The 114,040-nt window shown below is 62.8% G+C and carries 104 protein-coding genes, 6 tRNA genes and 1 pseudogene (1 of these 111 cut by a window edge); 71 read left to right on the forward strand and 40 right to left on the reverse strand.

The annotated features are described in order from the left end of the window. The 7 genes and pseudogenes from AB1286_RS00005 to AB1286_RS00035 form a co-directional block, all read left to right on the forward strand. Window positions 1–726, forward strand: a pseudogene (locus tag AB1286_RS00005) (hypothetical protein); the annotation flags it as partial. A gap of 4 nt (window positions 727–730) precedes the next feature. Next, complete coding sequence (locus AB1286_RS00010; protein WP_430361330.1) at window positions 731–1,702, forward strand: hypothetical protein; 972 nt, start codon at window positions 731–733, stop codon at window positions 1,700–1,702. Window positions 1,703–1,806: 104 nt separating this feature from the next. Continuing rightward, window positions 1,807–2,736, forward strand: a complete 930-nt coding sequence (locus AB1286_RS00015) for a tail fiber domain-containing protein (RefSeq protein ID WP_430361331.1) — start codon at window positions 1,807–1,809, stop codon at window positions 2,734–2,736. Beyond that, a complete protein-coding gene (locus tag AB1286_RS00020; protein WP_430361332.1) occupies window positions 2,733–3,203 on the forward strand; it encodes a hypothetical protein in 471 nt (156 codons plus the stop codon). The genes AB1286_RS00015 and AB1286_RS00020 overlap by 4 nt, the downstream gene beginning before the upstream one ends. Before the next feature lie 10 nt (window positions 3,204–3,213). Continuing rightward, a complete protein-coding gene (locus AB1286_RS00025) occupies window positions 3,214–3,402 on the forward strand; it encodes a hypothetical protein (protein ID WP_430361333.1) in 189 nt (62 codons plus the stop codon). Continuing rightward, window positions 3,395–3,877, forward strand: a complete 483-nt coding sequence (locus AB1286_RS00030; protein ID WP_430361334.1) for a glycoside hydrolase family 108 protein — start codon at window positions 3,395–3,397, stop codon at window positions 3,875–3,877. Before AB1286_RS00025 ends, AB1286_RS00030 begins: the two co-directional genes overlap by 8 nt. 1 nt (window position 3,878) lies before the next feature. Continuing rightward, window positions 3,879–4,460 (forward strand): hypothetical protein, encoded by a 582-nt coding sequence (locus tag AB1286_RS00035; protein ID WP_430361335.1) that lies wholly within the window; start codon window positions 3,879–3,881, stop codon window positions 4,458–4,460. A gap of 9 nt (window positions 4,461–4,469) precedes the next feature. Here the strand turns inward: AB1286_RS00035 and AB1286_RS00040 are convergent, their stop codons facing one another. Next, window positions 4,470–4,664: a hypothetical protein gene (locus AB1286_RS00040; RefSeq protein WP_430361336.1), complete on the reverse strand. Its 195-nt coding sequence runs from the start codon at window positions 4,662–4,664 to the stop codon at window positions 4,470–4,472. Between the two features lie 147 nt (window positions 4,665–4,811). On the opposite strand from AB1286_RS00040, the gene AB1286_RS00045 reads away from it, so the two are divergent. From AB1286_RS00045 to ftsB, 6 genes are all read left to right on the forward strand, one after another. Further along, a complete protein-coding gene (locus tag AB1286_RS00045) occupies window positions 4,812–5,012 on the forward strand; it encodes a hypothetical protein (protein ID WP_430361337.1) in 201 nt (66 codons plus the stop codon). 29 nt (window positions 5,013–5,041) lie between these two features. Next, entirely contained in the window at window positions 5,042–5,845 is an 804-nt protein-coding gene (locus tag AB1286_RS00050; protein WP_430361338.1) for an alpha/beta fold hydrolase, read from the forward strand. A gap of 126 nt (window positions 5,846–5,971) precedes the next feature. Beyond that, a complete protein-coding gene (locus tag AB1286_RS00055) occupies window positions 5,972–7,630 on the forward strand; it encodes a CTP synthase (protein WP_430361339.1) in 1,659 nt (552 codons plus the stop codon). Further along, window positions 7,627–8,481: a 3-deoxy-8-phosphooctulonate synthase gene (gene kdsA / locus AB1286_RS00060; protein ID WP_430361340.1), complete on the forward strand. Its 855-nt coding sequence runs from the start codon at window positions 7,627–7,629 to the stop codon at window positions 8,479–8,481. Before AB1286_RS00055 ends, kdsA begins: the two co-directional genes overlap by 4 nt. Before the next feature lie 46 nt (window positions 8,482–8,527). Then, on the forward strand, window positions 8,528–9,811 hold the full coding sequence (gene eno / locus AB1286_RS00065) for a phosphopyruvate hydratase (protein WP_430361341.1): 1,284 nt from the start codon (window positions 8,528–8,530) through the stop codon (window positions 9,809–9,811). A 111-nt stretch (window positions 9,812–9,922) separates the two neighbouring features. Next, window positions 9,923–10,372 (forward strand): cell division protein FtsB, encoded by a 450-nt coding sequence (gene ftsB, locus AB1286_RS00070; RefSeq protein ID WP_430361342.1) that lies wholly within the window; start codon window positions 9,923–9,925, stop codon window positions 10,370–10,372. Window positions 10,373–10,438: 66 nt separating this feature from the next. On the opposite strand, the gene AB1286_RS00075 is transcribed toward ftsB, so the two are convergent. The 3 genes from AB1286_RS00075 to AB1286_RS00085 form a co-directional block, all read right to left on the reverse strand. After that, complete coding sequence (locus tag AB1286_RS00075; protein ID WP_430361343.1) at window positions 10,439–10,831, reverse strand: hypothetical protein; 393 nt, start codon at window positions 10,829–10,831, stop codon at window positions 10,439–10,441. 73 nt (window positions 10,832–10,904) lie between these two features. Beyond that, on the reverse strand, window positions 10,905–11,855 hold the full coding sequence (gene hslO / locus AB1286_RS00080) for an Hsp33 family molecular chaperone HslO (RefSeq protein WP_430364939.1): 951 nt from the start codon (window positions 11,853–11,855) through the stop codon (window positions 10,905–10,907). A 59-nt stretch (window positions 11,856–11,914) separates the two neighbouring features. Further along, window positions 11,915–12,439: a gamma carbonic anhydrase family protein gene (locus AB1286_RS00085; protein ID WP_430361344.1), complete on the reverse strand. Its 525-nt coding sequence runs from the start codon at window positions 12,437–12,439 to the stop codon at window positions 11,915–11,917. Window positions 12,440–12,613: 174 nt separating this feature from the next. Between AB1286_RS00085 and AB1286_RS00090 the strand changes: the two genes are divergently transcribed. The 10 genes from AB1286_RS00090 to AB1286_RS00135 all read left to right on the forward strand — a co-directional run bounded on the left by AB1286_RS00090 (window position 12,614) and on the right by AB1286_RS00135 (window position 21,808). Next, a complete protein-coding gene (locus AB1286_RS00090) occupies window positions 12,614–13,516 on the forward strand; it encodes a ferritin-like domain-containing protein (protein WP_430364940.1) in 903 nt (300 codons plus the stop codon). Between the two features lie 132 nt (window positions 13,517–13,648). Continuing rightward, complete coding sequence (locus AB1286_RS00095; RefSeq protein WP_430361345.1) at window positions 13,649–14,533, forward strand: alpha/beta fold hydrolase; 885 nt, start codon at window positions 13,649–13,651, stop codon at window positions 14,531–14,533. 114 nt (window positions 14,534–14,647) lie between these two features. Then, window positions 14,648–15,478, forward strand: a complete 831-nt coding sequence (locus AB1286_RS00100) for a 3',5'-nucleoside bisphosphate phosphatase (protein WP_430361346.1) — start codon at window positions 14,648–14,650, stop codon at window positions 15,476–15,478. A 110-nt stretch (window positions 15,479–15,588) separates the two neighbouring features. After that, window positions 15,589–16,221, forward strand: a complete 633-nt coding sequence (locus AB1286_RS00105) for an L-threonylcarbamoyladenylate synthase (RefSeq protein ID WP_430361347.1) — start codon at window positions 15,589–15,591, stop codon at window positions 16,219–16,221. A 52-nt stretch (window positions 16,222–16,273) separates the two neighbouring features. Then, window positions 16,274–16,939, forward strand: a complete 666-nt coding sequence (locus tag AB1286_RS00110) for a site-2 protease family protein (protein WP_430361348.1) — start codon at window positions 16,274–16,276, stop codon at window positions 16,937–16,939. A 4-nt stretch (window positions 16,940–16,943) separates the two neighbouring features. Next, window positions 16,944–18,146 carry a tryptophan--tRNA ligase gene (locus tag AB1286_RS00115; protein ID WP_430361349.1) on the forward strand — a complete coding sequence of 401 codons (1,203 nt, stop codon included), beginning with the start codon at window positions 16,944–16,946 and terminating at the stop codon, window positions 18,144–18,146. A 37-nt stretch (window positions 18,147–18,183) separates the two neighbouring features. Further along, a complete protein-coding gene (locus tag AB1286_RS00120; RefSeq protein WP_430361350.1) occupies window positions 18,184–18,804 on the forward strand; it encodes a class I SAM-dependent methyltransferase in 621 nt (206 codons plus the stop codon). 42 nt (window positions 18,805–18,846) lie between these two features. After that, on the forward strand, window positions 18,847–19,764 hold the full coding sequence (gene dapA, locus AB1286_RS00125) for a 4-hydroxy-tetrahydrodipicolinate synthase (RefSeq protein ID WP_430361351.1): 918 nt from the start codon (window positions 18,847–18,849) through the stop codon (window positions 19,762–19,764). A 114-nt stretch (window positions 19,765–19,878) separates the two neighbouring features. Then, on the forward strand, window positions 19,879–21,015 hold the full coding sequence (gene bamC, locus AB1286_RS00130) for an outer membrane protein assembly factor BamC (RefSeq protein WP_430361352.1): 1,137 nt from the start codon (window positions 19,879–19,881) through the stop codon (window positions 21,013–21,015). Window positions 21,016–21,025: 10 nt separating this feature from the next. Then, entirely contained in the window at window positions 21,026–21,808 is a 783-nt protein-coding gene (locus tag AB1286_RS00135; protein ID WP_430361353.1) for an MBL fold metallo-hydrolase, read from the forward strand. Between the two features lie 95 nt (window positions 21,809–21,903). On the opposite strand, the gene AB1286_RS00140 is transcribed toward AB1286_RS00135, so the two are convergent. Then, the gene (locus AB1286_RS00140; protein ID WP_430361354.1) at window positions 21,904–22,188 is read right to left on the reverse strand and encodes a hypothetical protein; all 285 of its coding nucleotides are present in this window, start codon (window positions 22,186–22,188) and stop codon (window positions 21,904–21,906) included. 229 nt (window positions 22,189–22,417) lie between these two features. Further along, complete coding sequence (locus AB1286_RS00145; RefSeq protein ID WP_430361355.1) at window positions 22,418–23,659, reverse strand: JmjC domain-containing protein; 1,242 nt, start codon at window positions 23,657–23,659, stop codon at window positions 22,418–22,420. Window positions 23,660–23,690: 31 nt separating this feature from the next. Between AB1286_RS00145 and AB1286_RS00150 the strand changes: the two genes are divergently transcribed. Next, the gene (locus tag AB1286_RS00150; protein ID WP_430361356.1) at window positions 23,691–24,233 is read left to right on the forward strand and encodes an FKBP-type peptidyl-prolyl cis-trans isomerase; all 543 of its coding nucleotides are present in this window, start codon (window positions 23,691–23,693) and stop codon (window positions 24,231–24,233) included. Here the strand turns inward: AB1286_RS00150 and AB1286_RS00155 are convergent, their stop codons facing one another. From AB1286_RS00155 to AB1286_RS00170, 4 genes are all read right to left on the reverse strand, one after another. Next, the gene (locus tag AB1286_RS00155) at window positions 24,234–25,538 is read right to left on the reverse strand and encodes a hypothetical protein (RefSeq protein WP_430364941.1); all 1,305 of its coding nucleotides are present in this window, start codon (window positions 25,536–25,538) and stop codon (window positions 24,234–24,236) included. A 2-nt stretch (window positions 25,539–25,540) separates the two neighbouring features. Next, complete coding sequence (gene mutS / locus AB1286_RS00160) at window positions 25,541–28,240, reverse strand: DNA mismatch repair protein MutS (protein WP_430361357.1); 2,700 nt, start codon at window positions 28,238–28,240, stop codon at window positions 25,541–25,543. A 276-nt stretch (window positions 28,241–28,516) separates the two neighbouring features. Next, window positions 28,517–29,815, reverse strand: a complete 1,299-nt coding sequence (gene lplT, locus AB1286_RS00165; RefSeq protein ID WP_430361358.1) for a lysophospholipid transporter LplT — start codon at window positions 29,813–29,815, stop codon at window positions 28,517–28,519. Window positions 29,816–29,934: 119 nt separating this feature from the next. Further along, entirely contained in the window at window positions 29,935–30,735 is an 801-nt protein-coding gene (locus tag AB1286_RS00170) for an inositol monophosphatase family protein (protein ID WP_430361359.1), read from the reverse strand. Between the two features lie 322 nt (window positions 30,736–31,057). On the opposite strand from AB1286_RS00170, the gene AB1286_RS00175 reads away from it, so the two are divergent. Further along, a complete protein-coding gene (locus AB1286_RS00175) occupies window positions 31,058–31,891 on the forward strand; it encodes an RNA methyltransferase (RefSeq protein WP_430361360.1) in 834 nt (277 codons plus the stop codon). A gap of 229 nt (window positions 31,892–32,120) precedes the next feature. Then, window positions 32,121–32,912, forward strand: a complete 792-nt coding sequence (gene cysE, locus AB1286_RS00180; protein ID WP_430361361.1) for a serine O-acetyltransferase — start codon at window positions 32,121–32,123, stop codon at window positions 32,910–32,912. A gap of 73 nt (window positions 32,913–32,985) precedes the next feature. On the opposite strand, the gene AB1286_RS00185 is transcribed toward cysE, so the two are convergent. The 4 genes from AB1286_RS00185 to AB1286_RS00200 all read right to left on the reverse strand — a co-directional run bounded on the left by AB1286_RS00185 (window position 32,986) and on the right by AB1286_RS00200 (window position 35,732). Further along, window positions 32,986–33,828 (reverse strand): UDP-2,3-diacylglucosamine diphosphatase, encoded by an 843-nt coding sequence (locus AB1286_RS00185; protein WP_430361362.1) that lies wholly within the window; start codon window positions 33,826–33,828, stop codon window positions 32,986–32,988. Beyond that, entirely contained in the window at window positions 33,825–34,319 is a 495-nt protein-coding gene (locus AB1286_RS00190; RefSeq protein WP_430361363.1) for a peptidylprolyl isomerase, read from the reverse strand. Before AB1286_RS00190 ends, AB1286_RS00185 begins: the two co-directional genes overlap by 4 nt. A gap of 80 nt (window positions 34,320–34,399) precedes the next feature. Beyond that, window positions 34,400–34,981 carry a peptidylprolyl isomerase gene (locus tag AB1286_RS00195; RefSeq protein WP_430361364.1) on the reverse strand — a complete coding sequence of 194 codons (582 nt, stop codon included), beginning with the start codon at window positions 34,979–34,981 and terminating at the stop codon, window positions 34,400–34,402. A 40-nt stretch (window positions 34,982–35,021) separates the two neighbouring features. Continuing rightward, entirely contained in the window at window positions 35,022–35,732 is a 711-nt protein-coding gene (locus AB1286_RS00200) for a tetratricopeptide repeat protein (RefSeq protein WP_430361365.1), read from the reverse strand. Window positions 35,733–35,961: 229 nt separating this feature from the next. On the opposite strand from AB1286_RS00200, the gene cysS reads away from it, so the two are divergent. The 7 genes from cysS to AB1286_RS00235 all read left to right on the forward strand — a co-directional run bounded on the left by cysS (window position 35,962) and on the right by AB1286_RS00235 (window position 43,732). Beyond that, window positions 35,962–37,359: a cysteine--tRNA ligase gene (gene cysS, locus AB1286_RS00205; protein ID WP_430361366.1), complete on the forward strand. Its 1,398-nt coding sequence runs from the start codon at window positions 35,962–35,964 to the stop codon at window positions 37,357–37,359. A gap of 50 nt (window positions 37,360–37,409) precedes the next feature. After that, window positions 37,410–38,213: a DNA-3-methyladenine glycosylase family protein gene (locus AB1286_RS00210; RefSeq protein ID WP_430361367.1), complete on the forward strand. Its 804-nt coding sequence runs from the start codon at window positions 37,410–37,412 to the stop codon at window positions 38,211–38,213. Window positions 38,214–38,308: 95 nt separating this feature from the next. Then, window positions 38,309–39,280, forward strand: coding sequence for an acetyl-CoA carboxylase carboxyltransferase subunit alpha (locus tag AB1286_RS00215; protein ID WP_430361368.1), 972 nt, complete (start codon window positions 38,309–38,311; stop codon window positions 39,278–39,280). A gap of 63 nt (window positions 39,281–39,343) precedes the next feature. Continuing rightward, window positions 39,344–40,849, forward strand: a complete 1,506-nt coding sequence (tilS, locus tag AB1286_RS00220; protein WP_430361369.1) for a tRNA lysidine(34) synthetase TilS — start codon at window positions 39,344–39,346, stop codon at window positions 40,847–40,849. Window positions 40,850–41,201: 352 nt separating this feature from the next. Continuing rightward, complete coding sequence (locus tag AB1286_RS00225; protein WP_430361370.1) at window positions 41,202–42,452, forward strand: aspartate kinase; 1,251 nt, start codon at window positions 41,202–41,204, stop codon at window positions 42,450–42,452. Window positions 42,453–42,607: 155 nt separating this feature from the next. Then, window positions 42,608–42,701: transfer RNA gene (locus AB1286_RS00230), tRNA-Ser, on the forward strand. Between the two features lie 203 nt (window positions 42,702–42,904). Next, a complete protein-coding gene (locus tag AB1286_RS00235; RefSeq protein WP_430361371.1) occupies window positions 42,905–43,732 on the forward strand; it encodes an isocitrate lyase/PEP mutase family protein in 828 nt (275 codons plus the stop codon). A gap of 123 nt (window positions 43,733–43,855) precedes the next feature. Here AB1286_RS00235 and AB1286_RS00240 read toward each other — a convergent pair whose 3' ends face one another. After that, window positions 43,856–44,236, reverse strand: coding sequence for a VOC family protein (locus AB1286_RS00240; RefSeq protein WP_430361372.1), 381 nt, complete (start codon window positions 44,234–44,236; stop codon window positions 43,856–43,858). Between the two features lie 247 nt (window positions 44,237–44,483). Continuing rightward, the gene (locus AB1286_RS00245) at window positions 44,484–44,906 is read right to left on the reverse strand and encodes a tautomerase family protein (RefSeq protein ID WP_430361373.1); all 423 of its coding nucleotides are present in this window, start codon (window positions 44,904–44,906) and stop codon (window positions 44,484–44,486) included. A gap of 96 nt (window positions 44,907–45,002) precedes the next feature. On the opposite strand from AB1286_RS00245, the gene AB1286_RS00250 reads away from it, so the two are divergent. Next, complete coding sequence (locus AB1286_RS00250; protein WP_430361374.1) at window positions 45,003–45,611, forward strand: TetR/AcrR family transcriptional regulator; 609 nt, start codon at window positions 45,003–45,005, stop codon at window positions 45,609–45,611. 40 nt (window positions 45,612–45,651) lie between these two features. After that, complete coding sequence (locus tag AB1286_RS00255; protein ID WP_430361375.1) at window positions 45,652–46,788, forward strand: hypothetical protein; 1,137 nt, start codon at window positions 45,652–45,654, stop codon at window positions 46,786–46,788. A gap of 26 nt (window positions 46,789–46,814) precedes the next feature. On the opposite strand, the gene AB1286_RS00260 is transcribed toward AB1286_RS00255, so the two are convergent. Then, window positions 46,815–48,035, reverse strand: a complete 1,221-nt coding sequence (locus tag AB1286_RS00260) for a cytochrome P450 (protein WP_430361376.1) — start codon at window positions 48,033–48,035, stop codon at window positions 46,815–46,817. Window positions 48,036–48,290: 255 nt separating this feature from the next. Here AB1286_RS00260 and AB1286_RS00265 point away from each other — a divergent pair, with 255 nt between their 5' ends. Further along, window positions 48,291–48,632, forward strand: coding sequence for a hypothetical protein (locus tag AB1286_RS00265; protein WP_430361377.1), 342 nt, complete (start codon window positions 48,291–48,293; stop codon window positions 48,630–48,632). Window positions 48,633–48,833: 201 nt separating this feature from the next. Here the strand turns inward: AB1286_RS00265 and fabI are convergent, their stop codons facing one another. Beyond that, entirely contained in the window at window positions 48,834–49,628 is a 795-nt protein-coding gene (fabI, locus tag AB1286_RS00270; RefSeq protein ID WP_430361378.1) for an enoyl-ACP reductase FabI, read from the reverse strand. 110 nt (window positions 49,629–49,738) lie between these two features. Between fabI and AB1286_RS00275 the strand changes: the two genes are divergently transcribed. The 5 genes from AB1286_RS00275 (at window position 49,739) to AB1286_RS00295 (ending at window position 56,349) form a co-directional block, all read left to right on the forward strand. Continuing rightward, window positions 49,739–51,646, forward strand: a complete 1,908-nt coding sequence (locus AB1286_RS00275; RefSeq protein ID WP_430361379.1) for an extracellular solute-binding protein — start codon at window positions 49,739–49,741, stop codon at window positions 51,644–51,646. 56 nt (window positions 51,647–51,702) lie between these two features. After that, window positions 51,703–52,749: a microcin C ABC transporter permease YejB gene (locus tag AB1286_RS00280; RefSeq protein WP_430364942.1), complete on the forward strand. Its 1,047-nt coding sequence runs from the start codon at window positions 51,703–51,705 to the stop codon at window positions 52,747–52,749. An 83-nt stretch (window positions 52,750–52,832) separates the two neighbouring features. After that, complete coding sequence (locus AB1286_RS00285) at window positions 52,833–53,864, forward strand: ABC transporter permease (RefSeq protein WP_430364943.1); 1,032 nt, start codon at window positions 52,833–52,835, stop codon at window positions 53,862–53,864. After that, window positions 53,861–55,498, forward strand: a complete 1,638-nt coding sequence (locus tag AB1286_RS00290; protein WP_430361380.1) for an ABC transporter ATP-binding protein — start codon at window positions 53,861–53,863, stop codon at window positions 55,496–55,498. Before AB1286_RS00285 ends, AB1286_RS00290 begins: the two co-directional genes overlap by 4 nt. Before the next feature lie 125 nt (window positions 55,499–55,623). Beyond that, a complete protein-coding gene (locus AB1286_RS00295) occupies window positions 55,624–56,349 on the forward strand; it encodes a C40 family peptidase (protein ID WP_430361381.1) in 726 nt (241 codons plus the stop codon). Window positions 56,350–56,536: 187 nt separating this feature from the next. Here the strand turns inward: AB1286_RS00295 and AB1286_RS00300 are convergent, their stop codons facing one another. Further along, window positions 56,537–57,517, reverse strand: a complete 981-nt coding sequence (locus tag AB1286_RS00300; RefSeq protein ID WP_430361382.1) for a patatin-like phospholipase family protein — start codon at window positions 57,515–57,517, stop codon at window positions 56,537–56,539. Window positions 57,518–57,735: 218 nt separating this feature from the next. On the opposite strand from AB1286_RS00300, the gene gltX reads away from it, so the two are divergent. Both gltX and AB1286_RS00310 read left to right on the forward strand, forming a co-directional pair. Further along, window positions 57,736–59,145: a glutamate--tRNA ligase gene (gene gltX, locus AB1286_RS00305; RefSeq protein WP_430361383.1), complete on the forward strand. Its 1,410-nt coding sequence runs from the start codon at window positions 57,736–57,738 to the stop codon at window positions 59,143–59,145. A 105-nt stretch (window positions 59,146–59,250) separates the two neighbouring features. After that, window positions 59,251–59,326: transfer RNA gene (locus AB1286_RS00310), tRNA-Ala, on the forward strand. A 132-nt stretch (window positions 59,327–59,458) separates the two neighbouring features. Here the strand turns inward: AB1286_RS00310 and AB1286_RS00315 are convergent. Next, window positions 59,459–60,082, reverse strand: coding sequence for a hypothetical protein (locus AB1286_RS00315; RefSeq protein ID WP_430361384.1), 624 nt, complete (start codon window positions 60,080–60,082; stop codon window positions 59,459–59,461). Between the two features lie 265 nt (window positions 60,083–60,347). On the opposite strand from AB1286_RS00315, the gene AB1286_RS00320 reads away from it, so the two are divergent. The 6 genes from AB1286_RS00320 (at window position 60,348) to AB1286_RS00345 (ending at window position 62,783) form a co-directional block, all read left to right on the forward strand. Then, on the forward strand, window positions 60,348–61,265 hold the full coding sequence (locus AB1286_RS00320) for an RHS repeat-associated core domain-containing protein (RefSeq protein WP_430361385.1): 918 nt from the start codon (window positions 60,348–60,350) through the stop codon (window positions 61,263–61,265). Window positions 61,266–61,581: 316 nt separating this feature from the next. Continuing rightward, window positions 61,582–61,657 (forward strand) — tRNA-Glu (locus AB1286_RS00325). 79 nt (window positions 61,658–61,736) lie between these two features. Continuing rightward, a tRNA-Asp gene (locus AB1286_RS00330) sits at window positions 61,737–61,813 on the forward strand. 75 nt (window positions 61,814–61,888) lie between these two features. Next, a tRNA-Glu gene (locus tag AB1286_RS00335) sits at window positions 61,889–61,964 on the forward strand. Between the two features lie 82 nt (window positions 61,965–62,046). After that, a tRNA-Asp gene (locus tag AB1286_RS00340) sits at window positions 62,047–62,123 on the forward strand. A gap of 180 nt (window positions 62,124–62,303) precedes the next feature. Beyond that, window positions 62,304–62,783 carry a GNAT family N-acetyltransferase gene (locus AB1286_RS00345; protein ID WP_430361386.1) on the forward strand — a complete coding sequence of 160 codons (480 nt, stop codon included), beginning with the start codon at window positions 62,304–62,306 and terminating at the stop codon, window positions 62,781–62,783. 39 nt (window positions 62,784–62,822) lie between these two features. Here AB1286_RS00345 and AB1286_RS00350 read toward each other — a convergent pair whose 3' ends face one another. Then, window positions 62,823–63,692: an AraC family transcriptional regulator gene (locus AB1286_RS00350; RefSeq protein WP_430361387.1), complete on the reverse strand. Its 870-nt coding sequence runs from the start codon at window positions 63,690–63,692 to the stop codon at window positions 62,823–62,825. 286 nt (window positions 63,693–63,978) lie between these two features. On the opposite strand from AB1286_RS00350, the gene AB1286_RS00355 reads away from it, so the two are divergent. Next, the gene (locus tag AB1286_RS00355; protein WP_430361388.1) at window positions 63,979–64,398 is read left to right on the forward strand and encodes a gamma-glutamylcyclotransferase family protein; all 420 of its coding nucleotides are present in this window, start codon (window positions 63,979–63,981) and stop codon (window positions 64,396–64,398) included. A 133-nt stretch (window positions 64,399–64,531) separates the two neighbouring features. On the opposite strand, the gene aceB is transcribed toward AB1286_RS00355, so the two are convergent. Beyond that, window positions 64,532–66,124, reverse strand: coding sequence for a malate synthase A (gene aceB / locus AB1286_RS00360; RefSeq protein ID WP_430361389.1), 1,593 nt, complete (start codon window positions 66,122–66,124; stop codon window positions 64,532–64,534). Window positions 66,125–66,210: 86 nt separating this feature from the next. Continuing rightward, window positions 66,211–66,951 (reverse strand): haloacid dehalogenase type II, encoded by a 741-nt coding sequence (locus AB1286_RS00365; RefSeq protein WP_430361390.1) that lies wholly within the window; start codon window positions 66,949–66,951, stop codon window positions 66,211–66,213. Between the two features lie 140 nt (window positions 66,952–67,091). Here AB1286_RS00365 and AB1286_RS00370 point away from each other — a divergent pair, with 140 nt between their 5' ends. Together AB1286_RS00370 and AB1286_RS00375 are read left to right on the forward strand one after the other, a co-directional pair. Continuing rightward, complete coding sequence (locus AB1286_RS00370; protein WP_430361391.1) at window positions 67,092–67,994, forward strand: LysR family transcriptional regulator; 903 nt, start codon at window positions 67,092–67,094, stop codon at window positions 67,992–67,994. A 200-nt stretch (window positions 67,995–68,194) separates the two neighbouring features. Continuing rightward, a complete protein-coding gene (locus tag AB1286_RS00375) occupies window positions 68,195–68,629 on the forward strand; it encodes a universal stress protein (RefSeq protein WP_430361392.1) in 435 nt (144 codons plus the stop codon). 120 nt (window positions 68,630–68,749) lie between these two features. On the opposite strand, the gene aceA is transcribed toward AB1286_RS00375, so the two are convergent. From aceA to AB1286_RS00390, 3 genes are all read right to left on the reverse strand, one after another. After that, window positions 68,750–70,057: an isocitrate lyase gene (gene aceA, locus AB1286_RS00380; protein WP_430361393.1), complete on the reverse strand. Its 1,308-nt coding sequence runs from the start codon at window positions 70,055–70,057 to the stop codon at window positions 68,750–68,752. 378 nt (window positions 70,058–70,435) lie between these two features. Then, window positions 70,436–72,007 (reverse strand): DEAD/DEAH box helicase, encoded by a 1,572-nt coding sequence (locus AB1286_RS00385; protein ID WP_430361394.1) that lies wholly within the window; start codon window positions 72,005–72,007, stop codon window positions 70,436–70,438. A gap of 427 nt (window positions 72,008–72,434) precedes the next feature. Next, window positions 72,435–72,704 (reverse strand): acyl-CoA-binding protein, encoded by a 270-nt coding sequence (locus AB1286_RS00390; protein ID WP_430361395.1) that lies wholly within the window; start codon window positions 72,702–72,704, stop codon window positions 72,435–72,437. Window positions 72,705–72,843: 139 nt separating this feature from the next. Here AB1286_RS00390 and tsaB point away from each other — a divergent pair, with 139 nt between their 5' ends. From tsaB to AB1286_RS00410, 4 genes are read left to right on the forward strand one after another with little or no spacing between them, the layout of a single operon-like run. Beyond that, on the forward strand, window positions 72,844–73,608 hold the full coding sequence (tsaB, locus tag AB1286_RS00395) for a tRNA (adenosine(37)-N6)-threonylcarbamoyltransferase complex dimerization subunit type 1 TsaB (RefSeq protein ID WP_430361396.1): 765 nt from the start codon (window positions 72,844–72,846) through the stop codon (window positions 73,606–73,608). Then, window positions 73,605–74,087, forward strand: a complete 483-nt coding sequence (rimI, locus tag AB1286_RS00400; RefSeq protein WP_430361397.1) for a ribosomal protein S18-alanine N-acetyltransferase — start codon at window positions 73,605–73,607, stop codon at window positions 74,085–74,087. Before tsaB ends, rimI begins: the two co-directional genes overlap by 4 nt. Further along, complete coding sequence (locus AB1286_RS00405; RefSeq protein WP_430361398.1) at window positions 74,087–75,085, forward strand: uracil-DNA glycosylase family protein; 999 nt, start codon at window positions 74,087–74,089, stop codon at window positions 75,083–75,085. The genes rimI and AB1286_RS00405 overlap by 1 nt, the downstream gene beginning before the upstream one ends. Then, window positions 75,082–76,071 (forward strand): DUF1853 family protein, encoded by a 990-nt coding sequence (locus AB1286_RS00410; RefSeq protein WP_430361399.1) that lies wholly within the window; start codon window positions 75,082–75,084, stop codon window positions 76,069–76,071. The genes AB1286_RS00405 and AB1286_RS00410 overlap by 4 nt, the downstream gene beginning before the upstream one ends. Before the next feature lie 46 nt (window positions 76,072–76,117). On the opposite strand, the gene thiD is transcribed toward AB1286_RS00410, so the two are convergent. Both thiD and lplT (AB1286_RS00420) read right to left on the reverse strand, forming a co-directional pair. Continuing rightward, a complete protein-coding gene (thiD, locus tag AB1286_RS00415; protein WP_430361400.1) occupies window positions 76,118–76,927 on the reverse strand; it encodes a bifunctional hydroxymethylpyrimidine kinase/phosphomethylpyrimidine kinase in 810 nt (269 codons plus the stop codon). Window positions 76,928–76,955: 28 nt separating this feature from the next. Continuing rightward, window positions 76,956–78,263 carry a lysophospholipid transporter LplT gene (gene lplT, locus AB1286_RS00420; protein ID WP_430361401.1) on the reverse strand — a complete coding sequence of 436 codons (1,308 nt, stop codon included), beginning with the start codon at window positions 78,261–78,263 and terminating at the stop codon, window positions 76,956–76,958. 218 nt (window positions 78,264–78,481) lie between these two features. On the opposite strand from lplT (AB1286_RS00420), the gene alr reads away from it, so the two are divergent. Together alr and radA are read left to right on the forward strand one after the other, a co-directional pair. Continuing rightward, on the forward strand, window positions 78,482–79,552 hold the full coding sequence (gene alr / locus AB1286_RS00425) for an alanine racemase (protein ID WP_430361402.1): 1,071 nt from the start codon (window positions 78,482–78,484) through the stop codon (window positions 79,550–79,552). A gap of 68 nt (window positions 79,553–79,620) precedes the next feature. Next, window positions 79,621–80,997, forward strand: coding sequence for a DNA repair protein RadA (radA, locus tag AB1286_RS00430; RefSeq protein ID WP_430361403.1), 1,377 nt, complete (start codon window positions 79,621–79,623; stop codon window positions 80,995–80,997). A 21-nt stretch (window positions 80,998–81,018) separates the two neighbouring features. Here the strand turns inward: radA and AB1286_RS00435 are convergent, their stop codons facing one another. Further along, window positions 81,019–82,140, reverse strand: a complete 1,122-nt coding sequence (locus tag AB1286_RS00435; protein WP_430361404.1) for a CaiB/BaiF CoA transferase family protein — start codon at window positions 82,138–82,140, stop codon at window positions 81,019–81,021. Window positions 82,141–82,220: 80 nt separating this feature from the next. Continuing rightward, complete coding sequence (locus AB1286_RS00440; protein WP_430361405.1) at window positions 82,221–84,161, reverse strand: ATP-binding cassette domain-containing protein; 1,941 nt, start codon at window positions 84,159–84,161, stop codon at window positions 82,221–82,223. Window positions 84,162–84,275: 114 nt separating this feature from the next. Here AB1286_RS00440 and AB1286_RS00445 point away from each other — a divergent pair, with 114 nt between their 5' ends. Beyond that, on the forward strand, window positions 84,276–84,755 hold the full coding sequence (locus AB1286_RS00445) for a glutathione peroxidase (protein ID WP_430361406.1): 480 nt from the start codon (window positions 84,276–84,278) through the stop codon (window positions 84,753–84,755). A gap of 27 nt (window positions 84,756–84,782) precedes the next feature. Here the strand turns inward: AB1286_RS00445 and cls are convergent, their stop codons facing one another. From cls to dapC, 7 genes are all read right to left on the reverse strand, one after another. After that, window positions 84,783–86,234 (reverse strand): cardiolipin synthase, encoded by a 1,452-nt coding sequence (cls, locus tag AB1286_RS00450; protein ID WP_430361407.1) that lies wholly within the window; start codon window positions 86,232–86,234, stop codon window positions 84,783–84,785. Window positions 86,235–86,378: 144 nt separating this feature from the next. Beyond that, window positions 86,379–87,146 carry a lysoplasmalogenase gene (locus tag AB1286_RS00455; protein WP_430361408.1) on the reverse strand — a complete coding sequence of 256 codons (768 nt, stop codon included), beginning with the start codon at window positions 87,144–87,146 and terminating at the stop codon, window positions 86,379–86,381. Window positions 87,147–87,155: 9 nt separating this feature from the next. Beyond that, a complete protein-coding gene (prmB, locus tag AB1286_RS00460; RefSeq protein WP_430361409.1) occupies window positions 87,156–88,043 on the reverse strand; it encodes a 50S ribosomal protein L3 N(5)-glutamine methyltransferase in 888 nt (295 codons plus the stop codon). A 32-nt stretch (window positions 88,044–88,075) separates the two neighbouring features. Next, a complete protein-coding gene (dapE, locus tag AB1286_RS00465; RefSeq protein WP_430361410.1) occupies window positions 88,076–89,215 on the reverse strand; it encodes a succinyl-diaminopimelate desuccinylase in 1,140 nt (379 codons plus the stop codon). 157 nt (window positions 89,216–89,372) lie between these two features. Beyond that, the gene (locus AB1286_RS00470; protein ID WP_430361411.1) at window positions 89,373–89,735 is read right to left on the reverse strand and encodes an ArsC family reductase; all 363 of its coding nucleotides are present in this window, start codon (window positions 89,733–89,735) and stop codon (window positions 89,373–89,375) included. Continuing rightward, the gene (gene dapD, locus AB1286_RS00475) at window positions 89,735–90,562 is read right to left on the reverse strand and encodes a 2,3,4,5-tetrahydropyridine-2,6-dicarboxylate N-succinyltransferase (RefSeq protein WP_430361412.1); all 828 of its coding nucleotides are present in this window, start codon (window positions 90,560–90,562) and stop codon (window positions 89,735–89,737) included. The genes AB1286_RS00470 and dapD overlap by 1 nt, the downstream gene beginning before the upstream one ends. A gap of 92 nt (window positions 90,563–90,654) precedes the next feature. Further along, the gene (gene dapC / locus AB1286_RS00480; protein WP_430361413.1) at window positions 90,655–91,860 is read right to left on the reverse strand and encodes a succinyldiaminopimelate transaminase; all 1,206 of its coding nucleotides are present in this window, start codon (window positions 91,858–91,860) and stop codon (window positions 90,655–90,657) included. 346 nt (window positions 91,861–92,206) lie between these two features. On the opposite strand from dapC, the gene smc reads away from it, so the two are divergent. The 6 genes from smc to AB1286_RS00510 all read left to right on the forward strand — a co-directional run bounded on the left by smc (window position 92,207) and on the right by AB1286_RS00510 (window position 103,555). After that, window positions 92,207–95,725: a chromosome segregation protein SMC gene (smc, locus tag AB1286_RS00485; RefSeq protein ID WP_430364944.1), complete on the forward strand. Its 3,519-nt coding sequence runs from the start codon at window positions 92,207–92,209 to the stop codon at window positions 95,723–95,725. A 65-nt stretch (window positions 95,726–95,790) separates the two neighbouring features. Continuing rightward, window positions 95,791–97,032 (forward strand): cell division protein ZipA C-terminal FtsZ-binding domain-containing protein, encoded by a 1,242-nt coding sequence (locus AB1286_RS00490; protein ID WP_430361414.1) that lies wholly within the window; start codon window positions 95,791–95,793, stop codon window positions 97,030–97,032. A gap of 42 nt (window positions 97,033–97,074) precedes the next feature. Further along, window positions 97,075–99,123, forward strand: coding sequence for an NAD-dependent DNA ligase LigA (gene ligA, locus AB1286_RS00495; protein ID WP_430361415.1), 2,049 nt, complete (start codon window positions 97,075–97,077; stop codon window positions 99,121–99,123). Beyond that, window positions 99,120–99,653, forward strand: a complete 534-nt coding sequence (def, locus tag AB1286_RS00500) for a peptide deformylase (protein WP_430361416.1) — start codon at window positions 99,120–99,122, stop codon at window positions 99,651–99,653. Before ligA ends, def begins: the two co-directional genes overlap by 4 nt. Window positions 99,654–99,921: 268 nt before the next feature. Then, complete coding sequence (locus tag AB1286_RS00505) at window positions 99,922–101,823, forward strand: PatA/PatG family cyanobactin maturation protease (RefSeq protein ID WP_430361417.1); 1,902 nt, start codon at window positions 99,922–99,924, stop codon at window positions 101,821–101,823. Window positions 101,824–103,084: 1,261 nt separating this feature from the next. Next, complete coding sequence (locus tag AB1286_RS00510; RefSeq protein ID WP_430361418.1) at window positions 103,085–103,555, forward strand: hypothetical protein; 471 nt, start codon at window positions 103,085–103,087, stop codon at window positions 103,553–103,555. A 203-nt stretch (window positions 103,556–103,758) separates the two neighbouring features. Here AB1286_RS00510 and AB1286_RS00515 read toward each other — a convergent pair whose 3' ends face one another. The 3 genes from AB1286_RS00515 to map all read right to left on the reverse strand — a co-directional run bounded on the left by AB1286_RS00515 (window position 103,759) and on the right by map (window position 109,017). Then, the gene (locus AB1286_RS00515) at window positions 103,759–105,462 is read right to left on the reverse strand and encodes a pseudouridine synthase (RefSeq protein WP_430361419.1); all 1,704 of its coding nucleotides are present in this window, start codon (window positions 105,460–105,462) and stop codon (window positions 103,759–103,761) included. A gap of 6 nt (window positions 105,463–105,468) precedes the next feature. Next, window positions 105,469–108,039, reverse strand: coding sequence for a [protein-PII] uridylyltransferase (locus AB1286_RS00520; protein ID WP_430361420.1), 2,571 nt, complete (start codon window positions 108,037–108,039; stop codon window positions 105,469–105,471). A 171-nt stretch (window positions 108,040–108,210) separates the two neighbouring features. After that, window positions 108,211–109,017, reverse strand: a complete 807-nt coding sequence (map, locus tag AB1286_RS00525) for a type I methionyl aminopeptidase (RefSeq protein WP_430361421.1) — start codon at window positions 109,015–109,017, stop codon at window positions 108,211–108,213. 418 nt (window positions 109,018–109,435) lie between these two features. On the opposite strand from map, the gene rpsB reads away from it, so the two are divergent. The 6 genes from rpsB to AB1286_RS00555 all read left to right on the forward strand — a co-directional run. Beyond that, complete coding sequence (rpsB, locus tag AB1286_RS00530) at window positions 109,436–110,188, forward strand: 30S ribosomal protein S2 (RefSeq protein WP_430361422.1); 753 nt, start codon at window positions 109,436–109,438, stop codon at window positions 110,186–110,188. A gap of 156 nt (window positions 110,189–110,344) precedes the next feature. After that, on the forward strand, window positions 110,345–111,226 hold the full coding sequence (gene tsf / locus AB1286_RS00535; RefSeq protein ID WP_430364945.1) for a translation elongation factor Ts: 882 nt from the start codon (window positions 110,345–110,347) through the stop codon (window positions 111,224–111,226). A gap of 187 nt (window positions 111,227–111,413) precedes the next feature. Further along, complete coding sequence (gene pyrH / locus AB1286_RS00540) at window positions 111,414–112,127, forward strand: UMP kinase (protein WP_430361423.1); 714 nt, start codon at window positions 111,414–111,416, stop codon at window positions 112,125–112,127. Window positions 112,128–112,223: 96 nt separating this feature from the next. Beyond that, window positions 112,224–112,784 (forward strand): ribosome recycling factor, encoded by a 561-nt coding sequence (frr, locus tag AB1286_RS00545; protein ID WP_430361424.1) that lies wholly within the window; start codon window positions 112,224–112,226, stop codon window positions 112,782–112,784. Between the two features lie 55 nt (window positions 112,785–112,839). Next, window positions 112,840–113,622: a polyprenyl diphosphate synthase gene (gene uppS, locus AB1286_RS00550; protein WP_430361425.1), complete on the forward strand. Its 783-nt coding sequence runs from the start codon at window positions 112,840–112,842 to the stop codon at window positions 113,620–113,622. Beyond that, window positions 113,616–114,040: the 5' portion of a phosphatidate cytidylyltransferase gene (locus tag AB1286_RS00555; RefSeq protein ID WP_430361426.1), read on the forward strand. Its footprint extends 397 nt past the window's final position; the window shows 425 of its 822 coding nt (coding positions 1–425); its start codon is at window positions 113,616–113,618; its stop codon lies off the right edge, out of view. Before uppS ends, AB1286_RS00555 begins: the two co-directional genes overlap by 7 nt.

Consider the following 114,040-nt stretch of genomic DNA (forward strand, 5'->3'; position numbering starts at 1 on the left):
GCGGGTGCGGGGGCCGGGAGCGGCACGGCGCGCGAACTCGGCCTCGGGCCCGGCTATCAGATCGGCGCGGCACTTCTTGGGGGCGCGGCTGGTGTCGGCGCCGGCTCGCTTGCGTCGGCCGGCGTGCGCGCCGCGGCGAATCGCATGATGCCGGCGCCTTCGATCCCGCCGGCGGCCGCAGCTTCGCGCGCGGACAGCGCCGTCGAGCGAATGCTCAATGACCTCGGCCCGCAGGCGCGTCAGGCCTACGCACCGATGCAGCAGCCCGAGCCTGTTCCAGTAGGCCCCGCGCTTGGAGCGCCTGCGCCGAGCGATGGAGTGCAGGCGGCCGCGCCTGGGGCGCCGAATGTTCCAGCGCCGACGCAGCCCGCTGCCGCCCAGCCGATGCCCACCGCATCGAGCCAGTTCGGCACGTTTCAGCCGCTCCAGCAGCGCATTGCGCAAGCGATTCAGGAAAACCCGCAGGTAGATCCGGCGGCCGTGATGCGGGCGCAGGACTTTCAAACGCTCGGCATGCAGCCGACGCTCGGACAGATCACACGCGATCCGATTCAGTACGCCCAGGAAATGAACATTCGCGGCGCTCCGACGGGCGCGCCGATCGCAAATCGATTCAATCAGCAAAATGCGCAATTGCAACAGGCGCTGATGGGACTTACCGGCACACCTGCGGATGCCTATCAGGCGGGCGGCGCGATTAAGGGGGGCACTCCAGTCGATCGATAATCAGATGGGGCAGCAGGTCAGCGACGCCTATGCGGCCGCGCGCGCCTCGAGCGGCAAGAATCTCGACGTCCCGCTGCAAGGTGTCGCCCAGGATTACGCGCAGGTCTTGAACGATTTCGGCGACAAGGTGCCGAGTGGCGTGCGCAACAATTTCAATCAGCTCGGGCTCATGGGGGGCACGCAGCAGAAGACTTTCTCGATCGAGAATGCCGAAAACCTGCTCAAAGTCATCAACGCCAATCAGAGCAATGATCCGGCGACTAATACAGCGCTCGGGCAACTCCGCAATAGCGTGAAGAACGCGATTCTTTCGGCCGACGACCAGGGCGGAGTATTTGCACCGGCCCGCGCGCTCGCTGCGCAGCGCTTCGCCCTACAGGATCAGATCCCGGCGCTGCAAGCCGCATCCGCCGACACCGTCGCGCCTGATGACTTCGTGAAGCGCTTCGTCGTTGGCGGCAAGACGGACGACGTCTCGGCGATGGCGCAATTGCTCCAGCAACACGCGCCGGATGCCTTCCAGGAGATGCGCAGCCAGATCGGCGCGCAACTCGCCGCGAAGGGCTTCGGCGCCAATCCTGCGGGCGATGCGCGGTTTAATCCGTCGCCTTATATGCAGCAGATGCAGGCTTTCGGCCCGACTAAGCTCGCGGCCTTCTATACGCCCGACGAACTCGCTCAACTGAACGCGATCGGGCGCGTCGGCGCGTATATGAATGCCTTCCCGTCTGCGGCGCCCGTCAATACGTCGAACACCGCCTCGGCGATCGCGTCGCTCGTAGGCGCGGGGGTGAAGAAGATTCCGTATGTGGGGGGCCTAGTCGACAACGCACAAAACCGCATGTTCGTGAATCGAGCCCTAGCCGCACGTCTATCGGATACGGCCGTCCAACAGCCCGGCGGTGCGCCGGCGCAGAGCGCGCTCGGCTCGCTTCTCTTGAACTCGGCGCAGCGAACGCCAAGCGGAAACCCCTGATTTGAGGATCACGTAAATGGCCACACACATGATCGGTGCGAGGGCAGTGATGGAATTTTGCATAGGGGGTCACCATGCCGTTTAACGGTTCGGGGCAGTTCAACTTGATCTACAACTGGCAGAACGACGCTGCCCAGGGTTTAGATATTAGCTCATCGCGCATGCAAGGCCAGGATGCCGATATTGCGTCGGGCCTGTCGAACTGCATTACGAAGGACGGCCAGCAAACGGCAACGGCGAATCTGCCGATGGGCGGCTTCCGGCATACGAATGTAGCGAATGCTCAATATCCCACCGAGTATGCGACGGTTTCCCAAGTGCAAAGTGCCGGGCTGACGTTACTCGGAGGGAGCGCCGGAAGTGCGACCTTTCCGTCACTGGAAATTTCAACGTCATCCGGCTTGACGCTTAGCACCATTTCTGGCGGCAACACAGCCCCCATCAAGTTCGGGGATGGCACCGGCTGGAAACTGCCGTTTCAGATAGCGACGGGGGCTAATGCCGGCAATACGTTCGCGACGATATCTGACCTGGGATCGCTGTCGCTTGACGGAAACGCCTCGTTGAATTCCACCGGATCGACAAGCCCTAGCCTCATTTTGAATGCGAACGGCTATTCACCGTCCATGCGATCGAACTCGGGAAACGCGACGATCCAGTTTCTCAATTCAGCGGGTTCGCTGGTTACGCTGTCTATCGACAACACGGGCAACGTCGTGGCAAACGGCGTTGTCAGCGGGTCAAATATCACGGGCAGTTCTGACGAGCGTCTTAAGGAAGATTGGCGCCCGATGGCGCGCGACTTTCTGGAGCGCATGGCCGGCGTGCTGCATGGCACCTTTTCATGGAAGAAAGACCGGATCAGGAGCGCGGGCGTCGGCGCGGCGTCGCTGCGCGAGGTGTTCCCAGAGGCGGTGCATGAGGATGCGGAAGGCATGCTCTCGGTCGCATATGGCCACGCCGCACTCGTCACGGTGCTCGAGCTTATCCCGTGCGTATTGCGCTTGCTTGAAGAGCACGGAGAAACGCCGTGACGCTTCCAGCCTCGTTCCCGTTTTCCATGTCCGATGTCGCGACCGAACTCGGCCTTACATTGCCGCTGTCGATAAATCACCCTTGGGTGATCGCGCTGGCATTCAAAAGCGCACTGCCTGTCAGTTTTAGCGACCTACTCGGCCAGTCCGGCCATTTCGACGGAAATGTCACCGGAAATGGGGGCGGCGGCACCAGTTCGGCTCCATTTCCGACCGGATCTAAATTCTTTGGCGGCACGCTTTCGGTGATAACCGATCAGTCCGGTTCGATCACGCTCAGTTTTCTCATTCCGCCTGGCGGCGTCTATCCGAACTGGACAGGAAATATCAAAGTGGTGAATGTGACCGCGGGCCTTAGCGTCGTGCTCACAAAATCAAATCTAAGCACTTGGGTCGGGACCGGAAGTGCGAGCCTGGTCCCGCCGAACGGCACCGCTAATCACCTGACGGTTTATCCGTCAACCTAACGGGGAAAATATGCATAAAGAAATGGTCGCGGCGGCCACGAACGGCACAGCGAGTGCGGTCGGCGTAACAAGCTCGTGGTGGCTCTGGCTCATCGATCCCAATTCGGCGCATATCGTGACGCTGCTCACGGTCATCCTCATCCTGTCGCAGCTCGTATGGGGATGGCGCAAGTTTTTCAGCGAGGCCCGCAATGACTAGCTTCGACGACGCTTTCGATGCGCTCATCGGCAACGAGGGCGGCTTTGTAGATAACCCGAAGGACCCCGGCGGCGCGACCTGCTGGGGTGTTACCGAGCGCGTCGCGCGTGCGCAGGGCTATGCCGGGCCGATGCGAGATCTGCCCCGCGACACCGCCAAGGCGATTGCCAAAAAACTCTATTGGGATCCGTTGCATCTCGACGAGTTCGACCCGCGCGTGGGGTTCCAAATCTTCGATGCGAACTACAACGGCGGCCACCCCGTGATCTGGATGCAGGGCGCGGCGGCCACGCCCGTCGACGGGCTGCTCGGGCCCGCGACGATTTTCGCCGTGCGCGCAACCGATCCGCTCAAGTTCATCTTGCGCTGGAACTCGCTGCGCCTGCGCTACTACACGTCGCTGAAAACGTGGTCGACGTTCGGCAAGGGCTGGACCAATCGCATCGCCGACAACCTGAAACGAGGAGCAAACTGACATGCCGCTTATCCCTATCGCTATGGCGCTCGCCCAATTCGCGCCCATGATCGCGGGCCTCTTCGGTGGATCCAAGGCCGAGGCGGTCGCGCAACACGTCGTGGGCATCGCTCAGACCGTCACCGGACAGTCAGCGCCGGATGCCGCACTCGCAGCGATCCAGGCCGATCCGAATCTGGCCATGCAGTTCCAAAAGGCCGTGCTCGAGCAGCAGGCGCACCTCGCCGAGATCGCGGCCGACGTCGAGAAAGCCGAATTGGCGGCCGACACGGCGAATACCGCAGCCATCAATCAAACGATGCAGACCGAGGCGAAGGCGGATCACTGGCCGACGTATAGCTGGCGTCCGTTCGTCGGCTTCTGCTTCGGGTTACTCGGGTTGGCATCCGGTGTCACTGTCGCGATCGCATATCTCGGCGTGATGTTCTTTCGCGTCAATCCCGGAGTACTCGGCCAGTTGCCGGGGATGCTCGGCGCCGAGGCGGCCGTGATGGCTACCATGGCGCCGGTGCTCGGGATCGCCAGCTACTTCCGCGGGAAGATGCAGGCGAACCCGTTACTACCTACCGATAATCGGGGCTAGCGCGCCCCGTTAGTGCGTGCCGGCCGATTGGCTGGCGGCACACGTAGGCGCCGTCGGCCCGGTCGTCTCGCATGGCCGCAGCGGGATAGGGTAGACGGCCTTCGGGACGACTTCTTGGCCGCTGCCGTCGCTGCCGCCACCCCCGCAGGCCGATAAGGCCGCGGTGGTGAGAATGAGAACGAGGGTGAGGGTGGTCTTCTTCATTTGGTATGGTCCTGTGTGGCATGTGACCAAAACGTGACCGCACCGATACAATACGGTCCCGAAAGGCCCTAAAAATCTGAAAGTCGGTCAAATCCCGTTTGCTGACCGGCGCGGGGTTTGTGTTTAAAAATCATTGTGTTAGCTGATATGCCTAGCTCTTGTGGGGCGATAGGCTATCGCAATCGCTTTGGCCATCCCCATCCGCACGTATGGTCGCGCTTCGAGGCGCGCGGCATCGTGCTCGCGCGGACCGATCGCGACGGGGCGGTGCGGATCGTCGCGAACGCGGGCCGGCTGAAGCTCGAGCGTTATCGGGCGTCGCACGCTCGGTATTGGATGGACCGATAAAAAACGAACGAACCTGGAGGCAGCGGCGCTTGAAAGACGTCATCCACTTTTCGCATGCGAACGGCTTTCCGGCATCGATTTACCGGACGTTGTTCGCCGAACTCTCCGACGATTACGAGCTTCGCTATATCGAGCGCATCGGCCACGACCCCCACTATCCGGTCACGAGCGACTGGCCGCATCTCGTCGACGAACTGCTGGCCGATATCGGGCGACGCTACGAGCGGCCCGTTTGGCTCGTCGGTCATTCGCTGGGCGGCTACCTCTCGCTGATGGCCGCGCTCAAGCACCCGCAATGGGTACGCGGCGTCGTCATGCTCGACTCGCCGGTCATCGCCGGCTGGCGCGCGAACGTCTTGCGTTTCACGCAATGGACCGGGCTCGACGAGCGCCTTTCGCCGGCTGCCGCCACGCGCACGCGGCGCACGCAATGGGCTAGCCGGGAAGAGGCTTGGCGCCATTTTCATGCCAAGAGCGCCTTCGCCCGGTGGGACGAGCGCGTTTTGTCCGACTACATCGATTTCGGTATCCCGCAAAGCTCGGCGGACGGCAAACGTACGCTCGCGTTCGATCGCGATATCGAATACCGGATCTACCGGACGCTGCCGCGTACGCTCGGTCCTCGGCTCGCGCACGGCGCCCCGGTGCCGCTCGGCTTTATCGCCGGCACTCATTCGAAGGAAATCCGCCAGGTAGGGCTCGATGCGACGCGGCGTGCGGCGCGCGGGCGCCTCGAATGGATGGAGGGCAGTCACTTGTTTCCGATGGAGCGGCCGATCGAAACGGCGCGGGCGCTGCAACGGATGCTGCGAACGCTGCGCGAAGCCGGGTAGCGGCTACGGCGCGCCGGGTGCGCAGTTAAGCGCGGGCCTGCGGTTGTGTTCTCGTTGCAACGCATGTGTGTTCCAACTGAGGGCGGACCCTAAGGTATAATCCGTTTTTCCCGCGAGCATCCAGCGATGACCAAATTTGTTTTCGTCACCGGCGGCGTAGTGTCGTCCCTCGGCAAGGGCATTGCCGCCGCTTCTCTCGCCGCGATTCTCGAATCGCGCGGTCTGAAAGTCACCCTCCTTAAGCTCGATCCCTACATCAACGTCGACCCCGGCACGATGAGCCCGTTTCAACACGGGGAAGTATTCGTGACCGAAGACGGCGCTGAGACGGATCTCGACCTCGGTCATTACGAGCGGTTCATCAGCACGAAGATGCGCCGCGCGAACAACTTCACGACCGGGCAGATCTACGAATCGGTGATCCGCAAGGAGCGTCGAGGCGACTACCTCGGCAAGACGGTACAGGTGATTCCCCACATCACGAACGAAATTCAGGCGTTCATCGAGCGCGGGGCGGCATCGGCCACCTGCGGCGAGCCCGATGTGGCGATCGTCGAAATCGGCGGGACGGTGGGCGACATCGAATCGCTGCCGTTCCTTGAAGCCGCCCGGCAAATGAGCCTGCGTCTGGGCCGCAACAGCGCCTGCTTCGTGCATTTGACGCTCGTGCCGTTCATCGCGACGGCCGGCGAGTTGAAGACCAAGCCGACCCAGCATAGCGTGCAAAAGCTGCGCGAGATCGGGATCTTGCCGCACGTGCTGCTGTGCCGTGCCGATCGCCGTATCCCGGACGACGAGAGCAAGAAGATTTCGATGTTCTCGAACGTTCCGGAAGACGCCGTCATTTCGGTTTGGGACGTCGATAGCATTTACAAGATTCCGCAGATGCTGCACGACCAAGGTCTCGACAGCATCATTTGCGACGAGCTCAAGCTGCAACCGAAGCCGGCCGATCTGTCGATGTGGTCGGCGATCGTGGACAAGCTCGAACACCCGAAGCACGAAGTGACGATCGGCATGGTCGGCAAGTACGTCGATCTGACCGAATCGTACAAGTCGCTGATCGAAGCGCTGCGCCATGCGTCGGTGCATACGTCGACGAAGGTCAACATCGAGTACATCGACTCGGAAGAAATCGAAGCGCAGGGCGTGGACAGCCTGAAGCACCTCGACGCCGTGTTGGTCCCGGGCGGCTTCGGCCGTCGCGGTACGGAAGGCAAGATCGCGGCGATTCGCTATGCACGCGAGGCGAAGGTGCCGTATCTCGGCATCTGCCTCGGCATGCAGTTGGCCGTCATCGAATTCGCCCGAGACGTCGTCGGTCTGGAAGGCGCGAATAGCACGGAGTTCGACGCTGCCACGGCGCATCGCGTCGTTGCGTTGATCACCGAGTGGCACGACCGCGAAGGCCGTGTCGAAAAGCGTACCGAGGAATCGGATCTCGGCGGCACGATGCGTCTGGGCTCCCAGCGCTGCCCGATCAAGCCCGGCACGCTTGCGGAACAGATTTACGGCAAGGATGTGAACGAGCGCCATCGTCACCGTTATGAAGTCAATAACGGTTACGTGCCGCAACTCGAATCCGGTGGCCTTATCATCAGCGCGCGCACGCCGAGCGAAGATTTGCCGGAAATGATGGAGCTGCCGCGCAGCCTGCATCCGTGGTTCGTCGGCGTGCAGTTCCACCCCGAATTCACGTCGACGCCGCGCGACGGCCACCCGCTGTTCAAGTCGTTCGTCGAAGCGGCGCTGGCCTGTCACGAAGCGCGCAAGGAGAAGGCATGAAGCTGTGCGACTTCGAGGTCGGTCTCGATAAGCCGTTTTTTCTGATTGCGGGCACCTGCGTCATCGAATCGGAGCAGATGACGATCGATACGGCCGGCCGGCTCAAGGAGATTTGCGCGAAGCTCGGCATCCCGTTCATTTACAAGTCTTCGTACGATAAGGCCAATCGCAGCTCGGGCAAGTCGTTCCGCGGGCTCGGTATGGACGAAGGCTTGCGCATTCTGTCCGAAGTGAAGCGTCAGCTTGGCGTACCCGTGCTGACCGACGTGCACGCCGTCGAGGAGATCGAGCAAGTCGCCTCGGTCGTGGACGTCTTGCAAACGCCGGCGTTCCTGTGCCGCCAGACCGACTTCATTCATGCCTGCGCGCGCTCGGGCAAGCCTGTCAATATCAAGAAGGGCCAGTTCCTCGCGCCGCACGACATGAAGAACGTGATCGACAAGGCGCGCGAAGCGGCGCGCGAAGCGGGTCTGTCGGAAGACCGCTTCCTCGCCTGCGAGCGCGGCGTTTCGTTCGGCTACAACAATCTCGTTTCCGATATGCGTTCGCTCGCGATCATGCGCGAGACGAATGCACCCGTGGTGTTCGACGCCACCCACTCGGTTCAGTTGCCGGGCGGGCAGGGTACAAGCTCGGGCGGGCAGCGCGAATTCGTGCCCGTTCTGTCGCGCGCGGCCGTCGCCGTGGGCGTTGCGGGCTTGTTCATGGAGACGCACCCCGATCCCGCCTGCGCGCTGTCGGACGGCCCTAATGCCGTGCCGTTGCGGCGCATGAGCGACCTGCTGGAGACGCTCGTCGCTTTGGATACCGTCGTGAAACGCACTCCGTTCATCGAGCGCGATTTCAACTGACTGCACCCGTCAAGAAAGAGAAGTCATCGTTATCTAAGAGGAAATCATGAGTGCAATCGTAGATATCATCGGCCGTGAGATTTTGGATTCGCGAGGCAACCCGACCGTCGAATGCGATGTGCTGCTTGAATCGGGCACGATGGGCCGTGCGGCCGTGCCGTCGGGCGCGTCCACGGGCTCGCGCGAAGCGATCGAGTTGCGTGACGGCGAAGCCGGCCGCTATAGCGGTAAGGGCGTGCTCAAGGCGGTCGAGCATATCAACACCGAGATTTCCGAAGCGATCATGGGCCTCGACGCGTCGGAGCAAGCGTTCCTCGACAAGACGCTGCTCGAGCTCGACGGCACCGACAACAAGTCGCGTCTCGGCGCGAACGCGATGCTGGCCGTGTCGATGGCGGTCGCCAAGGCCGCGGCCGAGGAAGCGGGCCTGCCGCTGTACCGTTACTTCGGCGGTTCGGGTGCGATGCAATTGCCGGTGCCGATGATGAACATCGTCAATGGCGGCGCGCACGCGAACAACAGCCTCGACATTCAAGAGTTCATGATCGTTCCGGTCAGCCAGCCGACGTTCCGCGAAGCGTTGCGTTGCGGCGCGGAAGTGTTCCATGCGCTGAAGAAGATCCTGTCCGACCGCGGCATGAGCACGGCGGTGGGCGACGAAGGCGGCTTCGCGCCGAACTTCGGTAGCAACGCCGAGTGCCTCTCGGCGATCCTGCAAGCGATCGAGAAGGCCGGCTACCGTGCGGGCGAAGACGTGCTGCTCGCGCTCGACTGTGCGGCCAGCGAGTTCTACCACGACGGCAAGTACCAGTTGGCGGGCGAAGGTCTGCAACTGTCGTCGGCTGAATTCACCGACTACCTCGCGACCCTCGCCGACAAATTCCCGATCGTCTCGATCGAGGACGGCATGCACGAAAGCGACTGGGACGGCTGGAAGCTCTTGACCGACAAGCTCGGCAAGAAGATCCAGCTCGTCGGCGACGATCTGTTCGTGACGAACACGCGCATCTTGAAGGAAGGCATCGAGAAGGGGATCGCCAACTCGATCCTCATCAAGATCAACCAGATCGGTACGCTGACGGAAACGTTCGCCGCGATCGAGATGGCCAAGCGCGCCGGCTATACGGCTGTGATTTCGCACCGTTCGGGCGAGACGGAAGACTCGACGATCGCCGATATCGCCGTGGGCCTGAACGCCGGCCAGATCAAGACCGGTTCGCTCTCGCGCAGCGATCGCATCTCGAAGTACAACCAGTTGCTGCGTATCGAGGAAGATCTCGGCGACATCGCCAGCTACCCGGGCAAGTCGACGTTCTACAACCTGCGTTGATGCGCTGTTAGCTTAATCTAGCTCGTTCGTTTAGCATTGCGCCCCGTGCTCGACCCCCGAGGAAAATTCCTTTGGGGCAGCCGGGGCGATTTTGAATCCGCGGCCTTTTGAATGCGCATCGTTACGGTTGTTCTTCTCGCTCTGCTCGCGATGATTCAGTATCCGCTTTGGTGGGGCCACGGCGGATGGTTGAGCGTTCACGAGTTGCGTGGTGAATTGGCGGCGCAATTGCAAAAGAACGCGGACGAAAAACTGCGCAACGAACGGATCGAGGGCGAAGTTCAAGATTTGCAAAACGGCACGGCCGCAGTCGAAGAACGTGCGCGTTACGAGATGGGAATGGTGAAGGGCGGCGAAGTGTTCGTTCAGTTCGTCTCGCCGAACGCGAACTCGAGCGTGCCTGCCACACTCGTGCCGAGCAATACCTCCACGCGCGGCGAAGTCTCGGCTGCACCGGTCAGTGTCGTACCGAATCCCGTTTCGCGCGAGAAACCGAAGCGCGGCGAAAAGAAGCACGCTGCCGAGAAGTCCAAGCACGCCGCCGAGCCGAAGCATCGGTAGGGCGCGGCGTCTCAACGCAACGGCGCGCGCGCTAAGCGGCGTTCTTTAGTCTCTTATACAGGCTGCTTACCACCACCAGCCCGGGTAGTAGCCGGGACTGTAGTAGCTCATCCCCCAGCCGCTGTTCCATCCGCCGTAATACCCGCCAAACGTGACCGGCGCCGAGTAATAGGTGGGCGCGTAATAGCGCGCCCAAGCATCGGCTGCGATCGCTTCGTTCTGTTCGCGAATGACTTGCTTGTCGATTTCGGCGTAACGCTTTTGCTCTTCGGGGCTGAGCGGATGCGCGCTGTCGGCTGCGCCGGGCTGGTTCGGCGCCAAGCGGCTCAATATGGGCCCGGGCGGCGGGGCGACGACACACCCCGAAAGCGCGACGATCATTGCGGCGCCGGCGGCCGGTATCGCCATGCGGCTTGGTACGCGCGCAAGCGACTGAAGCGGACGGAGTAAAGCGTTCATAAGTCGAACTCCGGATGCGAACTCATACGAACTCGAGCGAGCCCAAGCAAAACCATGCTTGGGCCGGCAGCGCTTAGTGCCGCTGCGACTGGACCGGCGCGACACCGGCCGATACCTCGCTCGCCGCGAATAGCTGAGCGACGTCGACAGGATCGAACTCGTAGCGCTGATTGCAGTACTCGCAGTGGATCTCCACCTGGCCTTGCTCGACGATGACGCTATCGACTTCCTCTCGCCCGAGCAGCTTGAGCATCGCGCCGACGCGTTCACGCGAGCAACTGCATTCGAAGCGCGTGAGTGTCGGTGCGAAATGCTGGACGTTTTCCTGCCAGAACAAGCGCCGGAACAGCGTTTGCGGCTCTTCCTTCAACAACTCGTCTTGCGAGAGCGTACCGCCGAGTACGCAAACGCGCTCCCACGTATCGGCGTCGTGCTCGCCCGCATGCGGGACGATGCCGCCGTCGCCGGGCAGCTTTTGCAGCAGCATGCCGACAGCGCGCTCGGTATTGGCCGCAAGCCAGAGCCGCGTATCGAGCTGTTCGGAGTGGTGCATGTAGTGCTCGAGCACTTGCGCGATCGATTGCAGGGGACCCTCGTGGCCGTTCAGCGGCACGATGCCTTGGTACGGCTGTTGGCCGGGCACTTTATCGTTCGGGTCGAGCGTGATCACGCAGCGCCCATGGCCGCTTGCATTGAGCAGTTCGACGAACGATAAGCGTTCGCCGAGCGTCGTATCGAACTCGCTCGAGATTTTCGCGGTCGCGCGCATCGTCAGCGTGGAGCTGCATTGCACGACGAGCATTTTGATCGGGCCGTCGCCGAAAATCTGCATGATCATCGTGCCGTCGAATTTCAGATTCGCCGACAGCAACGCGCACGCCGCCATCATCTCGCCGAGAATGTCGCGCACGGCCGTGGGGTACTGCCGGCGCGCGAGCACCTCCTGCCAGGTGTTGCGCAGGGAAACGATCTCGCCGCGAACGGGCGCGGCGGCGAACAAGAATTTTTGCAACTGATCGTCCACAACTCTTCCTTCAATCATCGATGCCGCCGATGCGATCGGCGGCGAAGCGGCGCCTCGGTTTAGCCGATTCGCACGAGCTGTGCCTTGAACAGCGCGCGACGCTCGACGTAACTCTTGGCGCTCTGTGCGAGGCGTTCGACCTCCTCATCCGTCAATTCCCGGGCGACGCGCGCCGGTGAACCCAAAATCAACGAACGGTCGGGGAACGTTTTATTTTCGGTAACGACGCTGCCCGCGCCAACCAGACAGTTGCGGCCGATGACCGCTCCATTCAAGACCACCGCTTGAATACCCACGAGCGAGTTGTCGCCGATCGTGCATCCGTGGAGCATCGCTTGGTGTCCCACCGTTACGTCGCGGCCCAGCGAAAGCGGCCGGCCCGGATCGGTATGCAGAACGGCGCCTTCTTGCACGTTGCTGCCGCAGCCGATCGTAATCGGTTCGTTGTCGCCCCGAATGGCGGCGCCGAACCATACGCTGGCGTTTTCCTCGAGCGTAACCTTGCCGACGATCGTGGCGGTATCGGCCACGAAGACGCTTTCGTGAATCGTCGGAGCGTGTTCTCCCAGCTTGTAGATCGGCACAATGTCTCCTTGGTCGAGCGGGGCACGGCGGTACAATGCCGCGGCATTTGGGCACGGCCACGCGCAGGTGTCGAATCGCATATTGTAAACGGTCCGCCCATACGCCGCCCTCGTTCGAGCCGGCGTCGCAGCCAGGGTGGCCGTTCCGTGTCCCGCTACGTGATCATTTTCTCGATGAGCCGTCCTCGATCCAACTCCGCTTGCCTCGACGATTCCGATATGCGCCGCTTGGCGCTGGCCGCGCTTTGCGAAAGCGAGGCGGGCGCGAAGCTCGCCGCGGTGGGCGCGCTGGACGAGCGATACCGGGCCGGCGAAGCGCTCTGCCGGCCGCAGACGTCGATCGAGGAGCCGCCCGGCTTGCCGGGGCGGCCCGCCAAGCCCGAACTCGTCGAGCCGCGGGCGCTGCGTCACCGCGGCATGCAGACCGAGGAAGGGCGCGCCGTTTTGCTGCATGCGATTGCCCATATCGAATTCAATGCGATCAACTTGGCCCTCGATGCGATCTGGCGCTTCGCGGGCATGCCCGAGGCGTTTTACGCCGACTGGTTGCGCGTCGCGGCCGAAGAAGCGCGGCATTTCGGGCTGCTACAAGGGCGATTGCTCGAACTCGGCCACAGCTACGGCGACTTCCCCGCCCACGATGGGCTATGGGATATGTGTGCGCGAACGCGCGATGACGTATTGGCCCGGATCGCGCTCGTGCCGCGCACGCTCGAGGCACGAGGGCTCGACGCTTCGCCGCCGATTCGCGCACGCCTCGTGCAGGCCGGCGACCACGCGTCGGCGGCGATTTTGGATGTGATTCTGCGCGACGAGATCGGTCACGTGCGTATCGGCAATCATTGGTTTCGCTATCTATGTGCTGAGCGCTCGCTCGAGCCGCACGCCACCTATGCCCAGCTTGCACAGGCTTACCGCGCGCCGCGCTTGCGCGGGCCGTTCAATTTCGATGCGCGGCGCGAGGCAGGGTTCGACGAAGACGAGCTTGCAGCGCTGGAAGCGTATGGGGCGGGCACCGAGCCGGCCGGGCACACGAATGCGGGGAAGGCGCGCGAATATCCCCCGGCCGACGAGTGAGGTGCGCCAAACAGGCGGCGCGGGAATCGAGCGCCTCATCTAATCGTTTCTGAAGCGGCATAAAGAGCAAAACGTCGAGACCCCGATATAATCGAACGACCATTCGTTTTTCGATGCTCGCCGACACTGACCATGAACAACCCACAATCCGATTTCGTCACCGTCCGTGGCGTCAAGCTTCACGTACGGCGCTGGGGCAGTCCCGATGCGCCGACCCTGTTTATGCTGCACGGCTGGATGGACGTTTCCGCATCGTTTCAATTCGTCGTCGATGCGCTCGGCGGCGACTGGCAGGTCATCGCGCCGGATGCGCGCGGATTCGGTTTTTCCGATTGGCCCGTGGCCGAGCGAGGCGGCGGCCACTACTGGTTCCACGACTATCTGGCCGACCTCGATGCGCTGCTCGATCACTATGCGCCGACGGGACAAGTCAATCTCGTCGGACACAGCATGGGGGCGAACGTCGTCTGCTTGTACGCGGGTGCGCGCCCCGAACGGGTGCGGCGCGTCGTCGATCTCGAGGGGTTCGGGCTGGCGCCCGCGCATCCGAGCGAGTGGCCGCGCCGCTTGACCAGCTGGCTCGACGACATCCGCGAACCGGCCCGCCTCAAGACCTATGCCTCGCTCGCCGAGGTGGCCGCGCGATTGATGAAGACCAATCCGAGGCTCGCTGCTGAGCGCGCGGGCTTCTTGGCGCGTCACTGGTCCAAGCTCGGCGACGACGGCCGCTATATGCTGCTGGCCGATCCGGCGCACAAACATCACGGGCCGATGTTGTACCGTTTGGACGAAGTCATGGCGGTCTGGTCGCGGGTATCCGCCAAAGTGCTTCACGTCGAGGCCGTCGCCTCGCCGACCCTGGCGATGTTGGCCGGCGCCATTCCGCTTACCGAGTACAAGGCGCGTTTCGCTGCGTTCCCCGACTGGCGGGAAAAGCTGATCGAAGAGGCGGGCCATATGGTCCATCACGATCAGCCCGAGCAAGTGGCGGCGCTGATCGAAGCCTTTTGCGCGTGATCGCAGCCCCGGGCTTTCGGCTCGGGACCGGCCGAACGCGCTATCGGCCGAACGGCTGGCCGGCTGTTTTCGGGCGTTGCGGGTAAAATGTCGGTATCACTCGATACCGACAGCATGAACGCCGATCTCCATTGCCATTCGAACGTCTCCGACGGTCAGCTAACGCCGGCCGAAGTCGCGCAACGCGCGCATGCCGGCGGAGTCACGCTGTGGGCATTGACCGATCATGACGTAGTAGCGGGGCAGGCGCAGGCGCGTAGCGAAGCCGAGTCGCTCGGCATGGCCTACGTGAGCGGGGTCGAGATTTCGGTCACGTGGGCGTCGCGTACCGTACATATCGTCGGCCTCGGTATCGACCCGTCGTGCGAGACGCTGCTCTCCGGTCTCTATGCAACGCGTAACGGGCGCGGCGCACGCGCGCAGGCCATGAGCGACGCCCTTGCGGAACTCGGGATCGAGGGCGCCTACGAAGGCGCGCTGCGTTACGTGTCGAACCCCGAACTGATCTCCCGCACGCACTTTGCTCGTTTCCTCGTGGAGCGCGGTTACGCGGCATCCACGCCGGACGTCTTCGAGCGCTATCTCGGCGAAGGCAAGCCGGGCTACGTGCCGCACCGCTGGGCATCGCTCGAGAACGCCGTGCAATGGATTGCAGCGGCGGGCGGCGTTGCCGTCATCGCCCATCCGGGCCGCTACAAGTACTCGCAACTCGAATTCGATACCCTGTTCGGCCAGTTCCTCGATTTGGGCGGCAAGGCCATCGAAGTCGTGACGGGCAGCCATACGCCCGATCAGTATCGAGAATATGCCGATGTCGCACGCCGCTTCGGTTTCGAGGCATCGCGCGGGTCCGATTTCCACGCCCCCTCGGAGGGGCGCACCGAACTCGGCAAGCTGCCGCCGTTGCCGCCCGATCTCAAGCCGGTTTGGGAGCGCTGGCTCTAGCGCTCGCGTCTTCGCTCCGGAGTACGCATGGCCCGCTTGTTTGTCCAAGGCGCCATGCGAGACCCACGGCAGGGCATCGCCGTTTCCGCCGGCTCACCGACTGCTCGCTCATGTCCCAGTTCTTTAGGATTCACCCAGACAATCCGCAGCCTAGGCTGATCGCGCAGGCCATCCAGATCGTCAAGGACGGCGGCGTGATAGCACTTCCGACCGACTCGAGTTACGCGTTGGCATGCCGGCTCGACGACAAAGACGCGGTGGCACGCCTGCGCCGCGTTCGCGGGCTCGACGAGCGGCAGCATTTGTCGCTGCTCGTGCGCGACTTATCGGAGCTCGCGACGTTCGCGATGGTCGACAATCGGCAGTTTCGCCTCATCAAATCCGTCACGCCCGGTCCCTACGTTTTTATTTTGCTGGCGACCAAGGAGGTGCCGCGGCGCCTCTCGCATCCGTCGCGCAAAACGATCGGGCTGCGCGTTCCCGACCACGCGATCACGCTGGCGCTGCTCGAAGCGCTCGGCGAGCCGCTCATCGCCACCACGCTGATTCTGCCCTCCGAGGACGAACCGTTGAACGATCCGGAGGAAATCCGGTTGCGGCTCGAAAAGCAGATCGATCTCGTCATCGATGGGGGTGCCTGCCCACGCGAACCGTCGAGCGTCATCGATTTGACCGGCGAGGACCCGGTGCTCGTCCGAGCCGGACGCGGAGCGCTCGAGCCGTTCGGGCTCGTGGCGACTTGAGCCCGTTCGGGGCGGGGGCGGGGCGCGCCCCGGTGCTTGTTACAATACTTCCATGAATCCCTCTTTGATCCAGACGATCGTCGTCTACGCGCTGCCGGTGATTTTCGCGATCACGCTGCACGAGGCCGCGCACGGTTATGTCGCACGGATGCTCGGCGACAACACGGCCTATTTGATGGGGCGCGTGTCGTTCAACCCGATGCGGCATATCGACCCGCTCGGTACGATCGCGATTCCGTTGCTCCTTTATTTCGCCACGGGCGGCGCGTTCATGTTCGGCTACGCGAAGCCTGTGCCCGTCGCCTTTCGCAATTTGCGCAATCCTCGCTGGGGCACGTTTTGGGTGGCGCTGGCCGGACCGCTTTGCAACTTCATCCAAGCGCTCCTGTGGCGTTTGCTCGGCGTGCTGCTGATCGTCGCGGGCGTCGACGAGCCGTTTTTCACGCGCATGGCCGAGGCGGGCGTCGTCGTCAACTTGGTGCTCTGCGTGCTGAATCTGTTCCCGCTGCCGCCGCTCGACGGCGGGCGCGTGCTGACGGCGCTGTTGCCGCCGCGCCCCGCGATCGCGTTGGCCCGCTTGGAACCGTATGGTTTTTTTATCGTCATGGTGCTCGTCATGACCGGCCTGTTGACGAAGATTTGGCTGCGCCCGCTCGTTTCGATCGGCTACGATGCCGTGACGACCATCCTGACTCCTCTTGCTTCGCTTCTCAACTGACACCATGTTTCCAGACCGCATCTTCTCCGGCATGCGCCCCACCGGGTCGCTCCACCTCGGCCACTACCACGGTGTACTCAAGAACTGGGTCCGGCTTCAGTCGGAATATCCGTGCTTCTTCTGCGTGGTCGATTGGCACGCGCTGACGACGCACTACGAGACGCCCGAGGTTATCGAAAAGAACGTTTGGGAAGTGCTGATCGACTGGCTTGCCTCGGGCATCGATCCGGCGCAGGCGACGCTGTTCATTCAAAGCCGCGTGCCCGAGCACGCCGAATTGGCGCTGCTGCTCGGCATGAGCGCGCCGCTCGGCTGGCTCGAACGCGTGCCGACCTATAAAGAGCAAATCGAAAAGCTCAAGGACAAGGACCTTTCCACCTATGGCTTCCTCGGCTATCCGGTGTTGATGGCGGCCGACATTTTGCTTTACCGCGCGTCGCTCGTTCCGGTGGGCGAGGATCAAGTGCCGCACGTTGAAATGACGCGCGAAATCGCGCGCCGTTTCAATCACCTGTACGGGCGAGAGCCGAGCTTCGAGGAAAAAGCGCTCGAAGCGGCGAAAAAGCTCGGCGGCAAGCGCGCGAAGCTGTATCACGAGTTGCGTGTCGCATACCAGCAAGACGGGGACGACGAGGCGCTCGAACAAGCGCGCGCGATGCTGCAAGAATCGCAAAGCCTGTCGATGAGCGATCGCGAACGGCTGTTCGGCTATCTCGAAGGCTCGCGCAAGATCATCCTCGTCGAGCCGCAAGTCATGCTGACGAAAGCGTCGCGCATGCCGGGCCTCGACGGACAAAAAATGTCGAAGTCCTACGGCAATACGATCGGTCTGCGCGAGGATGCCGAGACGATCACGAAGAAGGTCCGCACGATGCCGACCGACCCGGCGCGCGTGCGCCGCACGGATCCGGGCGATCCGGACAAGTGCCCGGTTTGGCAGCTTCATCAGGTCTACTCCGACGAATCGACGCACGAATGGGTGCAAAAGGGCTGCCGCTCGGCCGGAATCGGCTGCCTTGAGTGCAAGCAGCCCGTTATCGAAGGCATCTTGCGCGAACAGCAGCCGATGCTCGAGCGCGCGCAAAAATATATGGACGATCCGTCGCTGCTGCGTGCGATTGTGGCCGACGGCTGCGACAAGGCGCGCAAGTTCGCGACGGAAACGATGCGCGACGTGCGCGAAGTGATGGGGCTGTCGTACTCATGACGCACCTGCGGCGTCGTCATAGCGGGGGCGCGCGGGTATGACGGGCCTGAGCGACACGCCGGTGCTTCCGGCGACGGAAGGCGCCGGCGAGCCTTCGGCGTGGATCGCCCGCTGGTCGCACCTCGTCGCGCCGGGCGGCGCGGTGCTCGACATCGCCGCGGGCAGCGGCCGTCATGCACGCTGGTTCGCGAGCCGGGGGCATCCCGTGGTGGCGATCGATCGCGCGCAACCGGCGCTGGCCGCGCTCGCGGCCATGGAGGGCGTCGAAGCCTTGGCGGCGGATCTCGAGGACGGCAGTCCTTGGCCGTTGCCCGAAACGCGGCGCTTCGCGGCCGTCGTCGTGACGAACTACCTGTACCGGCCCTTGATGCCGAGGCTCGCACAGCTTTTGGCGCCGGGCGGCATCCTGCTTTACGAGACGTTCGCGCGCGGCAACGAAACGGTCGGCAAGCCTTCGAACCCGGCTTTTTTGCTGGCGCCGGGCGAGTTGCTGGAGGCCGCTTACGGGCAGCTTCGGGTCGTTGCCTACGAGGACGGTTACGTGGCGGTGCCTCGGCCCGCTTTCGTCCAGCGCATGTGCGCCGCGTTGCCGGCATCCGCGTCCGCGCAGAGCGCGATCGAGGGTACGGCGCTCGCACGTTACGATTTGGTCGGCTAATCCGCTACAATCGCGCTTTCACGTTTGAATTCATGGCGTTTCATGGCTAACGGCACATCCAGCGGCACCCAAGGCGGCCTGCGCATTCGCGGCAGTATTCCTGCGATCGTCACGCCGATGCTCGAAGACGGCGGGCTCGATCTGCCGGCGTTTCGCAAGCTCATCGACTGGCACATCGGCGAAGGGACCGACGCGCTCGTGGTCGTCGGAACGAGCGGTGAATCGGCCACGTTGTCGGTCGACGAGCACATTCTTATGATCAAGACGGCCGTGGAGCACACGGCCGGGCGCATTCCCGTCATCGCGGGCGCGGGCGGCAACTCGACCGTCGAAGCGATCGAGCTGACGAAGCAAGCCAAGGCCCTCGGCGCGGACGCCACGCTGCAAGTCGTGCCGTACTACAACAAGCCGACGCAAGAGGGCATCTACCGCCATTTCCAGAAAATCGCGGAATCGGTCGAGCTGCCCGTCATCCTCTATAACGTGCCGGGCCGCACGGTCGCCGATATGTCGAACGAGACGGCGCTGCGCTTGAGCCAAGTGCCGGGCATCATCGGCATCAAAGACGCCACGGGCAATATCGACCGCGCGGCGCAGCTGATCAAAGCGGCACCCGCGCATTTCTCGATTTTCAGCGGCGACGATCCGACGGCGATCGCGCTGATGCTGCTGGGCGGTCACGGCAACATCTCGGTGACGGCCAACGTGGCGCCCCGCGCGATGAGCGAGTTGTGCCGTGCCGCGCTCGCAGGCGACGTGAAGACGGCGCGCGATATCCACTTCAAGCTGCTTTCGCTGCACAAGCACCTGTTTATCGAGTCGAATCCGATTCCGGTTAAATGGGCGCTCGAGCAGATGGGGCGGATGAAGGGCGGCATTCGGCTGCCGCTGACACCGCTCGATTCGCGGTGCCACGAGACGGTACGCGCCGCGCTCGTCGAAGCGGGCCTGCTGGCCTAATAGGGCCGAGCGGGCAGCGTCGCGGCCGCATCGGATTCATAGCATTCATCGACGTCGATAACCGCGTTGAGACCATACGCTCGGCGCCGTCGGTTGCGCATCACGAAGGACCTCATGAAACGTTCCGCTTTCTCCATCCATGCCATCCGCGCAGCGGCGCTTGTGCTCGCGATCTCCTCGCTCGCGGGCTGCGATACGCTCAACGATTGGTTCGCCTCCGACCGCGTCGATTACAAGTCAACGGGTTCGGCTCCGCCGCTGAAGGTACCGAGCGACCTCAACGAGGCCAAGGTGCAGTCGCAGTACACGGCGCCGCCCGTCAGCGCCGCACTCGGCGGCGCGCCGACCCGCAACATGACCGTCGCCGGCAATTCGAGCGAGGGCGTGCCGACGGCGCAAGATCCGTTCGGCATGCATATCGAACGCGACGGCGATCGCCGCTGGCTCGTCGTCGATGGGCGCACGCCCGAGCAACTCTGGCCGCAGCTCGAGGAGTTCTGGAAGGACAACGGTTTCGCGCTGAAGTCCGATGCGCCGGCAACGGGCATCATGACGACCGATTGGGCCGAGAACCGCGCTAACATCCCCGACGACTGGTTCCGCCGCACGATCGGTCACCTCATCGATTTCGCGTACTCGTCGGGTACGCGCGATAGCTTCCGCACGTTGGTGGTGCAAGGCGGCGACGGCTCGACCGATATTTCGATTACGCACAGCGCCCTCGAAGAAGTGCTGACGGGGCAGGACAAGGATTCGTCGCGTTGGGTCGAGCGTCCGCGCAACCCGGTACTCGAAGCCGTGTTCCTCGCCAAGCTGATGCAGCAATTCGGTTTGACCGATGCGCAGTCGAAGCAATTGCTGACGGACGCGCGCTCCACTTCGGCGCCCGCGACGATCGATATGAACGCCGGGTCGACAACCCTCGCTCTTTCCGATCGATTCGACGTTGCTTGGTTGCGCGTCGGTCTGGCGCTCGATCGCACGAACTTCACGGTCGACAATCGCGATCGCGAAAAGGGCGTCTACTACGTTCGGTATGCCGATTCGACGCAAGAACTCAAGCGTGACGGCTTGCTCGGCAAGCTGTTCTTCAGCGGGGCCTCGAAACAAAAGACCGGCAAGGAATTCCTCGTCAACGTGCATCCTAACGGGACGGGAACCGAGGTATCGGTTCTCGACGCGAACGGTCAGCTCGACGCTTCGTCCGACGCCAAGAATCTTATCTCGCTCCTGCACGCGCAGTTGAACTGAACGCCACGCTATGCGCTTTGCAAGCCTCGGCAGCGGTAGCGAGGGCAACGCCCTCGTCGTCGAGGCCGCCAGCGGTCAAACCACCACGCGCGTGCTGCTCGATTGCGGGTTCTCCGCAAAGGAACTCGAGCGGCGCCTGGCGCGGCTTCAATACGGCATCGATGCCCTCGATGCCATTCTCGTCACCCACGAACATAGCGACCATATCGGCAGTGCGCTGACGCTCGCCCGCAAGTGGTCGTTGCCGCTCTACATGAGTTGGGGGACGGCCAAGGCCGTGGGCGCCGATAGCGCCGACGTCGATTTACACGTGCTGTGGGGCGACGAGACGGCCGCCATCGGCGATCTCGAGGTCATGCCCTATACCGTGCCTCACGATGCCCGCGAGCCGCTTCAATTCGTTTTCTCCGACGGTGCGCGTCGCTTAGGAGTCCTGACGGACGTCGGCACATCGACGCCGCATATCACGGCTATGCTCAGCGGCTGCGATGCGCTCGTGCTCGAAAGCAATCACGATACGCGCATGCTGGCGACGAGCCGTTATCCGCAGTCGCTCAAGGCGCGCATCGGCGGCAATCACGGGCACCTCAGCAACGATGCGGCGGCGCAAATCCTGGCGGCGCTCGATAGGTCACGGCTGACGCACGTCGTTGCGGCGCATCTGAGCCAGCAAAACAACTTGCCTGAACTCGCGCAGGCCGCGCTTGCGAGCGTATTGGGTACCACTGCCGGGGATATCATGGTCGCCTCGCAAGAACTCGGGTTCGATTGGCTCGATTGCGGGGCAGGCTAGGCGGGAAGGAAGAAACACGGATCAACGACCCGTATGGGCAACAAAAAACCGGCACATGGCCGGTTTTTTGTTGCCTCTTTGCAGCAGGCAGATGCTTACTGGCTTGCGCCCGAAGCAGGAGCAGCAGCCGAAGCGCCAGCGTCCGAAGCGGCAGCAGCGCTCGAAGCAGCAGCACCTGCGTCGCTCGCAGCAGCCGTGGCGTCGCTCGCAGCAGCAGCAGCGCCCGAAGCAGCAGCGCCTGCGTCCGAAGCAGCAGCGGCCGGAGCCGAAGCGGCAGCGGCGTCGCTAGCCGGAGCGGCAGCGTTTTGGTCGCTGCTCTTGTTGCACGCAGCGAGTGCAACAGCCGCCAACAGGGATGCTACGAGGAGGGATTTCTTCATGATCACGTCCTTTTATGGTTAAAGGTAAGCAACAGCGCGAAATAATACCGGTAATGTGCTCCAACACCAACCTAGGCCGCTGGTGGGATGCACTTCAGAGCGTGAATCTTCCCCACGGCTTGGGCGGAAATTATATGCACTTTCGTACCGACCGTCGACAAAGCAGGGTCAATACGTTGCCTTTCTCATACAGAATTTAACCGTAATTGATAGGTTGGGGCGGCCGGCTTCATGAAATTGCGCCGACTCGTACCCAGCCGGCACGATACCACTCGTACAGCAACGCTGTCATCGATCGATCGGCCGAGAGTGTTACAAAGCGTTTCCCCTCAATGCGTCGAACATCGGCCAATTCGAAGAGCCATTTTTTGCCGGTCCCGAGTGCCGATTCTTCACCGTTGATAAAGTAGGTCCGCTCGCCATACAGAAGCGCCGTTTTGTTGTCGAGCCGGATCCCCGACGTCTGCGCGCGCCGGATGAACGCCGCTTCGTTAAGCGGCCGATCGGGCGCGTCAAACACGACCTGCGATTTGGGCTCGCTCAAATAGCTGCCGAGGAACGAAACCAAGTCGCGCTGCGTCCATCGCACCCTTGCAAGGATCGCGCCAAGTTCTTCGACCATGGCTTGCGGCAGCTTGGCCGGATGGGCGACGGCGGTTTGCTTCGGATCGCGATAGAGCCGCTCGCCCGCCGGGGAGTGGGCAGCCTCGCCCCGTTCGGCCAAATAGTACAAAAACTGGCCGATCAACTCGTTCGCGGAGGGGGCGCGAAAGCCGATCGAGCAAGTCATGCATTCGCCTTCCGCGATGCCGTCGTGCGCGATATGCGGCGGCAGGTACAGCATGTCGCCGGGCTCGAGCAGCCATTCTTGCTCCGGCTCGAAGTGCTGTAAAACCTTCAACGGCAATCCAGGTTTTAACGTGAGATCGCGTTGCGCCGAAATGCGCCAGCGGCGCTTGCCGTGTACCTGCAATAGAAACACATCGTAGGAATCGAAATGCGGGCCCACGCCGCCGCCGTCCGTCGCATACGAGATCATCAGATCATCGAGTCTGGCGTCGGGCACGAAGCGGAATCGCTCGAGCAGGGCGCGCGCACGATCGTCGTGCAGGTCCACGCCTTGGACGAGCAGCGTCCATTCGCGGCGCTTGATGCTCGGTAGCGCGTCGAGATCGAACGGACCGTGTTCCAGATTCCAGCGTCCGCGTACCTGCGAGATGAGGCGCGCTTCGGCATCGTCGCTGGAAGCGAGGTCGAAGAGCGCATCGCGCGAGAGCGGGGGCGTGACGTCGGCAATGGCGCCACGAATCAGCAGAGGCTTTTTTTGCCAATAGCGCCGCATGAATTGCGACGGCGTGAGACCGCCGAGCAGCGGTGTCGGCACGTCGGGGGAAGGGGGCGCGGCGAGCGCCACGGATGGGGTGGACGTGGCGGCCGTACCGGCCCGATCGTCGAGGGGCCGCTTGGGCATCGTATAATGGAACCGTATTTTGGAGACTCGAATGAAAATCGCAAAGAACACCGTTGTTTCGGTCGCTTACAAGCTCTCGGATGCCCAGGGCAATCTCATCGAGGAAAGCGACGAGCCGATGGTCTATCTGCACGGCGGCTATGATGGCACGTTCCCTAAAATCGAGGAAGAGCTTGACGGACACGAGGCGGGCTTCGAAACGCAGATCCAGCTCGAACCTCAAGACGCGTTCGGCGAATACGATCCGGAACTCGTGAAGATCGAACCGCGCAATCGCTTTCCCGAGCCCCTCGAAGTGGGCATGCAGTTCGAAGGCACCCCCGAGGATGGCGACGACGAGATGGATTCGCTCATCTACACGGTGACCGATCTGGCGGAAGACAAAGTCGTGCTGGACGGCAACCATCCGTTGGCCGGTATGGCCTTGCGTTTCGCATTGACCGTCAAGGAAGTGCGCGAAGCCACGGCAGATGAAATCGAGCACGCGCACGTACATGGCGCCGAAGGCATCGAAATCGTCGATGAAGACGATGACGATGAGGCGGGCGCGTCAGGAGCCCCCACCCTGCACTGACTAGGGCTTCGCGCCCGGCGCCGTGTCGTCGGGCGCTGCCGGTGAGCCCGTGGAAGACGCGGGAGAGGCCGGTGTGCTCTGTATGCGCGGCGCCGACCCGCTCCCTGCGGTGTCGGGCAGCAAAGGCGGCTCGGGTTGCGGTGCCGGCGGCGTCGACGCCGGCGGTGCCGGCAGCACATACTGGATACCCGGCAGCGGTTCGATGGCGGGCCCCGGCGTGCCGATGGCCGATGCGGGCATCGGTGTCGAGATGGCCGGTGCCGCGGGCGGCACCGGCAATGTCTTAGGTATCACGCGAACGCTCACACGAAACGGTGCGGGGCGCGCGTAATTCACATCCAACACGATCCATTGCGTCGTCGCATCGCGCGGCGCGATCGCAATGCGCGTCAAATTCGCGACGCGCTCGCCTTTATCGTTAAACAAAGGCTGGTCGATCGAGAAACCTCTCGCAAGCGTGTAGCTGTCGTGGTGGATCAGTACGATCGGGCCGCGGAACGTTCGTGCCGCGTTGACGAGGCTGCGCTTGAATTCGAGGTAGCCGTCGGGCTTGCGGCGCCGCGCGAAGCGCAGCCACGGGAACCGGTCGGTGTGCTCTTCGTAGCGCGAGAAATTCGGATCCGCTTCGACGAACACGACTAACGCTTTCGCGCGACGACGCTTCGCGTACTCCGCCGCATGTTCGAGCCAGAACGCCGATGCGATCGCGCGATCGTCGAACTCGCCGTTGCGTCCACCAGCGTCGGAGTAATGGTTGTTGCCTCCTACGACGTTCAGGCCGACGAAGACCGTATCCTCGGCCTCCCAACGAACGTTTTCGCGAAACGCGCGGAAGCGCGCGACCTCGCTTTCGCGGGTCAGGGAAAGCGTCGACCGGCCCAGCGACGAGGTATCCGAATAGAGCGTCTGCCGCAGAAAATCCAGCCGTTCCGCCGCGTCGTAGCCGCCGCCGCTCGCACTCGCGCAATCAGCCCAATCATGCTGGCCGGGAAGCAGGATCAGCGGTATGGCAGAAGCCGCGAGCAGTTGCTGGCGGCGATCGAATAGCGCATCGCCGCAGCGCTCCGCTGTGCCCTTGATGTTGCCGTCATAAACAACGAACGACAGGCGCTGATCGAGCCCAATGGCATCGATTAGCCGTTGAGCCAACGGTTCGTCCGCCGCGCTTTTCATCACGCTTGAAATAACGGCGAACGAAAAGCGCGGCTCGGCTGCCCGGGCAGGCGCAGCGAACGAGGCAAGTGCGGCCAGCCCGAAAGCGAGCGCACCGAATCGCCGCCATTGCGATGACGCCCGCCGGCGCATCGTCACCGCTTGTGCTCCGCACTGTCGCTCTCGTTTGCGGCGATCGCAAGCTCATGCAATTCGTAGATCAGATCGAGCGCTTCGCGTGCCCGAAGCTCGTTCGGATCGAGGCCCTTGAGCCGCTCAAGCGCCGGGTGCTCGCCGAACAAGTGCGTGCCTGTGTGCGTATCGCCGATCTCGTCGGGCGCATCTTCGGCATAGGCTGGCGCCGCGAACAAGTCGAGTTGCGGGGTGGCTTGCGTGACCGACTGCTGTTCGAGATGCGCCAGGTGTTTGCGCGCAGCGCGGATGACGGCCGGCGGCACGCCTGCGAGCTGCGCGACTTGTAGGCCGTAGCTCTGGCTGGCCGGCCCCTCGCTGACTGCATGCAGGAACACGATGCCGTGCCCATGCTCGACGGCCGACAAGTGGACGTTGGCCGCTTGCGCGAATTCGGCGGGCAACTGTGTCAGCTCGAAGTAGTGCGTCGCGAAGAGCGTGTAGCAACCGTTGGCCGAGAGCAGATGCCGCGCAATCGCCCAAGCGAGAGCAAGGCCATCGAACGTCGATGTGCCGCGGCCGATTTCGTCCATCAGCACGAGGCTTCGCTCGGTCGCATCGTTCAGGATCGCGGCGGCCTCGGTCATCTCCACCATAAAGGTCGAGCGGCCGCCGGCGAGGTCGTCCGCCGCGCCGATACGCGTAAAGATCCGATCGATCGGCCCGAAGCAGGCCCGTTGCGCGGGCACGTAACTGCCGACATAGGCCATCAGCGCGATCAACGCCGTCTGCCGCATGAAGGTCGATTTACCGCCCATGTTCGGTCCGGTGATCAAAAGCAGTTTGCGCTGTGCGTTCAAGCTGCAATCGTTGGCGACGAACTGCTCGACTTGCGCTTGCACCACCGGATGCCGGCCTTGCTCGATCTCGATGCCGCCGTCTTCGGTGAATTCGGGCGCGACCCAGCTCAAAGCCTGCGCACGCTCCGCGAATGCGCCGAGCACGTCCAATTCGGCGAGCGCCGCCGCCACGCGTTGGCAGTCTTCGATGAACGGCAGCAACGTTTGCAGCAAGGCATCGTACAGCGCACGTTCGCGTGCGAGCGCACGTTCTTGCGCCGAGAGCGCCTTGTCCTCGAACGCTTTGAGCTCGGGCGTGATGTAACGCTCGGCGTTTTTCAGCGTTTGCCGGCGCCGATAGTCGTCGGGGACTTTGTCCGTTTGGCCGCGCGTGACTTCGATGTAAAACCCGTGAACCTTGTTGTACTCGACGCGCAAATTGTTGATGCCCGTGCGCGTGCGTTCACGCGTTTCGAGGTCGATCAAAAATTGGCCGCAGTTTTCGGAAATGTCGCGCAACTCGTCGAGATCGGGATCGTAGCCGCGCGCGATGACGCCGCCGTCGCGCACCATCGCGGCCGGCTCTTCGGCAATCGCGCGCGTGAGCAAATCGACGCAGCCGGCCGGCGGCTCCAGCGCCATGCCGATGCGCTCCAGCGCCGGCGTGCCGGCCGCCATCGCGATGACGAGCTCGCGCAAGGCCGGCAATGTCGCAAACGTATCGCGCAGACTCGAGAGATCGCGCGGGCGCGCCGAGAGTAGGGCGAGCCGGCCCGTGATCCGTTCGACGTCCGCGATTTTGCGCAGGGCGCCGCGCAGCATATCGAGGCTCGCGCCGTGCGGCGCATCGAGCAGCGCGCCGATCGCTTGCTGACGCGATTGCGCGATCACCGTCGCGCGGGGCGGATGATGGATCCAGTGGCGCAGCAGACGGCTACCCATCGTCGAACAACAGGTATCGAGCAGCGAACACAGCGTGGGCGATTCGCCGCCGCGCAACGTCTCCGTCAATTCCAAATTGCGGCGCGTGGCGGGATCGAGGCCGATGTATTCCGACTCCGTTTCGACTTTGAGGCTACGCACATGGCGCAACTGCTGGCCTTGTGTCGAGGAAGCGTAAAGCAGGACCGCGCCCGCCGCGCCGCACGCGCTCGTCAGCCCCTCGGCGCCGAAGCCGTCGAGGCTTGCGACGTTCAGTTGATCGCACAGCCGTTGCACGCCCGAGGCGACGTCGAAGTGCCAGGCCGGCACGCGCGTCATGATCGCGCTGGCGATGCCGGGGATTGCTTCTCCCGCGCCGTCCGCTACCAGCACCTCGGCCGGGCGAATGCGCTCGAGCGCCGCGCCGACTTCTCCGGGCGCGACTTCGGCAAGTCGCAATGCGCCGCTGGCTAAATTGAGCCAAGCCAGGCCGATCGCTGTCAGCACGCCGCGCTTGTTATGCGCGGGGCAAGCGGCGAGCAGATAGACATCGCTTTTGTCCGAGAGCAATGCGGCATCGGTCAACGTGCCCGGCGTGACGATACGCACGACCTTGCGTTCGACCGGCCCTTTCGAGGTGGCCGGATCGCCGATCTGTTCGCAGATCGCAACGGACTCGCCGAACTTGACGAGTTTGGCGAGGTATTGTTCGACGGCGTGATGGGGCACGCCCGCCATTTTGATCGGATTGCCCGCGGAAGCGCCGCGTTGCGTGAGCGTGAGATCGAGCAGGCGCGCCGCCTTCTCGGCATCTTCGAAGAAGAGCTCGTAGAAGTCGCCCATGCGGAAAAACAGCAGGGTGCCGGGGTGGTCGGCTTTGATGCGCAAGTACTGCTGCATGTAGGGCGTGTGCTTCGCGAGCGCGGATTCCGCCGGAGCATCGACGCTGGTTTCGGTTTTCATTCGTCGTAATCGGAAAAACGTGTTCGGGTGCGGACTATCGCGTTAGATCTTCGAACGTTCGCGCAAAGTGTCCGCAACGCTAGGCGAGCGGCAACGCTTCGCTGAATATACTGCGTGACGCAACCGGCACGGGTTCGGCCGAAAGGCCAATCTATCCCCGTACAGTCGGGGTGCGGCATATCGAGCGGATGCGCACCTTATTCGAAGCGAAGTCCGAAACAAGCCCTACATTCTAGGGGATTCGGGATCTCTCAAACCGCGCGATCTGCGGTGACGTCACTCCTCGATCATCGCCCGCACATCGACCCTGCGCGCATTGACCGCGCTGCGTCGCTTCGCCAGCCAGATCATCGCGCACACGAACGTTCCGAACGTGACGATGATCCACTGCACCGGCATGTTTGCGCCCAGCAGCAGGGCATAGGCCCCGAGCATCAACAGCACGGCGAGGTTCTGATTGAAATTTTGCACGGAGATGGAGTGCCCAGCCGTGATCAGCGTGGCGCCTCGATGCTGCAATAACGCATTCATCGGCACGATGAAGTACCCCGCCAGGCCACCGAGCGCGATCATGAGCGGGTAGGCGAGGACGATATACGCGGCGATGAAGTGAGCGCCCAGATGAAGGCCGGCCGTGGGCGGGAACAGCCACTTGCCGTAAAACGCCATCGCACCCGCCACGACGCCCGCCGCAATGCCGACAGGCAGCACCTTCAACGAGCGGGCGAGCGGCACGAACGCGGCGGCGGCACCCGCGCCGAGCGCGATTCCGATGCCCGTGGCCCCTTGCATCAGCGCGGCCTTCGAGAGCGACAGTCCCAAGTTGACATTGGCCCACTTAAGCACGAGCAATTGCAGCGTGACGGCGGCGCCCCACATGAGCGTCGTCACCCATAACGCGATTTGCGCGAGTTCGTCGCGCCAAAGCAGATTGAACGCGTCGACGAATTCGCCCACGAGCCGCTGCGGCTCGCGGAGACGATTCACGTAACGCGCGCCCGTATCGGGGATGCCGATGTTGACGAGCGCGGCGGCCGCATAGACGAGCATCACGGCAAACATCGCGAAATCCGGGGCGTTGTGAACCAACGGCCAGTGCCGTTCGCTCACGAAGCGCTGCGCGAGCGGGCTGATGAGCGCGCCGCCGAGCGCGGTGCCGAGGATCGTCGACAAGACGGTCGCAGACTCGAGCCAAGCGTTGGCGGCCACCAGCCGCGGCGCGGGCAAGAGCTCCGTCAAGATGCCGTACTTGGCCGGCGAGTACGCGGCTGCCCCGATACCGACTACGCCGTAGGCGAGCATGGGGTGTACGTTCGCCAGCATCATCGCGCAGCCGAGCGCCTTCATGGCATTGGCCGCGAACATCACGTGACGCTTTTGCAGCGCATCGGCGAAAGCGCCGGCAAACGGCGCCAGCAGCACGTACGACATCGTGAACAGGATCTGTAGCAGCGGCGTGAACCAGTTGGCCGCATGCATGGCGCCGAGCAGCGCGATCGCGGCGATCAGCAGCGCGTTGTCGGCGAGCGACGAAACGAACTGCGCGGCGATGATCGTGTAGAAGCCTTTTTTCATCGGATGGGCCGAGCCGTGAGCGCACTCGAAAAAAGGAGACTTTTATGGAAAAAGGCGGCCGCAGCCGCCTTTCGTCGCACGTTGCGCGGCGCCTGAACGCGGCGCGCGTCGACCGACCCTTAATCCTTTTGCACCACGCGGCTGTAGGTGCTCAAGATCGGCACCATTTGCGCATAGATCTTGGGGTTGCCCGCGACGATCTCGCCGACGTTCAAAAATTCCGAATCGCCCGTGTAGTTGCCCACGAGGCCGCCGGCTTCCGTGATCAGCAAGCTGCCCGCGGCCATGTCCCACGGGCTCAGGCCTTGTTCGAAGAAGCCGTCGAGACGGCCCGCCGCGACGTTGGCCAAATCCAGCGCCGCCGCGCCGGGGCGGCGCAGGCCCGTGCACGCGCGCGTCATGTCGGCGAACAGGCGGCAATACGCTTCGATCCGGTCGTCTTCGCGGAATGGGAAGCCCGTGCCGATCAGCGCGTCGCCGAGGCGGTCGCGGCGGCCCACGCGAATGCGCCGATCGTTCAGATAGGCGCCGCGGCCGCGCGAGGCGGTAAACAGATCGTTGCTATTCGGATCGTAGACGACGGCTTGCGTCACGACACCGCGATGCGCCAATGCGATCGAGACGCCGTAATAGGGCAGGCCGTGGATGAAATTGGTCGTGCCGTCGAGCGGATCGATGATCCACACGTAATCGGATTCGTTTTCGGAACGGCCCGATTCTTCTGCCAGAATCGCGTGATCGGGGTACGCCGTCTTAAGCGTGTCGATGATGGCCGCTTCGGCCGCTTTGTCGACTTCCGTGACGAAATCGTTGTGCTGCTTCTTGCTGACTTGGACGAGTTCCAGATCGAGCGAGGCGCGGTTGATGATTTGTCCGGCGCGGCGGGCGGCTTTGACGGCAATGTTGAGCATCGGGTGCATAAAACGGATTCCTTGTACCGCGGCGGTGCGAGCGCTGCGACGGGTGGGCCAAACCGCCCGGAATGCGCAGGCATTCCGTCGACGAAAGCGAATTGAAGAAGAGCAATGTGCATGCGCAGGCGGACTACCATCCCGGCGCAAGGGCACGAATACCGGGATTTTACCTGAGTCCGGGGCGGCTCGGCTCGAACGTTGCGAGGACGCGGCGGCGCCTGCCCGGCCCCCGGTTCGCATCGCGGCGGCGGGCGCGATACCATAGCGGGAGGTCACACCCGCTCATTCGCCTGTTTCCCGTTTTCGGTTTTTCGTCCAGCTAGTCATCTTGAATCGCTCAATCTCGCATTCGCCGTCGGCCACCGTGCACACCTGCGCATCCGGTCCCCAGGGCGGTTTCACCTCGACGTTGTTCGTGCTCGTCGAGCCCAGCCATCCCGGCAACGTAGGTGCGGCCGCGCGCGCGCTCAAAACGATGGGGTTTTCGCGGCTCGTGCTCGTCGCGCCGCGCGTCGCGCATGTGCAAACGGACCCTGAAGCGATCGCCATGGCCAGCGGCGCGGAGGATGTGTTGGCCTCGGCAAGCATCGTGCCGACGATCGCCGATGCGCTGGCCGGCGTCACTTGGTCGGTTGCGCTGACGGCGCGCATGCGCGAATACGGCCCGCCGCAGCTCGCGCCGCGCGAGGCGGCAGCCGAGGCTCGCGTGCACGGACAGGGCGGAGACATCGCGTTCGTCTTCGGTAACGAACGGACTGGGCTGTCCAACGAACACGTCGAGCGTTGTAGCGCACTGGCTCACATTCCGGCCAATCCCGCCTATAGCTCGCTCAATCTCGCTCAGGCGGTGCAGGTGCTTGCTTATGAGTTGCGTATCGCTTATCTGACGCCCGAGCAAGGGGAAGCGGTGTCCGACGCCGACGACGCGTCCGGCGGCGGACGCGCGCCGAACGACGATATCGAACGCATGTATGTGCACCTCGAAAACGCGCTGATCTCGCTGGAGTTTCTCGATCCCGCGAATCCGAAGAAGCTCATGTCGCGATTGCGTAGGCTGTTCGCGCGCGCCGGCCTCGAGCGCGAGGAAGTCAACATCGTCCGCGGGATCGCGAAACACATCTTGCTTAAGGCGCATACCCGGGATCGCTCGTCCTCTTCTTGATGGGCTGACGGCTCTAAGGGCAGTAGCGGGCCGCTTGGCTGAAAAGCGCTAAGACTCGGCGCCTGCCGCCGCTAATGCCCCTGTTGCGTGCAGGGTGGATCTTTTACGTTCTGCACGCCGCCCATCTTCCTCCTACAATCGAACGGCGCTTCATAAGCAAATCGCGCGACGTCATAACGTGCGCCTTGTCGCGTCCACCCCACGGCCCCTTCAATAAGCGAGCCCCAACATGTTCGAGAGACTTCGCGAAGACATTGCCACGATCCGTGAGCGGGATCCCGCCGCTCGCAGTGCTTGGGAAGTGCTCACCTGTTACCCGGGGCTACACGCGATCGTGGCGCATCGGTTGTCGCATGCATGCTGGCGCGCCGGCCGTCGCTGGCTGGCACGTTTTATTTCCCAAGTCGCCCGGTTCATGACCGGAATCGAAATCCATCCGGGCGCCACCGTCGGGCGGCGTGTATTCATCGATCACGGCATGGGCGTCGTGGTGGGGGAGACGGCCGAGATCGGCGACGACTGCACGATTTACCAAGGCGTCACGCTCGGCGGCACGTTGCTTACGCGCGGCGCCAAACGCCACCCGACGCTCGAGCGCGGCGTGATCGTCGGTGCGGGATCCAAGGTGCTAGGCGGCTTCACGATCGGCGAAAACGCGAAGATCGGGTCGAATGCTGTGGTCGTCAAACCCGTGCCTGCCGGCGCCACGGCGGTCGGCAATCCGGCACGCGTCATCCAACCCGCCGATCGCAAGCGCTCGCCGGAGCATGCGGCGTTTTGCGCTTACGGCATCACGCCTAACGCGGAAGATCCGGTCTCGCTCGCGTTGCACGGTCTCATTGACCATGCCGCGAACGAAAAGCAACGCGTCGATGAAATCGTCGCGGCGCTCGAGCGCCTCGGCGCTCGGCTCGAGGCGTTGCAAGGCGCCGATGCGGCCGTCGTCGATTTGCAGCGTCTGTCCGCCGCGATTCAAGGCGCCGCGCCCGCGAGCGCAGAGACGCATGCGAACGTAGGCTAAGGGGAAGGTCAATCGCACGCCGGTCGAATGGGCGCGCGGGAGAGGGCAACTGAGATCGTTGCCCTCGGTCCGTTCAATCGAGCGGAAAGGCGTGGATGCCTTCGGCGTCGATACGCAGATAGCCGCCGCGGCGCGGGCCGTGGTCGAGGTCCCAATCGGGCAGCACCCAGCGCGTGCCGCTCGCCTCCAGATGACGCGCGGGCTTATGCGTATGCCCATGAATCATCGTCGTCGTATGACTCGTGCGAAACAACTCCTCGACGCCTTGATGCGTTACGTCGTAAAGCGGCGAGGGCGGACGCGTGCGGCCTTCCTCGCTCGACGCCCGCATCCGTTCGGCGAGCGCATGGCGCCACCTGAACGGCCAGGCGAGGAACAGCAGTTGCGCGGCGCGCCAGCGCGCGACACGACGAAACGTTTGATACTTGCGGTCGGCCGTGCAGAGCGCGTCGCCGTGCGCGAGCACGATGCGCGCGCCGAATGCGGTCATCACGAAGGGGTCGGGCAGCCAAATCGCGCCGGCTGCCTTCATGAATCGTTTGCCCAGTAAAAAATCGCGATTGCCATGCATCACATACAGGGCAATGCCGCGCTCCGACAACGTGTGCAAAATCGCCGCAATGCGTGCCGCGAACGGGTCGGCTTCGAGCATGTCGTCGCCGATCCAATACTCGAACAAGTCGCCGAGAACGAAGACCGAATCGGCGTTATCGGCCGTCACGCGGATGAAATGCTCGAACGCGTCGACCGTGCGCGGAATCGACGTGCTCAGATGCAGATCGGAGATGAGCAAGAGCGGCCGCGGCGCATGGGGGCGCGTGCGGCCGTGCTCGTGCGGCACACTGGCCTCGACGTTGCGAGGCCCCGTGTCTTGCCGCGCCGAGATGCCGGCATCTCGGATGATGCTCGTGTTCAATCGACCACGACCGCTTTCTCGATGACGACGTCATCGAGCGGTACGTCCTGATGGAAGCCCTTCGAGCCCGTGCGGACCTTCTTGATCTTCTCGACGACATCGAGCCCGTCGACGACACTGCCGAACACCGCGTAGCCCCAGCCTTGCGGCGTCGGCGACGTGTGATTGAGGAAGTCGTTGTCGTTGACGTTGATGAAGAATTGCGCCGTGGCCGAGTGCGGATCGTTCGTACGCGCCATTGCCACCGAGCCCTTGACGTTCTTCAGACCGTTGTTCGCTTCGTTGTCGATCGGGGCGTCCGTCGGCTTTTGCTTCATGCCGGGCTCGAAGCCGCCGCCTTGGATCATGAAGCCGTCGATCACGCGGTGAAACACGGTGTTGTCGTAGTGGCCCTTCTTCACGTAATTGAGGAAGTTTTCGACCGTCTTCGGGGCCTTCTCGGCGTCGAGGGCGATCTTGATGACGCCGTGGTTCGTGTGCAGTTCGACCATGATGAATTCCTTTCCTTATCTACTTACCAAACTAACTAAAGGGGCTCCGCCGGCCTGAACCGCGCCGGCGCCGGAGCGCGTTATTTCGAAACGACGGTTGCCGACTGGATGACGATCGGCTGTTGCGGCACGTCGGCCATCGGCCCGCGCGACGTAGTGGGCGTCGCTTCGATCTTCTTTACAACGTCCATGCCCGAGATGACCTTGCCGAACACGGCATAGCCGTTGCCGTCCGGATTCGGGTAGTCGAGCCCGGCGTTATCGACCGTATTGATGAAGAACTGAGCCGTCGCCGAATTCGGGTCGCTCGTGCGCGCCATGGCGATCGTGCCCGTCGTGTTCTTCAGGCCGTTACGGCTTTCGAGCGGGATCGGCGCGCGCGTCGGCTTCTCGGCGAAGCTTGCCGTGTAACCGCCGCCCTGGATCATGAAGCCCTTGATCACGCGATGGAAAATCGTGCCGCTGTATTGGCCGGATTTCACGTAGTCGAGGAAGTTCGCGACCGTCTTCGGCGATTGCTCGGGGTAAAGCTCGAGCTTGATGTCGCCGTCCGTCGTTTTCAGCAGCACTTGCGGGTGCGCGGCAGCGGCATTCGTTTGCGCGAAGGCGGGAGCGTTCGCGATGAGAGCGGCGCTGCCGAGCGCCAACCAAAAGCTTTTCATGGGTGTCCTCAACGTGGATGAGATCGGGGCGAAAGCCGCGCTAGTGCGACGGCGCGACGTAGGGCTGAATGGGGAACGGACCGTTCGACCCGCCGAATTCGACGGCCGGCGCGGTCAGGGCCGGGACCGTCGTCCGCGGTTCGGTCGGCGCGGCCTTCGGGGCCGGGGCCGGGACCGACACGGCGGCCGGGGCCGGCGATACGATCTTATCGATTTGCGCCACGCGCTGCGCGGCGGCCGCGCTCGCTTGTCCGAGGCTTTGCGCACGACGATACGATTGTTCGGCTAGATGCAGGTATAGGTCGCCGAGGTTTTCGTAGGCGAGCCCATAGCTCGGGTTGGCCTGCACGGCCGTCTCGAGCGCCGTGCGCGCTTCTTGATAGCGCCCGTGCTTGGCATAAAGCGTTGCCAGATTGTTGTACGGCTCGGGCAGCTCGGGGTAGAGCTGCGTGAGCTCGGTGAACTGACGGATCGCATCGTCGTCGCGGTTCAAGCGGGCGAGGACCGTGCCGCGTTTGAACTTCGCTTGGATGTCCCGGGGATGCGAAGCGATGCGCGCGTCGAGTTCGACGAGTGCCGCGCTCCAGTTTTGCGAGGCGATCGATGCGTCGATTTGAGGCGTGCCGTCGGCAACCGCCGGGGCGCTCTGCGCATGTGCCGCCACGCTGCTGAAAGCCGCGAGCGCAAGGCTCAGGACGGAGGCGGCGACGAGGGCCGCGCTACGGTGCGTGCGGCCGCTGGAAGGTTTCATAGGCTCGTGTCTGGGTGTTATACTCCGGCCCATTCTAACAAAACGTTTGCTGGTTTCCTCCAACGGCAAACGGTCTTCCGCCCGTCGTGGTCGCCTTTCGCGCCGCTCGCTCGAAGCATTCGTCGCGCGAAGACATTCGCACCGCGCAAGCCGTTTGCGCTTCATCGCGAAAGTGCTGCGAAGCGCACGTCGCCGAGTGCGGATTGCTCAAGGCTCACGCATCGTCTCTATGGAATCACTGCGCATCTACAACACGCTCGCGCGTGACAAGCAATCGTTCGTGCCGCGCCGTGCAGGCGAGGTGCGGATGTACGTCTGCGGGATTACCGTCTACGACTACTGCCACATCGGGCACGCGCGGCTGTTGGTCGTATTCGATCTCGTTCAGCGTTGGCTGCGCACGCTCGGTTACCGAGTGACATACGTGCGCAATATTACGGACGTCGACGACAAGATCATTCGCCGCGCCGTTCAAAACGGCGAAACGATCAAGACCGTCACCGATCGCTACATCGCGGCGATGTACGAAGATGCGGACGCGCTCGGCGTCATGCGCCCCGATATCGAGCCGCGCGCGACCGATTACATTCCCCAGATGCTGGGCATGATCGATACGCTCGTGGCGAACGGCTACGCGTACCAGGCGAAAGACGGCGACGTGAATTACGCCGTGCGCAAATTCGAACGCTACGGCGCGCTCTCCGGCAAGTCGCTCGAAGATCTGCGCGCGGGCGAGCGCGTCGCGACTAGCGATGCGAAGCAAGATCCGCTCGATTTCGTCCTGTGGAAGCACGCGAAGGCGGGTGAACCGGCCGAATGCACGTGGGACTCCAACTACGGCCCGGGTAGACCGGGCTGGCATATCGAGTGTTCCGCGATGGGCTGCGCGCTGCTCGGCGAGCATTTCGATCTGCATGGCGGCGGGCAAGATTTGCAATTCCCGCATCATGAGAACGAGATCGCCCAAAGCGAGGGTGCCACGGGCCAGACGTTCGTCAACTATTGGATGCACAACGGCTTCGTGCAGATCGATAACGAGAAGATGTCGAAATCGCTCGGCAACTTCTTCACGATCCGCGAGGTGCTCGCGAAATACGATCCCGAGGTGGTTCGATTCTTCCTCGCGCGTGCGCATTACCGTTCGCCGATCAACTATAGCGACGTGCATCTCGACGATGCGCGCGCCGCGCTCACGCGCCTATACACGGCGCTCAAGGACGTGGCGCCCGACAGCGCGCCGCTCGATTGGAGCGAGGCGCATGCGCAGCGATTCCGCGAAGCGATGAACGACGACTTCAATACGCCCGTTGCCGTGGCCGTGCTGTTCGAACTCGCCACCGAAGTCAATCGCACGCGCGATGCGGGCGCGGCACGGCAACTGCGCGCGCTGGCGGGCATATTGGGATTGCTTGGCCGCGAGCCGCGGGAATTTCTGCAAAAGGCAGCGGGCGCACTCGATGCGCAAGGTCTCGATGTTGCCGCGATCGAAGCGAAGATCGCCGGGCGCGCGGCCGCCAAGCATGCGAAGAACTACGCCGAGGCAGATCGGATTCGAGCCGAGTTGCTCGATGCCGGTGTTGCGCTTGAAGACAAACCGGGCGGGCTGACCGAATGGCGCCGCGTATGACGACCGTGCACCGCACGTCGCGCTGATCGACTCGCCAGGCAGGAGGCAAGATGGCAACGGCCAGGAAGGCGCCCGCACGCGCCAGTCGCAAGGGCGACACGCGCGCGACCGTGGCGTCGGCACCGAATGACACGAATGAGAAGGCGGCCGCGAAGCGCGCCACCGGCACGAAGAAGGAAAGCGCGGTCAAGCCGAACGGCGCCGCGGCGCCGGTTCAGATCGGCGGGCTCGAGCCCGCGGTCACTCGACCCGCGTATTGGGATCGCGCGTGCGCGGATCTCGTGAAGCGCGATCGAATCTTGAAGCGGCTGATTCCGAAGTTCGGGCCCGTTCATCTCGTGAACGGCAGCGATCCGTTCGTGACGCTCGCGCGCTCCGTGGTGGGGCAGCAAGTGTCGGTTCAGGTCGCGCAAGCGGTTTGGGAGCGGATCGAATCGGCGTGTCCTAAACTGTCGCCGCAGCAGTTTAAAAAGCTCGGCCAAGAGAAGCTCGTCGCCTGCGGGCTGTCCAAGCGCAAGTCGGACTATCTGCTCGATCTCGCCGAGCATTTTCTCTCGGGCGCCTTGCACGTCGACAAATGGATGTCGATGGACGACGAAGCCGTGATTGCCGAGCTCACGCAGATTCGCGGGATCGGCAGGTGGACCGCCGAGATGTTTTTGATTTTCAATTTGTCGCGTCCCGACGTGCTGCCGCTCGACGATCTCGGCCTCATTCGCGCCATCAGCGTGAACTACTTCAGCGGCGAGCCCGTCACGCGCAGCGAAGCGCGCGAAGTCGCGGCGAACTGGGAGCCGTGGCGGACGGTGGCAACGTGGTATATGTGGCGTAGCCTCGACGGGCTTGCCGAATAAAACTATCAGTTTTTGTATACGATAGTTTTGCCTGATTCAGCACGGAGCCGGCGCGGTTAGAATACGCGCTGCCGCAGGATTCTAGGAACGAACATATGAAAACGACCTTTCTGGATTTCGAACAGCCCATCGCGGAACTCGAAGCGAAAATCGAAGAATTGCGCTTTGTCCAGGACGACTCGGCTGTCGATATTTCGGAAGAGATCGAGCGGTTGTCGAAGAAGAGCCAACAGCTCACCAAAGACCTTTATGCGAATCTGTCCCCGTGGCAGGTCACGCAAATCGCACGACACCCGCAGCGCCCGTACACGCTCGACTACGTAGGCGAGCTGTTCACGGACTTTCACGAGTTGCACGGCGACCGGTCGTTTGCGGACGATTTGTCGATCGTCGGCGGCTTGGCCCGTTTCAACGGCCATCCGTGCATGGTCATCGGCCATCAAAAGGGCCGCGATACGAAGGAACGTGCAGCGCGCAACTTCGGTATGCCGCGTCCGGAAGGCTACCGCAAGGCCGAACGGCTGATGCGGCTTGCCGAGAAGTTCGGCTTGCCGATCTTCACGTTCGTCGATACCCCCGGTGCATACCCCGGCGTGGGCGCCGAGGAGCGGGGGCAATCGGAAGCCATCGGCCGTAACTTGTACGTCATGGCCGAGCTGAAGACGCCCATTATCACGACGGTGATCGGCGAGGGCGGCTCGGGCGGGGCACTGGCGATCGCGGTCGCCGATACCGTGCTGATGTTGCAGTTTTCGACGTACTCGGTGATTTCGCCCGAGGGCTGTGCGTCGATTCTGTGGAAGAGTGCGACAAAAGCGTCCGAAGCAGCCGAAGCGCTCGGCTTGACGGCGCATCGATTGAAGGCGCTTGGCCTCATCGACAAGATCGTCAACGAGCCGTTGGGCGGTGCGCACCGCGACCTGAAGGGCATGGCGGCGTTGCTGCGCCGTGCACTGGCCGACTCGCTGCGCCAATTCCAAGGTATGAGCGTGGCCGACTTGCGTCAGCGTCGCTTCGAGCGCTTGATGAGCTACGGCAAGTACAAGGAATCGTTCCCGGGTGCGTAAGCCGAGCCCCGGACCGCGTTCGGCGAACATGGCCGAACACGGGATCCATACCTAATCCCTGACGTGAACGTTTCCGTCGACATCGCCGCCGAGCGCATCGTTCTCGATGCCCTCGGCGGCGTGCTTTCTACTGTCCCTGCCGACGCGACAATCGCAATCGCCTATAGCGGCGGCCTCGACTCCACGGTGCTGCTCGATGCGGCGGTACGCGTCGCGGGCGCGGCGCGCTGCGTCGCCTTGCACGTTCATCACGGTCTCAGTCCGAACGCCGATCGCTGGCTCGCTCATTGCGAAGCCTCGGCGCTTTCGCTCGCGGCGCGCTTCGATGCCGAGCACGTGCGCGTCCGGCGCGACAACGGCGAGAGTCTCGAGGCGGCCGCGCGCGAGGCCCGTTATCAGGCGCTCGACGCGATGTGCGCACGCAACGGCGCAGCGGTGCTATGGCTCGCGCATCATGCCGACGATCAAGCCGAAACGGTATTGCTTCAGCTGCTGCGCGGGGCCGGCGTGGCGGGGCTCGCTGCGATGGCGCCGCAGCGCGTCGACGAGTCGTCGGCCGTGCGGCGCGTGCGTCCCTTTTTGCCCTTGTTGCGCGCGCAACTCAATCGCTATGCGGCGCTTCGGGGCTTGCGCTGGATCGAGGACGAGTCCAACGCCGATACGCGCTATGCGCGCAATGCGTTGCGGCACGACGTAATGCCGGCGCTCAGTACGCGCTTTCCCGGTTATCGCGACGCGCTTGCGCGTACCGCTCGTCATGCTGCCGCCGCGCAACGCCTGCTGGACGATTTGGCGCAGATCGACCTGCGCACGGTCGGTCGCGACGAGGGTGTGGCGCTTTCGCGTAAGGCGTTGACTGCGCTCGACGACGCGCGCGCGACCAATCTCATGCGCGTGTGGATCCGCACCGCGGCTTTGCCCACGCCGTCGGCCGCGCGCTTGGCGGACATGCTGCGGCAATTGCGCCAGGCGCGCGACGGTCACGGGCTCAGCGTCATGCACGGCGGCGCCTGTTTGCGGATGTACCGGGACAAGATTTATTGGGAACAGCGCGCAGCCCAACGTGTGCTGCGGCCGACGGGGCAGGGCGAGGAGCGGCGGCGAAACGACGCCGCCAAGCGAGACTCGGCGCACGCGGCCGTCGACGCAGAACGCCCTATGGGCGAGGCGAAACGCACCGAGCGGCTGGCCTGGAGCGGTCAGCAGGTGTGGCACTTGGCGCAATGGCGCGGATCGGTCGTATTCGTGCCCACGACCGAGGACGACGCGGGCCCCGATACGGTCGCCGAAGCGCTGCTGGCCAGCGCGCCGCTCTTTGCGCGGGCGCGCACCGGCGGAGAGCGCGTGCAGCGCATGCCGGGCGGGGCGGCGCGCACCTTGAAGAACTTATTCCAGGAGCTCGGCGTGCCCGCGTGGGAGCGCGATGTGCCGCTCATTTACGTGGGGGAGGCGCTGCTGTTCGTGCCGCGCGTGGGCATCAACGGCGCAGCCGAGCAAGCGCTGTCGCCGTCGCAGCGGCGCGGTGGACGCTGGCGGCTCGAATGGCGCGAGGACTTGCTGATCGCATGAATGCTCCGCGGCCCGAGGCGCCTTTTCTTGGCGTCGCGCCCGATTGACACCCGCGGCTTCCCGCGCTTGTCTTTTCGCCCTCGATCAAGTACGCTCGAAGGCTCGCCCGATCCGCTTTCGCAGCCGTTTGCGCGCTTTGCGCGTATTCGTCGCCTATTGCCTCGCTACCCGCACCGGCGATAGGCACGCGCAGCAAGCGCTTCGCATCTGGGCAATCCGCGCACGCTGCGCTCACGCTTTCGCAGCCATCCTTCGTCGTCGTAGTGCTCACGAGGCCGCGAGACCGAACGGGCAGTCTTGCGGTTCTGCTCTTGGCGCATCGGCGCGGTTTCTCCTCCAGTTCAGAACGACAATGGCACTCATCGTACATAAATACGGCGGCACCTCGATGGGCTCGGTCGAGCGCATCAAGAACGTCGCCAAGCGCGTCGCGAAATGGCATCAGGCCGGGCATAAAATGGTTGTCGTGCCCTCTGCGATGTCGGGCGAAACCAATCGTTTGCTCGGTCTCGCCAAAGAGATTTCGAGCCAACCGAGCCCGCGCGAGCTCGACGTCATTGCGGCGACGGGCGAACAAGTCAGCGTGGGGTTGCTCTCGATCGCGTTGCAAGAGATCGGCGTGGAAGCCGTGAGCTATGCCGGCTGGCAAGTGCCGATCAAGACCGATAGCGCGTTCACGAAAGCGCGCATCAACGAAATCGACGACGAACGCGTGATGCGCGATCTCGACGCCGGCAAGGTCGTGGTCATCACGGGCTTCCAAGGCGTCGATCCGGAAGGGCACATTACGACGCTCGGCCGCGGCGGTTCGGATACCTCCGCGGTGGCGGTGGCGGCGGCGCTCGAAGCCGACGAATGCTTGATTTTCACCGACGTCGACGGCGTCTATACGACCGATCCGCGCGTGGTGGAAGAGGCGCGCCGGCTCGATCGCGTCACTTTCGAGGAAATGCTGGAAATGGCCAGCCTCGGCTCGAAGGTGCTCCAGATCCGCTCGGTCGAATTCGCGGGCAAGTATCGTGTGAAAACGCGCGTACTCTCGAGCCTGACCGACCCGATGATTCCGGTCGAGGAAGAAATGAAATCGGGCACGCTGATCACCTTTGAAGAAGACGAGACCATGGAAAAAGCAGTCATCTCCGGCATCGCGTTCCAACGCGACGAAGCGCGCATCGCTGTGCGCGGCGTGCCCGATAAGCCGGGCATCGCCTACCAGATCCTCGGCCCGGTTGCCGACGCGAACATCGACGTCGACATGATCATCCAAAACCAGAGCGTGCACGGCAAGACCGATTTCACGTTCACGGTGGGCCGTGGCGACTACCAACGCGCGATGGATATCCTCGTCAATCACGTGAAGGGTCACGTGAACGCCGAGGAAGTCGTGGGCGATCCGCGCGTGTCGAAGGTCTCGGTCGTCGGTGTGGGCATGCGCTCGCATGTCGGCATCGCGAGCAAGATGTTCCGCACGCTGTCGGAAGAGGGCATCAACATCCAGATGATCTCGACGTCGGAAATCAAGATTTCGGTGCTGATCGACGAGAAGTACATGGAGCTTGCCGTACGCTCGCTGCATAAAGCGTTCGAACTCGAGCAAGCGTAAGGCACCGCGTACTTGAACGGGGTGAGGCCGGTGCGGCCACGCCGGGAGAATGGGCGGTGCGATAAAAAAATGCGCCGCATCATTTGACCTACGTAATCATTCCCGTTAATATCTTGGTCTCGTTGCACTGCACTCCCGGTGCGACGGCGATTTTGGGAGACGTGGCCGAGAGGTCGAAGGCACTCCCCTGCTAAGGGAGCATCTGGGCCAAAACCTGGATCGAGGGTTCGAATCCCTCCGTCTCCGCCAATAGGCGGTGACAAAGCCCCGCGAGTTCTAGGACTCGCGGGGCTTTTCCTTTTGGGGCGCCGCCTCGATCGAGGCCGCGCAGCACAAGCCCATCCTCCAATTGCCCAACTCGCGGTGAGATTTGCATAAATGGGTTTAAATGGCGCGAGAAGGTGGGGCGAGGGAAACGAGGTTCGCCGCCTTCTTTCTCTTTTGGAGCCGCCATGCCACGTACCGTTGCTGAAAAACGCGCTGCCTTCCGTGCTCTGCACGCATCCGGCTGCTTCGTGCTGCCGAATCCTTGGGATGCCGGTAGCGCCCGCTATCTCGAAAGCCAGGGTTTCCAAGCCGTTGCGACGACTAGTTCCGGATTCGCTTGGTCCAATGGCCATGCCGACAATCATGTGAGCCGCGAGGCCGTCCTTGCACATCTTCGGACGATCGTGGAAGCGACCGATCTGCCGGTCAACGCCGACTTCGAAAACGGCTTCGGCGCAAGCCCGGACGAAGTGGGCGAGAGCGTCAAACTTGCGATTGCAACCGGCGTAGCCGGCCTCTCCATCGAGGACTCCACAGGCGTTGCCGGCGCTCCGCTGTTTCCGATCGAAGAGGCCGTGGCGCGGCTCAAGGCCGCGCGTCGTGCAATCGATGCAAGCGGCGGCGATACGCTGCTGATCGGCCGCGCGGAGAATTTCATCGTCGGGGTACCCGATTTGGACGATACGCTGGCACGTCTGAAGGCCTATGCGGCGGCGGGCGCGGACTGCCTTTATGCGCCGGGGATTCAGACGGCCGAGCAAATCAAAGCCGTGGTGCAAGCCGTGGCACCCAAGCCCGTCAACGTGCTCATCGGCGCGAATTCGCCGATGACGCTTGCCGATCTCGAGGGGCTCGGCGTGCGCCGTGTCAGCGTGGGCGGTGCGCTCGCACGGGCGGCTTGGGGTGGCTTCATGCGCGCCGCGCAGTCGCTCGTGCAAGGGCGTTTCGACGGATTCGGCGATGCCGCGTCGGGCGCACAACTCAACGGGCTGTTTGCGGACGAGTCTCAGTAAGAGGGCTGCTGTCCTACCTGGCTCGGACCTATGCAGGCAGGACTTCCGAGACACGGGGCGGGCAGCCTCGCAATGGCCGCGGGGCTGCGTGTTAGCGGTGTCGTGTTCCAGTGCTTTCGCGCTCTAGTGCCCGCCATACGGACGCGTCAGGATCTCGAGAAAGTGGCCGCTCGGATCCTCGAAATAAGCGCCTCGCCCACCGTCGCGTGTATTGATCTCGCCTTCGTGCCGCTTGGCCGGATCGGCCCAGTACTGTAGCTTGCGGCCCTCGATCCGGCCCATGATTTCCGTGAATTCGGCCTCGCTGACGAGAAATGCGTAATGCTGCGCGTTTGGCGTGTGCTCGGCTTGGATGAAGTCCATCGTGACATCGTTGCTTAGATGGACGGTAAGGAACGGGCCGAACGGTTTGGGCTCCGCAAGCCCGAGAATTTCGGTGAGAAATGCGGCGGATGCGTCGCGGTCGCGCGCGTAGACAATGGTGTGGTTCAAAGCGACACTCATGGCTAACGACCTCCTATCTCGAGCGATACATAGGGTGGCGCGAGGAGCGCAAGCGTTTTGCTGGTCTAGCCGTTCAAACGCCAACAAGGCCCGCACGGCGTATTTGCGTGGCTGTTCGTCGAGTTTACGCCGTTCGCAAACGCGCGTTGCGGACAGGGTTTAAGCCCATGGGGCCTTGGCCCTGCCCGCACGCGCACAGTCCACGTCCATTCGACGGGATCACGCAGGTGTAGGGCACATGACAGCGTTACCGCGCGGCCGCCTGAATCGCTCCACCCAGTGCCGCATTGTCGTAGGCGCGTCCGCCGATACCCCATGCCCCATCGGCGGCATAAACGACATTCACCCAAACCCGCTCGGGTACCAAGCGGCCGCCCGAAGCGTTCGACACGATCTGTGTCGCCCGCTCGATAAAGCGCCGTTTGGCATCGGACGAAGCCAGCGCTACCGCGGGCAGCTTCAATTCGACGAACGCGGCATCCGCGGCTACCCCTCCCGAGAAGATGCGATTGCGCGGCAACACGCTCAAAGTGCCCACGACGTTCGGCACCATGAATGCGTTGTCTTGCAGCCCTTCGATTTCGAGCAGGGTATCGGTGAGTGCGGCGAATACCTTCGCCTCGGCATCGGCGTTGAAAACACCTTCGGGAACGGTCAATGTGATCGGCATAGCAATACCTCCAGGTCGGTTGGCTGGGACATGATATAAATAGCGATCGCTCTCTATAGAATACATACCAACCGCTCTCTATGCAATAGAGAGCACATGCTCTATAAAACATTTATGCGTTACTCGATCGAACACAAGTACGAGACCCGCGAACGGATTCTGGACGCTGCCGCGAGGCTCTTTCGTCGCGAAGGGTATGGTGGTTCAGGCATCGGCCCGCTGACGAAAGAAGCCGGGGTGACGAACGGGGCGTTCTACGGCCATTTCAAGTCGAAGAGCGAGGCGTTTCGCGCCGTGGTGCTCTCGGGCATGCAACAACTCAAAGACGCCATCGCGGCGCTGAAAACCGAACAGGGCCCGCGCTGGTGCCGTCCATTCATCGCGTTCTACCTCGGCCAGCGGCGCACGTGCGATCTCGGTGAAAGCTGTGCGCTCGCGAGCCTTTCCCCGGAAGTGATGCGCGCGGACGACGAGACGCGCGATGCCTACGAAAAGGTATTGGCATCGATCGTCGACGAAGTGTCCTCCGGCTTGCGTGACTTGCCGGGCGACGACCATGACGATCGCGCCATCGCGCTTTTGTCGTTGCTGGCGGGCGGTGTTACGCTTGCGCGCGCCGTGCGCGATCCGGCCGCCTCCGAACGTATCGCCAATGCGGTCGCCCGGTATGCGACGGCGCTCACGGAGCCGGCGGCGCGCGATTGAGCGCCGTCGTCGTCAAAACAAGAACAAGAGAGAAAACAACATGAAGCACATCCGTGCGCGGGTATCGGCAGCGCTATTTCTATCCCTATCGTTGATCGCGCCGCGTGGGTTCGCGGCATCGGCGGACATCGTGCTGGACGTTCCTGCGGAGTTCACGGCTTCCTCGATTACCGCGGCGGGCGAGGGGCTTTATTGCATCTCGGGGGACGTCTATCACGACGAGGTTCCGAACCATAGCGCGATGATGCTGCTCGTCGATACGCACGCGCGGCGTGTGCTTTGGAAGACCGATATTCCCTACGCGAAAGATCACTTCGAAAACGCGGGGATGAAGTGCATTCGCGACGGCGAGTTCTACTACGCGCTCACGGAGGAGCGGACGGATTCGTTCGCCGCCCAGAGCCACACTCAATTGATCGTGAGCAAGATTTCGTCGACAGGCAAGTTGCTGAAGGCGCAGCGCGTCGACGTCGGTGCCGACGTATGGGAGAACTTGTTCGAGGCGGGACCCGATGGGCTATCGATCGTCGGCGGCACAAGCACCGATGGGGTCGATCGAGGCGGCAAGCGCAGCCTGTTTCTTGTCCGGTTCGACCAAGACCTCGCACGCAAGCAGTTCGTCGTTTTGCCGACGGGCGCGTTTTGGACCGGGAGTTACGCGAAGCTCGATGGGACGAGCCTGCTCATTTCAGGGCAATTCCTCGCCAATCCCGGTGCGAGCGCATCCCTTCATGAAGGGTACGCCGTGTCCAAGATCGATCTGGGCAAGATGCGATACCTATGGTCGACCTTCGTTTATCCGACGAACATTGACGCGCAAGGCGCGGTCTCGCTGCCGGATGGCGGCATCGCCGACGTTGGCGTGAGCGGCGATCGTCTGTCGATCTCCGTGATCGATGCGTTCGGGCGCGTCGCGCGGCGGATGTCGATGAAAAGCACGATTTGCAGCGTGGATGCGCTCGGTGTCAAGGCGGCGACGCTACAGATCGTGGGTACGGGTTGCGGCGAGAAGCACGCTGCGCTGCTGCTCGATATCGATCCGGCGGCAGGCGCCATCGTCGCCACGCACGATCTCGGTGACCGGGCGACGGGGGCATCGTTCGACGGCGATACGCTTTGGACGGTCGTCGCGCAATCCAATGGCGATCGTCAGGTATTGCGCCGCGTGACTCGATAAGGCGTGCCGCGACCTATCGTCGCCCCTCACCAAGCGACCTTCATGGGGCCGATGCGTCGTATTCCCGCATGGCCATGGATCCGCGGCGCCTCGACCAAACGCAAGCCGGGTAGACGCGTGACCAGTGCCGAAAGGCTTTCTTCCAGCTCGGTGCGCACCAGTGCCTCTCCCACACAGCGGTGGCGGCCATAGCCGAAAGCCGGATGCGACTGTACGGGCCTTTGTTGACGAATATCGAACACGTCCGGGGCGATGTAAGCGCTTTCGTCGCGCATCGCCGACATGGTCGCGAGCTCGACGAACTGCCCCGCGGGTATCGTCGATCCGTCGAGTTCGATGTCCTGCGTCGTGGTGCGCCACAAGCTGCTGACCGTCGGTTCGTAGCGCAGCGCCTCGGTTACGGCATCGGCAATCCGCTCTGGGCTGCGGCGAACGACGTGCCATTGTTCGGGGTACTGGAGCAATAGCGCCACTTGGATCGCTCCGGCCTTGAGCATCGTGTCGATGCCCGCAAGAAGAGGGGGCACCAGTTGCAGTCCGACCTGTTCCGCCGACGATGAGTCGGCCTCGTCCTCGGCCACGAAACGCGAGATCAAATCATCGCGAGGTGTGCGCCGGCGCTCCTTTACCACCGCTGCGAGGTAATGCACGAGTTCCTCGGTCGCCGCTTGAATGCCCGGCAGTTGCGCTTGCGTGACGCTGACGTCGAAAAACTCGGACACCGTGCACGCGAGCCGGGTCAGCAGTGCCCGATCGCCGCTGGGCAAGCCGAGCAGTTCGCAGGTGGATCGAGCGGCCACCTCCGAGGTGAAATGCTCGACGAGTTCGATCTGTTGGCCCTCGTGCCAACGATCGATCGATTCATCGGCGATCTTGCGGATGGTGGGGCGCCACGCGTCGATCGCTCGCGGCGAGAAGCCCGTATTGAACACTTCGCGTCGGCGCCGATGCGGCTCGCGACTGTTTTGAAACATCATGCGGCACAACTCGAAGATCGCGCCGGTTGCAATGCCGTGTTTTTCGGGCCACGCCGTTTCCGTAAAGACGAGACGCGGGTCCTTGCCGAGGCGTGCGACGTCCGCATATCGCAGGACGAGGACACCGCCTTTTTCGTGCTCGACGAACGGAAATTGGCGGCGGTATTGCCGATAGACGGCATGCGGATCGGCATCGAGCATGTCGACGGTCAGGCGGGGGACATCGGCGACGCCCGGCGGGCGGCGGGGCGGATCGCAAGCGGTCGGCATGGCGTACTCCATCATCGATCGATGCACCGATTACACCAGTTCGATTTCTTCCGACGACCTGTAAGGCTCTATAGGTTTCCGTACGCGGACGCATAAGTGCCCGGGCGCGTCTCAGTAGGTTGGCATTACGGGGCGCCCGGCCGCTCGAGAGTTGTAAAGATGTTCTGCATCAACAGTTACAAGTTTGAAATACGACTATCGGACACCCCGCGCTATAGTTCCATCCAACCACGCTACGTATTTAAAGGTGTCACCGTGAAATCGCTTTTCTCCATGGTCTCGTTGGCCGTCGGCGCCCTTGCCGTCGGCGTCTCCACTTCGGCGATGGCGAGGGTGGACATCGGCGTCAACATCGGCATTCCGGCCCCTGTGTATGTTGCCCCGGCTCCCGTCTATGCGCCGCCTCCGCCGCCGGTCGTCTATCAGCCGGCTCCCGTGTATATGGCCCCTGCGGTGGTGATCGGCTGGCATGGCGATCGTTATTGGGACGGCCGTCGCTGGTGGGGCCGCGACGAGTGGCGCCATCGCGGCTGGGACCACGACCGCGGCCGCGACTGGGGCCATGACCATGGTCACGGCCATGGTTGGGACCACTGATATTGGATTGGGCTACCGGTAAACGGCTGGCAATCAGGGAGACTCCGGCAAGCGCCTAAGCGGGCCATCGATCGGAGAAAAACAAAACCGCCTGGGCATGCGCCGCAGGCGGTTTTGTTTCATTCGGGGCAGCGCTCGGCGATGCGCGCGCTCACCGGGTTCGAGCCGTGAGCGCGCAAGAGCGAGCGTCCAAGCTCAGCCTTACTCGGCGGCTTCGGGCGTCATCCCGCCGACGACCGTGCTGAAGCCGCTATCGACGTGCATGATTTCGCCCGTTACGCCGCTCGCGAGATCCGAGAGCAGGAACGCAGCTGCGTTGCCCACTTGCTCGATCGTCACGTTGCGCTTGAGCGGCGCGTTGTGCTCGACGAAGTCGAGAATCTTGCCGAAGCCTTTGATGCCGCTCGCGGCCAGCGTTTTGATGGGGCCGGCCGAAATCGCATTCACGCGCGTGCCCTTGGCGCCGAGCGAGCCGGCCATGTAGCGCACGCATGCTTCGAGCGCGGCTTTGGCGACGCCCATCGTGTTGTAGTTGGGGATGACTTTCTCGGCACCGAGGTACGAGAGCGTCAGCAGCGATGCGTCCTCGGACAGCAGCGGCAGCGCGGCCTTGGCCAGCGCGGGGAAGCTGTAGGCGGAGATGTCGTGTGCGATACGGAAGTTCTCGCGCGTCATGCCGTCGAGGAAGTCGCCGGCGATCGCTTCGCGCGGCGCGAAGCCGATCGAGTGCACGAGACCGTCCAACTTCGGCCAATGCTGGCCGAGCGAGGTGAAGAGCGCTTCGATTTGCGCGTCGTCGGCGACGTCGCACGGAAACACGAGTTCGCTGCCGAATTCGGCGGCGAATTCGGAGATACGGTCCTTGAAGCGGTCGCCGACATACGTGAAAGCGAGTTCGGCGCCTTCGCGCTTACAGGCTTGCGCGATGCCGTAGGCGATCGAGCGGTTCGACAGAAGACCGGTCAGCAAAATGCGTTTTCCAGCGAGAAAGCCCATGAATTCTCCTAGCGTTATCGGTGCCCCGCGGCGTGCGCGCAACGCTGCACGGCGGTGGCGGGTACGGGTTTGGGTAGAATTCTCTCACATTGCCCACTTCCGATCTCCCGATGAAGGCGACGACGACGATTGTCCGACGCTTACGCACGCCGCGCGCCGAGCGCAAACTCGGCCCCCGGCATCTGCTGTTGACGTGTGCGCTAGCCTGGCTGCTGGGCTGCGCGACCCCGGCCCATGCCGTCTATGCGATTGCCCAATTCGGCGCGCCCAAATATCCGCCCGGATTTACGCACTTCGACTATGTGAATCCCGATGCGCCAAAAGGCGGCACCCTCGTGCTCTCCAATCCGAGCCGGCTCACGAGTTTCGACAAGTTCAATCCGTTCACGCTTAGAGGCAATACGGCGCCCGGCATCGACCTGTTGTTCGAAAGCCTGACCACCGGTAGCAGCGACGAGGTGGCTTCGGCGTACGGGCTTCTGGCCGACGACATCGAGGTCGCGCCCGATCGGCTCTCGGTGACGTTTCACATCAATCCGCGTGCGCGGTTTTCGAACGGCGACGCGGTGACGGCCGAGGACGTCAAATACTCGTTCGATACGCTGAAGAGCCCGCAAGCGGCGCCGCAATTCGCCGCTTTCTATAGCGACATCGCCCGTGCGGTGGTCGTCGATGCGGCTACGATCCGCTTCGAGTTCCGGCAGCCGAACCGCGAGCTGCCGCTGATCGCGGGGGCGGTCCCGGTGTTCTCGCGCAAGTGGGGGCTCAATCCCGACGGCACGCACGTGCCGCTCGATCAGCTGGCATTTCAACCGCCGATCGGGAGCGGCCCCTATCTCATCGATCGATATGACGGCGGCCACACGATCACCTATCGACGCAATCCGTCGTATTGGGGCGCCACGTTGCCGGTGCGCGTCGGAACGGACAACTTCGACGCGATCACTTATAAGCTCTACGCCGACAGCACCGCGAGGCTCGAAGCCTTCAAGGCCGGCGAGTACGATGCGCTCGTCGAGTACATCTCGCGCAATTGGGCGCGACGCGATGTGGGAAAGCGCTTCGACGACGGCGAACTCGTCAAGCGCGAGTTTCGCCAGCACAACGGCGCGGGTATGCAGGGTCTCGTGATGAATCTGCGGCGCCCGCTGTTCAAGGATGTGCGCGTGCGCAAGGCGCTCGATCTCGCATTCGACTTCGAATGGCTGAACCGGCAACTGTTTTTCGGCGCCTATACGCGGCTCGACAGCTACTTTGCCGACAGTCCGCTACAGGCGACGGGCATGCCGAGCGCGGGCGAGCTCGCCATCTTGAACCCGCTGCGTGGAGAGCTCGACCCGGCCGTATTCGGACCCATGACGGTTCAACCCGATACCGATCCACCGGGCTCCCTACGGTCCAATCTGCTTCAAGCGCGAGCGCTGTTGGAGCAGGCCGGCTGGCACTACCGCGACGGTGCACTGCGCAATGCGCAAGGGCAGCCGTTCAGGTTCGAGATCCTCGACGACTCGGGGCAAAGCGCGTCGATTCAGCCGATCATGAGCGCCTATATTCGCAACCTGAGCAAGCTTGGGATCGAGGTTGCCTATCGCGCGGTCGATTTCGCCTTGATTCAAAAGCGCTACGACGCCTTCGACTTCGACATGACCATGTTGCGCTACCCGGGCGTGCAGGTGCCCGGTACCGAGCAGGTCTCGCGCTTCGGCAGCAAATCGGCCGACGAGCAGGGCTCGGACAACCTCATGGGCGTCAAGTCGCCGGCTATCGATGCGATTTTGCGCTCGCTCGTTCATGCGCAAACGAAGGAGCAGCTCGTCGATACGGCGCGTGCGCTCGATCGGGTGCTCATGCACGGCTATTACGTCGTGCCGCAGTGGTACAGCGCCACACATCGCGTCGCCTACAAACGCACGCTGCGCTATCCGGCCACGCTGCCGCTGTACTATTCGGCGGAAGATTGGATCGTATCGAACTGGTGGCTCGCGCCGTCGTCGGAGGAGGGGGCGGCGGCGCGCTGATCGCGCGCTCGCCGTCGTCCTTCGCTTGGTTTTCGCTTATCCACGGGTGTTCGACTATGTGGGGCTACATTCTCAAACGATTGCTGCTGATGATCCCGACGCTGCTCGGCGTGCTGACCGTGACGTTCGCCGTCATTCAGTTCGTGCCGGGCGGCCCGGTCGAGCAAGCGGCTTACGAATTGCGCAAGGGCACGCAGTTGGAAGGACATGCGCCGCCTTTCGGGCTGCGCGCGCATTCGGGCGTCGACGCGCAGCAGCTCGCTCAGTTGAAGGCGTTGTACGGCTTCGATAAGCCGCCGCTGACACGCTATGGGCTCATGCTCGAGCGGTTTGCCCGATTCGATCTCGGGCAAAGCTACTTTCACCATCAGAGCGTGTGGTCGCTCGTGGTGTCGAAGCTGCCGGTGTCGATCAGCATCGGCTTGTGGACGTTCTTTCTGACCTATCTGATCTCAGTGCCGCTCGGAATTGCCAAGGCTGTTCGCAACGGTTCGCCGTTCGACGTCGCCACGAGCCTCGTCGTGCTCGTCGGTTACGCGATTCCCGGGTTCGTGCTGGGCGTTTTGCTGCTCGTGCTGTTCGGCGGCGGCTCGTTCTTGCAGATCTTCCCGCTGCGCGGATTGTTCTCCGACAACTTTTCGCAGTTGAGCGTGCCGGGCAAGATCGTCGATTATCTTTGGCATATCGCGCTGCCCGTAACGGCGTCAGTCGTCGGCAGCTTCGCCGTCGTCACGATGCTGACCAAGAACGCGTTTCTCGACGAGATCAAGAAGCAGTATGTGCTCACGGCGCGCGCCAAGGGCTTGAGCGAAAAGCGCGTGCTCTGGAAGCACGTCTTCCGCAATGCGATGTTGCCGCTCGTGGTCGGGTTTCCGGCCGCGTTCATCGGCGCTTTTTTCACCGGGAGCCTATTGATCGAAACGCTGTTTTCGCTCGACGGCCTTGGGCTGCTCTCGTACGAATCGGTCGTGCGCCGCGACTATCCGGTCGTGCTGGGCACGCTGTATCTTTTCACGCTGATCGGGCTCGCGACGAAGCTCATCTCGGACTTGTGCTACGTCTGGGTCGATCCGCGCATTCAATTCGAACGACTGGAGCGCTAACGTTGAGTCAAGCCCGCCCCCGAACCGGGGCCGATGCCGTGACGCGCAGCGCATTGCCTAGCGTCCTCGCTTCGCGCTCGCCCATGCGGCGCGTTTGGCAACGCTTCAAGGCCCAACGCCTCGGTTATTGGAGTCTCATCCTGTTCGTCGTCGCGTTCGCCGCTAGCTTGGCCGGCCCGCTTTGGTCGAACGACAAGCCGCTCGTCGTTCGCTACGACGGTCATTACTATTTTCCGATCGTGAAGACGTATGCGGAGACCACGTTCGGCGGCGACTTCCCGACCCCGGCCGATTACCTCGACCCGTATGTGCGACAGCGGCTCGCTTTGCCGGGCAATTTCGCGGTCTATCCGCCGAACCACTACTACTACGACACGCTGAACTACTTCTCGCGCGCGGCCAATCCGGCGCCGCCCTCGCGCGAGAACTGGCTCGGCACGGACGCCCAAGGGCGCGACGTTTTCGCGCGGCTGCTGTACGGCTTTCGGGTATCGGTGGAATTCGCGCTCGTGCTGACGCTGATCGGCAGCGTGCTCGGCATCGCCGCCGGCGCCGTGCAGGGGTACTTCGGCGGTCGCATCGACATCGTGGGGCAGCGCCTCATCGAGATTTGGAGCGCGTTGCCCGAACTGTATTTGCTCATCATCTTCGCCTCGATCTTCGAGCCGAGCTTTCTGCTGCTCGTGGTCTTGTTGTCGCTATTCGGGTGGATCGGCTTGTCCGATTATGTGCGCGCCGAATGCTTGCGCAATCGCTCGCAGGATTACGTGCGCGCTGCGCGCGCGATCGGGCTGTCGAACTGGCAGATCATCTGGCGCCACGTTTTGCCCAATAGCATGACGCCCGTCATAACGTTCCTGCCGTTTCGCATGAGCGGATCCATTCTCGCTTTGACGAGCTTGGACTTCCTCGGCTTGGGCGTGCCTGCGCCCACGCCGAGTCTCGGCGAGTTGCTCTCCGAGGGCAAAGCCAACCTCGATGCCTGGTGGATCTCGCTCTCGACGTTCGGTGTGCTCGTCGTCACGCTCTTGCTGCTGACGTTCATGGGCGACGCGCTGCGCAATGCATTGGATACGCGCATTGCCGAGGCGATGCGGGCGGGAGGGAATCAATGAGCGCGCAGCCGATGAGACAGGATGCTCGGGATGCCGTCGGCACGCCGCTGCTCGAACTCGAAAACCTGCACGTGACGTTCGGCGACACGGTCGCCGTCGACGATTTGACGTTCGCGATCGCCCAGGGTGAGCGCGTCGCGCTCGTGGGCGAGTCCGGCTCGGGCAAGACCGTCACCGCGCTGGCGATCCTGCGGCTGCTCGGCGAGGCGCGCGTGACGGGCGCCGTCCGTTTTGCGGGAGAGGAGTTGCTGACCAAGAGCGAGCGGGCCATGCAGGGGCTGCGCGGCTCGGAAGTCGCGATGATCTTTCAAGAGCCGATGACGGCGCTCAACCCGCTTTTTACGGTCGGAGAGCAGATCGCGGAGACGATCGTCGCCCATGAGGGCGTTTCGCCGCAGCAGGGGCGCCTTCGTGCCGTGGAGCTGCTTGCCCGCACGGGCGTGACCGAGCCGCAAAAGCGAGTGCTGAGCTACCCGCACCAGCTCTCGGGCGGCCAACGCCAGCGCGCCATGATCGCAATGGCGCTTGCTTGCCGTCCGCGGCTTCTATTGGCCGACGAGCCGACCACCGCGCTCGACGTGACGATCCGGGCGCAAATCGTCGATCTGCTGCTCGAAATTCAACGTGACGAGGCGAAAAAACGCGGCATGGCCGTGTTATTGATCACGCACGATCTCAATTTAGTGCGCCGTTTTGCGCAGCGCGTAGCGGTCATGGAGCGGGGCGTGCTCGTCGAAAGCGGTCCGGTCGAGCGCATCTTCGAGGCGCCGCAGCACCCATATACGCAACGGCTGATTGCGAGCCGGCCACAGCGCCACGTAACGCCCGTGCTGCCGATCGCCCCGGTATTGCTCGATGCCCGCGAGGTATCGGTGTCGTTCCCGATCAAGGCGTCGGGCGTACGCGGTTGGTTCCGCTCCGATCGTTTCGACGCTGTTTCCAAGGCCTCGCTCAGCGTGCGGCAGGGCGAAACGCTCGGTGTGGTGGGGGAGTCGGGTTCAGGCAAGTCGACGCTTGCGATGGCGCTGCTCGGCCTGCAAAGCACGGCGGGTGGATCGATCGAGTTCCAAGGACGGGCGCTTTCCAGCTATCGGGGGCGGGAGCAGACGACGCTGCGCTCGAACATGCAGGTCGTGTTTCAGGACCCGTTCAGTTCGCTTTCGCCGCGACAGACGATCGAGCGCATCGTCGGGGAAGGGCTCGCGCTTCATCGGCCGGAACTCGATGCGGCCGCCCGGCGCGACAAAGTCACGACGGTGCTGCGCGAAGTGGGGATCGATCGAACCGCGTTGGGGCGCTACCCCCACGAGTTTTCGGGCGGCCAGAGGCAACGCATCGCGATCGCCCGCGCGCTGGTCTTGGAACCGCGTTTATTAGTGTTGGATGAGCCGACGAGTGCGCTCGACGTTTCGATTCAGCAGCAGGTTTTGACCCTGCTTACTGCGCTTCAGCACAAGTACAACCTCGGTTTCGTATTCATCAGTCATGACTTGGCGGTGATTGGCGCGATGGCACACCGGGTGGCGGTCATGCAAAACGGGGTCATCGTCGAAACGGGCGACGTCGAAAAAATCTTCTCCAATCCGGCCCATCCGTATACGCGAAAACTCTTAGATGCGAGCCTTCAAGAGTGAATGGCGGCAATTATGACGGTACCCCGATTGTTTTTTTTAATTTGTTTTGACAATCGGTTACATCGTGGCTAGTATCGTCCAAACTTTTCGCAGTTCTCTGATTCTTAAGCAAAACCTACCGACCAATGCAGCACCGATATTTTGCCCAGGCTTGTACGCGCGTCGTCGCCGGGATGTTCATTGGCGTGTTGATGACGGCAGCTGCCGGCGCGTTCGCAGACGAAACGAGCAGTTCCCAGCAAATCGCATCCCCCATTCCGGCTCGCATCGAGTCGGATGCTTCGTCCTCTTCTCTCGCTTCCAGCACGAGTAACCTCCAAGCGGCCGATACGACCACGAGCGGTCGAGCCAGGGCATTCCTGTCGGGCGTCGCGGGTAAGGCCGGCGATGTTGTCGTCGGTGCGCTGAATATGATCGGCGTCCGTTACCGCTGGGGCGGTAGTTCGCCCGATTCGGGGCTCGATTGCAGCGGATTCGTGCGCTACGTGTTTCAAGACACGCTCGGAATGGCCCTGCCGCGTCGCGCCGAGGAAATGAGCCGCGTGGGAGAAAAGGTCCGGATGGCCGATTTGAAACCGGGCGATCTCGTCTTCTTTAACACGATGCGCCGTACGTTCTCGCACGTCGGCATCTACATCGGCGGCAACAAGTTCGTGCATTCGCCTTCTACGGGCAGCACGATTCGAGTCGACGATCTTGATGACGGTTATTGGGAGAAGCGCTTCACGGGCGCGCGCCGGATCGAAACGCAGTTTCCGGTGAAGGTCGAGGACCTGCGCAAGCGCGTGAGCGCGACGATCGGCGGCGATGCTTCGGCCGGTGGTGACGCCGGCACGCTCGGCAGCAACTGATAACCGATACCCGGTCGCCGGGCGCATAGACGTTCGGCGAACGAACGCCGCATCGATCGATGCTGGCGTTGCATACGACAAAGCCCGCTCTCGAGCGGGCTTTTGTTTTGGCATTTCTTTTTTCGTTCTGCTTCGGCTCGGGTTGCCGCGGCGAGCGAGGCGCGCAACCCGGCGCGCCATCTCTCGATTAGGCGGCTGCCGCCACGCCTGCACGCCGCTCGGCCAGCTTGCGCTGCAAATCGGGGTACAGCCGCGCAACGGCCGCTTCTCCGGCGAGAATCGCTTCGTTGCGTTGGCCGAAGTTGCTCCCGCTCATCGCAGCCAAATTCGGGCGAATGACGAAGTCGGCGTACTTCTCCAATTCGTACGTCTTGATCGTTTGTCCCATGATCGTGAACGTTTGCAAAAGCACGTCGAACGAGTTCTGCGTCAGTGCCGTTTCGGGATTGGCCGAGATATCGACGGCGATGACGAAATCGGCGCCCATTTTGCGCGCGAACGAAGCGGGCACGGGGCTCACGAGTCCACCGTCGACATATTCGTGACCGGCGATCTTGACCGGCTCGAAGATCGACGGAACGCTGCACGAAGCGCGTACGGCGATGCCGGTATCGCCGCGCTGAAACAAGATCGGTTGGCCGCTGCGAAGATCCGTCGCGACGATGCCGAGCGGCTTGACCATCTTTTCGATCGGGCGATGCTGTAGCGTCGTATTGACGTAGTTTTGCAGCGCCAGTCCTTGCAAGAATCCGCGCGTGCGAAACGGCATGGCCCAATCGCTGATCGACGCTTCATCCATCGTCAACGCGAGCTTGTTGATTTGCAGGCCGGTCATTCCCGACGCGTACAGCGCGCCGACGACCGAACCCGCGCTCGTGCCGCAGACGATATCGACTTGCAGCCCGCGCGCTTCGAGCGCTTTGATCACGCCGATATGCGAAAAGCCTCGGGCCGCGCCGCCGCCGAGCGCAAGCCCGATGCGAAGCGGCTTGGGCGGCGCAGCCGGCGGCTGCGTTGGGGCGAGACTCGATTCGTTCGTCTGGACAGTCGGCGAGGCGCAGGCGGCGAGCAGCGCCGATGCGCATGCCACGGAAAAGCCGCGGCGGGTGAGACGAGGGGAAGACGGTTTCAACGGTATCTCCAGCGGCGCACCGGAATCGGCGCGCATCGATGCGCCGGACTGGGACCTATGCAGCACCGGCACGCCGCGTCATGAAGCGGCGCGCGCACATCATACGGCAAAGCGATCCGGCACGGCTGCGCGGCTTGCTAGGTGCTGAGCGAGCAGGGCGAGGCGCCGAGTATGCCGGGTATAATTGCGCTCTATTTCTATTCGCTCGACGGCATGCCGCCCGCGTACACGCCATCGAACCATCGACGCTATCTATGACCACCGTCCGTACCCGCTTCGCTCCGAGTCCCACCGGCTTCATCCATCTCGGTAACATTCGCTCCGCGCTCTACCCATGGGCGTTCGCGCGCAAAATGCAAGGCACGTTCATCCTGCGTATCGAGGATACGGACGTCGAGCGTTCCACGTCCGAATCGGTCGACGCGATTCTCGAAGGGATGGATTGGCTCGGCCTGAATTTCGACGAAGGCCCCTTCTATCAGATGCAGCGGATGGACCGCTATCGCGAAGTCGTCGCTCAGATGCTCGAGCAAGGGCTCGCGTATCGTTGCTATATGTCGATGGAAGAACTCGAAGCGCTGCGCGAGCGTCAACGCGCAGCCGGCGAGAAGCCGCGCTACGACGGCACGTGGCGCCCCGAACCGGGCAAGACCTTGCCGACGCCGCCGGCCGGCGTCGAACCTGTGATTCGCTTCAAGAATCCGCTCGACGGCGTCGTCGCTTGGGACGACGCGGTCAAGGGCCGTGTGGAAATCGCGAACGACGAACTCGACGATCTCGTGATCGCGCGTCCCGACGGCACGCCTACGTACAACTTCTGCGTCGTGGTCGACGATCTGGATATGCGCATCACGCACGTGATTCGCGGCGACGATCACGTGAACAACACGCCGCGCCAGATCAACATCTTGCTCGCGCTCGGCGGCCAGACGCCGATTTATGCACACTTGCCGACGGTGCTGAACGAAGCCGGCGAGAAGATGAGCAAGCGGCACGGCGCGATGAGCGTAATGGGGTACCGCGATGCCGGCTATCTGCCCGAAGCGGTGCTTAACTATTTGGCTCGCCTGGGCTGGTCGCACGGTGATGCCGAAATCTTTTCGCGCGAGCAGTTCGTCGAGTGGTTCGACCTCGAGCATCTGGGCAAGTCGCCCGCGCAATACGATCACAACAAGCTGAACTGGCTCAACAATCACTACATCAAAGAAGCGGACAACGCGCGCCTGGCCGAATTGGCCAAGCCGTTCTTCGCCGAACTCGGTATCGACGAGGCTGCGCTCGCGAGCGGTCCCGACACGGCTTCGGTCATCGGGCTCATGAAAGACCGTGCGACGACCATCAAAGAGATTGTCGAGAACGCGGCGATGTTCTATCGCACGCCGGCACCCGAGGCCGAGGCACTGACGCAGCATGTGACCGATGCGGTGCGACCCGCACTCGCCGAATTGGCCGCTGCGCTGCGCACCTGCGAATGGACGAAGGAGGGCGTCGCAGCCGCGCTAAAGGCCACGCTCGGTGCGCACAAGCTCAAGATGCCGCAACTCGCGATGCCCGTGCGGTTGTTCGTGGCGGGTACGACGCATACGCCGTCGATCGATGCGGTATTGGTCTTGTTCGGACGCGAGCGAGTGGTGAGCCGCATCGAAGCGGGGCTCGCGGCCTAGTCGTCGTCACCCTTCGGCATCGGCTCGCAAAAATATGCGAAAAGATTGGCGAGGGGTATTTACAAGACGGAAAAGGGTCCATATAATCTCATTTCTGTTCTGCAAGGGGGTATAGCTCAGCTGGGAGAGCGCTTGCATGGCATGCAAGAGGTCAGCGGTTCGATCCCGCTTACCTCCACCAAACATCGCAGACAGAATCAAAGAAAAGCTCTGGTTTCCAGGGCTTTTTCTTTTTCTAGAATCCGTAGCGCGGATAGGCGCCGAGCCGATGCATCGATCGACTTCGCGTGCGCGACCCTGGGCCAATGAGCCTCTACTGCTTCCGCGAAATTCCACGTAGCGCGTCGTACAGTGTTAGCGCAGCGCCGAGACTTAAGGTCACGGCGAACACCGCTGCGGCCATGGCGAATGTCCCACTCGCGATCATCATGGAGGCGATCGGGACGACCGATAGGATGACGACATTGTTGAGCGTCTCGGCGGTCGCTAGAACCACACCCTTGTCGTGACCCGAACGTTCGGCAAGTACAGTCGTCGCCGAAGGGGCCCCCGCACCGAGCGCTGCGCCCCATGCGACGAGGCAGACGAGCGCGCCGAACACCGGTAGCGACGGAAGATGAAATGCGGTGACGCAAGCGATTAAAAGGCTCGTTACGACGACCAGCGAACGCTCCTCGCTGCCAGTCAGCCTCCGCAGCTTCCCCGCCGAGAGATTGCCGATCGCGAGGCCGACGCCGAAAGCGGTCGCGCTCATCCCAACATGGGCGACGTCGAGCTGATAGCGGTGACGCAACACTTCTCCCGACAACAGGAAGGCGGATACGCCAGTTCCATTCCATAAACCTTTCGCGAGTAGCGGGCGCATAACGTTCGAATTCCCGAGCCACCTAAAGCCGCGGGTTTCGTGGGCCGTGGCGACAGGGCGACGTGTCGGCATCGCCATGGCGCCTATTGCGAACGCGCCGACGAAGCATACCGACATCGAGAGCACGGCCAGCAGTATCCGATCGTTGCCCGCACGGGCAACGGCTTCTAATGATGACAAATCTTGACCTGTAAGCAGAGGGGGCGACTATCCGCACACGCGCCCGTGCACGCGCGCTAACAAAAGTTCTAGGGCCGACACGTCGATTTCTGTCTAGCTTCAGTTGAATCGGTATGCGGTTGCGGTCGACATAGCGTAACGCGCGGGGATGGGTGGGATGGAAAGTGTATTGCGATTCGCGGGTAGAAATCAGGATCCCGTTTCCGGCGGCTACCCGCTAGGGAATGGCTATCGATGGTACCTACCGGCGCTCATGCGTTTCGGCGCCCCGGACGCATGGAGTCCATTTGGCCGGGGAGGTGTGAATCCCTACACCTATTGCGGCTGCGATCCGATCAATTTCGGCGACCCGACCGGGCACGTTTTGAAGATTTTGAACGCGCTCTATGTGCCGGAAGCGGATCAGATCCATGTTGAGACTCATCTCGAAGTAGGGCTTCGCCTCGACAAACGAATACATGGCGACATGCGTGGCGTGGCGCAGGCGCCCAATAAGGTGTCGAGTTCGAAGCCTTCGACTTCGACTGCCGCCGTACATGCGGCGAGTTCGACAAAGGCGCCTCACTCTCCTGAACCGTTACGCACGCCGCCGATATCAGGTCCCACAGCCGGTTCGCCCGCCAACGTCTTGGCCGGTCCGTCGATCCCGCCCGTATCCGTGGATTCGTCCGCGGCGCATTTCGCTGACGCAGGCCCCTCTACGTCGGCGGCATCGTCCGCACTGCCGCCGGGATCACCGCCACCCACCTTCACGTCGCTATATAACGCGGTTCTGTCGCGCCCGTTAGGTGGGACAGAGAAGCAGAGCGTTGCAACTCGGCGGACGATCAGTTTTGTGGACGAAATGGAGCGTAAGGGGGTGACAGTGGCCGATCTGCCGGATTACCCCGGTATGGAAGAAACATCTAGGCTATTCGGCTATACCGTCCCGTTATCTACTGTCAGATCGAATGCGCTCAAGGTGATCTACAGGCCGGACCTTTCCGAGGCGATAAAGACCCCACACGTTAGAACATTGACGTACTTTAACGAGCTACCAGCGGATATTGCGCCCTATGTCGCGGACGGCCAGTAGGAAGAACGCCCGGTTATTGCACCGCGAGCGCGTGCCGATGGCCCGAGCGCCGATGGATAGTGTGCTCCGTTCGCCTCACAAGCCGCCGAAATCGCTTGCGCAGCCGGACATCGTATGCGTATAATGCGAGGCTCTGCTGTTCGAGGTGTCGCGTTTAGTTGGATATTGCGCGATACGGTCGGCAGGCGACTGTGAAGTGCTTTCGAAGCGCAGTAACTGAAAGAAAAAACTTCACAAACGCCAATCGACGAGTTAGAATAGCGTTCTTCGCCGTTGACGAAAGTTGAAAGCGAAGTGCGGCAGGTGAAAAGATTTTGTCCCCTTCGTCTAGAGGCCTAGGACATCACCCTTTCACGGTGAGTACAGGGGTTCGAATCCCCTAGGGGACGCCAAACATCGCGCTGCTTCTTAAGTGAGGCGGTGCAGCTTACGAGACAAAACCGACGCTCGTGAGTATGATGGGCAAGTTAAGGAGTGGTAGTTCAGTCGGTTAGAATACCGGCCTGTCACGCCGGGGGTCGCGGGTTCGAGTCCCGTCCACTCCGCCAGACAAAGCCCGTTCAGGGTTTCTTGAACGGGCTTTTTCAATAAAGATGTAAGCAGTATATTGAGCAGTACCTGTTGTCCCCTTCGTCTAGAGGCCTAGGACATCACCCTTTCACGGTGAGTACAGGGGTTCGAATCCCCTAGGGGACGCCAAAATATCGGCGGCGCTTTGCATTGAAGGAAGCGCGGCAGCTTGCGGAAAATAACCGACGTCCGCGAGCGAAGATGCAAGACTGGAGTGGTAGTTCAGTCGGTTAGAATACCGGCCTGTCACGCCGGGGGTCGCGGGTTCGAGTCCCGTCCACTCCGCCAAATAAGAAGCCCGTTCGAAGCAGATTCGAACGGGCTTTTTTCTTACGCCTTCCTATGGCCGTCCCCGCAGCAGCGGTTCGCCCGCGTGTCCACGGTTTCGTGCGAGCCCGGACAATCCGCCATTGCAAGTCGTACGCTGCTGCCTTACTGTGATCACGGTTTCTCTTCGTTCCGGCTACGATGTTCGATCCGACCGACGCGCCTTTGCACCATGCGCCATCGCCGTTTCATTTGCGCCAAGCGTCGATGAGCGATTTCGCTTTCGCGGAGGCGCTCACACGCGTCAATATGGGTCGCTACTACGAGCGGCACCGCCTGGCTTGGCGCGCCGATCTGTTTCTGGCGAGCTGGCAGGAATCCGAAAACTTCATCCTCGAGGTAGGCAACGAGCCGATCGGCGTGCTGCGGCTCACCGAAGAGGGCGACTCGCTGCATATCCGCGATGTTCAAATCGCCGAAGGTCATCGGGGCGAAGGGGCGGGCACGTTCCTGCTCGAGACGTCGCACCGCTGGGCGCTAGAGCGCGGATTGCACGAACTCCAATTGCGCGTATTCGTCGACAACCCCGCCGCACGGTTGTATCTGCGAATGGGCTATCGCGTGGCAGGACCTCGGCTTGCACAGCTCGGCGCCATTCGGCATATGACGCGCCGCGTTTAACGCGCGCAAGCCGCCTGTTCGTCGCAAGCGCCAAAGCGCTTACTCGTTCGTGAGCCCTTCCAAATCGTCGTCGGCACCAGAGCGCTCGGGTGCCGCTTCGCCGTCGCGCATCATGAATGCGCGCGGGCTTTCGCCGAACGCGCGCCGGAACATCGCCGAAAACGCGCTTTGACTTTGATAGCCGAGTTCGTGGGCGATCTGCGATAGCGCGCGGCCGCGATTGAGCAGCGGAATAGCCCGCGCCAGCACGGCCTGCTGACGCCATTGGGAAAAGCTCATCCCGAGTTCTTGGCGGAACAGCCTCGCGATCGTGCGCGTGCTCGCACCGACGCTCGCCGCCCAGTATTCCAGCGAATCCACATTACCGGGATCCTTGAGCAGCGCTTCGCAAAGCGCCCGCAATCGTTTTTCCGTCGGCATGGGCACCGAAAGCGGCAGCGGTTCCGAGCGCGTGATTTCGTCGAGCGCGAGCGCGCCGAGCAAGCGCTCGCGCGGCGTATCCAGGTCCTGCGCGTCGAGTGCGGCGATCGCCTCGCGCAGCAGCCCGGAAACATCGACGACGCGGCAAGCATCGAGCCCCGCCGGCACGACAGATTCGTCGATGTACAGCGTACGCAGATAGGCATCTTCGATGATGACCACTTCATGCGGTACGCGCGGCGGGACCCAAATGGCTCGGGATGGCGGAACCATCCATGTGCAGCTTTCGACGGCGACACGCATGACGCCGCGCGAGGCATAGGCAAGCTGCGCCCAGGCATGCAGGTGCAGAGCGATGCTTTCGCCCGCCGGCATCGGCCGCGCCCGCACGCGAATCGGATGCGTGGCGGTGGGCGCGACCGAGGCTGGAATGTCGATCAGGCGCACGCGCGCGGTGGATGTCGGCGCGACGAGTTCGTTCGAATTCACGGCGGCGTTTTGTTGGCGAAGTGAAAGATTAAAGATACCCGCATCGGGAAAGCGGGGAGCCGATCGATATTGTATGTGCGTCCCGCTCGAGGGCCGTTGCCACGCTTGCGCGCGACACTCGCAGCCGTCTTATTCGACATGCATAATCCGATTGCCGAACATGTGTGGGACGAATTTTGTTACCGCATCATGCAGGCGCCAAACGTTCGCCGGCGAAGTCCAAAGCATAGAACCGAGCCATGCAACCGGCGACGTGCATCTCCACACAACAAAGGGACGAGGGCAAATGCGATACGTATTCGTTTATGGCACGCTACGCGCGGGTGAGATCAACGACATTGGGGCTGCGGCCGCGCGCAATGGGATTGGCGCGCCTAGGCTGGTGGGACGAGCGGCGGTAATGGGGCGCTTATACGATCTCGGCGATTATCCGGGGCTCGTGCATGACGAGGCCGCGGGTCCGGTGCGCGGGGATGTTTATGAGATCGACGAGGCGCTCGTACCGGTCCTCGATCGGATCGAGGGCATCGAGCCGGGCGTCGACAGCGTCTTCAAATCGCGCCCGTTGACGGTGACCGTCGCGGACCGCGCGCTGCAATGCTTTTTCTATCCGGTCGACGATGTGTCCGTGGGTGGGCGTACCCGTATCGAAGCGGGCGATTGGATCAGCTATCGCCTCGCACGCGACTCGATCGCGGTGCTGTAATACGGCGGCCGATAAGTGCAATAGAGAAAAGAGACCAGAGAGAAAAGAAAAGGCCGGGTTGTCGTTGCGTTCGCGACAGCCCGGCCTGAAGGGCGGCCGCGCGTCAAAGCGGGCCGCCTTTTTTTCGGCGTGTTTAAACTTCTTCGTAAAGCGGCAGCGTCAAGAACTCCGTGAACGTTTCCGAGGTCGACATCTTTTCGAAGATGGTCCCGGCGCGATCGTACGACTCGGTGTTGCCGCCCACCGCCTGCTTGATCTTCGGCAGCTCTTCGGCGATCAGCGCGCGCACGAGCTCGGCGGTGACCTTGCGGCCGTCTTCGAGCTTGCCCTTCGGCGAGCGGATCCATTGCCACACTTGCGAGCGCGAGATCTCGGCGGTCGCCGCATCTTCCATCAAGTTGTGGATCGGCACGCAACCGTTGCCCGCCAACCAAGAGCCGAGGTAGTGGATGCCGACGTTGATGTTGTTGCGCAGTCCCGCTTCGGTGATCGGGGCTTCCGGACGGAAGTCGAGCAGATCCTTCGCCGTGACTTGCACGTCCTCGCGCTGTTTGGCGATTTGGTTCGGCTTGTCGCCGAGCACGCTCACGAACTCTTCCATCGCCACCGGCACGAGACCCGGGTGGGCGACCCAACCGCCGTCATAGCCGTCGGTCGCATCGCGCTTCTTATCCGAACGCACGCCGCCCATGGCCTTCTCGTTGGCAGCCGCATCGCTCTTGATCGGGATCAGCGCGCTCATGCCGCCGATCGCCGGCGCATTGCGCTTGTGGCAGGTCTTAAGCAATTCCAGCGCATAGGCGCGCATGAACGGGACCGTCATCGTGATTTGCGAACGATCGGCGAGGCAGAACTCCGTGTCGTTCTTGAACTTCTTGATCGCCGAAAAGATGTAGTCCCAACGACCGGCATTCAAGCCGGCGCTGTGTTCGCGCAGCTCGTACAGGATCTCGTCCATCTCGAACGCGGCGAGGATCGTCTCGATCAGCACCGTCGCGCGGATCGTTCCGCGCGGCAAGCCGATCGCTTCCTGGGCCGCCAAGAAGATGTCGTTCCACAAACGCGCCTCGAGATGGCTTTCCAGCTTCGGCAGATAGAAGTAGGGGCCGCTGCCGCGTGCGAGCAACTCCTTCGCGTTATGGAACAAGAACAGGGCGAAGTCGAAGATGCCGCCCGACACGCGCTGTCCATCCACCGTCACGTGCTTTTCGTCGAGATGCCAACCGCGTGCGCGCACGACGAGCGTTGCGATCTTGTCGTTGAGCTTATAGGTCTTGCCGTTTTGCTCGAGCGAAATCGTGCGGCGCACCGCATCCTTCAGATTCAGTTGGCCCGTGATCTGGTTGTGCCAGCTAGGCGTGTTCGAATCCTCGAAGTCGCTCATGTACGAGTCGGCGCCCGAGTTCAACGCGTTGATGATCATCTTGCGTTCGACGGGGCCGGTGATTTCGACGCGCCGGCATTCGAGGTCTTTCGGCAGCGGGGCGATCTTCCAATCGCCTTCCCGCACGGCCTTCGTTTGCGCGAGGAAATCCGGCCGCTCGCCGGCGTCCAGCCGCTGCGTGCGCTCGGCGCGCGCTTGCAGCAATTGGCGGCGGCGCGGCTCGAACGTGCGGTGCAGATCGGCGACGAGCGCGAGCGCCTCCGGCGTCAGGATCGTCTCGAAACCGGGCTCGATTGCGCCGGTGATTTGCATACCTTGGGGCAACGACAACGTGTTCGCCATGGAAAGTCTCCTTTGGTCGGTCAGATGGCAACAATTGGGGGCGACGTTCTCGCACGTCGGGGCTGTGGCGGGCGAGGACATCCGCTTCAATCCTTTTCGGTCAGTGCAAGCGTTTTGACGAAATCGACGAGATCGGACATACCGTTGCCGACGCCTCGCGGCTTCGCATCGAGTTCTTCGAACGGCGCGCCCGCTCGGTTGATCCAGTAGGTCGTGTAGCCGAACCAGCCGGCGCCGGCGACGTCCCAGCCGTTAGACGAGACGAAGACGATCTCGCGCGCGCTCGCATCGAATGCGCGCGTACCGAGCGCGTAGGCGGCGGGGGCCGGTTTGTAGGCGCGGGCCGAATGCACCGAGAGGACGTGATCGAACAAGTCGGCGATGCCGGCGCTTTTGACGGCAATCTCGAGCATGCCCGGGTTGCCGTTCGACAAAATCCCCAATCCCAGCGCGCGGCCGCTCGACGCCGCGCCGTATTCGCGTAGCGCGCGCAAGGCGGGGGCAGTGTCGGGGAAGGCGGACAGGCACGCGTATTGGTCCATCAACCGCTTTTCGCCGGCCGCATCGAGCGGCAAGCCCAATCGGCGCGCCGCGTAGCGCAGGGCATCGAGCGTCACGTCCCAGAACGGCTTGTAGTGCGACCCGTTCAGATCGGCGAGCGTGCGCAACTGCGAGTATTCGATTTGCTTTTGGCGCCACAACTGCGAGAGCGCGTCGCCTTGTCCGGGAAACAACTGCTCGGCCGCCGCCACCACCGAATGCACGTCGAACAGCGTGCCGTAGGCGTCGAATAGCACGGCTTTCGGGAAACGTCGTGACGCTGTCATGGCCGCATACCCCTGTACTTAAGGTCAGGAACGTATTCTATTTGTGACTTGATGGGATGAAAAAGGTACCGGAAGTCACATGATCTTTGACTTTTTGATACATAATCTGCCGATCGATCGTTTCTCGACAGGTGTACCGTATGTCGCGTTTCAAACAAATCGAAACCTTCGTGGCCGTGGCGACGAAGGGCAGTTTGTCGGCCGCCGCGCAAGCCGAGGGCGTCGCACCGGCCGTCGTCGGCCGCCGGCTGGATGCGCTCGAGGAGCGGCTTGGCGTGAAGCTGCTCGTGCGCACCACGCGCAAACTGACGCTGACGTTCGAGGGGTCGGCGTTTCTGGAGGACTGCCAGCGGATCGTGAACGACATGCAAAACGCCGAAGCGAGCGTGTCCGCGGGCGGCGTGAAGGCGAGCGGCCATGTCCGTATTTCGGCGCCGGCCGGTTTCGGACGCAAGCATGTGGCGCCCGTGATTCCGGCGTTCGCGTCGGCTCATCCCGAAGTGTCGATCGCGCTCGATTTGTCGGATCGCATGGTCGACCTCGTCAACGAGGGCTTCGATTGCGCGGTTCGGTTCGGGGAGTTGCCCGATTCCTCGTTGGTCTCGTTGCGGCTTGCCGAAAACCGCCGCGTTTGCGTGGCCGCCCCCACTTATTTGGCGCGCCAAGGCATGCCGCGCACGCTGGCCGATCTCGCCCATCACAATTGCCTCGCGCTCGCAGCGGGCGTGAACCAGCAGCGCGGGTGGACGTTTCAACAGGATGGGAAGATCGTTTCGATCAAGGTGTCGGGCACGCTCGAATGCTCCGACGGCGCCGTCTTGCACGAATGGTGTCTCGCCGGGCATGGCCTGGCATGGCGTTCGGCGTGGGAAGCGGGGGAGGACATCGCCGCCGGGCGACTCGTCACCGTGCTCGACGCGTTCGCCGCGCCGCCGATCGGCATCCATGCCGTGTTTCCGCAGCGCAGGCATTTGCCGCTGCGCGTTCGATTGTTTCTCGATTTCCTTAAACATACCTATGAGCGACCGGGCTACTGGCAATAGTGACCGGCTGCGATGTGGTGCGCCGTGCGGCCCCCGCCGAGCGCGGGTTTCCGATATGCGGGCAGACCAGAGGCAGGCCTGTCGCGCACCGAGCGCGGCACTACAATCGATTTGAGCCCGTTCGCGTGGCGACGCGTGCACCCGGGTTCCCTTGAGTGTGGTTGAGTGCCGAACACGGCAAATGTCGAGAAGGGGGCGTCATGTTCAAGCACATCCTGGTCCCGACGGACGGTTCCGAGCTGTCGCAAAAGGCGATCGACGGTGCGATCGATCTTGCGCGCACGGTCGGCGCTCGCATTACCGCCTATGCGTGCTTGCCTCAGTATCCGTACTCGCCGTTCGCGGAGGTCATCGTCGAGCAGCCCGACGATTTTCAGGAACGTAGCGAGCGCGAAGCCCGCGAGCATCTCGATGGAGTGCAAGAAGCCGCGCAGCGCGCCGGCGTCGCGTGTACGAGTCGAACCAGCGTGCATCCGTCACCCTATCTCGGCATCATCGAAGCCGCGGAAAGCGCGGGATGCGACGTTATCTTCATGGCTTCGCATGGGCGCAAAGGGCTCGGAAGCCTTCTGATCGGCAGCGAGACGCAGCGGGTGCTCACGCATACGAAGATTCCCGTGATCGTTTATCGCTGAACGAACGGGCGCTTGGGGGCCTTCTGCCTTGGCTCCCCTCGGGCGTGAAACGGCGAGCCCCGCATGCTAGGCGCATGCGGGGCTCGCGTTCAGCCTGGTCCCTCTCGCGAGTCCCTTCGGTTATGCAACCTTCTTCGTGTCGAAGAATTGTTCGTCTTCGGTCGAACCGTGCAATGCCGTCGTCGAGGCTTCGCGCTCGACCGTTTGCGTGACGGCGTCGAAGTAGCCCGTGCCCACTTCGCGCTGGTGCTTCACGGCCGTGAAGCCCTTTTCGGCCGCCGCGAATTCGGCTTGTTGCAGTTCGACGAAGGCGCTCATCTGCGAGCGGGCATAGCCGTGCGCGAGGTTGAACATCGAATAGTTGAGCGCATGGAAGCCCGCCAACGTGATGAATTGGAACTTGTAACCCATCGCGCCCAATTCCTTCTGGAACTTCGCGATCGTCGCATCATCGAGGTTCTTCTTCCAGTTGAAGGACGGCGAGCAGTTGTACGACAAGAGCTTGCCGGGGAATTGCTTGTGGATCGCTTCGGCGAACTTCTTGGCGTACTCGAGGTCGGGCTTGCCCGTTTCGCACCAGATCATGTCGGCGTACGGTGCGTAGGCCAAACCGCGCGAGATGGCTTGCTCGAGGCCCGCCTTCGTGCGGAAGAAGCCTTCGACCGTGCGCTCGCCCGTCAAGAACGGACGATCGTTTTCGTCGACGTCGGACGTGAGCAAGTCGGCTGCCTCGGCATCCGTACGCGCCACGAGAACGGTCGGCACGCCGCAGACGTCGGCCGCCAGACGCGCCGCCGACAGCTTCGCGACGGCTTCACGCGAGGGCACGAGCACCTTGCCGCCCATGTGACCGCATTTCTTCACGGACGCGAGCTGGTCTTCGAAGTGCACGCCCGATGCGCCCGCTTCGATCATGGCCTTCATCAGTTCGAACGCGTTCAGCACACCGCCGAAGCCGGCTTCCGCATCCGCCACGATCGGAGCGAAGAAGTCGATGTAGCCTTCGTCACCGGGGTTCTTGCCTTCGGACCATTGGATCTGGTCGGCGCGCGTGAGCGTATTGTTGATACGCTTCACGACTTGCGGCACCGAATTCGCCGGGTACAGCGATTGGTCCGGATACATCTCGCCGGCGAGGTTCGCGTCGCCCGCGACTTGCCAGCCGGACAAGTAGATCGCCTTCAGGCCGGCCTTGACCTGTTGCATCGCTTGGTTACCCGTCAGCGCGCCCAGCGCGTTCACGAACGGCTCGTTATTGATGAGGCTCCAGAGCTTTTCTGCGCCACGCTTGGCGAGCGTATGCTCGGGTTGAATCGAGCCGCGCAGGCGAACGACGTCCTCGGCCTTGTAGGTGCGCTTGATACCTTTCCAGCGCGGATCGGTTTCCCATTGCTGATGCAGTTGCTGTGCTTGCTGTTGGCGTGACATGGTGGGGCTCCTTGTTGCTTGAAAGAGAGAAGAACGGAATCTCGCTTATCGCGACCGATTTGATCGCGAACTCTTATATAAGAGTCTAGGCAATTCGAAGCCTTGGGAATAGGCGCATCCGAACGTTTTTCGAACGCATTTAATCTATAAAAATCAATTGATTAAGACATTCATTTCGCGATAAGAAATGACATTTTCCATCTTGCAACGCATCGGGTTGTGCCACGCAACACAAATTTTTACGACGCAAAAAAACTTTTCGCATCGTGAAAAAGGGGCTCGAACAAGGACGACATGGGTGCCGTGCGCTTGATAGGGACGAAAAAAAAACCGGTGCGAGCACCGGTTTTTCGAACTGACGCGACAGCGCCGAAGTGTTTATTGTCCGCTGCGACGTGCGCCGCTGCGCTGGCCGTCGGTACGACGGGGTTGTCCGTCGCGAGCACTGTAGCCGTCACGCGAACCATAGCCGCTGCGCGAGCCGTTGTTCGAGCCGCGACCGCCGTAGCTGTTCCCGCCGCCACGGTTATCGCCGTTGCCGCGCGAAGCACCGTTGCCGCCGCCCGAGCCGAAGCGCCGGCCGCCGCCGTTACCGCCCGGACGGCCACGGCCGTTACCGGTGCGCGCCGGCGGTGCCTTACGCGGCTCGAAGCCCTCGATCACGTTGACCGGCAGCGGCGAGCGAACGAAACGCTCGATACGCTTGAGCGCGCCCTGCTCGGCGTGATGCACGAGGCTCACGGCAGTGCCCGAGCGACCCGCGCGGCCCGTGCGGCCGATACGGTGGACATAGTCTTCCGCGAATTTCGGCAGGTCGTAGTTAAAGACGTGCGTGATGCCCGGAATGTCGATGCCGCGCGCGGCGACGTCCGTCGCTACGAGCACGCGCACGCGACGCTCGCGCAATGCGCGAATCGTCCGGTTGCGCGCGCCTTGCGGCAAATCGCCGTGCAAAGCGGCGGAGGAGAAGCCGGCATCGGCCAGGCGGCCGGCCAATTGGTCGGCGTCGCTCTTCGTAGCCGTGAAAACGATGGCTTGGTCGAGCGCATCGTCGCGCAGCAGATGATCGAGCAGACGATCCTTATGATCGCGGTCGTCGACGTAGTGAACCGTCTGTGCGATGTTCGCGCGCGATTCGATACGATGCTCGATTTCGATACGCTCGGGATCCTTCAGCAAGCGGTTCGTCAGCGAGCCGATCTTGCCGTCCAGCGTAGCCGAGAAGAGCATCGTTTGACGCGTGGCCGGCGTGGCCGCGACGATCGTTTCGATGTCGTCGATGAAACCCATGTCCAACATGCGGTCGGCTTCATCGAGAACGAGGATCTGCAACTGCGACAAGTCGATTCGGCCGCGCTCGAGGTGGTCGAGCAGACGCCCCGGCGTTGCCACGAGAATCTCCGGGTTCTTCGCGAGCAACATCAATTGCTGGCCGTATGCGACGCCGCCCAGGATGCTGACCGTGCGCAGGCGGCGCAGATGCTTGCCGTAAGTCGATGCGGCCGTCGTCACCTGCATGGCGAGTTCGCGCGTCGGCGTCAGCACGAGCAGGCCCGGACGGGCAACGGGCGGGCCGCGGCGTTGACGGCGATCGCCGCCCGCTTCGCGCGGCTCACGCGGTTGCGCGGCTTGCGTCTTTTGCATTTGCGCGAATCGTTCGATGGCCGGCAGCATGAACGCTGCCGTTTTGCCCGAGCCCGTGGGGCTCGAGACGAGCAGGTCGCGGCCCGCGATGCCGGCGGGGATCGCGCGCTGCTGCACCGGGGTAGGGGCTGCGTAGCCCGCCGCCGTCAGCGCCGAAACGATTTCGGGCGACAGGCCAAGCGAGGCGAAAGTGGGGCCCGACGGCGCCGCCGCCGTTTCGTCTGCCGGGGCGGCATCCTCGGCGGGAAGGCCTAGGGCGAGATCGGCAATGGCGTTCAGCGGGCTGGAATCGAAGCTCGAAGTCATGAGAATCCTAAGAAGACGGCAAATAAGGCGTCGGCGCCAATCGGCATTACCCAAGTCGTCGGATTCAGCATGCACGGACGCACGCGAGCAAATCGAAAAACGGGGGCAGCTCGCAAATCGGTGCGAGCTTTTCGTTAGAAGCTGTATCGGATACGGGACGCCGTTATGGCATCGCCGTCAGCCTGGTATGAGACGGCCTTGTAAGGGCCTAGGCGGAAGGGGACAGGTTCTAAACTAGATTGGAGCAAAACGCTACGGTGCGCCGCACACGCCTACAACCTAATGCGGGCCGGCAGGTGAAACGCAGAGCGCATTATAAGGCTTTTTGCTGCGGCGCGCCACTGCCGCCGGCTGGGGTTGCGCATCGATGAGTCGACGGCGGGCTCGGCGGGCGCCGTCCGCGGCCCCCCGCCGGTGCCGACGAGGCTCAGTTGGCCGTGCCGGCTTTCAGCGACTCGACGAGTTCGACGTATTGCTGTTTCGCCACGTCTTGAGCGGTGCCCTTGAGCGAGGCCCACGCGTCGTACTTGTATTTGCCGACGATATCGGTGAATCCGGGCTTATCGCCGTGCACGTCGCCTTCCGTGGCTTGCTTGAACAGGGCGTAAAGACGCAGCAGCGTCATGTTGCCCGGTTTTTCGGGCAGGGCCTTCACGTCCACTTGGGCTTGTTCGAACTGCGTGTCGACGGTGCTCACGATCCTCTCTCCAGTGCAAAACGATAAGGCCGCCGATCATAGCAAGCGTTGGCGCCGGAAAGCTCGAGCGATGCTTCCAAACGCGGGGCCCCGCGCTTGGGCGGCGGACTGGCGCATGACCCGCATTACAATAGCGCCCATGACATCAACCGTGCTGCTTGCTCTCGATACCTCGACCGAATACTGTTCGGTCGCATTGCTCTGCGCTCAGGCGCAATCGGCCGCCTCCGAACCCGCTGCGGCGCGCGTTTGGACGCGCCACGAACTGACCGGCGCTGTTTCCAGTACGCGCGTGTTGCCTGCCGTGCGCGAATTATTCGACGAAGCGGGTCTCTCGCTCGCTCAGTGTAGCGCTGTGGCCTTTGGATCGGGCCCGGGATCGTTCACGGGTTTGCGCACGGCCACCGGCGTGGCGCAAGGGCTCGCGTTCGGGCTCGGCGTGAACGTCGTGCCCGTCAGTACGCTGCTCGTTTGCGCCGAGCATGCCCGGCGCCGCGATCCGTCGACCACGCGTGTGTTGGCCGTGCTCGACGCACGCATGGACGAGGTTTATTGGGCCGACTACGCGTGGGACGAGGCGGGCGGAGAATGGCAGACGCTCTCGCCGCCCGCGCTCAGCGCACCCGAAGCGTTGGTCGCACCATCGGCGCCGTTCGTTCTCGCCGGCAATGCCGCCGATGCGTTCGGTGCGCGTCTGGCGGCGGCCAGCCAGGCTCGAACGATCGACGGCGACGCGCTGCCGCATGCCGAGCCGCTCGCGTGGGCGGCGCTGCGCGCCTATCGCGCAGGGCGAACGGTCGCGGCCGAGCTTGCGGCACCCGAGTACGTGCGCGACAAAGTCGCGCAAACGAGTGCCGAGCGGCTGGCCGAGCGCGCGGCGCGAGGCGGGCAGGAGGCGCGATGAGCGGGGTGTTGCTGGCCGACCGCTATCTGTCGCCGATGACGGAAGCCGATCTGGACGAAATCGCGGCCGTCGAGCATGACGCTTACGAATTTCCCTGGTCGCGCGGTAATTTCGAAGATTCGCTCCGCAACGGTTATTTTGGGATTTGCATGCGGCACGTGACGGGCGTACTCGTCGGCTATTGCGTGCTGATGCCGGTCGTCGACGAAATGCATTTGCTCAATTTATGCGTCGCGCCGTCGGCACAGGGTTCGGGCGCCGGTCTCGCCCTCCTGCGCGAAGCCGTGCGCATCACGCGCGGAAAAGGGCTGAGCGGTCTGCTGCTCGAAGTGCGGCCGTCCAATCTCCGCGCGTTGCGGCTATACGAGCGCTTCGGCTTTGCGACGATCGGCCGTCGGAAGAACTATTACCCGGCGCGGCGTCATAGCCGCGAAGATGCGCTCGTCATGCGCTATACGTTCGAGAAGGAGGGCGACTGATGGCGCTCGATGAAGCCGCGCTCGAGACGCTAGGTCTCGGGACGATGTGGGTGCGGCGCGGGGCGCCGAGCGGCCAGGGCGTCGTAGAAGACGAACCGGCGCTCGAGGAACCGCGAGCGGCCGCTTACGAGACGGCAAGCCCGGCCGCGCGGCCCGCAGCCGTACAAAGCGTTGAAGCGAAGCCTGTTGCGCGCGAACCCGAGTCGCAATCGGTTTCCGCCGCGCCGACAGAATCCGCGCCGGGCGATACGCCGGTGAGGCCGGTACCGCCCGAGACGGCGAAGACGATCAGAATCGCGCCTGCGCCCGAGCCCGAGCCGCTAGACGAACCGGCATGGGACGATTTTGAGCCCGTGCCCCCGGTCGGCTTCGATCCGGCTCCCGCGTCTGCGCCCGCGGCCCGTAGCGCCGATATCGCCGCACTCGACTGGGAAGCCCTCGAAGCGCGCGTGTCGAATTGCGAACGCTGCCGGTTGTGCGAGAAGCGGACGAACACCGTGTTCGGTGTGGGCGATCGCGCCGGCGATTGGATGTTGATCGGGGAGGGGCCCGGCGAGAACGAGGACAAGCAAGGCGAGCCGTTTGTCGGCCAGGCCGGCAAGCTGCTCGACAGCATGTTGCGTGCGCTCTCGCTGGCACGCGGCGAAAATGTCTACATCGCCAACGTCGTCAAGTGCAGGCCGCCTGGCAACCGCAATCCGGAACCCGACGAAGTCGCGCAATGCGAGCCGTATTTGCAGCGTCAGGTCGCGCTCGTCAAGCCCAAACTCATCATCGCTCTCGGACGCGTCGCCGCGCAAAACCTGCTCAAGACCGATGCGAGTATTTCGTCGCTGCGCGGCCGCGTGCATCGCTATGAGGATGTGCCCGTCATCGTCACGTACCATCCGGCTTACCTGTTGCGCAGCTTGCCGGACAAGGCCAAGGCGTGGGTCGATCTGTGCCTCGCCTACGACACCTACCGCCAAGCTATCCCTAACGATAAGGCGCGGTCATGAGCGTGCTCGAGCCGGCTGCCGCCAGTGCCGCCGCGCTCGACGCGCTGCAAGGCGCGTTGTCCGATCCTGCCGTGCGGGATCTGGCCTGGTTGCTCGCCGGCGCGCCATTGTTGCGGGCGCACCCGCCCGTGGGCGAATTGGCGACCGTTTTCGAAAGCGAGCGTGAAGCGGTTGCGATCGCTGCATGGCTGTTGGAGCTCGACCGCGATCCTAGCCCGTTGAAGCAAGCGCTCGCGGTCACGCGGATCGCGCGCCTCGGGCGCTACGCCGAGTGCCTGCTCGCCTTTTTTCTTCAGCACGGTCCGGCGGCCCGGCTAGTCGCGGCGAATGTCGCGCTGCGGCTCGCCGGTCGAACGATCGGCGAATGCGATTTTCTAGTCGAGAGCGCGAGCGGGCGTAGGCTGCACTGGGAGTTGGCCGTCAAATGTTATTTGCACGCAGGCGGTACCCGCGCCGAACTGGCTGACTATGTCGGTCCGAATTTGCAGGATCGGTTCGACCGGAAACTCGCGCATTTGCTTGGACATCAGTTGCCGCTTTCGGCGCGCGAAGAATTTGCGGCCCTGGGTCACATGGGACCGTGGCGGCCGCAAATGTTCGTCAAGGGCTGGTTGTTCTACCGCTGGGGTGAAGCGCCGCCGATCCCCGAGGCTGTCGATCCTTCGCATTGCCGTGGTTTCTGGGTGCCGAGCGGCGAATGGCCGGCGCTCGGCGCCGCGCGCGCCGCCGCGCGTTGGCGGGTGCTGCCGCGGCTCGATTGGCTTGCTCCTCGAGCGCCGATCGCGAACGAGGACGTCGATGTCGCGGGGCTTTCGACATCCGACGCGCTGACCGAACGGCTCGCGCAGCAAGCCGGCCCGATCATGGTCGCATCGTTTGAGCGGCAGGCCTCCGTCCTTGGGCGTTGGCACGAGACCGAGCGCGGGTTTGTCGTACCGGACGATTGGCCGGAGCAGGCTAGATCCTACGCGCAGGCTAGCGCGTAACGCGTAAAGGCCGTTGCACGGCGAACGCGCCGCTCCCAAACGGTTGCTACCACCATCGATGAAAATGGTGGAGTGGACCGATGCCGGTGCCGACTTGAAGGCGCGTGCTTTCGCGCAATGCCTGGGCCAGATAAGCTTTGGCGTCGGTGACGGCGCAAAGCCAGTCCTGCCTTTGAGGAATTAGCGCCGCGATGGCGGCCGAGAGCGTGCAGCCGGTGCCATGCGTGTGCTTGACCTCGATCCGCGTGCCGCCGAGCCGATGTTCACCTGTTTCGTCGATGAGCCAATCGGGGCTTTGCGATCCGCCCAGGTGCCCGCCTTTCATGAGGACGGCGCGCGCGCCTAGCGCCCGCAGGGCGTCGCCTTGCCGGCGCATGCCGATTTCGTCGGTCGCCACCGAGTCGGCGCCGACGAGTACCGCGGCTTCATCGAGATTAGGCGTCACGAGTCCCGCGATGGGGATCAACTCTTCGCGTAGTGCCGCGATCGCATCGGCGCTAAGGAGCGGGTGACCGTTTTTGGACAAAATGACGGTATCGAGCACGATGCGCGGTGGGGCATAGCGCCGCAGCGCATCGGCGACGGCGCGTACGATGTCGGCATTCGCGAGCATGCCGATTTTGACGGCATCGATGCGGATGTCTTCGAAGACGGCGTCGAGCTGCGCCGAGACGAACGCGGCATCGGGCGCATGCACGGCGCGCACGCCGTGCGTATTTTGCGCGGTGAGCGCCGTCACGACACTGGCGCCGTACGCGCCCAGTGCCGAGAACGTCTTCAGATCGGCTTGAATGCCGGCGCCTCCGCCGCTGTCCGAGCCGGCGATCGTCAATACATTGTGGACACGATGGGTCATGGCGGAAGGCCGCGCGCGGCCATGCAACTCAGTGCTTGATTTCGCCGATCAGCGCGACCGAATCGAAGGCGCGCTGGTTCGCTTGATGGCGGCGCATGACAAGCCACATCATGAGACAGACGAAGGTGCCGAACAAGACGATCACGACCGAAACCGGCACGTCGAGCCATACCAGCACCGCATAGAGGCAGAGCATGACGAGCACCGATAGGTTCTCGTTGAAGTTTTGCACGGCGATGGAGTGGCCCGCCGAAAGCAATACGTGTCCGCGGTGCTGCAAAAGCGCGTTCATCGGTACGACGAAAAAGCCCGAGAGCGCGCCGACGAACATCAAGAATATATAGGCGATGATCAGATAACCCGGCACGTGGACGCGGCCGAAATAAAAGCCCCAATTGACCGGCACGAGTTGCCGCGTATAGAACGCCATGGCCATGACGGCGAGGCCCATGACGATGCCCACCGGCAAAACGGTCAGCGACTTCTTGAGCGGCACCCGCGCCGCGGCGAGGATGGCGCCGCCCGCGACGCCTACGGCGACGATCGCCTGCAAGATGGCGCCTTCGGACAGCGACATGCCCAGCGAGACCTCGGCCCACTTGAGGACGATGAATTGCAGCGTGGCGCCGGCACCCCAGAACAGCGTCGTGACGGCGAGCGAAATTTGGCCGAGCTTATCGCGCCACAGCGCCAGAAAACAGTCGGCGAAATCGGTGATGAGTCTGATCGGCCCGTGCTGCTGCTTCGGGTAGCGGGCGCCCGTGTCGGGAATGCGCAGATTGAAGATGGCGGCGATGACGTAAATGCCCATGATGACGAGCATCGCGGCTTCGGCCGGCGTATGAACGAGGGGAATCCGATGCTTGAGCACGTGCGCGGCGATATGCGGGCTGATCAAGGCGCCGCCCAGCACCGTGCCGAGGATGATCGAGGCGACCGTGGTGCCCTCGATCCACCCGTTGGCGGCAACGAGCCGTTCGGGCGGCAGCAACTCCGTCAGAATCCCATACTTGGCCGGCGAGTAGGCGGCCGCGCCGAAGCCGACGATCCCATACGCCGCCAGCGGGTGAGCGCCGCCCATCATGAAGAAACAACCCACGATCTTGATCGTGTTGGTCGCGAACATGACCCGCCCCTTGGGCCGCGAATCGGCGAAAGCGCCGACGAACGCGGCGAGCACGACATACGACAGGACGAAGAACAGCTTGAGCAGCGGCGTCATCCAGTTCGGGGCATGGAGATCTTTGAGTAGAGCAATGGCGGCAATCAGAAGGGCGCTATCGGCCAGCGACGAGAAAAACTGCGCGGCCATGATGGAGTAAAAACCTTTTTTCATCTGATGCGTTGCGGTCCTTTGCGGCGCGTCCTCCCCGGACGCGAATGACGCGTTAGGACTTAGGCCGTTCGAAATGGGTTGTGCGCACGGCTTTATATCACGAAAATAGGTGGCTTCGGACGGCCGGCGCGCCGCCCGAGCGGCGCATGGCTACCCGCCAAGCGTCCGATTACGCGCCATCCCATCCTGATAGGCCCCGTGCCTCATACGAAAACGTCATGCCGCGCCCGCTTCTCGCCACCATCCACACCGCAGCTCTGGCCAACAATCTCGCTTGTGTCCGCTTGCGCGCCCCTAATTCCAAAGTGTGGGCCGTCGTCAAGGCCAACGCCTACGGCCACGGGCTCGCCCGGGCGTTCCCCGGCTTGCGGGCGACCGACGGGTTCGGCTTGCTCGACCTCGAAGAGGCCGTAAAGCTACGGGAACTCGGTTGGGCCGGCCCGATTCTTCTGCTGGAAGGTTTTTTCCGTCCGACGGATATCGACGTCATCGACCGGTACAGCTTGACCACCACGGTCCATAGCGACGAGCAATTGCGCATGCTCGAAATGGCGCGCCTGTCCAAGCCCGTCAATATTCAACTGAAGATGAACAGCGGCATGAACCGGCTCGGCTACACGCCCGAGAAGTTTCGCGCGGCGTGGGAGCGTGCGCGCGCCTGCCCCGGCGTCGGGCAAATCGTGCTCATGACCCATTTTTCAGACGCGGACGGCGAACGAGGCATCGATTACCAGATCGATGCGTTCGAGCGCGGCGCCGAAGGCATCGCCGGCGCGCGCAGCCTCTCGAATTCGGCCGCGACGCTCTGGCATCCGCGTGCCCACTTCGACTGGGTTCGCCCCGGCATCGTCCTATATGGCGCATCGCCGACGGGCATGACGTCGTCGGTGGAAGACGTCGGCCTGCAACCCGCCATGACGCTTGCGTCGGAGCTCATCGCCGTACAAACGCTGGCAAAGGGACAGACCGTCGGCTACGGTTCGACGTTCACCGCACCTGCGCCGATGCGCATCGGCGTGGTGGCCTGCGGCTATGCGGACGGCTACCTGCGGTGCGCGCCCGAGGGCACGCCGATCATCGTCGACGGCGTACGCACCCGCCTGATCGGCCGCGTGTCGATGGACATGTTGACGGTCGACCTAACGCCTTGCCCGACGGCGAACGTAGGGTCGCGCGTCGAACTGTGGGGCGCGCAGTTGCCGATCGACGACGTCGCGCGAGCATGCGGCACGATCGGCTACGAGTTGATGTGCGCGGTTGCGCAGCGCGTGCCGGTATTGGCCGAGTGAGCGTGCATTCGTCTCATTTTTCACTCTCGTTTTCTCGAACGATCGGGCACAACGGCTAAGGACCGCGCGTGGCGAAACAAAAGACGGTGTACACCTGTACGGAATGCGGCGGTCAAACGCCGAAGTGGCAGGGGCAGTGCCCCTCATGCAGCGCTTGGAATACGTTGGTCGAGGCCGTGGCGCCTAGCGCGGGCGCGCATCGGTTTCAATCGCTTGCGAAGAGCGCGCCGGTGCAACGGCTTGCCGATATCGAAGCGGCCGACGTGCCGCGTTTCTCGACGGGGATCGGCGAGTTCGATCGCGTGCTCGGCGGCGGTTTCGTCGCGGGCGGGGTCGTTCTCATCGGCGGCGATCCGGGTATCGGCAAATCGACGCTATTGCTGCAATCGCTCGCATCGCTCGCGCAGGAACGTACGGCGCTCTATATCAGCGGGGAAGAATCGGCGGCGCAGATCGGCCTGCGTGCGCAGCGTCTCGCGCTGGTCGAGCCCGGCTCGCATGCGGCCGATCTGAAGCTACTCGCCGAAATTCAGCTCGAGAAGATTCAAGCCGCGATCGAGGCCGAGCAGCCCGACGTCGCCGTCGTCGATTCGATCCAGACGATTTATTCCGATGCGCTCACCTCCGCGCCGGGCTCCGTCGCGCAGGTTCGCGAATGCGCGGCGCAGCTCACGCGTATTGCCAAACAGTCGGGTACGACCATCGTCATGGTCGGGCACGTGACGAAGGAGGGCAGCCTGGCCGGGCCGCGCGTGCTCGAACATATCGTCGATACGGTCCTTTATTTCGAGGGCGATACGCATTCGTCGTTCCGGCTCGTGCGCGCGTTCAAAAACCGCTTCGGCGCCGTCAACGAACTCGGCGTATTCGCGATGACCGAGCGCGGCTTGCGGGGCGTGGCCAATCCCTCGGCGCTGTTTTTGTCGCAGCACGAACAGATCGTGCCGGGATCGTGCGTGCTCGTCACGCAGGAAGGGTCGCGGCCGTTGCTCGTCGAAATTCAGGCGCTCGTGGACACGGCGCAAGTGCCGAATCCTCGACGGCTGGCGGTGGGGCTCGAACAGAACCGACTGGCGATGCTGCTGGCGGTATTGCATCGGCATGCCGGCATCGGATGTTTCGACCAAGACGTGTTCTTGAACGCCGTGGGCGGCGTGAAGATCGCCGAGCCCGCGGCCGATCTGGCGGTGCTGCTCGCCATTCATTCGTCGATGCGCAATAAACCGCTGCCCAAGGGCCTGATCGTATTCGGCGAAGTGGGGCTCGCGGGGGAAATCAGACCGTCGCCGCGCGGACAGGAGCGACTGAAAGAGGCCGCCAAGCTCGGGTTCACCGCGGCGTTGATTCCGAAGGCCAACGCACCGAAGCAGCCGATCGAAGGGTTGCAGGTGCTCGCCGTCGATCGTATCGAGCAGGCGATCGACCGGATCAAGGAACTCGAATAGCGAGCCGCCGGGCCGCGGCCGTCAAAGATCGCCGCCGGGCCACAGCGCTTGCGCCGGTTGTGCCTGAGGCGCGGACGGTTGCGTTGCTGCGGGTTTCTCGGCGACGGTTCGGAACAGCACGTGCTCGCGCGCTTCGTCGACGGTGAGTACGGGCGATACGCAGCAATCGCGAGGCTCGAGCAATTCGATCCACGTTTTGAGCCGATGCGTCGCGATGTGATCGGCTAGTTCCCGGGTCAAGGCCAGGGCGTCGGGGCCACCGATGGCTTGGCCTAGGCTCCAGTGGCGCGCGGCCCAATCGGGGCGGCCCAAGGCGCGGCACAACCGTTCCCAAAATTTCAGTTCGAGCGCGCCGACGGCGAGCCAGCGGTCATCGGCCGTTCGGTAGACGTTGTAGCAGGGCACGCCGCCGTTGAGGAGCCCGTGGCCCGCGCGCAATTCATCGAGACCCGCCGGTGCGCCCCGATCGGCGTTTTCGAGCGTAGCGCGCGCGACGATGTTGCTGGCGTGAATCGAATGCGTCATCGATATGTCGACGAACGCGCCGTCCCCGCCGCGCGAGACTTGCCAAAGCGCCGCGAGGATGCGGTTGACGGCCGGCAGCGCGCCGCCGAGCAAATCGGCAATCTGGATGTTCGGGACGACGGGCGTGCCGTCCGAAGTGGCGATTTGATCGAGTACGCCTGCGTAGGCGAGGTAGTTCAGATCGTGTCCCGGCCGTTGCGAGAAGGGGCCGCTCGCGCCATAGCCCGTAATTGCGCAATAGACCAGCTTCGGGTTGATCTTGGCGAGACTGCGGTAGTCGAGGCCCAGCTTTTCCATGACCCCGGGCCGAAAACTTTCGACGAGTACGTGCGACTCGCGCACCAGCGCGCGCAAGACGGTTCGGCCCGTTTCGGACTTGAGATCGAGCCGCGTCTCGCGCTTGCCGCGATTGACGAGACGATAAAAGCTGCTCGGTACGCCGCTTGCCCGGTCGGCCGGTGCTTGCATCATCGTACGCGCGCCGTCTCCGGCACCGGGCTCTTCGATCTTGAGCACGTCGGCGCCGAGTTCGGCCAGCCGCAATGTCGCGAGCGGGCCGGGCAGCAAGCGCGTGAGATCGAGCACGCGCAGGCCTTGCAGCGGAGCGTCGGTCGTCAACGTACACCTCCTGTCGATCCATCGTCACGGCTCGGCCCTAGCGCGAAAGGGCCGCGAGCACCGGCTATGCGCGGTGCATCCTAACCGATTTGTTCCAATTCTTCCTGCGCATCGAGCCATTCGGCTTCGAGCGCTTCGAGGCGCGCGTGGACTTCGGCCTGGCGTTTGAGCGCGTCGGTCAGCTTGGTCTTCATAGCCGGCTCGTAGCTCGCCGAATCGGCGACGAATGCATCGAGCGTGGCCTTTTCGCCGTTCAGCGCATCCATCTCCTTTTCGAGTTTCGAGATGCGCGTTTGCAGCGGTTTCTTCAATTGGGCGAGCTTTTGGCGGACCTCGGCTTCCTGGCGCCGCTGATCCTTGCGATTGCCCGCCGCTGTCTCATTCTCGCGCGCGTTCTCGCCGGGCGCTGCCGCCTTGGCCGCGGCACGCGTCTCGGCCGCATGCTGTAGCAGCCAATCGCGGTAGTCGTCCAGATCGCCGTCGAAAGGTTGTAGGCGGTGTTTGGCAACGAGCATGAATTGATCGGTGCTCGCGCGCAACAAGTGCCGATCGTGCGAGACGAGGACCAACGTGCCTTCGAATTGCGCGAGCGCCATCGTGAGCGCGTGTCGCGTCTCCAAATCCAAGTGGTTCGTCGGTTCGTCGAGCAACAGCAGATTCGGCTTTTGCCAAATGATCAGCGCAAGTGCGAGCCGGGCTTTTTCGCCGCCCGAGAATGGGCCGATCGGCGAACTGGCCATATCCCCGGAAAAGTTGAAGCCGCCCAGGAAATCGCGCAGTTCCTGTTCGCGCGTGTCGGGCGCGATGCGGGCCAAATGCGCAAGCGGCGAGTCGTCCGGCCGCAACGTCTCGAGCTGGTGCTGCGCGAAGTAGCCGATCACGAGTCCTCGGCCCGCGCGCATGGTGCCGCCGAGCGGTTCGAGCGTACCGGCCAGCGTTTTGACGAGCGTCGACTTGCCTTGGCCGTTGGCGCCGAGCAAACCGATGCGCTGGCCGTTCTGCACCGATAGCGTGACGCCGTCGAGAATCGGGATCTCGATGCCGTCGTCGGTGCGATAGCCGCAGCGTACGTCTTCCATGACGAGCATCGGGTTGGGCGCGGCGTCGGGCGTGCGGAATTCGAACGTGAAGGGCGAGGCCGCGTGCGCGGGAGCGATGCGCTCCATTTTTTCGAGCGCCTTCATGCGGCTTTGCGCTTGCCGTGCCTTGGTCGCCTTGGCCTTGAAGCGATCGATGAAGCTTTGCAAGTGGGCGATCGTCTTTTGCTGCTTGTCGAACGCGTTTTGCTGAAGCGCCAATTGCTGCGCACGCAAAATTTCGAATTGCGAGTAGTTGCCGCCATAGCGTTTCACCTGACGATTTTCGAGGTGAAGCGTGACGTTGCAGACCGAATCGAGGAATTCGCGATCGTGCGAGATGACGACGAGCGTACCGGGGTAGCGTCCGAGCCAGTCTTCGAGCCAGACGATGGCGTCCAAGTCCAAGTGGTTCGTGGGCTCGTCGAGCAGCAGCAGGTCGGAGCGGCACATGAGCGCCTGCGCCAAATTCAGCCGCATCCGCCAGCCGCCCGAGAAACTGGCCACCTGTTCCCGAGTTTGCGCGAGCGTAAAGCCGAGGCCGAGCAGTAGCGCTTCGGCACGAGCCGGGGCCGTGTAGCCGTCGGCGTCGGCGAACGCCGCGTGTGCATGCGCCAGCGCTTCGCCGTCGTGATCGGCTTCGGCCTGGGCGATTTGGGCTTCGATTTCGCGCAGGGCCGCATCGCCGTCAAGCGTGTACTCGAGCGCGGTCTTCTCGGCCGCGGGCGTTTCCTGCGCCACATGGGCGATGCGCCACGATGGCGGCAACGAAAAATCGCCGGCGTCGGGATGCAGCTCGCCGCGCAACACGGAGAAGAGGGTGGACTTGCCGGCGCCGTTGGCACCGACGAGACCTGCCTTTTCACCGGGGTTCAGCGTGAACGAGGTGGCTTCGAAAAGCGGCTTGACGCCGCGGGCGAGGCTAAATTGATTGAAACGGATCACGGGCGGGGCCGGCTGCTCGAAAAGCGCTATTTTAGACGTTCGCGAGCACGGCCTGTGCCGGACATTGCGCCATGCTTTCGAATAGACTTGCGGTTTTTCCTTGGAGACGACACGGTGAGCACGGTTTACACGTTTTCCGCCCGCACGTTAGGGGGCGAGGCGCTCGACCTCGAACGGTACCGCGGCAAGGTCTTGCTGATCGTCAATACGGCGAGCGAATGCGGGTTCACGCCGCAATACGCCGGGTTGCAGCAGTTGCACGAACGGTTCGCCGCGCGCGGATTCGAGGTACTCGGCTTTCCATGCAACCAGTTCGGCAAGCAAGAGCCCGGCGATGCGGCGAAAATCGGCAGTTTCTGCGAGAAGAACTTCGGCGTGACGTTTCCGATGTTCGAAAAGGTCGACGTCAAAGGCCCCGGCGCTCATCCGCTGTTTCGCTATCTCTCGGCGGAGCGGCGGGGGATTCTCGGTACCCAGGCCATCAAGTGGAACTTCACGAAATTTTTGGTCGACCGCAGCGGCAACGTCCTCAAGCGCTATGCCCCGAAGACGCCTCCGGAGGCGGTGGCGGCCGATATCGAACGTCTGCTTTGAAGAACGGGCTTCGCGCACCGTCCCGTATTAAAGGATCGGGGAAAACAACCGCGCCACGTGCATGACGATGCGCCGCAATGCCGACGCGTTGCGGTACTCGTTGCGATCGACTTCCCAGGCTTCGCCGAAATCGCGTTCGAGCATCGCATGCACCTCCAAGGCGAAGGTATGGTCGATCGTCAGCACCATGATTTCAAAGTTGAGCCGGAAGGACCGGTTGTCGAGATTGGCGCTGCCGATCGCGGCGGCTACGTCGTCGATCAGAACGACTTTCTGATGCAAGAATCCCGGCCTATAGCGGAAGATGCGAACGCCGGCGCGGATCAGGTCGTGCGCGTAGAGCTTCGAGGCCTCGAAAACGACATAGTGATCGCGCCGGCTCGGAATCAGAATGCGCACGTCCACGCCGCGCATGACCGCAAGACGCAAGGCCGAAAAGACTGCTTCGTCGGGTACCAAGTAGGGCGTGGTGATCCAAATTCGGCTTTGCGCCGCATTGATCGCCTCGACAAAAAAGAGCGAACCCGTTTCTTCTTTGTCGGCCGGCCCCGGTGCGACGACAAGGCAATGCATGTCGGCGTCTCCGGCACGCTCGGGTTGCTCCGCTTGCGAGGGTTCGAGGCGAGGCAGGCTCTGGGTTGCCCAATGCCAATCCTCGATAAAGACGAACTGCACGCTCGCGACGACGGGACCGCGCAGTTCGATATGCGTATCGCGCCACGGCGACAGGCGCGGATTGCGACCGAGATATTCCACGCCGACATTGTGACCGCCGACGAACGCGCGCTCCCCGTCGACGACGACGATCTTGCGGTGATTGCGGAAGTTGAGCTGAAAACGGTTGACGAACCGCCGGTTCGTGGCGAACGGATGCATTTGCACGCCGCCCTCGCGCAGCGCCGAGATGTATCGCTGAGGTAGATCGAAACTGCCGATGCTGTCGTAGAGGAAGCAGATACGAACGCCTTGAGCCGCCTTAGCAAGCAGCAAATCCTTGAGCCGTTCGCCGAGCTCGTCGTCGCGGACGATGAAAAACTGAATCAAAACATAGTGGCGTGCGTGCTCGATCGCCTCGAGAATCGCGGCGAACGTCGCGTCGCCGTTCACGAGCGTGCGCACGTGATTGCCCGGCAGAAACGGCATGCCGGATAGACGCGTCAACGCGCGCACGACGGCATGGCCGAGCGCATCGGCCGGGCGCCCCATGGACGAAGCGGCCGTATCCCAAGCGCTCGGATGCGCGCGTGTGCGCAGCAATTCGCTTTCGATGCGACGTTTATCGACGTAGCCTTTGAATTTGCTGCGCCCGAGGAACAGATACGGAATAAGCGTGACGTAGGGCACGGCCACGAGCGACACGGCCCAGGCGATAGCGCCTTGCGAGGTCCGCGTATTTAAGATGGCATGGCCGGCGGCGATCACGCCCAATACGTGCGCGGCGAAAATTAGGCTGCCTAAAGAAAGCCAATCGAATTGCATGAGAGGTTGGTCAGGCGTCTGTCCGGTATCGGATGCGCGGCGCCTTGGCTGCGCGCCGTCCGCAAGCATCTTACCTAAGCGCCGGATTTGGGGCAGGGTTCTCTTGAGCCATGAGGGGGTATCGGCCGCGAACGGACGATTCGCCTATTCCAATTCCCCGGAAAGTAGGACGCCGGCGGCGATCGAAAGCTGGGCGATCGCATACGAGAACCAAATCGCATACTCGCTGCCTCGAAAGGGGCTCAGGAACCGGTCGATGCCGATCATTGCATCGGAGGCGACAAAGGCGAGCGCGCCTAGCGACAATGCCATGCCGCCGGGCTTTGCCAGCAGCGCCAAGCTAGCCATTGCGCACAGCGCGAGCATATAGACGGCGACCGCGACGGCGAGTGGGCCCAGATGCGGCAGGAAGACGAAATACATCGCGAGAGCGGTCGCCCATAGCAAGGGGACCTGCGCTTGCCGCCAGCCGGGCACGCCGCGCCACAACCCGGCGGGGCGTATGGCGCTTGGCGCGAGCAGTGCGCAATACGCCAAGTGCGCGACTAAAAACGCGCCGAGTCCGCCCACGAACGAGAACGTGAGCTGCGGCAACGCCAACAGCGCATCGCCGACGGCCGAGGCCGCCAACGCGATCATCAATCGTAGCCGTTCGCGGGGCGCTTCGTGGCGAGCGCAGGCCAAGAACAGCAGCGCGCACATCAAGACTTTGGCCGCCGCCTGATCGGGATAGGGCGCGCCTCGCAGCGACACGCCGTAGGCAAGCGCGGCGCCGCCTGCCAGCACCCATAACCGCCGCGTTTGAGACCTGGCGCTTTCGAACAGGGCGAGGCTGTCGCCGATCCCGGCGTCATCGTCGTTTCCGTCGCTTTCGTCGTTCGGCCCCGACAGCGGCGATTTGGACATGGACATGAGCGGCGCTCAGACGGCCGGCAAATCGCTGGCCTGAATCAGAAAGACCGTGTCGTCGCCGGCGCTCGTGGAGAGCCAGACGAGGTCGAGCCCGCCGAATGCCGCCTCGACGTTGGGCCGTTCATTGCCGATCTCGACGACGAGAATGCCGTTCTCGGTGAGCCAGTTGCGCGCTTGGCCGATGATGCGACGCACAACGTCCATGCCGTCTTCGCCGCCGGCCAGCGCCAATTGCGGCTCATGCCGGTACTCGTCCGGCAACGCTTGCATCGAAGCACTGTTTACGTACGGCGGATTGGCGATGATGACGTCGTAACGGCGCTCGGGCAGCGGCGCGAACAAGTCGCCCTCGAACAACGCGATGCGATCCTCGAGCGCGTAATCGGCCACATTGATATGCGCGACTTCCAACGCGTCGGCCGAGATATCGACGGCGTCGATGTCGGCATTCGGAAAGGCGTGCGCGGCCAGAATCGCTAGGCACCCGGAGCCCGTGCAAAGCTCGAGCACGGCGCCGACTTCATCGGGATCGGCCACATAGGGCTGTAGGCCGTCTTCGAGCAATTCGCCGATGAACGAACGGGGCACGATGACGCGTTCGTCGACGAAAAAGCGCAGGCCGTGCATCCACGCTTCTTGCGTGATGTAGGCCGCCGGCACGTGCTCTGTGGCACGGCGCTCGATGACCTTCATGACGGCGTCGACTTCGTCGTCGAGCAAGCGGGCGTCCAAGAATGGATCGAGCGTATCGAGCGGCAGGTGCAGCGTATGCAGAATCAGGTAGGCGGCTTCGTCGTAAGCATTGGCGCTGCCATGCCCGAAGGCGAGCTGGGCCTGATTGAAGCGCGACACCGCATAGCGTAGCAAGTCGCGAACGGTGCGAAACGGCGTGGTCATCGCGGCATCTCCTCGTGCTGTGCGGGGGTGGGTCATGCGATCAGCGCGTCGAGCACGCGCCGGTAAATGTTCTTCAACGGATCGACGAATGCGAGCTCGATATGCTCGTCGATCTTATGGATGCTGCCGTTCGGCGGACCGAATTCGACCACTTGCTTGCAGATGCGAGCGATGAAGCGGCCGTCGGACGTGCCGCCTGTCGTGGACAGTTCCGTCGACACGCCCGTTTCGTCCTTGATCGCGCGCGCGAGCGCGTCCGACAGTTCGCCGCGCGGCGTGAGAAACGGGAGCCCGCTGACGGTCCAATCGAGGTCGTATTCGAGGCCGTGCTTGTCAAGGATCGCATGCACGCGCCGTTGCAGGCCCTCGACCGTACTCGCCGTGGAAAAACGGAAATTGAACAAGAGTTCGGCGCGCCCGGGGATAACGTTGCTCGCGCCCGTGCCGCTATGCAGATTCGATACTTGCCACGTGGTGGGCGGGAAATACTCGTTGCCTTCGTCCCAATGCTCGGCCACGAGCTCGGCCAGCGCCGGCGCCATCAGATGGATGGGGTTGCGCGCAAGGTGCGGGTAGGCGATATGGCCTTGCACGCCTTTGATCACGAGCTTGCCCGACATCGAGCCGCGCCGGCCGTTTTTAACGACGTCGCCGAGCGTGTGCGTCGAAGTAGGTTCGCCGACGATGCAGTAATCGAGCCTTTCGCCGCGTGCCTGTAGCGCTTCCACGACTTTGATCGTGCCGTCGGTGGCGGGACCTTCCTCATCGCTCGTGATGAGAAACGCGATCGAACCGCGATGGTTCGGATGCGCGGCGACGAATTCCTCGCTCGCGACCACGAACCCCGCGATCGAGGTTTTCATGTCGGCCGCGCCGCGGCCATAAAGCTTGCCGTCGCGGTGCGTGGGCACGAACGGCGGTGAGCTCCATTGCTCCAGCGGTCCCGTGGGGACGACGTCGGTATGGCCCGCGAACGCGAGCAGCTTGCCGTGCGCGCCGTCCGTACCGCGCTTGACGGCCCACAGGTTCGTCACGCCGTGCGATTCGATCGTTTCGCAGGTGAAGCCGGCCGCTTCGAGCCGCTCGATCAAGAGCTTCTGGCAGTGTTGATCGTCGGGGGTGACCGACGCTCGGGCAATCAGTTCTTCGGTAAGGGCAAGGGTGCCGGACATGGATTCAAAAGCCGATTCGTTCTTGATAAAAAAATGCCGGCGGTCAGGCGCCGGCGGGCGATGCTCGCATTGTCTCGCGACCCGTGGGTCGGCGCTAATCTACCCTACCGAACGGCTAGGGTACGACCGCGCACGAGGCACGGGCATCCCTCGCCGCTCAAGCGAACAGCGTGGCATATTCGTCGGCGGAAAAGCCCACCGATTTGACGCGGCCGTCCACGACCAGCACCGGCCGTTTGACGACGGAAGGCTTGTCCACCATCAGCGCGATCGCGCCTTGCTGCGTTTCGGCAGCGGCCTTGGTATCGTCGGGCAAGCCGCGCCAGGTCGTGCCACGGCGGTTGAGCAAGATCTCGAGCGGGACGTCCTTAAGCCAACCCTTGACGAGCGAAGCCGTGAGGCCCGCCTTCTTGAAGTCGTGGAACTCGAACGCGACGCCGTTCGATTCCAGCCATGTGCGGGCTTTCTTGACGGTGTCGCAGTTCGGGATGCCGTAGACGACGGTGCGGGCCGCGTTCATCAGTCGCCTCGCAGCAACTCGTTTAAGCCGACCTTCGCGCGCGTCTTGGCGTCGACCTTCTTGACGATGACGGCGCAATACAGGCTGTGGGAACCGTCCTTCGAGGGCAGATTGCCCGCGACGACGACCGATCCCGGCGGCACGTAGCCGTAGGTGACTTCGCCCGTTTCGCGATCGTAGATCTTCGTGCTTTGTCCGAGATAGACGCCCATCGAGATGACCGAGTTTTCGCCGACGATCACGCCTTCGACGACTTCCGAGCGCGCGCCGATGAAGCAGTTGTCTTCGATGATGACGGGGTTCGCTTGCAGGGGCTCGAGCACGCCGCCGATGCCGACGCCGCCCGAAAGGTGCACGTTCTTGCCGATCTGCGCGCACGAGCCGACCGTCGCCCATGTGTCGACCATCGTACCTTCGTCGACGTAAGCGCCGATGTTCGTGTACGACGGCATCAAGACGACGTTTTTAGCGATGAACGAGCCACGGCGCGCGATTGCGGGAGGCACGACGCGGAAGCCGCCCGCGGCGAAATCCTCGGCCGTGTAGTTCGCGAACTTCGAGGGCACCTTGTCATAGAACTGCGAGTAGCCGCCGGCCGGCATCGGGACGTTGTCCTCGAGCCGGAACGAGAGCAGGACCGCCTTTTTCAGCCATTGATTGACGACCCATTGGCCGTCCTTCTTTTCCGCGACGCGCAAAGCGCCCTTGTCGAGTTGCTCGATCGCGTGGGCGACGGCGTCGCGCACTTCGGCGGGCGCTGCCTTCGGCGAGAGCTCGGCACGGTTTTCCCAGGCGTTGTCGATGATGCTCTGAATATGTTGCGACATGTCGGTAGTTTCGCTAAGTGAAGTCTAGGTGACGGGTGCGGTGCAAGGGCTGTGCGGGGCGCCGGCCGATGACGCGGGGCCGCGGGCGCGGATCAGCGCGCCAGGCTGCGGCAAAAATCGACGATGCGTTTGGCGCCATCGACGCACTCGTCCACGTCGGCGACGAGCGCCAGGCGAACGAAATCGCGGCCGGGATTCACGCCGTGCGCGGTGCGCGCCAGATATGAGCCGGGCAAAACCGTCACATTATAGTCGGCGTACAGGCGCTGGGCGAACTCGGTATCGGTCAGACTTGTGCGCGCGACGTTGGCCCAGAGGTAGAACGCGGCGTCCGGCAAGCGTACGTCGAGCACTTGCTCGAGCATCGGCGTTACCGTCGAAAACTTGGCCACGTATTTGGCCCGATTCTCGCGTACGTGCGTCTCGTCGTTCCAGGCGGCGAGGCTCGCCGCTTGGTAGACGGGCGATAGCGCCGCGCCGTGGTAGGTGCGGTAGAGCAAAAAGCGCTTTAGGAGCGCCGCGTCGCCCGCGACGAAGCCCGAACGCATGCCGGGCACGTTCGACCGCTTGGATAAGCTCGAGAGCATGATCAGCCGCTCGAAGCCGCGGCCCAACTGGTGCGCGGCTTGCAAGCCGCCCAGCGGCGGGTTGGCTTCGTCGAAATAGATCTCCGAATAGCATTCGTCCGACGCGATCACGAACCCGTGCTTGTCCGACAGCGCGAACAACTCGCGCCAATCGTCGAGCGTGAGTACCGCGCCCGTCGGATTGCCCGGCGAGCAGACGTATAGAAGCTGCGTGCGTGCCCACACGTCCTGCGGCACCGCCGCATAGTCGCAGGCGAAGTTGCGCGTCGGATCGCTATTGGCGAAATACGGCTCGGCGCCCGCGAGCAGCGCGGCGCCTTCATAGATTTGGTAGAACGGATTCGGGCACAAGACGATCGCGCCGGGCTTGCTGCCGTCCACGACCGTCTGCGCAAGCGAGAACAGCGCCTCGCGCGAGCCCGAAACGGGGAGCACTTCCGTGGCCGGATCGAGCGCCGGCAGGCCGTAGCGGCGCATGGCCCATCCGGCGATGGCTTCGCGCAGCGCAACGGAGCCGATCGTAGCCGGGTAGTTCGACAGCGTATCGAGCGCGCCGACCACGGCTTCGCGGATCAGGGCGGGCGTTGCGTGTTTCGGTTCGCCTAGACCAAAGCTGATGTGCGGCAATTGCGCGGGCGGCGTTGCATCTTTGAAGAGCACGCGCAGCTTTTCGAACGGATAGGGCTGGAGGCGGTCGAGTAGAGGGTTCACGTCGGGCTCGGCGGGCACGGTTACGAGGGTGCGTCTTGCATGCGATTTTCGCAAGCCGCCCCTGCGCGGGAAAAGGGCGTCATTATAGCTTGGCACGCGAGCGCCGGCGGGGCTGCTGCGGTGCGCCGGCGCGGGCGCGGCGGGCACGCGATGGTATGATTGCCACTTACTCGCGGCTCGCATGCCCGGCCTCGGCCGCGCCTGGCGTTTCGCGATACCAAAAGCATCGCGGCGGCGGCTCGCCGCGCGTGCGCCGCGGCGGCGTCGGTTGCGCCGGTCGCGGTGTCATGCGTGGGCTCGGCCGGCCGCGTTTTTGTTCGACCCTCATCAAAACAGCGATATCGCCGTGCGTCTGACCTCGATCAAACTCGCTGGCTTCAAGTCCTTCGTCGATCCCACCCATTTCCAGGTACCCGGCCAGCTTGTCGGCGTGGTCGGCCCGAACGGGTGCGGTAAGTCAAACATCATCGATGCCGTGCGCTGGGTGCTCGGCGAGTCGCGCGCCTCGGAGCTGCGCGGCGAATCGATGCAAGACGTCATCTTCAACGGCTCGACCGCGCGTAAGCCGGGTAGCCGGGCGAGCGTCGAACTCGTGTTCGACAACTCGGAGGGGCGTGCGGCCGGGCAGTGGGGGCAATACGGGGAGATCGCCGTGAAGCGCGTGCTCACGCGCGACGGTACCTCGAGCTACTACATCAACAATCTGCCCGCGCGGCGGCGCGACATTCAGGACATCTTCCTCGGCACGGGTCTCGGCCCGCGCGCCTATGCAATCATCGGGCAGGGCATGATCGCGCGCCTCATCGAGGCGAAGCCGGAAGAGCTGCGCGTGTTCCTCGAAGAAGCCGCGGGCGTGTCGAAGTACAAAGAGCGCCGGCGCGAAACCGAGAACCGCTTGCACGACACGCGCGAGAATCTGACCCGCGTCGAAGACATCGTGCGCGAGCTCGGCGCCAACCTCGAAAAGCTCGAGGCACAGGCGATCGTCGCGACCAAGTTCAAGGAATTGCAGACCGACGGCGAAGAGAAGCAGCGGATGTTGTGGCTGCTGCGCAAGAACGAGGCGGCCGCCGAACAAGGGCGTCAACAGCGCGCCATCTCGGAGGCGCAGATCGATCTCGAGGCGCAGATGGCGAAGCTGCGCGAGGTCGAGGCCGATCTCGAAACGCTGCGCGTCGCGCACTATGCGGCGAGCGATGCGATGCAAGGCGCGCAAGGCTCGCTGTACGAGGCCAATTCCGAAGTGAGCCGGCTCGAAGCCGAGATCAAGTTCGTCATCGAATCGCGCAATCGCATGCAAGCCCAGATCGCCGCGCTGACTGCGCAGCGCGAGCAGTGGCAGGCGCAGGCGGAAAAGGCGCGCGACGACCTCGAGCAAGCCGAGGAGCAACTGGCCGTCGCCGAGGAAAAGGCCGCCCTCGCGGAAGACGAAGCGGCCGCCAAGCACGATGAGCTGCCCGCGCTCGAAGCGCGTTGGCGCGATGCGCAAACTCAGCTGAACGAGGAGCGCGGCGGCATTGCTCAGACGGAGCAGGCACTGAAGCTCGAGGCGGCGCACCAGCGCAACGCCGATCAGCAGTTGCAGCAATTGCAGCAGCGCCACGAGCGCCTTAAATCCGAGGCGGGCGGGCTCGACGCGCCCGATGAAGCGCAGCTCGAAGAGCAGCGCATGCAATTGGCCGAGCAGGAAGAGATCCTGAGCGACGCGCAGGCGCTTCTCGCGACGGCGCAAGACACGCTGCCGCGCATCGAGGCGGAGCGCCGCGACGCGCAAGAGCGCGTGCAAAGCGAGAGCGCGCAGATTCATCAGTTCGAGGCACGGCTCGTCGCGCTCAAGCAGTTGCAGGAGAATGTGCAGACCGAGGGCAAGATCCAGCCCTGGCTCGATAAGCACGAGCTCGGAGCATTGCCGCGCTTGTGGAAGAAGCTCCATGTCGAGGCGGGTTGGGAAGCTGCACTCGAGTCGATCTTGCGCGAGCGGCTGGCCGCGCTCGAAATCTCGAATCTTGACTGGGTGCGGGCTTTCGCGACCGATGCGCCGCCGGCGAAACTCGCGTTTTACGCACCGCCCGCGGCCGGCGCGCCGCGTGAAACGCCGGCTGGTTTTACGCCGCTGCTCTCGCTCGTGCGTATCGACGATGCCGGTTTGCGAGCGGTGCTGACCGAGTGGCTCGGCGGCGCCTACGTCGCCGACGATCTGACGCAGGCGCTCGCCATGCGCGCGCAATTGCCCGAAGGGGCGATGCTCGTCGTCAAGGCCGGCCACGTCGTGACGCGCGTGGGCGTGCAGTTGTACGCCGCCGATTCCGAGCAGGCCGGCATGCTCGCCCGTCAGCAGGAAATCGAAAATCTGACGCGCCAATTGCGCGCGCAGACGTTGCTCGCCGACGAAGCCAAGACGGCGGCGATTCGGGCGGAGGCGGCGCATACTCAGGCATCGCAAGCCGTGACCGATGCGCGTGCGCAAGTCGAGCGCGCGACGCAGCGCGTGCATGGGCTGCAACTGGAAGTGCTCAAGCTCACGCAAGCGCACGAGCGCTATACGCAACGCAGCACGCAGATCCGCGAAGAACTCGAAGAGATCACCGCGCAAATCGAAGAGCAGCGCGCGCAGCGTGCCGAGTCCGAGGCGAATTTCGAGCGCCATGACGGCGAGCTCGCGCAATTGCAGGCGCGTTTCGAGGAAAACCAGCTTGCTTTCGAATCGCTCGACGAATCGCTGTCGGGCGCGCGCACGCAAGCGCGCGATCTCGAACGTGCGGCGTCCGATGCACGCTTCGCCGCGCGCAATATGGCGGCCCGCATCGACGAGCTCAAGCGCAGCATCCAGGTCGCGCATGAACAAAGCGAGCGGGTCGCGGGCACACTCGAAGACTCGCGCGCCGAACTCGAAACGATCAACGAACAAACGACGCATACGGGCCTGCAAGAAGCGCTCGACGTGCGGGCGCAGAAGGAAGCGGCGCTGTCGGCGGCACGCCTCGAACTCGACGATTTGACGGCGAAGCTGCGCCAGGCTGACGAAACGCGGCTCAGCGCGGAACGATCGCTGCAACCGCTGCGCGATCGGATTACCGAACTGCAATTGAAGGAGCAGGCGGCGCGCATCGCCGGCGAGCAGTTCGTCGAGCAGCTTCAGGCGGCGGGCGTGGACGAGGCGCAATTGCAGACGAAGCTCTCGCCCGATATGAAACCGTCGTATCTGCAAGGCGAAGTCACGCGCATCAACAACGCAATCACGGCGCTTGGGCCCGTGAACATGGCGGCGCTCGACGAATTGGCCGCCGCCAAGGAGCGCAAGACGTTCCTCGATGCGCAGTCGGAGGATTTGACGCGCGCAATCGAAACGCTAGAAGATGCGATCCGCAAGATCGATCAGGAAACGCGGACGCTGTTGCAGGGCACGTTCGACGAAGTCAATCGGCATTTCGGCGAGCTGTTCCCGCGCTTGTTCGGCGGCGGGCAGGCAAAGCTGATCATGACGGGCGACGAAATCCTCGATGCCGGCGTGCAGGTGATGGCGCAGCCGCCCGGCAAAAAGAACTCGACGATTCATCTGCTTTCGGGCGGCGAAAAGGCGCTCACGGCCACCGCGCTCGTGTTCGCCATGTTCCAGCTCAATCCCGCGCCGTTCTGTTTGCTCGACGAAGTGGACGCGCCGCTCGACGACGCCAATACCGAGCGCTTCGCGAACCTCGTCCGCGCGATGTCGGATAAGACGCAGTTCCTATTCATCTCGCACAACAAGATCGCGATGGAAATGGCGCAGCAGCTCATCGGCGTGACGATGCAAGAGCAAGGGGTTTCGCGCATCGTGGCCGTGGACATGGAAACGGCCGCGGGTTTCGCCCAGAATATCGTCTAACGAGCGGCGCCGCGCCGGACGAACCGGGCGCGGGCCGCGCTACAGGAATGCTTCATGGAGCGTGCATGGACGAGTTGACACTCGGATTGATCGGCGCGGGCGCCGTCGTGGTGGGAGGGGTGGTCGTATATAACGCGTGGCAAGGCGCCAAGGTGCGCCGCAGGATGCCGCGCCCGATGCCGACCGAGGCCGAGCAGGGGCCCGCGCGCCACGATCACGAGGAAGATAGGCCGTTCATCGAGCCGGCGCGCGGTGCCGCGCGGCGCGAGAACGCCATGCCGGATGCGGCAGCCGATGGCGAAGCCGCGCGTATCGAGCCGAGCTTCGGCGTCTCGGCGCCGCTCGATATTCCGGCCGACATTCAAGCGGAGACCACGACGCCGAACGGCTTCACGCCCGAGCCGTCGGCCGAAGCCGCGGGCACTGAGGACGCAGCGGGCGACACGCAAGCCGTGACGCCTGCCGCGACGACGATTTCGGCCGCGCCGCCGCATATCGTCGATCGCCGTATCGACTGCGTCGTCCCGATTCGCTTGTCCGGCCCGATCGCGGGCGAAAAAGCGTCGCCGCTGGCGCAGCGGCTGCGCCGCGCCGGCAGCAAGCCCGTCTACATCGAAGGCAAGCCCGAAGGCGGTACCGGCTGGGAGTTGCTGCAAAACGCGCAGCGCTATGAAGAGTTGCGCGCCGCCGTTCAACTCGCGAACCGCGGCGGCCCGCTCAACGAGCTCGAGTTCTCCGAGTTCGTATCGGGCGTGCAGCAGTTCGCCGATGCGATCGACGGCGCGCCCGAGTTTCCCGACATGCTCGAAACGGTATCGATGGCGCGCGAGCTCGATGGCTTCGCGGCTCAGTGCGATGCGCAGTTGTCGATCAACGTGCTGTCCGACGGTGCGCCTTGGTCGGCCAACTATGTGCAGGCGGTCGCTTCGCAAGACGGCTTGCTGCTCTCGCGCGACGGCACGCGCTTCGTCAAACTCGACGCTAAGCAAAGCCCCGTCTTCATGCTGCAATTCGGCGATACGAATTTCCTGCGCGACGATCTGACCTACAAGGGCGGTCAGATGATCACGTTGATTCTCGATGTGCCCGTGGCGGAAGAAGACATCTTGCCGTTTAGGCTCATGTGCGATTACGCCAAATCGTTGGCGGAGCGTATCGGCGGCCGCGTCGTCGACGATCAGCGCAGGCCGTTGCCCGAGCAGGCACTGCTCGCGATCGAAAAGCAGCTCATGACGCTTTACGCTCGGCTCGAGGAAGCCGGCATTCCCGCCGGCTCGCCGGCGACGCGGCGGCTCTTTAGCCAGTAACGCGCGCTCGCTCGAGAACGTATCCACAACAACACGAACGATATGGCTCGCAACCACGCCGAATCGCCTCCGCCCGCCGACCAACCGGCCGAACGCGCCGTTTGGCTGCGCACCGAACTCGAGCGGGCGAACTATCAGTATTACGTTCTCGATCAGCCGCAGATTCCGGATGCCGAATACGATCGGCTGTTTTCGGAGTTGCAGTCGATCGAGGCCGACCATCCCGACCTGATCACGCCCGAGTCGCCGACGCAGCGCGTCGGCGGCCAAGTCGCGAGCGGCTTCGCCTCGGTGGTCCATGCGCTGCCGATGCTCTCGTTGAACAACGGTTTCACCGAGGAGGACGTGACCGCATTCGACAAGCGCGTGAGCGATCGGCTCGACCGCTCGCCGGTCGAGTATTCGTGCGAATTGAAGTTCGATGGACTGGCGATTTCGTTGCGTTACGAAGACGGCCGGCTCGTGCAGGCCGCCACGCGCGGCGACGGCTCGACCGGCGAGGACGTGACGCAGAATGTGCGCACCGTGCGCTCGATTCCCTTGCGCTTGAAGGGGGAGCGGATTCCGCGCGTGCTCGAAGTGCGCGGCGAAGTGCTGATGTTCAGGCGGGATTTCGATCGTCTCAACGCGCACCAGCGCGAGGCCGGTCAACGTGAGTTCGCCAATCCGCGCAATGCGGCGGCGGGCAGTTTGCGCCAGTTGGATTCGAGCATCACGGCACAGCGGCCGCTATCGTTTTTCGCGTACGGTATCGGTGAGCTGGAAGGCATGGATATGCCCGATACGCACGATGCCGTGCTCGATTGGTATACGGTCCTGGGCCTGCCCGTGTGCACGGAGCGTGCGACCGTCGAGGGCGCCGAGGGGCTGCTCACCTTCTATCGGCGTATCGGAGAGAAGCGCAAGTCATTGCCGTACGACATCGACGGGGTTGTCTACAAAGTCAATCGCAGAGCCGATCAAGACACGCTCGGGTTCGTGTCGCGCGCGCCGCGTTTCGCACTTGCCCATAAATTCCCGCCGGAAGAAGCGCTGACGGAGTTGCTCGAAATCGGCGTGAACGTCGGCCGCACCGGCGCGATTACGCCCGTCGCGCGGTTGGCCCCGGTCTTCGTCGGCGGTGTAACGGTGACGAACGCGACGCTGCACAACGAGGACGAGGTTCATCGCAAGGACTTGCGCGCGGGCGATACCGTAATCGTGCGCCGCGCCGGCGACGTGATCCCCGAAGTGGTCGGCTCCGTGCTCGAGCGCCGGCCGCCTGACGCACAAGCGTTCGTCATGCCGACCGAATGTCCGGCCTGCGGTTCGGCGATCGAGCGATTGCCCGGCGAGGCCGTGGCGCGTTGCACGGGCGGCCTCGTATGTCCGGCGCAGCGCAAGCGGGCGCTCGAGCACTTCGCGCAACGCCGGGCGCTCGATATCGACGGGCTGGGCGAAAAAATCATCGATCAACTCGTGGAACAAAACATCGTCCGAACGCCGGCCGATCTGTTTAACCTCGGTTTCTCGACGCTTGTCGCGCTCGAACGCTTCGCCGACAAATCGGCGCAAAATCTGATCGATGCGATCGAGAAGGCCAAGCATACGAAGCTCGAGCGTTTCATCTTCGCGCTTGGCATTCCCGACGTCGGCGAATCGACGGCGAAAGACCTTGCCCGCCATTTCGGGTCGCTCGATCCCGTGATGGATGCCTCGGTCGAGACGTTGATGGAAGTCGAGGGTATCGGTCCGATCGTGGCGGAGTCGATTCACCAGTTCTTTGCCGAGGAGCACAATCGGACGGTCATCGACCAATTGCGCGTGAACGTGAGTTGGCCGGAAGGCCCCCCGGCGCCGCGCGCGCCACAAGGCGTGCTGGCCGGCAAGACGGTCGTGCTGACGGGGACGTTGCCGACGCTCGCCCGCGAGCAAGCAAAAGAAATGCTGGAAGGGGCTGGCGCGAAGGTGGCCGGCTCGGTGTCGAAAAAGACGGATTACGTGGTGGCGGGCGCCGAGGCGGGCAGCAAGCTCACGAAGGCCGAGGAACTCGGCATTAAGATTCTCGACGAAGACGGTATGCGCAAGCTCCTGGAGGGTGAAAATCCATGATTCGTGACATTCTCAAAATGGGTGATCCGCGCCTATTGCGCATTGCCCAAAACGTCGAACACTTCGATACACCCGAACTGCACGCACTGATCGCCGATATGTTCGAGACCATGCACCATGCGAATGGCGCGGGATTGGCGGCCCCGCAGATCGGCGTCGATTTGCAGGTCGTCATTTTCGGGTTCGGCCATAACGACCGTTATCCCGAGGCGCCGCCCGTGCCCGAAACGGTGCTCATCAATCCGACCATCGCGCCCGTATCGCAGGATATGGACGAAGGTTGGGAAGGGTGTTTGTCGGTGCCGGGCATGCGTGGGGTGGTGAACCGCTTTTCAATGATTCGGTATCACGGCTTCGATCAATACGGGCAGCCGATCGATCGCGTCGCCGAGGGCTTTCATGCGCGCGTGGTGCAACACGAATGCGATCATTTGATCGGCAAGCTTTATCCGATGCGCATTACCGATTTCTCGAAGTTCGGCTTTACGGAGGTCTTGTTCCCGGACCTCGATCCGAATAGCGACGATTGATGTAAAACCGTCGATTCAAACGGGTTGCCGCGGGTATTTGAGCGACGCAACCCACAGTACCGCAAGAAGAGGCCGGAGCGCGATACCCGGCCTCTCGATTCACTTCATATCCCGTCCAAGCAGCCCGCGTCCAACCTACAACGGTGAAATGCGCGGCCCTCTGCTGCATCTCCTTCCTTGTATCAATTAACAGGTTCGCGCACGAGCCTGTCGAGTAGCATGGGTTTCACGATATCTCGAAATCCAATGTGCCTGTCCGCTGACAAAGATGAAACCCATAGACATCGAGGCTCCAGTAGAAAGGATCTGGCTTGATATTGCCTCTTTGCGGAAGCGGACTTTAGGGGAGCCAGCGGTATGTATCGCCGTGTTGGACGGCCCTGTCGATCTGCGGCATCCTTGTTTTGCCGGTGCCGCGCTTAGCCGGGGGGGAGGCGATATCCCGCCGTTGTCGAATAACAAGGCGTTCTATTCGCACGGGACTCACGTTGCAAGCGTGATTTTCGGACGAGGCTCGGTTAGTGGGATCGCGCCGAAATGTCGGGGATTTTTGGTCAATATCTTCGGTAATCGCGCTTCGGCGAAGGGCAATCTATGCTCTCAATCCTATTTGGCTCATGCGATAAATCTGGCGATCCATCATGGCGCAAACATCATATCGATTAGCGGTGGACAGCTAGCGAGACTCGGCGCGGAAGACGCAGACCCTTTGCTGGTGCATGCGTTGGAAAACTGCGCCGCAAGCGATGTTTTGGTTATTGCGGCAGCGGGTAATGACGGTTGTGCCTGTGAGCACATACCGGCTGCGTTGCCGGGTGTGTTGGCCGTCGGTGCGCTGGGTAATGCCGGGTTACCGCTGGAAAGCAGCAACTGGGGAAATGCGTATCGGCGACAAGGCATCTTCGCCCCAGGGGCGAACATTCTCGGCGCGGCTCCGGGAGGGGGCATCAATCGAATGAGCGGCACCAGCTTCGCGACGCCGATTGTCGCGGGCGTTGCTGCATTGCTTATGAGCCGGCAATACATGATGAGCGGAAAGGTCGATGCCTCGGCCGTTTATGCTGCGCTGATTGAAGGTTCGCAGCCTTGCCGCCTCGCCGGTGACACGTATTTATCGCAAAAATGCATGGCCGGGGTGATCGACGTCGATGAGGCTGAAAATCTGATTGCAAAAACTCATTCAAAGGAGAGAATAATGTCGGATTTCAATGAGCTCGATTCGGAAGTGCGATTGGGATATGCAGTTCAAGATCCGTCTATTTTGAATAACGAAGTGCTCAACGTTGCCACGGGGATTCGTGCTTCAAGCAATGATCAGGAATTGATTTCGCCGTCGGCGGACGCGCAGCGCTCATCCGCCTCAGCTGCGGAAAAGCCTGCGGAATCGAACCAATCGGCCGAGAGTTGCTCGACATGCAATGGGCCGCAGCTCGTTTATGCTTTGGGTGAACTATCTATCGAATTCAAGACCGATTCTTCGCGGAAAGGCTTCGGCCAAGCGTTGAACGGAGGGGATATTCGGCAATATTTGCGCGAGCACCCCGATGAAGCGTCATCGGTTCATTGGGTGTTGAGCTTGGATGGCACTGCAATCTATGTGATTAATCCGGTTGGGCCATTTGCCCACGTGCTGTATCAAAAAATGATCGATTTCATCCTCGATGACGAGATTGAAAGAATTTCGATTCCCGGCTATTCGATTGAACGAGGCTCAGTGACGTTGCTGTCCGGTGAGCAAGTGCCGATGTTGGTTCCCGCGGAGCGCGGCATCTTCAGTTGGTCGACCAAGGCGCTGCTTGACCTCGTTGTGGACGGCAAGGAAGACCCAGGCCTGAGAGACCATGTGGAAGATTTCTTGAACCGGATATATCACGATTTTCGCAATGCCGGGAGCTCGCCACGGGAGCGGGCGCTGAACTATGCCGCAACCAATCTTTTTCAGGCTGTCGACGTGCTAAAGCGTGCGACCGAAGAGGGGCGGGTCCTCGAAAATATCAAGGTCGAGAAGAGCGTTCTCGATCGTTCCGGAGAGGATCTCTACGACGTGAAGCTGCGTTTCTTCGATCCCGACAACGTCCTTCGAGCGAGGCGCGTTTTCCGCTTCACGGTGGATGTAAGCGATGTCGTGCCGATCTCCGTTGGGCAGGTGCGGGCTTGGAGCGAGGCTTGAAGATGCAGCTCCCCGATCAAACCGGCCCCTCGAATGCTAAGAGCAAAGAAGAGACGGGAGTGGGCACGGTACTTCGACGAGTACTCAACCGGGTAGGTATGCCTTCTTGTGACGGATGTAAAGCTCGGGAGAGGGCTATAAATAATATATTTAAAATAAACATTGGTAAGAAGAGGGGGTGATTTTTTAAATTTGAGGGATTTGATTAATAGATGGAATGGAGCTAGATATGAATTTGCCAGTTCAGTGTCGGCCCGTTAGTGCTGTCGTGCACGGGAAGAATGGCGCAATTGCGGCGTCTGTAGACGACGGATGCCCGAAAGAGTGCTGGTGTTGCGAGGACGAGAATGGAAATCCCTCGTGCAACAAGTGTCATAGCACGATCTTTGGAATGTGCGACGAGCATCAAGAAACGACTTGCCACAGGAAAGGTCTGCGTGTGTCGGATCGTTGCACTGGTGGTGGATGTAACCCTTGAACCCGATGGCATGATGCAATTTATTGATTAATTGAAGGAGTGATGATGAATTTGCCAATGCAATATAGATCTGTCGTTTCTCACGGGCGTAGGGGATTGGGGCAGCCCCTTTCCGGTGTCGAAATGTCCGGGGGATGTCCGAAAGGACATTTTTGTTGTGCAAGCTTATCAAATTTAGGTGTCTCCTATTGTAAGGCTTGTCATGTCACTGTTTTTGGTCATTGTATTGTGAACGAAGCCATTACTTGTGCGACTTACAAGATGATTCCTTCCGATGGATGTTAGGGGGGAGCATCGATAGCAAAACATGAATTGATGGAGAGATAAAATGAATTTGCCTTTGCAATGCGATGTGGTGGTAAAGGCGAGCTCCAGAGATTTTGCAAAACTGAATTTTGGAATAAGGATATCGGGTGATTGTGGTAAGGGTTATTTTTGCTGCGGCGATCCCCCGTTTGGAGATAATCCTCGATGCACTCCGTGCTATAGCACCTGATTTGGTGGTCATTGTGATATTAGCCATTACAAGGCTTGTGATTACTATAATATGGTCGTCTCCGATTCTTGTTAACGAGCCCGGGGGGCAATGCAAACTTCTGAAATGACGCGAATGTCTTAGACCCAATCATCGATTTTATTCAAAAAGATCTGGGTGTGAACGGAGTTGTCGCGCTACCATCATTGAATACGCGCTCGACGTATCGCTGCGCCGATGCAGCCGCGAAGATCGAACTCTGAAGTTTTTCGGATTTTCTCATTCAACCTAAGATGAAAAATTGAGATATGCAAGCCGAAACAAAGAATGAATCGCCGTGGACTTTTGGGGTGCAATGTTTTAAATCTAATGGCCCCAAGGATGACACTGTCGTATGTGGGAAGGAGGGATGTCACATACTGTTAGTCTATAGGATATGGAATCAAGATAACTCTCATTTCGACAATGCCGGGGTGGCGACTTATACGTTACTGGATGCGATGAGCGGAATTGATATCGCGATGCTAACGGATTGGCAGGATGGCTGGAGTTATTCGGTCACCGACGTGACCCCCAGTGCGTCGGTCAAAGATTCCGGCTTTATTGTTGTGGAATTTATAGTGAACCGTACGTTCAGCGGCGGTGCGCATTCTCATTCGATCATGATCGCGCCAGGGATTTCGTACACATTGTCCGACAATTCGGGAACAATTTATTGGGATGGTTGCTTGGCCGGCGGCTATCCTATTGCTCAAACCATAACGTCAGTGACTGAGTAAGTGATATAGCTCGAGTATCGACGATTGTATGTCGATGGAAGCCAAGGGGCTGCGCAAATGAGATCGCTTCTCGATTCATCCTAGTCTTGCCGATCGCGGCAATCGAGAGAATGCCATTTTGCACGGCCAGCATCCCAGGTACCCTGAGCTCCTGGCCGTGCTTCGCAGCCAATTCGTGCCGCGTCGATCGTTTGCCGACTAGCTCAGAATGCTTCGTTCGGTAGCAAGTATCGCCATTTCCCCTGCGGCAGCGCACCGAGCACGACGCTGCCCATCCGTACCCGCTTGAGCCCGACAACGTGCAGGCCGACCAGTTCGCACATGCGCCGGATCTGCCGCTTCTTGCCTTCGCGCAGCACGAACCGCAGTTGTTCGCCGTTCTGCCAGCTTACCTTTGCGGGTTTGAGCGCCGCGCCGTCGAGCGATAGCCCATAGCGAAGGAGGGCGAGCTTCTCGGCGGGGAAATGGTCCGCCACATCGGTCGTGTGATCGCCGTAGTTGACGCGAACCAAATACTCCTTTTCTACGCTCGAGTTTTCGCCGATGAGCTGCTTGGCGATGCGCCCATCCTGCGTCAGCACGAGCAAGCCCGTCGAATCGATATCGAGGCGGCCTGCCGGTGCGAGCGCGCGCAACTGGCTCGGAACGAACCGGGTCGTGGCGCGGTCGTCCTCCCAGCGATTGGCCGCCGTGATTAAGGTGATGGCCGGCTCATAGCCGTCCTCCGCCTGGCCCGATACATACCCTACGGGTTTATGCAGCAAAATCGTGACTTGGCGCGATTGCGCAGCTTGGGCATCGCGGGTGACCTCGATATGCTGATCGGGACGCACGCGCGAACCGAGGGTATCGATGCGCTCGCCGTCAACGCGGACCCAGCCGTTTTCAATCCATTCGTCCGCTTCGCGGCGCGAACACAGGCCTAGTTCCGACATGCGTTTCGATAGCCGAACGAGGCCATCGGCAGCCTCGGCGTCGGCGCCGCCGCCCGCTCGACCGGTTGCGACCGGCAACGCCTTCAGGGGCTTGGCCGCCCGCGGCGCGCCCGTTTTCCAATCGGCGGCAGCCGGGCGTTTGGTCTCTGACGGCCGGCCGCGAGCCTCCGACGGCCCACGGCCTTCACGAGTGCCCGGTTTCGCACCCGCACCCATTCCCGTACGAGAAAAGCCGCTTTCACGGCGCGGTTCGGCTGACCTCGGCGATGAGGCGCCTCCCTTGACAGGGCGTGCGAATGTGCGTGTTTGCGCGTCGTCTTCCCCGCGTCGGGAGCGGGTGGCCGGCTCGCGTGCAGGACGGCTCCCCGCATCGCGCGGCGGACGGCTCCCCGCATCGCGCGGCGGACGGCTCCCCGCATCGCGCGGCGGACGGCTTCCCGCATCGCGGGGCGGACGGCTTCCCGCATCGCGCGGCGGACGGCTCCCCGCATCGCGCGGTGGGCGGCTTCCCGCATCGCGTGGCGGACGGTCGCTGCGAGGCGAGCGGCGCGGCGCGTCGTCGCTCCGGCGTCCCGGTGCGGCGTCGTTGTGGCCGGTGGCGCGAGGACTGCGTCGCGTCTCGTCCCGTCCGCTTTCATCGCGGCTGCCTCGCGCGTCGCGAGGACCGCGGGCGTACCGAGTGTCTGTCGTGTCGCGGGCACCGCGCTTCTCACTCGAGCCCCTGCCGTCCCGCGGTTGACTGGGTCGCACCCCGGTCCGCGGAGGCTTTGCCGCCGCGCTGTCGCGTCTAGGCGCGGCCGATGCCGGCGCGCCCGCTTTAGCGCCCGAACGAGGCGCGGCTGCCTTCGGCGCGGGGGCGGAGTGGGTCACGTCGGCACGCGGCGTCTTGCGTGCCGACGGGCTGCCGGCACGAACGGGGGCGCGGCTCGGCGAGGCCGGACGCGGATGCTTGGCTGTCAATTTGACGCGCATAAAGTCTCACACTGCGATCGCGCGCAGCAGCTCGGTTTCGAGCTGAATCTGCAAGCGGTTGTCGGAAAGGCCGCGTCCGTCGAGTAGGAACACGTCTTCCACGCGCTCGCCGAGCGTGTTGATCCGCGCCGCGTGGACGCCGATCCGATGCTCCGCCAGCACGCGCGCGATCGAATAAAGAAGCCCCGGCCGGTCGTTGGCCGACACGGATAGGATGTAGTACTGCCCACGTTCGTCGGCTCGCAAGTCCACGCGCGGGGTAATCGGAAAGGTTCGCGACAGCCGCGAGAGGCGGCCTTTCGAGGGCTCGGGTAGCGGCGTGTCGGTCGACAGACGAGCGGCGAGTTGCTGCTCGACTAAATTCGCGATGTCGCGATACTGCACGTCGTCCTCGGTATGCGCAACGATGAAGTTATCGAGCGCGTAGCCGTGGCGCGTCGTATTGATGCGCGCATCGAGTACCGAGAGGGCGTTGCGGTCGAAATAAGCGCAGATGCCGGCGAACAGATCGGAGCGATCCGGAACGTAGACGAGCACTTGCAGCGCCTCTCCGATCGGCGACGGCCGTGCCCGCACGATCGGCGCATCGGTGCGCACGTGCCGGTAGAGCACGCGCGTTTGCCAAGCGATATCGGCGGCGTCGTGACGCAGGAAGTAGCCGACGTCGAGTTCGTCCCACAGCGCGCGGTGCGCGTTTTCCGGGACGGTTTCGAGGCGGAGCAGGGCGAGCGCTTGCTCTTGCCGCGTCTTCAGCTCCGAATGCTCGTCCGGGCGCGCGCCGCCGAGCACGGCGCGCGTCATCCGGTATAGGTCCTCGAGCAGTTTGCCCTTCCACGTATTCCAGACCTTCGGACTTGTGCCACGAATGTCGGCGACGGTCAGTAGATAAAGCGCCGTGAGCCGCCGCTCGTCGCCGACGAGTTCGGCGAATTGCTTGATGACCTGCGGGTCGCTCGTATCTTGCTTTTGCGCGACTTGGCTCATCGTCAAATGCTGGCGGACCAGCCAAACGACGAGCGAGGTGTCGTCGCTCGACATCCCGTGATCTCGGCAGAAGCGGCGCGCATCGGCCATGCCGAGCGTCGAGTGATCGCCGCCGCGGCCCTTTGCGATGTCGTGGAACAGGGCGGCGACGTACAACACCCATTGCCGCTCGAAGTTGGCCATCAATTGGCTGCAAAACGGATATTCGTGCGCATGCTCGGCCAGGGCGAAACGCCGCAGATTGCGCAGCACCATCAAGATGTGCTGATCGACCGTGTAGACGTGATAAAGGTCATGCTGCATCTGCCCGACGATGCGCCGGAAGTTCAGCAGGTAGCGTCCGAGCACGCTCGTTTGGTTCATGAGCCGCAGGGCGTGCGTGATGCCTTGCGGCTGCTTGAGGATTTCGATGAAGAGGCGACGGTTTTCCGGGTCGCGCCGCCAGCGCGAATCCATGATTTCGCGCGCGTTGTAAAGCGCGCGCAGGGTCCGGGCCGAGAGACCTTTCGTGCCGCGCGTCGTTTCGTAGAGCAAAAATGCTTCGAGAATCGCCGTGGGCGTGCGCTCGAATACGTCGTCGCTCGCGATTTCGATCATGCCTTGCTTCTCGACGAAGCGCTCCGATAGCACGCGCGTGATCCCGCTCGTGCGAGGAAACAACTGCGCTTCGATGTTTTGGATGAGAATCGTCGCCAACTGCGTGACGGCTTTGGCCGCCCAGTAATAGCGGCGCATGAGCTGTTCGCTTGCGCGGCGCGCTTGCGTGGCACTATAGCCGAAGCTTTCGGCAGCGCTCGTCTGCAAGTCGAATACGAGTACGTCTTGGCGCCGCCCCGCGATCACATGCAGCCGCGCCCGCAGCATCTTCAAGAACGCCTCGTTGCGGCGCAGCTCGCGCGCTTCGCGGGCCGTGATGAGGCCGCGCTCGTCGAGTTCGCGCCAGCTTCGCCCGAAGCCGGCGGCCCGCGCGATCCACAGAATCAACTGTAGGTCGCGCAAGCCTCCGGGGCTTTCCTTCACGTTCGGTTCTAGGCTGTAGGGCGTGTCTTGGAACTTCGCATGGCGCTGACGCATCTCCAGCACTTTGGCTTGAAAGAACGCGCGCGCATCGAGCGTGTCGTTGAAGCGCAGGACGAAACGTTGAAAGAGCGCGGTGCTGCCGGTGATGCGCCGAGCCTCGAGCAGCGAGGTGCGTACGGTGATGTCGTTGCCAGCTTCCTCGATGCATTGCGCGACCGTGCGCACGCTGCTGCCGATCTCGAGTCCCAAGTCCCAAGCCATGCCGATGAAGCGCTCGATTCCCGCATCGAGTTCGGGCGGGGTGTTATCGGGCAGCAGGACGAGGATGTCGATGTCGGAGTAGGGCGCGAGCTCCCCGCGGCCATACCCGCCGACGGCCACGAGCGCGCTCGACGCGGGCAGCTCGCACGCCTCCCAAGCGCGCCGTAGGGCATCGTCGGTCGTGCGCGAGAGCGTTTGCATGAGCGCTTCGACGCGGCTTGCCGTCTTGAAGCGCGCGAGGAGGGCCGCCTTGGCGGCACGGTAGTCGGCTTTGACCGATGCCGGATCGGTGATGACGGCGGGGGCGCTCATAGGCTGGCGTGAACGGCTAGGAACCGGTTGATACGTTGGTGGGTGAACGCTTGCGTGCCCTTTCGCTCGGGCGCAAGCGCCGGCAGCCGGTCCGCGCCGGCACTTCGTCGGCCGGCCGCGGGCGCCGTCCGGCGCCGCACGCGAGGCCGCTTGAGCCTACGGCGGGACCGCTTAGGCCGCGACGGCGATCGACGGCTTGGCCGGCGTGCCCGCCGATACCGTCAATACGTCGTAGCCCGTATCGGTCACGAGCACCGTATGCTCCCACTGCGCGGACAAGCTCCGATCCTTCGTCTTGACGGTCCATTGGTCGGGCATCGTGCGGATTTCGCGACGCCCGGCGTTGATCATCGGCTCGATCGTAAAGATCATGCCCTTTTGCAGTTCCAGCCCGGTGCCGGGGCGGCCGTAATGCAAGATCTGCGGATCTTCGTGGAAGACCGTGCCGATACCGTGGCCGCAATATTCGCGCACCACACTGTAGCCGCTTGCCTCGGCATGGCGCTGAATGGCGTGACCGATGTCGCCGAGCCGCGCGCCGGGCCGCACCTGCTCGATCCCGAGCCACATGCATTCGTAGGTGGTTTGCGCGAGGCGCTTGGCGAGGATCGAGCCCTCGCCGGCGATGAACATGCGGCTCGTATCGCCGAAGTAACCGTCCTTGATAACCGTGACGTCGATGTTCAGTGCGTCGCCGTTCTTGACGATCTTGTCGCCCGGGATGCCGTGACAGATGACGTCGTTGACCGAAATGCAGGTAGCTTTCGGGTAGGGCGGATAGCCGGGCGGCTGGTAATTGAGCGGCGCCGGAACCGTTCCCTGCACGTCGAGCATGTAGTTGTGGCAGAGCCGGTCGAGTTCGGCCGTTGTCACGCCGGGCTTGACGAACGGGGTGATGTAGTCGAGCACTTCGCTCGCGAGACGGCATGCGACGCGCATTTTCGCGATGTCGTCTTCGTTTTTGATCGTGATAGCCATGGATTCCGGGCCTAAAAGCGGTATGTACGTATGTGAATGCCCGCGATTATCGCACCATATGCGCCCCGTGGCAGCGCGTCGCGGTTCGCGCAACGGGCCGCCGCAGCGCATGCCGATGGTGCGCCGCAGCGAGAACCTGTCGTTCGAGCGGTCGAGCGGCTTGAGGGAGCGGGCTTTTGCGTGGTATACTTTCGGGCTAGTCGTTGCTGGGCCTTGATGTTGTGCGCGATGTGTTGCCTCGAATTCGCGTGAAGCTCGTGCCCGCCCGCGGCTGGAAGTAGTTGGCAGTACCCGGAAGTACTCATTCGCAAGCCGGCGCACCCAGGGTGCCGAGCCGCGGTCCGTTGCAATGCTTTGGCGTTTGCGGGCCCGGCTGGTACGGCAGCCGGCTTAAGACCCAACCCTCGCGGAGAATTACATGGCAGTCACCATGCGTCAAATGCTGGAAGCCGGCGTGCACTTCGGTCACCAAACGCGCTTCTGGAATCCGAAGATGGCCCCCTTCATTTTCGGCCATCGCAACAAGATTCACATCATCAACCTCGAAAAGACGCTGCCGATGTACAACGACGCGCTGAAGTATGCGCGTCAATTGGCGGCTAACCGCGGCACGATCCTGTTCGTGGGCACGAAGCGTCAGTCGCGCGACACGATCGCGCAAGAAGCGCAGCGCGCCGGTATGCCGTACGTCAACGCCCGTTGGCTCGGCGGTATGCTGACGAACTTCAAGACGTTGAAGGTTTCGATCAAGCGTCTGAAGGATATGGAAGCGGCGGTCGAGGCGGGTGAGCTCGAGAAGATGAGCAAGAAGGAAGCGCTGCTGTTCGAACGCGAAATCGCCAAGCTGCAAAAGTCGATCGGCGGCGTGAAGGACATGGGCGGCATTCCGGACGCGATCTTCGTCGTCGACGTCGGCTACCACAAGATTGCCGTGACCGAAGCGAACAAGCTCGGCGTGCCGGTCATCGCCGTGGTCGATACGAACCACTCGCCGGAAGGCATCGATTACGTGATCCCGGGCAACGACGACGCGAGCAAGGCTGTTGCGTTGTACGCGGAAGGCGTGGCCGACGCGATCCTGGAAGGCCGTGCCAACGCGGTCAATGAAGTCGTGCAGGCTGCGCGCGGCACCGACGGCGACGAGTTCGTCGAGGTGGGCGGGGAGCAGTAACGCAACCCCGTCGCCGGCAAAAAAGGGGGCTCTCGATAGGCCCCCTTTTTTTAAGTGTCGGCGAAACGTGTGGCGCGATCGATGCGCCGCGAACGAATGCCTGCCGTTTGCATCGAATGCGAGCGGCGTGTGAAAGACAGACTCAAGGAGCGAATGATGGCGGCAATTACCGCAAGCATGGTGGCTGAACTGCGCGCGAAGACCGACGCGCCGATGATGGAATGCAAGAAGGCGCTGACGGAAGCCGACGGCGATATGGCCCGCGCCGAAGAGCTGCTGCGCGTGAAGCTCGGCAACAAGGCCAGCAAGGCGGCCTCGCGCGTCACGGCCGAAGGCATCATCGCCTCGTCCATCGGCGGCAACGCCGGCGCGCTCATCGAATTGAACTGCGAAACCGACTTCGTTGCGAAGAACGACGATTTCAACGCGTTCGCCAAGCAAGTGGCCGAACTCGTCGTGTCGCAAAACCCGGCCGACGTGGCTGCGCTGTCGGCCCTGCCGCTGAACGGCGAGACGGTTGACGCGGTGCGCCTCGCACTCGTTGGCAAGATCGGCGAAAACCTCTCGATCCGCCGTTTCGCGCGTTTCGAAACGTCGAACAAGCTGGCTGCGTACCTGCACGGCACGCGCATCGGCGTGCTCGTCGAATACACGGGCGCCGACGAGCAAGTCGGTAAGGACGTCGCCATGCACGTTGCGGCGATGAAGCCGGTTTCGCTGTCGTCGGACGACGTTCCGGCCGAACTGATCGCCAAGGAGCGTAGCATTGCCGAACAGAAGGCGGCCGAATCGGGCAAGCCGGCTGAAATCGTCGCGAAAATGGTCGACGGCAGCGTGCAAAAGTACCTGAAGGAAGTGTCGCTGCTGAACCAGCCGTTCGTTAAGAACGACAAGCAGACGATCGAGCAAATGCTGAAGGCAGCCGGCTCGTCGGTGCAAAAGTTCGCGCTGTTCGTGGTGGGCGAAGGCATCGAAAAGCGTCAAGACGATTTCGCAGCCGAAGTGGCTGCGCAAGTCGCCGCAGCAAAGCAGCAGTAAGTTCGCAGTTTGCCGTACCCGCGGCGAGCGCCATGCTCGCCCGCGGCAGGTTCGCCCGGCGAACCGACCGGGGCTCACCCGGGCCGCCGCAACCTTCTGGGTGGCGGCGGCCGAGCTTGCCCCGCGCTATGTTTCACCCCTACAGTTCCACATTGTCGTGATCTCTTCGGCGCGATCGGATACCGCTATGCCCACAGCCTATAAACGCGTTCTTCTCAAACTCTCCGGTGAAGCTCTGATGGGCGACGATTCGTTCGGCATCAATCGCGCGACGATCGAACGCATGGTGGCCGATATTGCCGAAGTCGTTCGGCTCGGCACCCAACTGGCCGTCGTGATCGGCGGCGGCAACATTTTCCGCGGTGTAGCGGGTGGCGCGGCGGGCATGGACCGCGCGACGGCCGACTACATGGGCATGCTCGCGACGATGATGAACGCGCTCGCTTTGCAAGATGCGATGCGTCACGCCGGCATCGAAGCCCGCGTGCAATCGGCGCTTCGGATGGACCAAGTCGTGGAGCCGTATATTCGGCCGCGCGCGATTCGCCAGCTCGAAGAGGGCAAGGTCGTGATTTTCGCCGCCGGCACCGGCAACCCGTTCTTCACGACCGATACGGCCGCCGCGCTGCGCGGCTCGGAAGTCGGGGCGGAGGTTGTGCTCAAGGCCACCAAGGTCGACGGCGTATACTCCGCGGATCCGAAGAAGGATCCGTCCGCGACGCGCTACTCGACGATCAGCTTCGACGAAGCGATCGGCCGCAATCTGCAAGTGATGGACGCGACGGCGTTTGCGCTGTGCCGCGACCAGAAGCTGCCGATTCGCGTGTTCTCGATCGTCAAGCCGGGCGCGCTCAAGCGGATCGTACAAGGTGAGGACGAGGGCACTCTCGTCCACGTGTAAACTCCCGTGAGAGAAGCGGGGCGTGTTTCGCCCGAGGCGCACAAAAGTGGCGCTGCGCGGGCGAGACCGCACAATGATGAAGTTTTGGAGGTCTAAATGAGCGTAGCAGAGGTCAAAAAGGGCGCCGATCAAAAGATGCAGCGTTCGATCGAAGCGTTCAAGAACGATTTGGCGAAAATCCGCACGGGTCGTGCGCATACGGGTCTGCTCGATCACATCCAGGTCGATTACTACGGCTCGAACGTGCCGATCTCGCAAGTAGCCAACTTGACGCTCATCGATGCGCGCACGATCGGCGTGCAGCCGTGGGAAAAGAAGATGGTTGCTATCGTCGAAAAGGCGATTCGCGAATCGGATCTGGGCCTGAACCCCGCCACGCAAGGCGATTTGATTCGTGTGCCGATGCCCGCGCTGACCGAAGAGCGTCGCCGCGAACTGACGAAGGTCGTCAAGAGCGAAGGCGAAACGGCGAAGGTTGCCGTGCGCAATCTGCGTCGCGATGCGAACGAACAGCTCAAGAAGCTCGTCAAAGACAAAGAGGTTTCGGAAGACGACGAGCGTCGCGCCGGCGATGAGGTGCAAAAGCTCACCGATAAATACGTCGCCGAGATCGACAAGCTCGTCCACTCGAAAGAAGCCGAGATCATGACCGTCTGAGGCTTCCCAGTCTCGACGCGTCCTTCACTTTTTCGTAGTTTGAGTCTCGGCGGCCATGACCTATACCAGCTCTACCGTTCGCGTGCCTGATATCGCGGCTGTACCGCGGCACATCGCGATCATCATGGACGGCAACGGCCGTTGGGCCACGCAGCGCCGTTTGCCGCGTGTGGCCGGTCATACGCGCGGTGTCGAAGCCGTGCGCACGGCCGTCGAAGCATGCGCGCGTGCCGGTGTCGAATATCTGACGCTGTTCGCTTTCAGCTCGGAGAATTGGCGCCGTCCCGTCGACGAAGTGTCGTTCTTGATGCGCCTGTTCGTCACCGCGCTCGAGCGCGAAGTCGGCAAGCTGCACGCCAACGGCATCCGGCTGCGCGTGGTCGGCGATTTGTCGCTGTTCGATACGCGCGTGCAGGATCTCATTCGCCGGGCGGAGACCAAAACCGCACGCAATACACGTTTGACGTTGACGATCGCGGCGAATTACGGCGGCCGCTGGGACATCATGCAAGCTGCCCGTAAGCTGGCGGAGCAATCGGCCAGCGAGGGGCAGGCCGTCACCATCGACGAAGAAAGCTTCGCGCAGCACCTGGCACTCGCCTATGCGCCCGAGCCCGATCTCTTCATTCGCACCGGCGGCGAAACGCGCATCAGTAACTTCCTGCTTTGGCAGCTCGCTTATACCGAGCTTTACTTCACGGACGCGTACTGGCCCGATTTCGACGCAAAGACGCTATCCGATGCGATCGCGTCGTATGCCCGCCGCGAGCGCCGCTTCGGTCGCACGAGCGCGCAGCTCGAGCCTCAATCGCAAGACGCCGATTCTCTTCCATGCTGAAAACCCGCGTCATCACCGCCGTGGTGCTGCTGGCGGTGCTGCTGCCGGTCACGCTGTTCGCACCGGTGGCGGCCTTCGGCGCACTGATCGCGGTTGCGCTCGTCCTGGGCGCCTGGGAGTGGGCTCGCCTGCTCAAACTGCCGGGGTACGCCCCGCTTGCGTATGCATTGGTTGCCGCGCTTGCGCTGGCTGCTAGCACGCGCCTGGGCCTCGGATCGCGCGCGGCGCGCCCGCTGCTCGAAGCGGCCGCCGTCTTCTGGGTCCTGGCGGGCCCCTATGTGCTCATCCGCAAACCTACACTCGCGCACGGCGCGTGGCGGCTGTTTCTCGTCCTCGCGGGCCTGGTCGTCCTGGTGGCCTGTTGGCACGCGCTCGTCGCCGCACGCATTCTAGGCGTATCGTTCGTGTTGTCCGTTCT

It is taken from the genome of Trinickia sp. NRRL B-1857 (assembly GCF_050470685.1).
Classification (GTDB): domain Bacteria; phylum Pseudomonadota; class Gammaproteobacteria; order Burkholderiales; family Burkholderiaceae; genus Trinickia.

Bases quoted from the DNA above. Each gene is read 5' to 3' on its own strand.
- AB1286_RS00010 (WP_430361330.1), top strand. From the start codon at position 731: ATGGGGCAGCAGGTCAGCGACGCCTATGCGGCCGCGCGCGCCTCGAGC.
- AB1286_RS00025 (WP_430361333.1), top strand. From the start codon at position 3,214: ATGCATAAAGAAATGGTCGCGGCGGCCACGAACGGCACAGCGAGTGCG.
- AB1286_RS00030 (WP_430361334.1), top strand. From the start codon at position 3,395: ATGACTAGCTTCGACGACGCTTTCGATGCGCTCATCGGCAACGAGGGC.
- AB1286_RS00035 (WP_430361335.1), top strand. From the start codon at position 3,879: ATGCCGCTTATCCCTATCGCTATGGCGCTCGCCCAATTCGCGCCCATG.
- AB1286_RS00040 (WP_430361336.1), bottom strand. From the start codon at position 4,664: ATGAAGAAGACCACCCTCACCCTCGTTCTCATTCTCACCACCGCGGCC.
- AB1286_RS00045 (WP_430361337.1), top strand. From the start codon at position 4,812: ATGCCTAGCTCTTGTGGGGCGATAGGCTATCGCAATCGCTTTGGCCAT.
- AB1286_RS00055 (WP_430361339.1), top strand. From the start codon at position 5,972: ATGACCAAATTTGTTTTCGTCACCGGCGGCGTAGTGTCGTCCCTCGGC.
- kdsA (WP_430361340.1), top strand. From the start codon at position 7,627: ATGAAGCTGTGCGACTTCGAGGTCGGTCTCGATAAGCCGTTTTTTCTG.
- eno (WP_430361341.1), top strand. From the start codon at position 8,528: ATGAGTGCAATCGTAGATATCATCGGCCGTGAGATTTTGGATTCGCGA.
- ftsB (WP_430361342.1), top strand. From the start codon at position 9,923: ATGCGCATCGTTACGGTTGTTCTTCTCGCTCTGCTCGCGATGATTCAG.
- AB1286_RS00075 (WP_430361343.1), bottom strand. From the start codon at position 10,831: ATGAACGCTTTACTCCGTCCGCTTCAGTCGCTTGCGCGCGTACCAAGC.
- AB1286_RS00090 (WP_430364940.1), top strand. From the start codon at position 12,614: ATGAGCCGTCCTCGATCCAACTCCGCTTGCCTCGACGATTCCGATATG.
- AB1286_RS00095 (WP_430361345.1), top strand. From the start codon at position 13,649: ATGAACAACCCACAATCCGATTTCGTCACCGTCCGTGGCGTCAAGCTT.
- AB1286_RS00100 (WP_430361346.1), top strand. From the start codon at position 14,648: ATGAACGCCGATCTCCATTGCCATTCGAACGTCTCCGACGGTCAGCTA.
- AB1286_RS00105 (WP_430361347.1), top strand. From the start codon at position 15,589: ATGTCCCAGTTCTTTAGGATTCACCCAGACAATCCGCAGCCTAGGCTG.
- AB1286_RS00110 (WP_430361348.1), top strand. From the start codon at position 16,274: ATGAATCCCTCTTTGATCCAGACGATCGTCGTCTACGCGCTGCCGGTG.
- AB1286_RS00115 (WP_430361349.1), top strand. From the start codon at position 16,944: ATGTTTCCAGACCGCATCTTCTCCGGCATGCGCCCCACCGGGTCGCTC.
- AB1286_RS00120 (WP_430361350.1), top strand. From the start codon at position 18,184: ATGACGGGCCTGAGCGACACGCCGGTGCTTCCGGCGACGGAAGGCGCC.
- dapA (WP_430361351.1), top strand. From the start codon at position 18,847: ATGGCTAACGGCACATCCAGCGGCACCCAAGGCGGCCTGCGCATTCGC.
- bamC (WP_430361352.1), top strand. From the start codon at position 19,879: ATGAAACGTTCCGCTTTCTCCATCCATGCCATCCGCGCAGCGGCGCTT.
- AB1286_RS00135 (WP_430361353.1), top strand. From the start codon at position 21,026: ATGCGCTTTGCAAGCCTCGGCAGCGGTAGCGAGGGCAACGCCCTCGTC.
- AB1286_RS00140 (WP_430361354.1), bottom strand. From the start codon at position 22,188: ATGAAGAAATCCCTCCTCGTAGCATCCCTGTTGGCGGCTGTTGCACTC.
- AB1286_RS00145 (WP_430361355.1), bottom strand. From the start codon at position 23,659: ATGCCCAAGCGGCCCCTCGACGATCGGGCCGGTACGGCCGCCACGTCC.
- AB1286_RS00150 (WP_430361356.1), top strand. From the start codon at position 23,691: ATGAAAATCGCAAAGAACACCGTTGTTTCGGTCGCTTACAAGCTCTCG.
- AB1286_RS00155 (WP_430364941.1), bottom strand. From the start codon at position 25,538: ATGCGCCGGCGGGCGTCATCGCAATGGCGGCGATTCGGTGCGCTCGCT.
- mutS (WP_430361357.1), bottom strand. From the start codon at position 28,240: ATGAAAACCGAAACCAGCGTCGATGCTCCGGCGGAATCCGCGCTCGCG.
- lplT (WP_430361358.1), bottom strand. From the start codon at position 29,815: ATGAAAAAAGGCTTCTACACGATCATCGCCGCGCAGTTCGTTTCGTCG.
- AB1286_RS00170 (WP_430361359.1), bottom strand. From the start codon at position 30,735: ATGCACCCGATGCTCAACATTGCCGTCAAAGCCGCCCGCCGCGCCGGA.
- cysE (WP_430361361.1), top strand. From the start codon at position 32,121: ATGTTCGAGAGACTTCGCGAAGACATTGCCACGATCCGTGAGCGGGAT.
- AB1286_RS00190 (WP_430361363.1), bottom strand. From the start codon at position 34,319: ATGGTCGAACTGCACACGAACCACGGCGTCATCAAGATCGCCCTCGAC.
- AB1286_RS00195 (WP_430361364.1), bottom strand. From the start codon at position 34,981: ATGAAAAGCTTTTGGTTGGCGCTCGGCAGCGCCGCTCTCATCGCGAAC.
- AB1286_RS00200 (WP_430361365.1), bottom strand. From the start codon at position 35,732: ATGAAACCTTCCAGCGGCCGCACGCACCGTAGCGCGGCCCTCGTCGCC.
- cysS (WP_430361366.1), top strand. From the start codon at position 35,962: ATGGAATCACTGCGCATCTACAACACGCTCGCGCGTGACAAGCAATCG.
- AB1286_RS00210 (WP_430361367.1), top strand. From the start codon at position 37,410: ATGGCAACGGCCAGGAAGGCGCCCGCACGCGCCAGTCGCAAGGGCGAC.
- AB1286_RS00215 (WP_430361368.1), top strand. From the start codon at position 38,309: ATGAAAACGACCTTTCTGGATTTCGAACAGCCCATCGCGGAACTCGAA.
- AB1286_RS00225 (WP_430361370.1), top strand. From the start codon at position 41,202: ATGGCACTCATCGTACATAAATACGGCGGCACCTCGATGGGCTCGGTC.
- AB1286_RS00235 (WP_430361371.1), top strand. From the start codon at position 42,905: ATGCCACGTACCGTTGCTGAAAAACGCGCTGCCTTCCGTGCTCTGCAC.
- AB1286_RS00240 (WP_430361372.1), bottom strand. From the start codon at position 44,236: ATGAGTGTCGCTTTGAACCACACCATTGTCTACGCGCGCGACCGCGAC.
- AB1286_RS00245 (WP_430361373.1), bottom strand. From the start codon at position 44,906: ATGCCGATCACATTGACCGTTCCCGAAGGTGTTTTCAACGCCGATGCC.
- AB1286_RS00250 (WP_430361374.1), top strand. From the start codon at position 45,003: ATGCTCTATAAAACATTTATGCGTTACTCGATCGAACACAAGTACGAG.
- AB1286_RS00255 (WP_430361375.1), top strand. From the start codon at position 45,652: ATGAAGCACATCCGTGCGCGGGTATCGGCAGCGCTATTTCTATCCCTA.
- AB1286_RS00260 (WP_430361376.1), bottom strand. From the start codon at position 48,035: ATGCCGACCGCTTGCGATCCGCCCCGCCGCCCGCCGGGCGTCGCCGAT.
- fabI (WP_430361378.1), bottom strand. From the start codon at position 49,628: ATGGGCTTTCTCGCTGGAAAACGCATTTTGCTGACCGGTCTTCTGTCG.
- AB1286_RS00275 (WP_430361379.1), top strand. From the start codon at position 49,739: ATGAAGGCGACGACGACGATTGTCCGACGCTTACGCACGCCGCGCGCC.
- AB1286_RS00280 (WP_430364942.1), top strand. From the start codon at position 51,703: ATGTGGGGCTACATTCTCAAACGATTGCTGCTGATGATCCCGACGCTG.
- AB1286_RS00285 (WP_430364943.1), top strand. From the start codon at position 52,833: ATGCGGCGCGTTTGGCAACGCTTCAAGGCCCAACGCCTCGGTTATTGG.
- AB1286_RS00290 (WP_430361380.1), top strand. From the start codon at position 53,861: ATGAGCGCGCAGCCGATGAGACAGGATGCTCGGGATGCCGTCGGCACG.
- AB1286_RS00295 (WP_430361381.1), top strand. From the start codon at position 55,624: ATGCAGCACCGATATTTTGCCCAGGCTTGTACGCGCGTCGTCGCCGGG.
- AB1286_RS00300 (WP_430361382.1), bottom strand. From the start codon at position 57,517: ATGCGCGCCGATTCCGGTGCGCCGCTGGAGATACCGTTGAAACCGTCT.
- gltX (WP_430361383.1), top strand. From the start codon at position 57,736: ATGACCACCGTCCGTACCCGCTTCGCTCCGAGTCCCACCGGCTTCATC.
- AB1286_RS00315 (WP_430361384.1), bottom strand. From the start codon at position 60,082: ATGCCGACACGTCGCCCTGTCGCCACGGCCCACGAAACCCGCGGCTTT.
- AB1286_RS00320 (WP_430361385.1), top strand. From the start codon at position 60,348: ATGGAAAGTGTATTGCGATTCGCGGGTAGAAATCAGGATCCCGTTTCC.
- AB1286_RS00345 (WP_430361386.1), top strand. From the start codon at position 62,304: ATGTTCGATCCGACCGACGCGCCTTTGCACCATGCGCCATCGCCGTTT.
- AB1286_RS00355 (WP_430361388.1), top strand. From the start codon at position 63,979: ATGCGATACGTATTCGTTTATGGCACGCTACGCGCGGGTGAGATCAAC.
- aceB (WP_430361389.1), bottom strand. From the start codon at position 66,124: ATGGCGAACACGTTGTCGTTGCCCCAAGGTATGCAAATCACCGGCGCA.
- AB1286_RS00365 (WP_430361390.1), bottom strand. From the start codon at position 66,951: ATGACAGCGTCACGACGTTTCCCGAAAGCCGTGCTATTCGACGCCTAC.
- AB1286_RS00370 (WP_430361391.1), top strand. From the start codon at position 67,092: ATGTCGCGTTTCAAACAAATCGAAACCTTCGTGGCCGTGGCGACGAAG.
- AB1286_RS00375 (WP_430361392.1), top strand. From the start codon at position 68,195: ATGTTCAAGCACATCCTGGTCCCGACGGACGGTTCCGAGCTGTCGCAA.
- aceA (WP_430361393.1), bottom strand. From the start codon at position 70,057: ATGTCACGCCAACAGCAAGCACAGCAACTGCATCAGCAATGGGAAACC.
- AB1286_RS00385 (WP_430361394.1), bottom strand. From the start codon at position 72,007: ATGACTTCGAGCTTCGATTCCAGCCCGCTGAACGCCATTGCCGATCTC.
- tsaB (WP_430361396.1), top strand. From the start codon at position 72,844: ATGACATCAACCGTGCTGCTTGCTCTCGATACCTCGACCGAATACTGT.
- rimI (WP_430361397.1), top strand. From the start codon at position 73,605: ATGAGCGGGGTGTTGCTGGCCGACCGCTATCTGTCGCCGATGACGGAA.
- AB1286_RS00405 (WP_430361398.1), top strand. From the start codon at position 74,087: ATGGCGCTCGATGAAGCCGCGCTCGAGACGCTAGGTCTCGGGACGATG.
- AB1286_RS00410 (WP_430361399.1), top strand. From the start codon at position 75,082: ATGAGCGTGCTCGAGCCGGCTGCCGCCAGTGCCGCCGCGCTCGACGCG.
- thiD (WP_430361400.1), bottom strand. From the start codon at position 76,927: ATGACCCATCGTGTCCACAATGTATTGACGATCGCCGGCTCGGACAGC.
- lplT (WP_430361401.1), bottom strand. From the start codon at position 78,263: ATGAAAAAAGGTTTTTACTCCATCATGGCCGCGCAGTTTTTCTCGTCG.
- alr (WP_430361402.1), top strand. From the start codon at position 78,482: ATGCCGCGCCCGCTTCTCGCCACCATCCACACCGCAGCTCTGGCCAAC.
- cls (WP_430361407.1), bottom strand. From the start codon at position 86,234: ATGCAATTCGATTGGCTTTCTTTAGGCAGCCTAATTTTCGCCGCGCAC.
- AB1286_RS00455 (WP_430361408.1), bottom strand. From the start codon at position 87,146: ATGTCCATGTCCAAATCGCCGCTGTCGGGGCCGAACGACGAAAGCGAC.
- prmB (WP_430361409.1), bottom strand. From the start codon at position 88,043: ATGACCACGCCGTTTCGCACCGTTCGCGACTTGCTACGCTATGCGGTG.
- dapE (WP_430361410.1), bottom strand. From the start codon at position 89,215: ATGTCCGGCACCCTTGCCCTTACCGAAGAACTGATTGCCCGAGCGTCG.
- AB1286_RS00470 (WP_430361411.1), bottom strand. From the start codon at position 89,735: ATGAACGCGGCCCGCACCGTCGTCTACGGCATCCCGAACTGCGACACC.
- dapD (WP_430361412.1), bottom strand. From the start codon at position 90,562: ATGTCGCAACATATTCAGAGCATCATCGACAACGCCTGGGAAAACCGT.
- AB1286_RS00490 (WP_430361414.1), top strand. From the start codon at position 95,791: ATGGACGAGTTGACACTCGGATTGATCGGCGCGGGCGCCGTCGTGGTG.
- ligA (WP_430361415.1), top strand. From the start codon at position 97,075: ATGGCTCGCAACCACGCCGAATCGCCTCCGCCCGCCGACCAACCGGCC.
- def (WP_430361416.1), top strand. From the start codon at position 99,120: ATGATTCGTGACATTCTCAAAATGGGTGATCCGCGCCTATTGCGCATT.
- AB1286_RS00505 (WP_430361417.1), top strand. From the start codon at position 99,922: ATGAAACCCATAGACATCGAGGCTCCAGTAGAAAGGATCTGGCTTGAT.
- AB1286_RS00510 (WP_430361418.1), top strand. From the start codon at position 103,085: ATGCAAGCCGAAACAAAGAATGAATCGCCGTGGACTTTTGGGGTGCAA.
- AB1286_RS00515 (WP_430361419.1), bottom strand. From the start codon at position 105,462: ATGCGCGTCAAATTGACAGCCAAGCATCCGCGTCCGGCCTCGCCGAGC.
- AB1286_RS00520 (WP_430361420.1), bottom strand. From the start codon at position 108,039: ATGAGCGCCCCCGCCGTCATCACCGATCCGGCATCGGTCAAAGCCGAC.
- map (WP_430361421.1), bottom strand. From the start codon at position 109,017: ATGGCTATCACGATCAAAAACGAAGACGACATCGCGAAAATGCGCGTC.
- rpsB (WP_430361422.1), top strand. From the start codon at position 109,436: ATGGCAGTCACCATGCGTCAAATGCTGGAAGCCGGCGTGCACTTCGGT.
- tsf (WP_430364945.1), top strand. From the start codon at position 110,345: ATGGCGGCAATTACCGCAAGCATGGTGGCTGAACTGCGCGCGAAGACC.
- pyrH (WP_430361423.1), top strand. From the start codon at position 111,414: ATGCCCACAGCCTATAAACGCGTTCTTCTCAAACTCTCCGGTGAAGCT.
- frr (WP_430361424.1), top strand. From the start codon at position 112,224: ATGAGCGTAGCAGAGGTCAAAAAGGGCGCCGATCAAAAGATGCAGCGT.
- uppS (WP_430361425.1), top strand. From the start codon at position 112,840: ATGACCTATACCAGCTCTACCGTTCGCGTGCCTGATATCGCGGCTGTA.